We start from the raw sequence: 115343 nt of genomic DNA, 5'->3' as shown, positions 1-115343 counted from the left end.
CTGATGAGCGAACCGCTTTATGACGCGGGAGGCAATGCAAACGGCTTTATCGGCGGCACGATCTACCTGCAGGAGAATAATATTTTAAGCAAAATTATCGGGAACAACATTTTGGACGATACCGGCTCTTATTTCTACGTCGTCGGACCGAACGGCCAGCTGCTGTCCCATCCCGACAAAAACAGGATCGGCGACGACGGTTCTCCGAATCCGGTCGTCCGAAAGCTGATGAGAGGCGAGCAGGGAAAGCAGGAAGTGGTCAATACGAAAGGAGTTCCGATGTTTGCGGCTTACGTTCCTGCGCCGGTCAGCGGCTGGGGCATCGTGCAGCAGACCCCCGTCAGCTCCATTCACAAGAAGCTGGCGGCGACGATCAGCCGGCTCGTCCTCTACATGCTTGCGCCCTTTATCGCGCTGCTGCTGCTCTCGGTCTGGATCGCCCGCATGCTCGCGCGTCCGTTTTCAACGCTGGCGGGACTGATGAAACGGCTGTCGGACGGCGAAAGGGTTGCGCTGGCCGACACGAAGCCGCACTGGATCCGGGAGGTCAATTTGCTGACGAAGGCGGTCCTGGTCGCAATCGATGCGGTGCACAAAAACAATACCGAGCTGATCCGGGCGGCGGCGACGGATACGCTGACCGGGCTCATGAACCGAAGAACGCTGGACGACATTTTGGCCAAATGGACCGAGAACGGTCAGCTCTTTTCGCTCATTATCCTCGATATCGACCGTTTCAAAGCGGTCAACGATACATACGGCCACCAGGTCGGCGACGAGGTGCTGAAGTTTCTCTCCCGGATGATTACGGAGGCCGCCGGCCTGGAAGGCATCTGCTGCCGGTTCGGCGGTGAGGAATTCGTCATTCTGCTGCCGGGCGCGACGGCCGCGGAAGCTCACGCTACGGCGGAAAAAATCCGCCTCGCGATGCAGCAGACCGGCAGTCCGACCGGCAGCCCGGTAACCGTCTCGCTCGGCATCGCCGAATTCCCGGCGCATGCGGATACGCCGGAGGCGCTGTTCCGGCTCGCCGACGAGGCGCTGTACGAGGCGAAGCAGCGGGGAAGAAACCGGACCGTGCTGGCCGGTTCAAGTGACGGCCGGGCGCTGTCGCTCAATTAGCTTTTTGGAGATGCCGCCTGCCACAGAGAGCCTCGTCTGGATGGGGTTGGTAATTTTCGTTTCCGATGTCGCAATATTGCAGTGTCATTGCGTCATTTCGGAATATTAAAAGCGCTTCCTTTATGCTAGATTAATAGGTGATTGATCAAATGCATCCACCCATCTTTAAAGGAGGAACCAAACCCCATGTCCCGTACTTTCCGAGTAGGAATCATCGGCTGCGGAGGAATTGCCAACGGCAAGCATCTTCCCAACCTCAGCAAGCTTGAACAGGTTCAGCTTGTCGCGTTTTGCGACATTGTAGAGGAGCGCGCGCAGAAAGCCGCCGCCCAATATGGAGCGAGCGAAGCTCGCGTTTATACCGATTATAAAGAGCTGCTGGCAGACAAAACGATCGACATCGTTCACGTCTGCACGCCGAACGATTCGCACGCCGAAATTTCGATTGCCGCGCTGGAAGCGGACAAGCACGTCATGTGCGAGAAGCCGATGGCCAAGACGGCGGCAGACGCCAAGCGGATGCTGGAAACGGCGAAGCGCACCGGCAAAAAGCTGACGATCGGCTACAATAACCGCTACCGTCCGGACAGCCTGCATTTGAAAAAGCTGTGCGAGCAAGGCCGCCTGGGCGACATTTATATGGCGAAAGCCCATGCGATCCGCCGCCGCGCCGTCCCGACGTGGGGCGTGTTTCTCGACGAAGAGAAACAAGGCGGAGGCCCGCTCATCGATATCGGCACGCATGCGCTCGACCTTACGCTGTGGATGATGGACAACTACAAGCCGAAGGTTGTGCTCGGAAGAGCGTACCACAAGCTTTCGCAGCGCGAGAACGCCGCCAACGCCTGGGGCCCTTGGGACCCGTCGAAGTTTACGGTTGAGGATTCGGCTTTCGGCATGATCGTCATGGAGAACGGCGCGACCATTATTCTCGAATCGAGCTGGGCGCTGAACAGCCTTGAGGTCGACGAAGCGAAATGTACGCTGTGCGGCACCGAGGGCGGAGCGGACATGAAGGGCGGCCTGCGCATCAACGGCGAGGAGAACAGCCGTCTGTACGTCCATGAGGTGGACCTGAAAGCCGGCGGCGTCGCTTTCTATGACGGCAAAACCGAGAGCGACTCGGCCGTCGAGGCGCGCCTGTGGATCAAAGCGATCGAGGAAGATACCGATCCGGTCGTCAAACCGGAGCAGGCTTTCGTTGTTTCGCAAATTCTCGAGGCGCTGTACGAATCGTCGCGCACCGGCCAGGCGGTTTATCTGTAATCGCCTGCCGTTCTCGAGATCGGCATCCTGCTAAACGATATGGCAAGGCGGAGCGCAACCGGCTCCGCCTTGTTTTTTACTTATGCCTCATGCCGCGCGTTCAGGTTCAGCAGCTCGCTGACCGTCACTAGCTCGTAGCCTTCCGCGGTCAGCTCCGCGATCAGCGCCCGCACGGCCTCGACCGTCTGCGAGCGGTCGCCGAAGCCGTCGTGGAATACGAATATGCTGCCGGGCTTCGCCGCCTCCCGCGTTTTGTCGATAATATGCTGCACGCCGGGCTGCTCCCAGTCCCGGGCCGCGCTGTTGACCGCGCCGATTATGGCGTAGCCGAAGCCCGCCGAGACCCCCGCCACCTGCTCGTTGCAGTCCAGATACGGCGGCCTGAACGTCTGCGGCTTTGTGCCGGCAGCCTCCTCGATCAGCGCCTCCGTCCGTGCGAGCTCGTCGAAGCACGCCTTCTCCGGCAGCTCGGACAGATGAGGATGCGTAAACGTGTGGTTGCCGATCTCGTGCCCCTGCTCGTGAACCGCCTTGGCCACCTTCGGATTGCTTTCGATTTGGCTGCCGATCATATAGAACGTCGCTTTCGCCCCCGCCTGCCGGAACAGATCGAGAATTTGCGGCGTATAGACCGGATTCGGACCGTCGTCGAACGTAAATGCAACCGCTTTTCTTTCCGTCGAACCATGATGAATCATTCCAGTGCCCGGCATCCGGATATGCTCTCCCCTCGGATTGACGTCATTATCGGCCGGCAGACGCCGGCCTCATCCATCGTATATCTTTACATCACCGGCGTTCCCGTTCGAATTCGCCTCGCAGCCGTTAATCCAGCACGATCATCTCATGCATCGCCACCGAATCGATGCGGATTTTCGCCCAGCCGTCCTCCAGCACCGGCTTCAGCTCCTTCCCGCCGACCCGCAGGAGCGCGCGCTGCGGCGCATCGCCGTCCACCCGGATGGCGGCTTCGATCGGACCTACCGGCAGAACCTCCTCCATATATCCCGGATTCGCATTCGCGCCGGTCAGATTGACCAGGTGGAGAATCCGTCTTCCCTCCTGCGCGTACAGCTTGCAATCGAGATACCCCGGCCCTTCCACCCGCAGCGGGAAGCGGTCCGCGGCCGCCCACTTGACCGCTTCGGCCAGCAGATCGCCGAGGTCCGGCAGACGGGTAAGCCCGTAAATGCGGTCGACGTCCCCCGCGAAATAGACGATTCGACCGCCGGCGGAATGGTCTCCGGCGAACAGGGACGGAATATCCGTTCGCGGCTCCCGCATCCAGCTGAACTCCGGCGGGTAGATCGGATAGGACGGGATATAGGTGGCGACCGCTTCCAGCCGGCCGTCGGAATCGAACCGCCGCATCCGCCCGCCGAACGGAAGGATCGCCGTATCCGTAAACCGCTCGAGCACGGGATGCCGCTCGTCCGGCAGCCGGAAATAGTTATGCGCCTCGTCGTTTTCCCAGCTGCCGCTCGCGTTGCTTACGCTTCCCGGAGCATGCTCTCTCGGCCGCAGGCCGGTCAGTTGCTGCAGCGGGAACTGCTGCCGCGGCTCGCCCCATTCGTCCAGCGTTCCGGAGGCGCCGGTCGCGATCAGGCTGCCGCCGGATTCGACGAACGCCTTAATCGCCTCGCCCTGCGAATCGGTCAGAACCGCCAGGTCGGGCAGAATGAGCACGTCGAGGCCGGCGGCCTCGCGGGCGATATGGTCCGCATGAACGGGCATATATGCGATTCTGGCCCGCGTCAGCGCCTGCACGAAGCCGCGCCATGGAAGAGCGACGCGTTCCTCGACGCGGTCTCGGCCGTAAAACTCGGTATTCTCCTGGCTCCACACCAGCCCGACCGTGGCGACTGGACGCCGGTCGTACAAATAGCGCTCGTTCTCCGCATGCCACTGCATGACCGGCGGCGCATTCTCGAACTGGCGCCGGTCCTCGTGCCGCGCACCGATGTGATGGTACCACGGGGAGATGCCTCCCGCGATCCCTTCGATCATCCACATCCGCGTCTCCGCCGGCGGGTTGCTGCCCTGGCGGAACGTGCGCAGTCCCCGCACATAGTTGGACATGCTCTCGGGAATCACGATGTCCCAGCCGGCCAGCGAATGAAGCAGGAAGCCGTTCTGCGCGTTTTGCTCGAAGCCGGTCAGCGGCTCGCGGGACTGATGGTCGCACATCATCATTTTCGATCGCTCCCCGACCTCCTTCAAATCGCAGAAAGCGGTATGCGGCCGGAACGGATCGGCGTTGAACATGCCGAGCCAGAGGCAGTCCGGCCCGCCGTGCTCCCGCGTAACCCGGTTGAACAGATCCCAGTTCGCGATGCGGCAGCCGTAGCTCCATTTGATCCATTTCCGGTAAACCGGGTCGTTATAGTCGGAGGCAGCCGGCAGGTCGTGCCCCGTTGCGGCCATGAACTGTGTCCGGCAATTGACGCAGTGGCAAATGATACTGCGCGAGGCTCCGGTCCAGCTGTTGTCGGTGAAGCCCTCCGGCTTGTACCGTTCGATAATTTCCCGCAGCACCTGAGGAATATATTCCTTGTAATAGCCGCTGTTGACACAGGAAAAATACCGCCCGTTCGACTGCACCGGCCTGCCGTCCGCGTCGACGACGAACCAATCCGGATGGGCGTCGTAAAAGTCGCGGGTTGCGCGGTTGATGTCCATGCGGGCCAGCACGGCGAGCCCGGCCTTGCGCGCCTCGGCCGTAAACTCGCCGAACAGATCGCGGTCTCCAAGCCCCTGCGCACGGTACTGCAGCTTCATCGCGCTCGGATAATAGGCGACGATGCCGCCCGCATTCACAATGACGCCCTGGACCCGCGTCTGCTTCCAATAGGACTTCCACCATTCCTTGTCCCAATCCTGCGGGTCCATCTCCGTCAAATTCGTCTGGCCCCACCGGCGGGTGCGCCTATACCAGGGGCTCTGCGCCTCTTCAATCGGCTGCCTGCCGCTTTTGCTTTCGGTCGTCATCGCAAGTCTCATCCTTTCCCGTCATTTAGACCCGTTACGCTTGCCGCCGGGCCGGTTAGGACCCGATCATACACACCTGTCGTGAAACCTCACAGCTCCCGGCGCGCGCGATGTGCGCTGCGTGACGGCGGCCGGTTATAACGCTTCGGCGATCCGGCGTACCGCATAGTCCGCAAAAGGAATGCCTTCCCGCCATTGTCCCGACTGAAGGTAGCCGTTCAGCAGTTTTCCGTAGACGTCCAGCGGCAGCTCGAAGCCTTCCCGGTTGTACAGCCTCACCGTCTGGCTCCGGTCGAACTGCTCCTCGACCCAGCCCGGCACCCGGTCCAATGCCTGCGGATCGGCCGGCGCCAACGGATGTCCGAACAGCGCCCGGTCCGCGTTGTCCCGCATGATCTTGCGGATCGCCTCGTCCGACAGCCCCGCGCCGATTTCCTCCAGCCATGCGATGCAGGTTGGCATCGACTCGTTGCGCGAATAGACCACCGGGTATTCGCTGCCCCACATAATCCGGTCCGTCTCGGCCCGCTCGAATACGAAGGACAGCCACGGCAGAAAATCCCGGTGTGGATACGCCTCCCTGCTTCCGAGCCCGCCGTGCCTGGAGAAAATGACGTAAAACCGGGGATGGGCCAACAGCTCCCGGGCCGCCTGCGACTGCCGGACCGTCTGCGACTGCGCATCCGTATACAGCAGATGGGGCGAGGCCACCCTCCCCTGCGGATACCGATCCAGCCAGTCGAGATACAGGCGCGACAGCTCGTCCGACTGGAACGGGCTGAGGCCGTACACCCACCTGCCGTTCTCGCCGAGCAGCTGCAGAACAGCCGGGTTGCCGAGCGCCTCCCAAGGCTCCATCCGGATGCCAATCACGCCGGCCTGCAGCTGCAGCCGCACGAGCTCCATGCGCTGCTCGTCCGTTTTTCCGAATGGGATGCCAACGCCCCGGATCGTCTCCGGATTGTCGCGGATCGCCGAGAAGAGGCTGGCAAAATCGGGCACGGCGTTAAACAGCGCCATCACCGATTTTCGGATGCTAAACCGCTCCATATGAGCCGTAAAATCGCCCACCCCGCCGTAGCGCGGAAGACCGATATGGGCGTATGCGTCGATTACTGTGTCCATCGTTATGCCATTCCTTTCCGCAAATCGTCCGATTCATAAATTTTGCCGGTAAAGCGGGGAAGCTCGGCGATGTCGAATTCCGGTTCAAACGACTCGAGGAAGCGCACGTTGCGCTCCACCTCTTCCGGCCACCTGGCCCCGACGTTGAGCAGGTGAACGCGCGAATCGGACAGCAGGAACTTCAGGCACAGTTTGTATATGTCCTCGGTCTCGAGCAGTTGGGGAGCCAGATGCTCGAGCAGCCGCTGCAGGATGCCGGAGGTCATCGGCCGCATGACCGCGATGCCGAGCTGCAGCTCCTTCGCCCGGTTCAGAAAATGAAGCGCGGGATTTTGGTAGATCAGGTTGTAGTTGATCTGCGCCATATCGAACAAACCGGTGCCGGTCAATTCCATAATCGAATGGGCGTCCTCCGTCGTCACGCCCAGCCATCTGACCTTTCCCTGCTCCCTGAGCGTCTGAAGCGCTTCCATCGGACCGGCGTTCAGCAGGTTTTGCGTATCCTCATGCGAATAAACGCCGCCGTGAAACTGGATCACATCCACGTAATCGGTTTTCAGCCGCCGCAGGCTTTCCTCGACGCCGCGCATGACGCCTTCCTTGCCGATGTCCGCCCACGAGGACGGCCATGCCACCTTCGTCGCGAGCACGACCTTGTCCCGCCGCCCCTGCAGCGCATCGCCGATAATGCTTTCGCTGTGCCCGCTGCCGTAGCTGGGCGCCGTGTCGACATAATTGATGCCGGCGTCCAGCGCCGCATGGACGACGCGAACCGCATCCGCCCGGCCCTGCGGGCTGTAGGGGTCCCAGCCCTGCGCCTTGTTCACGCCCGAGAAAGGATATCCGCCCACGGCCAGCCGGCTGACCGTCATTCCCGTCCTGCCAAAAGTCGTATACTTCAAAAGGCAGCCTCTCCTTGTACAAATTTATGATGCTCCATCGTGTCCTGAAATCGTTTGCTTACGCTCATCTTATAGCTTTGCCAGGCAAATATCCATGAACGATCCTATTACTTTTTGTACGATTCTCTGCTCGCAAGCGGAGGAGCGGTACCTTCATCCAAACCGGGGGCGGGCGAATAAAAAAGGGCTGTACCTGCGCCGCGGCGTTCCGCCGGATGCGTTCAGGACAGCCCCGATGCCTTATGTGACCGGCTCAGCCGGACTTGCCGGTGCGCCGTTCTGCCGCTGATAGCCGGCCGGACTTGCCGGTTCACCCTGCTGCAGCTGACAACCGGCTCAGCCGGCCGGACGCTTCGCGGCCGGACATGCCGAGCGCCCTGCTGCCGCTGACAGCTGGCCCAGCCGGCAGGACACGCGAACGGCTTAGCTATGCTCCCGCACAAAACGCTCGACGTGCTCCACCGACTGCTTCTGCGCTTCCGTCGTCACGCCATACCCGAATCCATGCCCGATTCCGGTAAAGGTGACCATTTCCGCGGTTCCGCCCGCTTCCTTGACCCGATTGTAATACTGGACGGCGCTTTCCAGCGGCGTGATGTCGTCGGCATCTCCCTGCAGGATGAGCTGAGGAGGCTCCTCGCCGGTAATCCGGTCGACCGGCGAACCGATCGCATATTTCCCCGGCTGCTCCGCTTCCGTTGCGCCGACATAATTCACGATGTGGTCGACGTCCATATGGAGCGTCGTCACCGGGCAATAGCCGACGACGGCCGCCGGCACGGTGCTCATCCGGATTTCCGCGGATGCGAAGTCCGGATCGTTCTCCCGGATGGAGCCGAGCATCAGCGCCAAATAGCCGCCGGCCGACGAGCCGAGCGCCGTCACCCTGCGCGCGTCGAACCCGAATTCGCCGGCATGCTGCAGAAAATACTGCATGCCCAGCCTCACGTCTTCGATCTGGGCGGGAAACGGGTGCTCCGGCGCAAACCGGTAGCCGACCGAAGCGCACGTATAGCCCCGCTCGCAGAAATACCGGGCGACCGGATGCCATTGGTCCCGATGCCCTTTTGCAAACCATCCTCCGTGAATAAAAAACAGCCCGGCGTTCCGGCGGTTCCCCTCGGGAATAAACACGTCGATTTTGCGTTCCTCGAAACCGCCGGCATACGCGATGTTCAGCTTCTCGATCAATGGTACCACTCCAACCGTATCAATTCTTATCGAATTCCTTAAACTCCAGAATGGCGCCCAGCTTGGCGGCCGATTCAAAATACGCGTAACGCTCCTTGCCCTTCTCCTGCTTGTGGAAAACGGGCATGCCTTTGCCTTCCATCAGCTGGATATGCTCCTCGAAGCCGTCGACGTAAAACGCCATGAAATGAATGCCCGGCCCGTTCTTCTCCAGAAATTCGGTCCACGGGCTTGGCTCTTCGTACGGCTCGATGAGCTCGAGGTATATCGGCTCCAGCGGAATAATCGCCGTCCTGCAGCGCGCGTCCCGGTATTCGCCCCTGTACCAAATATACGGCTCTTGGCCGCCTTCGGGGGCGGGAGCCGGCGCGGGGACGGGGTCTCCCGGAGCAGGCTTCGGCCGCGGAGCCCGCATTTTGGCCGGATCCAGATTGAATAACTCCACGTAATAGTTGAACGCTTCTTCCAGGTTGTCTACGACGATGCCGAGCTTGACGATCCGGTTCGTTGAAATTTTATCCACGCCGGGAGCTCCTTTCCGATGGCCGATGCGATCACGATTTGGCTTGCGGAGATTCGGGATCGAGCTGCATGAATTCGATCCGGTTGCCGTCGGGATCTTTGACCCAGCACTGCCAGTTCCCGTCCTTGCCCTGCTTCGGCCCCGAATCGATCGTAATCCCCTTGCTCCGGAGATGGCTTACAATTTCTTCAATATCGTTCACTTCGAGGCACAGGTGGTTGTAGCCCTTCACGACGCGCGTATCGTTGTCGACACCCTGCCGGCCGTTATAGAACAGCTCGATAAACTGCTTGTCGACGACTTTTAAATAGACGATCCAGGGCTCGTCGTTGTCGTTTTTCAGCTCGAAGAGCTTCTCGAAGCCCAGCTGATCCCGGTAAAAATGAAGCGATTGTTCCATATCCATCACATTGTACGCTGTATGACCGATCCGTTTAAACATGTCCCGAGGCCTCCCGCCCGCTTGATGTTCCTTCGCTTACCACTCCGCAAACGCTTCATCCAGCTGCCGCGCATGCTCGTCCGACAGCTTCCAGCCGACCGCCCCGACGTTGTCCTCCAGCTGCTCCAGCCGGCTGACGCCCATAATGGCCGAGGAGACGGCCGGACGATGAATGATCCAGTTCAGGCTGATCTGCGCGGGCGTTTTGCCCAGTTCGTTTGCGATCGCTTTCAGCTGCGCCACCGCAGCCTGCGCTTTTCTCGCCTTCTCGGCCACGCCCGGCTCGTCGTAGCCGCGGCTGCCTTCCGGAACCGCATTTTCGTATTTCCCCGTCAAAATGCCGCCGCCGATCGGGCTGTACAAAATCATCCCGATTCCCTGATCCACGCACAGCGGCTGCAGCTCCTTTTCCACCGTCCGGTTAACCAGGCTGTAGTTCGGCTGAACGGATACGAAGCTTGCGAGCTTGTTGACGTCGCTGACCCAAAGCGCTTTGGTGAGCACCCACGCCGGAAAGTTGGAGCAGCCGATATAGCGGACTTTGCCCTGGCGGATCAAATCGTCGTATGCGCGAAGCGATTCCTCGAGCGGCGTCTCCCAATCGACGCCGTGCGCCTGATACAGATCGATATAATCTGTGCCGAGGCGCTTTAAGCTGCTCTCCACTTCCCGCATAATATGCTGGCGCGACTGCCCTTTGTCGTTCGGGCCGCTCCCCACCTCACCGTGTACCTTGGTCGCGATGATCACCTTGTCCCGCATGCCTCTGACCGCCCGGCCGAGAATTTCCTCCGCTTCGCCGCCCGTATACCGGTTGGCCGTGTCCAGCAGATTGATCCCCTTGTCGACGGCCGCCTGAATGATTCGTGTCGAATCCTCCGGCGTCACCTTGCCCGGTTTGCCCCAGCGCGGCGTCGGGCTGCCGAAATTCCAGCAGCCGAGGCTGATGCGCGATACCTTCAAGCCGGATTTGCCAAGTCTCACGTACTCCATACGTTGCACCCTTCCTCTTTGGTTTGATTTTCTTGCCGGCAGTCGAAGATCGAAGCGGATTCCGGGTGAAAGCGCGTACATTTTCGGCTGAAAAACAAATTCCGCCGGAACCGGGCCTGTCCGGAATCCTTTCGTCTTCTGCATCTCTGTTTAGTTTGCATTATAAAGAATCGCCGGCCGTTCGAGAAGAACTGAAAATAAGTTCACCTAGTATACCTAGTATACCGTATCCATCCGGATTCGGATTCTCCCCGGTTCCGATCCGGTCCGGCGTCGAACCGCCCCGCCGGACCGCCCCGCCGGACGCTCCGCCGGTCTCCCGGTCGGAGCTTGCGGAGGCATCCGGCGATATCGCGGCGGCCGTGCCTACTCACGGTCTTGCATCGTTTCCCTTTGCTTCAAGATTTGAACGAAACCGTTCGTTCCGTCCACCCGGATCCGGTCGCCGTCCTGGATTGTTCCCGTCGCACCTTCGATACCGACGACGGCCGGGATGCCGTATTCGCGGGCTATGACCGAGCCATGCGTCATCATGCCGCCGACCTCCGTCACGAGCCCGGCGGCCGACGTGAAGAGCGGCGTCCACCCCGGATCCGTGTACGGGGCGACGAGAATTTCGCCGGCGTTCAGCCTGGCGTCCTCCAGACTGACGACGACCCGCGCGATCCCTTCGACGACGCCCGCCGAGACCGGCGTGCCGAGGAGCGCGCCTGCCGGGGCTTCGGCATCGCGAGGCTTCCCGCTTATCATCTCGCCCAGGCTCGTCATCACGCGCGGGGACTTCAAGCGTATATTCAGTTCATGCTGCTGCCGGCGGTTTTCCGCCAGGTCGCGGAGGTTCCCCGGAAAGCGGTCTTCGAGCATGTCGGTCAGCTCTTCCAGCGAAAAATAATAGGCGTCCTCCGGCTGATGAAATACGCCTTTGCGGACCAGCTCCCGCGCTTCCGCCAAAATGGCCCGCTTATACACGTCCATCAGCCGAATTAGCGCAAATTTGTGATGCTCGCGCATACCCATCAAATAGCGGTACAGCCTGACAAGGCGGGCCGCCTTCCGCCGCTCCCTTCCGGACCGGAACAGCCGGACGATTTCGCGCGCCGCTTCCTCCGCATCCGCTTCGCCCTGCTTGAATTTCGCGCGGTGTCCGCCGGGGGATGAGGTCTGCATATTGCTGACAATGGACGAAATGAGCTGCGAAGGGTCCTCGTACCACCGCGGCTTCGTGATATCGATTTCGCCTGCCCCGCGCATGCCGTATCGGCTTAGAAAGCGGTCCAGCTCCTGCAAAAACCCGGAGCCGCCCGGAACGTGCCGCAGCCGCTCGTAAAATCCTTCGCCCTCGGCCTGCTGCAGACATGCGGCGACATCGGGAAGCTCCCTTGCCGTATCGGCCAAATCGCCGAGCGCAAGCCCCATTTCCGTCGTCACGTTGCCGGGCAGCGATTTATACAGCCGGCTCAGCAGCGAGGCGGCTTGCTCGCCGCCCGCCCGTTCCTTGAGCAGCCGTTCGAGCTCGCCGGACGCCAGCATACCGGCAATGAGATGAACGACGATTTTGGCGATCACGTCCGGAACGATCCGCCCGATCCCGCGGCGAATGATGCGGAGCCGTTCCGCGCCCGCTGCCGCTTCTACCCGTTCACGGGTGTCCAGCACGATTTCGTCCATAAACGCTTCCGCCCGCGCCTTCGCTTTCCCCGGATCGCGCACGTACCGGTTCAGCATGACATTCGCCGTCGCGGGCAGGGCGACGGAGAGCAAGTTTCGGACGACCCGGAAGATGGCTTTGCGGGACGGCGGCTCCTGCGGGAACTCCTCTCGCTCTACGGCCTCCGACAGCGCCGAGGCGATCATTTCGTCCATGCGGCTCAAAAGCGTCAACAACCGCCTGCGAATACGCTTGACGGACAGCGGCCCGGTCAAATCGATGAAAAACCTTCCGCCGGCATTGGTGATGATTTGGAGGTCGGGCGCATCCATAACAAAATCGGTAATATGACTCAGGACGGACAGGGCCAGCGGTTTCATCGGATCCGTCATCATCTGGATATAACCCAAATTGATCAGGACGCGAAAACGGCTATCTTTCAACTGGGGCAGCGGGTAAAGCGAGGTGATCGGCCGGCTCTGCAAAATAAAAAAATGTCCGCCGGCCAGCGCCCACTCAATATCCTGCTCCGCACCGTAATGAGCTTCGATTCGGCGGCCAAGCCGGGCCAGTTCCACAATCTTCTCGTCCGGCAGTGCCTGGAGCTCCCGCTCTTCGGGCGGGAGCGTCCTCGTCACGGTCCCGCCTTCCGCAGCCGCATAGATCGCTTGTTCTTTCTTGGAAATTTTCTTCAACACGATTTCGTCCGCGCGCACCTGGTACAAATCGGCCGTGACCAGTCCGGATACGAGCGCTTCGCCGAGGCCGAAGCTGGCGTCGATCGAAACGGTATCGCGGCGCCCCGTGACCGGGTCCGCAGTAAACATGATACCCGATACGTCGGGAAAAACCATCTGCTGCACGACAACCGACAGCAGCACCGCCCGGTGGCTGAAGCCGTTCTTGGCGCGGTACGAGATCGCGCGGTCGGTGAACAGCGACGCCCAGCAGCGCTGCACAGCCTGCAGCAGCTGCTCCGCTCCGACGACGTTCAGGTACGTATCCTGCTGGCCGGCGAACGAAGCGGAGGGCAGATCCTCCGCCGTTGCGCTGGAGCGGACGGCGTATGCCCGGTCCCTGCCGGCCGACTCCCAAGCTTTTATGATGGCCGCTGCTATTTCGCCCGGCATCGGAATCGACGTCAGATGCTCGCGGATTTCTTGTCCCAGCCGGCCGATCCGTTCCAAATCGTCATACCGGGCCTGTTCCAGCAGCCGAAGCAGCTCCTCAAGCTTCGGGCTTGATGCGGCGAACGACCGGTATGCCGACGTCGTCACGCAAAAGCCGGGCGGTACCGGCAGTCCGGCCCTTGTCATTTCGCCCAGGTTCGCGCCTTTTCCGCCGACGTCGGGCAGATGCGTATGATCAATCTCGCCAAAGCCCCGCACAAAATCGTCCATCCCCAGTCACCCTTTCGTCCCTATTGACTTTACCCCGTCATACAGGCATACGGAAACTTAGGAAACCAATAAAGTAACTTATGGTTTCCAGTTTAGCTCTCCAGGAAGCATTTGTCAATCGGGATTTGAGAAGGAGATTGAAAAAATGCGGATTGTGAAATCGAATTCAACAATTTACAATGAGTGTAATCGGACCAGCATCGATTGAGGGAGGGACTTAACGGGTGAATCCGGTCAGGCTTGGTTTCATCGGATGCGGAATCGTGGCGAGAGATTTACATTGGCCCGCATTGCAGCAGCTGAAGGAAAAATTCGAAGCCGTGCACGTGTGCAGCCGCTCCGAAGCGAAGGCGCGGGAGTTTGCCGATTTGACGGGTGCGCCGCGGTATTCGACCGATTATCGTGAGCTGCTGAAGGATCCGAAGGTCGAGGCGGTAATCATCGCGTATCCGTTCGAACTGAACTACGAGCTGACGAAAGCGGCTCTGGGCGCCGGCAAGCACGTGCTGGTGGAGAAGCCGCTCGCAGCCACGCTCGAAGAGGGACGGGAACTGGTCTCGCTGAGCGAAAGCGCGGACCGGGTTGCGGCCGTGGCCGAAAATTACCGGTACCGGCCGGTGTTCGCGAAAATCAAGCGCTATATCGGCGAAGGGCGCATCGGCAGGCCATGCAAGGTCATTTGGAACGGCTTCGGATATTTGCCGCGCGATCTCAAATATTTGAAGGATTCGACTTGGCGGCATACCTCCTACGGCGGTTTTATTTTGGACGGCGGCGTTCACCAAATGGCGGGCCTCCAGACGATTTTCGGCCGGATGACGAAGGGGATCGCCCATACGGTCCAAATGCAGCACGGCGCCGGCGAACCGGACGGGCTCACTTACTTGTTCGAATTCGAGAACGGGGTCAGCGGTATCTACCATAACTATTTGAGCATCGTGGGATACAGCTATCACAATCTGCTCATTTTCGGAACCGAAGGCTCGATCATCCTGGAAAATAATCAGCTCACCGTTGCGACGCAGGAAGGGCGCGAGCAGGAAAAAGCCGAGGACGACGGCGGTTACACGGGCGAATTCGACGATTTTTACAGCGCCATTCGAAACGGAACGCCGACGCAGAGCTCCATCCGGGAGGCGTTTTACGATTTGCAGGCGCTGCTGCATGCGCTGGAATCCACGAACAAATGGGACGATTTTACCATCGGCCCGCTCCGCTGAATCGTGGCCTATATGAAAGCGTCAAGGACAGATCCGCCATCCTCGAAAGACGGCGGATCTGCCCTTTTTGTCTGCGAACGAACCGCAGGGTCCTGCGGTCTATTGTGCCGCTGCGGCATAAGAGGCCGCCGCTGCGGCCAAATAATAAGCAAGCCCGGCCTGCTGGTTTTCCAGCATGCGCAGATGGAAATCGTCCTCAAGAAAAAACCGGGTCTGCGCCGCAAAATCGGCAGCGGAAGCCGAATGGCCGTGCGCGTTCAGAAAAGCCAGGTGGCTGCCAATCCGCTGCACGACACGCTCGTCATAATGCTTGACGCCCGCCTTCAGCGAATCCGTCATGCCCGTTATGAACGCTGCCGCTTCCGCAGCCTGCTCGTTCATGCTTTGCACGTCGATCGGCGTCGCTTCCAGCATATCGAACCCGTACGTTTCCTGTAAATACGCCTGCTGCTCCTTCATCGCCTCTTCCCATTCCTTGGCGCTTTCAAATCCTTCAAACAGCTCTTTGTCGTTCATCGGTACTCCTTTCTTTGCGCTTGCGATTGTTTTTTGCAAGGTAGCTAAGATCGCTTCCAGCCTTTGCTTGCGGAGAAGCAGCAGCTCTTCCTGCCTGACCAGAGCCGGCAGCCGGGCCGCCGCCCCGTCAAGCACTTCCTTGATTTGCTCCAGGGTAAAATCCAGCTCCCGGTACAGCAAAATCTGCTGCAGCCTCTCCAGCTCCTCCATCCCGTACAGCCGGTAGCCCGCTTCGCTGATCCTGCAGGGGACGAGCAGGCCGATTTTGTGGTAATGGTGAAGCGCTTTGACCGTTACATGGGACAGCTCCGAAACCTCTTTGACCGTATAAAACGTGCCGTTTCCCTCCTTTCCGTTTCCAAGTGTAAAGGCTCCTCTTAGAGGAGAGTCAACACCCTTTTACGAAAAAAAATGCAGGCTGCGACCGTAGCCGATCGGAGCCTGCCGTTTGGATGGCGATGGTGCTTATTTCGGGTACCTTTCCGTGAGAAACGCAATCGAGCGGGCGATCAGCCGCTTCAGCACATCGACCTCAATATCCTCCATTTTATTCACATATACGCAGCCTTTGCCGGCCGTATGCTTGCCAAAATCGTTCAGCAGCGCTTCCCGCTCCGGATCGCCGGTCGCAAAGTAGAGGCTGATTTTCGCTTTCCGCGGCGAAAACCCGACCAGCGGCGCATCGCCCTCGTGGCCGGATTCATATTTGTAATGGTACGAACCGAAGCCGATGATGCTCGGCCCCCACATTTTGGCCGGAAAGCCGGACGTTTCCTCGAAAATCTCGAGCAGCTTATACGCGTCCGCACGTTTGCCCGGATTGCCGATCCGATCGATAAATTCGATCACGCTGCGATCGTTTTCCTTCGTCTTCTGTTCGTACACGGCCATTCCCCCTTCTATCGTGAATTTAACGTATCATGTGCCCGGACGAATTGTCAAAATGGTACGGCGGCGGCCCTCCATGCCGGCTCTTCCAGCTCGAGGAACGCTCTGATCTGCAAGCGAAAGCGTTCCCCCGTTTGTCATGGCTGCCCGGCTGCGGGAATACAATGGAGAAGGAAGTAGGATATTCAAAACGAAACAATTCTTGTACAATGTCCATAGCAGGTGCACCACAATAAGGAGGAGAAAGAAAATTGAAGAAGAAATTTTGGCTTGCATCGGGCATTGCAGCTCTGATGTTCGTTTCTGCGGGCGCAGGTGCGCTGGCGGCAACGAAGTTCACGATCATCGTCAATGGAAGGGTCGCGAATGTCGACGCAAAGGTGATCAACGGAAGTACATATTTGCCGCTTAGAGCCGTCGGCCAGCTGCTCGGCGCCGACATCGGTTACAATGCGTCCACCCATACCGTGACGGTCACGTCTGCTGCTCCTACAGCCATTACGGGACCCAAAACGATCCCGGTCAACGCGACGGTCACCAGCGGCCCCATGGTTATGAAAATATCGAAAATTACGCTGGACCCGGCTTACAAATCGGGCAACTTTTCGAACCCGATTAAAGCCGTTATTTTTGACGCGACCGTTCAAAACACGTCGGGCGACAAAGTAGCCTGGGTCCCGGGATACGGCACGATCGTCACGAATGCGAAAGAACAAATTACCGGCACGAGCTCGGATTTTTCCAGTACGTTCCAGGCGAAGGCAGTGGAATCCGGGAAGATCGTGTTCCAGGTGAACGGGGATCTGGACGCCGTCCGGAGTCTCATTTACTCCGTCACCCGCGCGGGCAAGGTGCTCGACAACGGAACGCTGGACTACTACAGCAACAACGCGAAAACATCGGTTACCATACATCTGTAATTTCCCCCGCTGCTGCAGCACGGCGGCCGCTTCCGGATTCCGATCCGGCGGCGGCCGCCGTTTTGCTTTCAGCCTTTAATCAGCTTCATGCGCAGCTTGTTCGAAACGAGTTCGATGATCAGGATAAGCACGACGGTGCCGATGAGCAGCGCCCCGACCTGTTCCCATTTGTAGCTTCGCATCGCGAAAATAAGCGGCGCTCCGATCCCTCCCGCCCCGACAAGCCCCAGAATGGAAGCTTCGCGCATGTTCATATCGAAGCGATAAATCATGATCGACATAAACATCGAGAGCAGCTGCGGTACGACCCCGTAGCGGATTTTTTCGAACGTGCCGCATCCGATCGACGTCATCGATTCCAGCACGCGCGTGTCCAGCTCTTCAATCGCGTCGACGTACAGCCGCGCCAGCATTCCGACCGAGGTGATGCCGATCGTCAGCACGCCGGCGAACGGCCCCTGCCCCGTGACGCGGATAAACATGAGACCGTATACGAGCGCGGGAACCGTCCGGATCACGATCAGCAATAGGCGGATCAGCCAGGATACGGGTTTCGGCACCATATTCGACGCCGCCAGAAACGCAATCGGTATTGCCAGCACCGAGCCGACCAGTGTACCCAGGAAAGCGATCGCAATGGTTTGGATGAGCAAATAACCGACGCTCTGCTCGGTCAGATTGAACAATAAACCGGTATCCGGCGTCACAATCCCTTTCAGGATGCTCCACACGATTTTCAAACCGCTTTGATTGACATCTTTGAAGCTGACCGCGGTCAGCGACCAAATGAATAATATAAGGACGATCGCCGCAACCGTCAGGATGTAACGGCGATTGCGCGGTGCAGCGAGAAGCTGCTTTTCCAGAGTGGTCATCGGTCAACTTCTCCCTAAATCAGCTTTTTTCGGAAATGCTCGCTGACCGTTTCGATCAGGTAGACGGTCACGATTAACGCCAAAATAATCATGCCCGTGCCGGGATAATCGCGCCAGCCCAGGCTTTCGTCGATCAAAAGCCCGATTCCTCCCGCCCCCACGTAACCGAGTACGGCCGCGTACCGGACATTCCCTTCAAAGCAAAACAAAGAGGACGAAATATATCCGGGCAGCACCTGCGGCATAATCGCAAAGCGAAACGCCTGGAACCGGGTCATGCCGATCGATTCCATCGCTTCGAAAGCTCCCATATCCGCGTTCTCGATCTGTTCATAGAGCAATTTCCCCACGTACGAGATGGTGAACAGCATTATGGCGGCGGTTCCCGCGAGCGGCCCGAGTCCGAAAACGAAGGTCGCGATCAAGGCCGTCACAAGCGTCGGCAGCGTTCTCAGCAGACTGAGCGCCATTTTGATAGCGACCGCGACGGCTTTGTACGGCACGATGTTGGAGGAAGCCAGGACGGCGACCGGCAGCGCAATCAACGCGCCGATCATGGAGCCGAGCAGCGACATTTTGACCGTATCGAATAAAGGACGCCAAACCTTTTTCATGCTGTGCCAATCCGGTGGAATCATCCTGCGGATAATATCGAAAAATTTTTCGATGCGCGTGGCCAGCGTGTGGAAGCTGAAATCCGTAAAGACGACGGATGCGGCCGTGCAAGCGATCAGGATGAGCAGAACAAGGGGAACCCGCGTTCTTTTCCGGAAAACGACTTTGCCGTTTGGCAGAATCATCTTTTGAGGCGCAAAAAGTTTATCATACATAGGCCGTATCCTTATCCCGGGCGGACTGCTCCGTTTCCCATTGTCCGCCGTAAATCCGCTCCAAAATGTCCGGCGTGACCTTGGCCGTTTCGCCGTCGAACACGACTTCCCCTTTATGAATCCCGATGATCCGGTCCGCGTATTCCAACGCCATTTCCACATGGTGAATGTTCATGATGACGGAAATGCCCATGTCTTGGTTGATGGATTTGAAGTCGTTCATAACGGCTCTCGAGGTGACGGGATCCAGGGAAGCGATCGGCTCGTCCGCCAAAATAATATCGGGGCTCTGGGCGAGCGTCCTCGCCAGCGCCACGCGCTGCTGCTGTCCGCCGGACAGCTGGTCCACGCGAACGAACGACTTGTCTAGAATCCCGACTTTATCCAGCGCTTCTAATGCCTTGATTTTCTGTTCCTTTGTGAAAAAGCCCCCCAGCTTGCGCCAAAACGGAAGATCGGGCACAAAGGAAACCAGTACATTATTCAACACCGTCGTCCGGGTGACCAAATTGAACGATTGAAAAATCATTCCGATTCGTCTCCGGTAACGGCGGATTTGTTTTCCTTTCAGCTTGGAAACGTCGACGTCGTTCACCATGATTTTGCCGCCCGTAATATCGTGCATGCGGTTGATGCAGCGTATGAGCGTGGATTTGCCGGCGCCCGACAGTCCGATAACGGCAACGAATTCGCCTTGCTTGATCGTCAGGTTGATATGCTGCAGGGCGATCGTACCGTTCGCGTATGTTTTTTCCACATCGATAAACTCGATCATTCGAAAAGCCCTCGCTTCTATAGTCCTGTCCTGCCGTGAAGCATGTACATCCGGGAGTAAAAATGAGAACATCACGATGAACCGATGTTCTCATTAAGGTTTCCGGTCATGATTGGTCTGCCGGATATCCGGGTCCGAATCTCCAATTGGCCGCTGAGCTATCTCAAGCTTTTCAGAAGCTCCTGCGCTTTTCGTTCGGCGTCGTAATCCGAAGATTTCGCCACCTGGTATCCTTCATGCGAATAGATCGCGATTACTTTTTTGCCCTCGTCGGTTTTGGCGATGGCGATAAATGCATCCTGAAGCGCCTTCTTGAATTCGTCCGTCATAATCGGGCTGTTCTTGCTGACGCTGATCGTATCGTTGTAAATCGGCTCGGTAACGCCGATCACGTTCGTTTCGTCCCAGATCGACGCCTTCCGGCTGTATTTGCTCGTCCAGTTCTTCTCGTTGTCCATTCTTGCATCCGCATAAACGAGAATAACGTCGGCCTGGCCGGTCGCCAGCCGGGCGAACGAGCTGTCATACGAATCGGATTGCACGACATGGGCCAAATCGGTTAAGCTTTTACCGTATTTATTTTGCAGCCACAAGGACGGATAAATATAGCCGGCGGAGGACGACGACGTCATGACCGACCAGTTCGCGCTGTTCAAATCGTCCCAGGTCAGTTCCTGGCCGCTATTCACTTTATCGGCCAGCTCCTTGCCCTTCTTGGTCGGACCGGCAATAAACAAGGAGCGGTAGTAGGTTGCCTGCTTGTCCACGTTCGTGGTCGGTTTATGGTCGTTCCAGTCCTTCGGATTGTCCGAGTCGTTGGACAGCGCGCTGCGGGTTGCCGTCAAGATCACGTCCGCGCCGTCGTCGTATAAAACATATGTACCGCCCGGAATCAAACCGACATCGGTCGAGCCCGCTTCAAGGGCTTCGCCGACCGCTTCGTACGTCGTCCCGACATTGATATCGACTTTGTCGACCTTGTAGCCTTCGGTCCCCAGCTGGTTGATGAGCAATTCCTTCAGCGGAGCCGTCGTCGTAATAATTTGGTCGGGGTCTTTCGATGGAACAAAGCTGACCTTCAAATCTTTGATTTCTTTCGCTGCCGCGCCCCCCGCAGAGCCTCCGGCATTGGACGGTGCTTCGGAAGACGTACCGCCGGAACCGCCGTTATTGCCGCCCGAGCCGCATCCGGCCAGCAATCCGGTCACCAGCACGATCGACATCATCGGCAGCCATTTTCTTTTCTTCATTTCGGTTTCTCCTCACCTTAACGAAATGTGTTTTTATTTGGAAGGGGTTGTCTGACGAAGGGATATTCGAAAACCCATGGCTATCGTACGGTTAAATTGTTTTCCCGCTGTCATAATATTGTTAGCGGAGCATTATTTTCCGGTTTGCTGTCGAAATCGTCTGGGACCAAACGCCCAAAGCAGCCTGAATCTGCTACAATGGAATAAGATGAATCTATTGGAAAGATTGAACAATCTATGACTTAATAAGCATTATAAGTTAAAAGTTTCAAGGAGGCAACCACATGTCCGTCACGAAATGCCGGGTGGTCATTCTGGAAACGAGCGACCTGCACGGCTTTATTTTCCCTAGAAGCTACGCCGACCATGCCGAGGCGAGACGCGGTCTCGCCAAAGTGGCGGGCGCCGTCTCTCTCATGCGGCGCGAGCACCCTCAGACTCTATTAATCGACAACGGCGACTGCCTGCAAGGAACGCCGCTGACCTATTACCATGCCCGGGTCAATGACAAGCCGAACAACCCTGTCGTCGCCTGTATGAACGAGCTCCGCTATGACGCCGCGGTTCCGGGCAACCACGAATTCAATTACGGCCTCCCTTATTTGCAAAGCGCTGTCCGCGCGTCCCGTTTCCCCTGGCTGTCGGCGAATACCGTGGACATCGCGACCGGAAAGCCGTATTTCGGCCGGCCTTACCTGATCCGGCAGTTTGATGGCGGTTTGCGGGTCGGGTTGCTCGGCCTTACCACTTCTTACATCCCGAACTGGGAACAACCGGCGCACATCGCCGGCATTCGCTTCGAAGACCCCGTCGATACGGCTCGGAAATGGGTCGACTTTCTAAAACAGACGGAGCGTGTCGATGCGGTCATCGTATCCTATCACGGCGGGTTCGAACGCGATCTGCAAACTGGGCGGCCGTCCGAGAAATTAACCGGGGAAAATGTCGGTTACGCCATTTGCGAGAACGTTCCGGGAATCGACGTCCTTTTGACGGGCCATCAGCATCGCGCGATTGCAGGCAGCCGCATTAACGGCGTCTGCATCGTACAGCCGGCAAACGAAGGCCGTTTCCTCGGCAAAGTTACCTTGACGGCCGAACGCCACGCGGATGGCTGGAACATTACGGAAACGCAATCCGAGCTGATACCCGCAGACCGGTTCGAGCCGGATCCCGCCGTTCTGGAAATCGCCGGAGAAGTGGAGGCGCTTGCGCAAACCTGGCTCGATCAGCCGATCGGATTCGTCGAAGGCAGTATGGCGATCGATTCGCATGAGGACGTCCGGCTGCGCGAGCACCCGCTGATTGAGTTTATCAACCGCGTGCAAATGGATGTCTCCGGAGCGGACATCTCGAATACGGCTTTGTTCGACAACCAATCGCCGGGGTTCGGCGAACGAATTACAATGCGGGATATCGTCGCCAACTATATTTATCCGAACACCTTGAAGGTCATCCGCGTATCCGGACGCGACATTCGGGCCGCTCTGGAGCAGTCGGCGGAATATTTCGAGCTCGGGGAAGACGGCAGGATTACCGTCAGCCGGGCGTACCTCGCTCCGAAGCCGCAGCATTACAATTACGACATGTGGGAAGGCATCGATTACGTGCTGGACATTTCGAAACCGGCCGGTCAGCGGGTAACGAAGCTGGAACGTGACGGAAAGCCTCTTGACGAGAATGAGCAATTCGAGGTGGTCATGAACAATTACCGGGCGGGCGGCGGCGGAAATTTCACGATGTTCCAAGGCAAGCCGGTCATCAAAGACATTGCCAAGGATATGGTGGAGATTTTGGCCGATTACATTCGTGAGCGGCGCACGATTAAAGCCGAAGCAAACGGGAATTGGAAAATCATCGGCGGCGCCGGGCGTTAAAAGGGGAAGCCGCCGGGAACGAATCGTTTCCGGAGCTTCATCGTAAGATCACAGAAAACACATTTCGCACCGGCAGCCAAAAAGAGCTGTCCATCCCATGAAACCCTCCCGGCCCACGGCCCGGGAGGGTTTTCGGCTGAATCCGCAGCAAGCTGAAATGAAGCTTGAATTTGAAGCTGTCGCTTCATGGTCGCGGCAGACGGCAGATTCCGCCCTTGTCTCTCTCTTTCGATTCAATTGAAGCCGGAAGGCGACGTTCATTTGCCGGCCGGAGCCGTTCAGGTATTTGTCGGGGGAGTTCCGTAAGGATTTCCGGGATGGCCGGCTTTTCCCGGCTTAGGATACGTAATGTCAAATTGGCTGATCACCAGACTGTTCCCGCTTTTGACCGTACCCGACCATTGAATGCCGGCCCCGCCAAAACGGTTCGGAACGATTTTCTCCTGCAGCGACAGCACTTCGTCGTCCGCATCGTTATATCCGGTTACCGTAAACATATTGCCGATGACTTTCAGATCCACATACGTATTCGGCTTCAATACGCCCGTCAACACTTGCGTATCGCTGATCGGCATGCCGATCCCTTTGTCGATTTTGTACAGCTGGAATTTAACCTTCTCCGCGGACTCCGTCGTTCTCCAAAATCGCAGCGAATATCCGGTCTCGGTGCGCGGATCGTATTTTATAAAAATATCCGCATTTTGAACGCCGTCCGCATCGCTGCCGGAGCCGGGGCTCCCGAAGCCCTGCCCTCCCGTTTTTTCGGGCGTCAGCATCGCGTTGATCTCTATGTTGCCGAATTTCTTGTCCTGCTGGTAATACAGCGCCGCGCCCTGCGATGCCGCTCTAACGCCGTACCCATTCACCAGATTGCCGCCGGTCATCGATGTCCAGTCGCCGTCAACGGTCCATAAACCGCTTACATACGTATCATTCGCAGCGGTCACGAAGTTCCGGAAGTTCGGGGATACGTCCAGCGTTAACAGATCCGACGGCTTGATCGGGCGAGTTCCCGAGGCAAATACCGCAGGACCCGGAACGCTGATTTGATGCTTGGGCTCCACGCCCACCCGGATATATTTGCCGACATCGCCCGGTGTCAGCGTATACTCCCTCAGCGGCACATCCCCCCGGCTCGTCGCAACCTCTCTCGCGTTCGTTCCATTGGCGTCGTCGCTGATATACCACGTGATGACGGATTGATCCTGTTTGTCGCCCAAATTGTCTAATGTGTAGTCGACGCGGACTTTGCCGTCCGACGGCGCTTCCACAACCGGCGGGGCGGCTAATGTCGGCGGATCGATATATTCCGGCTCGACATAAATATGCGCCGTGACATAGAAGCCGTTCACGGCCGTCGCGCGGACGGTCACATATTCGGCATTTTCCGTCCGGTTGTTGCCGGTAACGGTAATCTCCGGCCCTGTCGTGGAGCTCAGCTTAATCAGGTCCGAATCCGTGGACCAGGCGATGGTTTGGTCGGGTGCCCGAGTCGGCGAAACGGAGGCTTTAAGCTTCACGCCCGCATCGCCCGTACGGATCGACTGCGTCCCGTTCGTGATCGCCATTCTGAAAATCAGGTCGCCCTGATCCGCGTATTTCTCCTTCACGCCCGCCGGGTCCCAGTCGTCCGCCGCGCCCGTTGGCGTTGCCCGGAGCAGGTTCCACGGATTAAACGCCAGCGCTTCCTCGTCCGACAGCTCTCTGGACGTATTGTTGGCCGGCTCGCCTTGAAGGCTGTCTACGAATTGCGCCGGGTTGCCGGCGGTGTCCTTCGTATGATAAGTAAGCGAATACAAATTATTTCGGATGATCGGAGTTGTCGTGCCCCATACGTTCGGAGTGGCCGGCGTAAACACCGGTAAGGTGCAGTCGATGAGCGCCACCGGATTCGAAAACCCTTTGTAGAAGCCGACACCGTGATCCGATGTGAATTTTGTATGGATGAATACGACGCCCGATGCAGCCATGACCGGCCCGTAGCCGTGTGCGAAGTGGATCTCGGAGTCCTCCCATACACTGATCGTTCCGCCCCCGAGGAAGTCGGCCGTACCTTCCAGGTAGCAGTTTTTGCAATAGGCGCGAGTCGTTTGCAGGAAAAGAGTATCCAGCCGGCTTAGAAAAGCCACGTTTTCATAGACATGCTTGTCGCCGGACGCTTGCAGCGCAACCGCCTGCGTCTCGACATCCGAGCGCTTTTTCAAGTTTTTACTCGGGTCGCCCGGATACTCATAATCCATGTTCGTATAATTCAGAAACGTAAGATTCTTGGCCGTAAAGCCGTTCGCTTTGACGATGACGACATAACCGTTGTTCGTTTCCGTGTCCGTGCCGGCTCCTTGCTTGTTGCCGCGATTATCGGCCAGGACGACTTTCCGGCGGTCGTCGGTCAGTCCGAGCAGTGTAATGTAGTTCTTGGTGATGTTCAAACCGGTCTCGGTCGGCGTCCCCTGAATATGATACACGTTCGGCATAATGCCGATCACGGTCGGATGCTGCTCGGTCCCTGCGGGAGCGGCTGCATAAGCCGCCTGGATCGTTTTGTATTTCTTCTCTGCGGGTATATCCGCCGGCAGGGAGCCGTCCACGAGGTAATCGTACGTATAGCCGGCCGGTTCTTCTGCCGAAGGCTCCGCAGCGGATGCTTCTCCGTCCGATCCGAACGAAGCCGTGAAGCCAATCAATACGAACGTTCCCAGAACCATTGACAGCCACAGCAAATGGGGTTTTTTTATCATTCCGGCTGAATCTCCTCACTTCATAATTGGATTGGTTTGCTGAACGATCCGCTTGCTGCAGCTGCGGTGCGATCGAGATTTTTTCACCTTCACGATCTCGCAGCAAATCGGTCGTTATATCTTCCTTATTGGACACCCCCCTTCACATTTTAATGCGCTTTCATGATTGCACATTACTTACAGCGCCAACGCTATCGGGACAACGATTAGCTCAGCTCATATAAGGCTTATTCCAGATCGTCCGTCAACATGATGATCTTCTTGGCAAATGAGTATCAAGCCTTACTTATTCGAAGTCGTTGAAATGAAAGACAAAAAAAGAGATGATGCCGTATGGACCATCATCTCTAAGATGCAAGGATTTGCTATGGTAATCATCGTCGCTTGAACGTATTTTATTTTCATGCAGGAGTATTCCTTTAGCAACAGCTCTATCGCAGCCGTGAAAGCCAAGTACAAAATTGGGCAAATTGGGAACCATCATTTTTCTTGATATTGCGGTGTAAGCTTACCGTCCTTATCTACGATGCCTGCCTTATATAAGAACTCTAAGGACTTTCCACGCGGCTCCGCACTAATTTTTTTAATATATTCATCCATACCATCGATATTATTTTCATTTCGGCTGTTGTCATGAGATTCACCTATTTGCTATGAATCCATTTTAACACAAACGAATAATTCGCCTATAGGTTCCATGTTAGCACTACAGTTACTCAAAACCCATGTTTGCATTTTTTCGCACATAGTCTAATCATAAAAAGGCAAAATAAAAACCCTCAGAAGAGGGTGTCATTTCGGTAATGGTGGAGATTAGGGGGATCGAACCCCTGACCTCATCGCTGCCAGCGATGCGCTCTCCCAGCTGAGCTAAATCCCCGTGTTTTGTTGGCGACATGAAAGATAATACCACGCCAGCGGCAGCCATGTCAATCTTTTTTGCCGCCGCTGATCGGATGTCTGGTGAGCAGGTGGTTCAGTTCCTTCATAAACATATCGATGTCCTTGAATTGCCGATAAACGGAAGCGAACCGGACGTAAGCCACTTCGTCTACGGGATACAGCTGCTCCATGACGAGCTCGCCGATTTCGCGGCTTTCGATTTCGGCCTGGGCCGTCGTGCGCAGCTCTTTCTCGACTTCGGAGACGATGACCTCCAGCACCTCGACCGGTACGGGGCGTTTCTCGCAGGCTCGGATCAAGCCGCGCAGCACCTTCTCGCGGCTGAACTCCTCCCGGCTGCCGTCCTTTTTAATGACGATGAGCGGCGTTTCTTCCACCATTTCGAAGGTGGTGAAGCGCCGCGTGCATTTCTCGCACTCGCGGCGGCGGCGAATCGATTTATTTTCGTTCGCGGGTCTGGAGTCGAGCACTTTCGTTCCCGCGTAGTCGCAGTACGGACATTTCATCGTTTTGCAGCCCTCCATCATCTCTTCGAAAAATTCCAGCGAATTCCTCTCATGAAACGGAAACATTCGCACATAATACAGTTACCAACCGCAAGGAGGTGAAAGAAAATGAGCCAAAACCGCAGCAGCAACCAACTGGTTGTACCGCAAGCCAACGCAGCTCTGGATCAAATGAAATATGAGGTCGCTCAAGAGCTTGGCATCGCTATCCCGCAGGACGGTTACTACGGTAACATGGCTACGCGTGATGCTGGTTCCCTCGGGGGTTACATCACTCGCAAGCTGGTCCAAATCGCTGAGCAATCCCTTGCAGGCCAGTTCAAATAATGCCCAAGGCTTAATACCGGAAGCTTCGGTTCAGTCATGAATGACTGACCGGAGCTTCTTCCCGTTTACCGTTTAAAATTCAGGGTATAGCTTCTTATATTTATTATAATAATAAACGACACGCTGTATATAGTGCCGCGTCTCCCCGTACGGAAGCCGGTCGACGGTTTCGATCCGCCCGTCCCACGTGCCGTCGGAAATCCAGCGGTTCACCGCCCCGGGTCCGGCATTGTAAGCGGCAATCGCCGCAATCATATTGCCGCCAAACTGCTGATGAAGCGAATGTAAATACCATGCCCCGATCTCGATGCTGATATCCGCCCGCTCCGACAGCATCGAAGGGGTGATATTTGAAAATTTGCCCTGCTGCACGATCCATTCCGCCGTATCGGGCATCATCTGCATAATGCCGAGGGCCCCTTTTTTCGACTGCAAACCGGTATTGTAATTCGTTTCGACCCGGATAATCGCGGCGACCAAGTGCGGCTCGAGGCCGTAATTTTCCGAGCTGATCCGAATATCGTCGCGGTAATGAATGGGATACATCCATTTGCCGAGCCAATCCGAACGCCAAAACATCAGAGCCAGCAGCGTAAGCACGAGGAGCAGAAACACGCGCTTTCGCACCGGCTTTCCTTGTTTCATGGCAGCCTTTGTTCCCGCCAAAACCGCTCGACCTGACGTTCCGTATCTTCCAGGCTGCCGCTGTTATCGATGACAAAATCGGCCCGCCGTTTTTTCTCCTCGATATCCAGCTGCAGCGCGACCCGTTGTTCCGCCTGCTCTCGGGTTACTCCACTGCGCGCCATCAGCCGCTCGATTTGCTGCTCTCGATTAATATAGACCACCAGTACGGCGTCGTACACGGAGGCTTGTCCCGTTTCGTATAAAAGCGGGATATCCGCTACGATCAGCCCTTTCGGATCCTCTTCCGCATATCGCTCGATCGTCTCCCGCATTCGCCTGCGAATCGCAGGATGAAGGATCGATTCCAGCCTGCCGAGCCGTTCCTTGTCGCCGAATACCACCGATCCGAGCGCGCCGCGGTTCAGCGTGCCGTCTTCGTTCAGCACGGCTTGTCCGAACTCGGACGCGATTTCGGCCAGCGCAGGCTCGCCGGGAAGAGCGACTTCCCGGGCCACCTGATCGGCATCGACGAGCTTCGCTCCGCGCTGGACGAGCATGGCGGAAACGGTGCTTTTTCCGCAGGCGATGCCGCCCGTTAAACCGAGTTTCATCCGCTCACCTCAACCATTCGTGTCAAAAAAATTCACAATAATCTCATCATACCCATTACGATCAGCAAAATTCCCGGCAAAACGGACAGGGCCTTCATGATTTCCAGCGCAGCGAAGCGGAACCCGACCCGCAAGCCCGCAAGCAGGAAAAGCGCGCTGACCGTGGAAATCACGACAGCCGTCAGCAGCGGAGAGAAGCCGAGCATCGCGGCGCCCAGTCCGGCGCCGAAGCTGTCGATCGACAGCGCGAAGCCGAGCAGCACCGCCTCCGATGCCGAAATAATGCCGGACTTGTCGACGTCGGCGATTTGCGGCTTGCGCAAAATTTGAATGACGAGTCCCAGGCGTTTCCATTCGAGGACAACGAGCGTTTTGGCCGCCGTCGATTGGCGGTCGGCCGCAGCGACCGTCATGGGATCGGCCGTCGCCGTTTCCTTGTCTTCCTCTCCGCGATCGCTGCGCCTGCGCCACCATTGAACGATCGCTCCGCAGCCGATCCCCATCAGGATGACGGCGCCGATCCATTTCGCCACGCGCGGCGACATGTAACCGCTCAGCACGGTGCCGATCTGCATGGAGATCCAGACAACAAATCCGGTGCAGCAGGCAATGATAATGACGGACAGAACCGGTATGCGTATCCGGCGGAGCCCGTAAGTTACCCCGACGCCGAAGCCGTCAAGACTGACGGCAAACGCAAGCAGAAGCAGTGAAGCGGCATGTGCAAGCAATGATGTGTCCCTCCCATGAAGGCGAAGAGGGTATCCCGGCCATGCAGCCGGCAAAAAAGACCCGCATGCGGTTACCCGGTACATTCGCCTATCCAGCATGATTGGTACATCATATGCATGGTCTCCGCTCCCGTGCACGATATTCGGCGCCGGCTTGGCCTTACCGCCTGCGGGAAGGACGCTGGCATTTAACGCAGATATGAGTGCCGCGTCCTCCGACGACGAGCTTCTCGATCGCCGCGCCGCATCGCCTGCAGGGCTCGCCGCCGCGCCCGTAAACGAGCAGCTCGTGCTGGAACATGCCCATTTCGCCTTGACCGTTGACATAAGACTTAATCGAAGACCCGCCCGCATCGACGGCGCGCGCGAGCGTCGACCGGATCGCGTCGTACAGCCGCGCCCATTCGGCGGGCTTCAGCGTATCGGCCGTCCGCTCGGGGTGGATACCGGCCGTAAACAACGCTTCATCGACATAAATATTGCCAAGTCCGACGATATATGCCTGGTTTAACAGCAGCGGCTTTATTTTCGTGGTCCGGCGGGCAAGCGCCCGCTTAAGCGTCTGCAGCGTAAATCCGTCCTCCAGCGGCTCGATGCCGAGCTTGTTCAGCGGCTTCTGCTGCAAATCTTCTCCGGGCGCGAACAGATGCATCGTGCCGAACTGGCGGACATCCTTGTACCTGAGCTCGGTGCCGTCGTCGAAATGAAAAATAACGTGCGTATGCGGTTCGACCGGCTCGTCCTTGGCGTAGACGCCGTACCGGCCTTCCATGCGGAGATGGGAGACGAGCACGAGCCCGTCCAGCATCAGGCGGAGAAACTTGCCGCGCCGCTCCACCGTTTCGATCGTCCGTCCGGCCAGGGCGGCGGCGAACTGCTCCGGCTCGGCCGGACGCTGAAGGATCCGCGGAAGCGAAACGGTCACCCGCTCGATCCGTTTTCCGGCCACAAGCTGGTTCAGCGTCCTGCGGACGGTTTCAACCTCGGGCAATTCCGGCATCCCTGCACCTCCTGATACACTTCTGCCCGGGCGGCAGAATCGTTTGTTAGAAAAACAAAAAAAGAAAGGCTGCGGCGATGCAGCCGGATCGTTCGTTATAGACCTCTTGCCGGGAATCGACCGCAGCTGCGGTCTCCCGATAGCTGGCTTTCACTTGCGGCTATCTGTAATCAAAATCTATTATAACGGATTGCGGCCCGCGATGCTCTACTTTGCTTCGTACCAGTTCACGCCGTAATGAACGTCCGCCTTCAGCGGCACGTCGAGCTTCAGCGCGCGCTCCATTACCTCGGGCACGAGCGTCTTCATCGTGTCCAGCTCGTCCTCCGGCACCTCGAATACAAGCTCGTCGTGCACCTGCAGCAGCATGCGGCTCCGCAGCCCGCGTTCGCTCAGCGTTTCATCCATTCTAACCATCGCCAGCTTGATGATATCAGCCGCCGTGCCTTGAATCGGCGTGTTCATGGCGGTCCGCTCCGCGAATGAGCGCAGATTGTAATTGGACGCTTTGATTTCCGGTAAATACCTTCTGCGCTCGAGCAGCGTCGTGACATAGCCGTCTCGCCGGGCCTGCATGACGATGTTGTCCATGTAAGCGCGGACGCCCTTGAACGCCTCAAAATACTGCTCGATAAATTTGGCGGCGTCCTTGCGGGTGATGCCGAGGTTGTTGGACAAGCCGAAATCGCTGATGCCGTAAACGATGCCGAAATTGACCGCTTTCGCCTGGCGGCGCATGTTGGCGTCGACCGACTCGGGCGGCACGCCGAATACGTCGGATGCGGTTTTCGTATGGATGTCCATATCCTGCAGAAAAGCTTCCTTCAGCCGCTCGTCGCCCGAAATGTGCGCCAGCACGCGCAGCTCGATCTGCGAATAGTCCGCGGCCAGGATGTACCAGCCCGGCTCGGACGGCACGAACGCTTTGCGAATGCGGCGTCCTTCCTCGAGCCGGATCGGGATGTTCTGCAGGTTCGGAAACTGGCTGGACAGCCGGCCGGTCGCCGCGATCGTCTGCCGGTAATAGGTGTGCACCTTGCCCGTCTCCTTGCGGATTTCCTTCAGCAGCCCTTCAATATAGGTCGACTGCAGCTTCGACAGCTGGCGGTAGTGCAGGATGAGCTTCACGATCTCGTGGTAAGGCTCCAGCTTTTCCAGAACATCGGCATCGGTGGAATAGCCGGTTTTCGTCTTTTTCAGCGCCGGCAGGCCGAGCTTCTCGAACAGCACCTCGCCGAGCTGCTTCGTCGAATTGATATTGAATTCCATGCCGGCATGGGTGTAGATGTCGCTCATGTACTGCGCGATGTTTCGTTCGAGCTCTTTGCCGAGCTCCTCCAGGGCGGAGGCGTCCACCCGGATGCCCTGCTTCTCCATCCCGGCCAAAACGGCGGAAAGCGGCTGCTCCAGCTCATAATACAGCTTGTCCATCGCTCCGCTCGCCAGATCGCCCTGCTGCAGCGCGGCCAGCCGCCGGACCGCATCCGCTTTGGCGGCAAGGTGAGCGGCCAGCTTGTCCGCATCCGGCACTTGGAACTTCGCTCCTTTGCCGTATACCGCCTCGTCGGAAGGCACGGCAGGCAGATGATAACGCTGCGTCAGCGACGCGATCGTCTGGTTCGATTCGGTCGGATCGAGCAAATAGGCGGCAAGCAGCACGTCGAACGACATCCCCTGCAGTTCGATGCCGAGCCATCCGAGCGCCAGCTCCGACTTGTGCAGATCGTAGCCGATTTTCGGGGCGCCGGCATCCGCCAGCCACTTCCTCACCGGCTCTCCGGCGGCAGCGAGCAGCTCGCCGCCGGTCAGCGTCACGACGCGGTCCCCGGCTGCGACGGCAAGCCCGAGCAGCTGCGCGTGGTGCGGGTTCTCGCCCGCCGCCTCGATGTAGACGCTCTCCGCCTGCGCGAGCGTTTCCCGCAGCTCCCCGGCCGACAGCGAAGACGCCGGCACGACCTCGTATTGCGCCGCGGCGGAAGCGTCCCCGGCAGCGGCATCGGCGCCCGCCTCCGGCAGCTCCAGCCGTTCCGTCAGCGATTTGAACTCCAGCCTGCGGAACGCTTCGGCCAGCGCCGTTCGATCATAGCCGCCGTAGGCCAGCTCCTCGCTTTTGCCTTCGAGGGGCACCTCGCGGTAAATCGTCGCCAGCTTCTTGCTCATCAATGCGTCTTCTTTGTGGGCTTCGACCTTCTCTTTCATTTTACCCTTCAGGCTGCCGCTGTTCGCGAGCACGTCCTCCACCGTGCCGTAATCGGCCAGCAGCTTCAGCGCCGTCTTCTCGCCGACGCCCGGTATGCCGGGAATGTTGTCGGACTGGTCGCCCATCAGCCCTTTCAGATCGATGATCTGCAGCGGTGTCAAGCCGTATTTCTCCCCGATTTCGGCCGGGCCGTACCGCTCCACTTCGCTGACGCCCTTACGCGTCAGGGCGATCGTCACCTGTTCGGAGGCGAGCTGCAGCATGTCCTTGTCGCCGGTCACGACGAGCGTCTCCACTTTCCGTTCGTCGGCAAGCCGCGTCAGCGTGCCGATAATGTCGTCCGCCTCGTAGCCCGGCAGCTCGAACTGCGCGATGCCGAACGCGTTCAGCAGCTCCTTGATGACCGGGAACTGCTCGGACAGCTCCGGCGGCGTCTTGGCGCGCCCGCCCTTGTAGTCCCCGTAGCCCTCATGCCGGAACGTCACTTTGCCCGCATCGAACGCGACGAGCATGTGCGTCGGCTTCTCTTCCTCCAGCAGCTTGAGCAGCATCGTCGTAAAGCCGTACGCCGCGTTCGTATGCAGGCCGGCCGAGTTCGTCAGCGGCGGCATGGCGTAGAACGCCCGGTTGGCAATACTGTTCCCGTCGATCAGGATCCATTTATCCATCGAAAAGGCCCACCTCACCTTTGATTTCCTACGGTCTATCATAGCATAAAGCGGACAGGGTTCCCATAAGAGGAGCCGGGCTCGATCCTGACAAAAATCTCCTAATATGAATCTGCCCACGCCGCTGATATCCCGATCTGCTTCTCGCAGACTCCAAAAACGCGCTCAAAATGCGGCTTGAAGCCCATCGCGGCATATTCCGGCAGCTTCAAACGAACTAATGCAAAAAATCCGAAGCCCGTCGAACGAGCTTCGGATCTAGATTACGGCGATATCGTCAGCCGAACCGGCCGGAAATATAGTCGTCGGTCGCTTTCTCGGACGGGTTGGTGAACATTTTGGACGTATCGTCGTATTCCACTACGCGGCCCATGTAAAAAAACGCCGTTTTGTCGGATATGCGCGCCGCCTGGTGCATGTTGTGCGTGACGATGACGATGCAGTATTCCCGCTTCAGCTCGGCGATCAGCTCTTCGACCTTGGCCGTCGAAACCGGATCGAGCGCCGATGCGGGTTCGTCCATCAGGATGATTTTCGGCTTGACCGCGATCGAGCGCGCAATGCAAAGCCGCTGCTGCTGTCCGCCGGACAAGGCGAGCGCCGACTGGTGCAGCCGGTCCTTCGTCTCGTCCCACAGCGCCGCCTTCCGCAGGCAGTCCTCTACGATCGCGTTGAGCCGCTTCCTGTCTCGGATGCCGTGATAACGGGGACCGAAGGCGATATTTTCATAAATCGATTTATGGAACGGGTTCGGCTTCTGCCAGACCATGCCGATCTTCTGCCGCAGCAGCACGACATCGACGCCGGGCTCCAAAATGTTGTCCCCGTCGATCCAGATTTCCCCCGTCGTCCTCACGCCGCCGATCGTGTCGTTCATCCGGTTCAGGCTGCGCAGAAACGTCGATTTGCCGCAGCCGGACGGGCCGATAAGCGCCGTTACCTCGCGCGGCTCGAAATCCAGCGACACGTCCTTGATAGCCTGTTTATCCCCGTAATAGACGCCAAGCTTTCGGACGGCCAGTCCGCCGTGTCTCATCATGTCGGCTTCCTCCTACTTCGTAGCGGTAAATTTGCGGTACAGCAGCCTGCCGATCCAGCGTGCGCCGAGATTGAACAGCAGCACCATAAGAATGAGCACCGCCGACGCGCCCGCGGCGATTTGCGAGGCGTCCGGGGCCAGCCCCTCGCTGTTGATTTTCCAAATATGGACGGCCAGCGTCTCGGCGGGGCGCATCGGATTGAGCGGCGAAAACGGGCTGAGCGGGTTCCAATCGGTAAAATCGAGCCGCGGCGAGCTCATCCCGGCCGTAAACAGCAGCGCGGCGGCTTCCCCGAAGACGCGGCCGGCGGCCAGAATCGTCCCGGTGACGATATTCGGCATGGCGATCGGCAGCATAACCGATACGATCGTTTTCCAGCGTGAGAGTCCAAGCGCGAGGCTCGCTTCCTTCTGCTCGCGCGGCACGCCGCGGACCGCCTGCTCCGTAAGCCGCACCATCAGCGGCAGATTGAATACCGCAAGCGCCAGTGCGCCCGACAGAAGCGAAAAGCCGAGCCCGAACACGTTGACGATGACCAGAAGGCCGAACAGGCCGACGACGATCGACGGAAAAGACGACAGCACCTCGACAATGAGGCGGATGCCGTCCGTTATCCGGCCCGGTTTCGCATATTCGCTCATATAGATGCCGGCGCCGAGTCCGATCGGAATGGTAATGACCATCGTAAGGAACAATAGGAAGACGGAGTTGAACAGCTGCGGTCCGATGCCGCCTCCGGCTTTGATCGTCTCCGGTTCGGCCGTCAGAAAATGAAAGCTGATATGGCCGATGCCGCGAATGACGATATACCCGAGCAGCCCGAGCAGCACGCATACGATCAGGCCGGAGATGGCGTATATGACGGCCGTGGCGATGCGGTCGGCGAGTTTGGCGTTCATCGTACGCTCCTCCTTTCGAGCATCCGCACGACAAAGACGAACACGAACGTCATCAGCAGCAGGATGAGCGCAAGCGACCAGAGCGCGTTATTGTGAGCGGAGCCCATGATCGTATTGCCCATATCGAGCGTGATGACGCTGGTCAGCGTCGAGGCCGATTCGAACAGCGAACGCGGAATATGCGGGGCGTTGCCGATCACCATCTGGACGGCAAGCGCCTCGCCGAACGCCCGCGACATCCCGAGCACGACGCCTGTCAGGAGCGACGGCAGCGCGGTCGGAATGACGATGCGCCAGATCGTCTGCCATCGGGTGGCGCCAAGCGCAAAGGAGCCTTCACGAAGACCGAAAGGGAGCGAGGCGAGCGCATCGGCGGCTATGGTCGTGATCGTCGGTAAGATCATGATGGACAGCACGATCGCGCCTGCGGCGATGCCGATCCCCTGGCCGGGAAATACCGCGCGCAGAACCGGAACGACGATACTGAGTCCGACGAAGCCGAATACGACCGAAGGGATGCCGGCCAGCAGCTCGATCACCGGCTGCATGAACTTCTTGCCGACTCCCGGCAAAATTTGCGTCATGAATACGGCGGCGCAGCAGCCGAGCGGCGCGGCGATGGCTGCCGCGAGAAGCGAAGTGGCGAAGGAGCCGAAAATGAACGGCAGCGCGCCGAACAGCGCGGGATCGCCGTCCGGATCCCATTTCAGTCCCGACAGCAGTCCAGCTAGGCTGACTCCGTTCGTGATAAAGGTGCTTAATCCGCGCGAAGCGACGAAATAGACCATCGCGGCAATGGTTACGACCAGGACAAAAACGCATAGGATCGTATACACTTTGCCGACCCATTCCTCGACGATATGCGGTTTAAAGCTGCTGCGGCCGGACACCTCCATCTCCTTCCGCGCCTGATGCTTGCTGATCGCCTGCCGTTCCATGGCACCCTCTCCTCTACATAGCCAAGGAGAGGCAGATCAAGCTCCGCCTCTCTTGGGCCGTACTTATCGTGATTCGACTGCTCGCCGGCTTATTTCGATACGCTGCCCGCCGCGTCGCGTTTAACCTGCATTTTCGTGACCGGGATGTAGCCCAGCTGCACGACATCGCCGTTTTGAATCTTATCGGACATCATATAATCGAGGAATGCTTTCACTTCCGGCGCAGGCTCGCCTTTCGTGTACATGTGCTCGTAAGCCCATACCGGATATTTCCCCGTGATAACATTGTCTTCCGTCGGATCGACGCCTTCGTATTTCACCGTTTTGACCGAATCGTCCAAATACGACAAGGCCAAATAGCCGATCGCGCCTTTCGTCTCGGAAACGAGTTTCTTGACCGTACCGGACGCATCCTCTTGAATCGAACCGGGGATGTCTTCGGATTTCGTGCCGAGCGCGAATTTTTCGTACGTGGCGCGCGTACCGGAGCTGGAAGGGCGGTTAACGAGCGTAATTTTCTCATCCGGACCGCCGACGTCTTTCCAGTTGGTCACTTTGCCGGTAAAAATATCGACCAGCTGCTGCTTCGTCAGGTTATCGACCGTGACATCCTTGTTCACAACCGTCGCCATCGCCACGACCGCAACCGTGTGGTCGACCAGCGCCTTCGCTTGATCGGCGTCGGCATCCTTGAATTTCTCTTCGGCGAAAATGTCGGAGTTGCCGATCTGCACTTGTCCGCCGGCCACCTGCGTAAGGCCGGTACCGCTGCCGCCGCCTTGAACCTGAACCGTAATGCCGCTGTAGTCCGGTTCGGCCATAAATTCCTTCGACACCTGCTCGGCGAGCGGCTGCAGCGCCGTCGAACCCGCCGCCAGAATCGAGCCGGAAAGCTTCGTGCCGGAGTCCGCCGCGCTTCCGCCGCCGGCTGTGCTGTCGCCGCCTCCGTTTTGTGTATTCGTCGACGTAGACCCGCCTGTAGTTCCGCTGTTGTTCGTTTTCGAGCCGCATGCCGCAAGCCCGACCGCCAGCACGATGGCTGCAATGAGTAACAACGTCTTCTTCATTTCTCTGGTTTCTCCTCCCCGTTTTCACGGTATTTGTATTGTTTACTGACAAGTCCTATTGTAAAGGCGAGGTATTAATCTGATATTTTCGTAATGTTAACGGAATGCAAAAAATTCGTCGAATCGTTAACGGTTCGTCTCCGGTCAGCAGCAGCGTTGATTCCCGGCTTCCTGCCGCGGCCGTCTACGAGTTCAGGTCGGGCCTCTTTCCCGTCACCAGGTAGACGACCGATTCGCCGATATTCGTCGCATGGTCGGCGATCCGTTCGATATAACGGCCGACGAAGCTGAGCACGTTCGCCTGTGAAATCGTCTTCGGATTTTCCATCATCAGCGCGAACAGCTCGCGAATAATTTGGCTGTACAGCGCGTCGACCAGATCGTCGTCCTTCGCCGCCTTATACGCCATATTGACATTTTCCTGCACGAACGACTGGATCGACTCGTCAATCATCGTCTGCACGATGTGCGCCATGCGCGGCAGATCGATCAGCGGCTTGATCAGCGTCTGGCCTTCGAGCCGGAGCGCCGATTTGGCGATGTCGACGGACAGGTCGCCCATCCGTTCGAGGTCGCTTGCGATTTTGAAGGCGACGAGAATGCGTCTCAAATCCTTCGCGACCGGCTGCTGCGTGGCGATCAGCCTCGAGCCGAGCTCGGAAATTTTCTCCTCGATCGAGTTGAGCTCCCGGTCCTCCTGGACGATTCGCCTCGCCTCTTCCGTATCCATGTTTTGCAGCGCCAGCATCGAGCTTCCGAGGGCGTTTTCGACCCTTTTGCCCATTTCGACGATGTTGGCCTTCAGCTCGTCAAGCCCGTGATCGAATTCTTTTCTTGCCGTCATCATTCCCGCATCCGCCTTCCTTTCTATTAACCGTACCGGCCGCTGATATAATCTTCGGTCCGCTGGTCCCTGGGAGTGGAGAACAGCTTCTCGGTATCCGAATATTCAATGACTTCCCCGTTCAGGAAAAATACCGTCTGGTCCGAAACCCGCGCCGCCTGGTGCATATTGTGCGTAACCATGACGATCGTGTAACGGTCCTTCAGCTCCTGGGCGAGCTCCTCGATCTTCAGCGTCGAGATCGGATCGAGCGCGGAGGTCGCCTCGTCCATCAGCAGGATGTCCGGCTCAACCGCGAGCGCGCGGGCGATACACAGACGCTGCTGCTGCCCGCCCGACAGGCCGAGCGCCGAGCGTTTCAGGTAATCCTTCACTTCCTCCCAAAGCGCCGCCGAGCGGAGGCTCTTCTCGACGATTTCGTCGAGCTCCCGCCTGCTCCGCACGCCGTGAAGGCGCGGACCGTAAGCGACGTTGTCGTAAATCGATTTCGGAAAAGGGTTGGGCTGCTGAAACACCATGCCGATCCTTTTGCGAAGCGTCTCCACGCTCATGTCCTTTGCATAAATGTCGGTGCCGCCGACGGCGACCTTGCCTTCGATTCTCGTGCCGGGAATCATATCGTTCATCCGGTTCAGCGTCCGCAGCAGCGTCGACTTGCCGCAGCCCGAAGGACCGATGAATGCCGTAACCGCTTCTTTCCCGATTTCCATCGATACATTTTTGAGCGCATGGAAGGTTCCGTAATAGAGGTTCAGTCGTTCGATCTGAATTAAAGGCTGCATGACGGTTTCCTCCGAGTATGCGGACAAAGTCCGGCGAATCTATCGAATCCGACTCCAGTATAGTTTCGGAGTGTAAAGTCCGTGCTCGCGGATTGTTAATGAAATGTTAATTTTGCCGGCTGGCGGCGGAGCAGGCTTCTTCTCTTGGTCCAATAGAAAAAAGCACGGCGAATTTACCCTTTCTACATAGTAAAAAACCCGTCCATCGGCGCTGAGTCGCCGTCGGACGGGCTTACGTTCGGAAAACAGGATGATATGAAGTCGAAAGGACTGTCTTGTATTATGCCGGCTGCGCTAGCGGCTTCGGCACAGGTTCTATACAAATGCGGCCGCTCCGCGGCGGCCTACGGCCGTCAGAGCTCGACCATCGCTTTAATGACGCCGGTTTCGGGCTTCAGCCACGATTCGAAGCGGCCGATCATCTCTTCGAACGGGGAGCGGTGCGTAATATACCGGTCCACGTCGACCGCGCCGCCGCGCAGCGCGTCCATGACCGTGCCGAAATCCTCCGGCGTGGCGTTGCGGCTCCCTAGCAGCGTCAGCTCCCGTTTATGAAATTCGGGGTCGCTGAACGACAGGTCCGCCCGCACGAGCCCGACATAAACGAGCTTGCCGCCGTGCGACGTATAGCCGAATGCCGCCTCCATCGAGCGCTTGCTGCCGGTCGCGTCGAAGACGATGGCGGGGAATTCGCCCCCGGTCAGCTCCGCAAGTCTGCCCGCCGGGTCGTTCAGCGCATTTACGATCTCGTCGGCGCCGGCCCATTCGCGGCAGAAGCGCAGCCTCTCCTCGTTGATGTCCATCGCGAGCACGCGCGCCCCGCGGCGTTTGGCGAAGGCCATCACGCCGAGCCCGATCGGGCCGGCGCCGATAACGAGCACGCTGTCGCCCGGCTGCGGATCCGCCCTGCGCACGGCGTGGGCGCCGATCGCCAGCGGCTCGAGCGCCGCCGACTGATCCAGCGTCAGCCCGGCCGTCTTGATCAGGTGAGTCGCCGGCACCGCGATCCGCTCCCGCATCCCGCCGTCGCAGTGGACGCCGAGAACCTGCAGGCTTGAGCAGCAGTTCGTCTTGCCCAGACGACAAGCCGCGCACGTTCCACAAGCCAGATAGGGAATTACGGCCACCTGGTCGCCTTCCCGCAGCCCGTGCGTCTCACCTTCGATGCGCTCCACCGTGCCGGCCAGCTCATGGCCGAGAATGCGCGGATATTCGAAAAACGGCTGATTCCCTTTATAAGCGTGCAGATCGGTGCCGCAAATGCCGATTCTTCGAATCCGCACGAGCGCTTCCCCGGGCCCAAGCACAGGCGCATCCGTCTCCGTCAAAACAAACCGGTCCGGCCGCTCGCATACGATCGTTTTCATCGCCTGCTTCCTCCTTCTCCATTTTTGCTTAACGTTCAATTACGAGCAAAGAGCCGCCGCTGTCCCGAAAAAGGCGGCTTATCTCTCTGCCCCGTTCAGCTTGTAGAACGCCGCCGCATTGCCGCCGAACAGTCGAGCCCGCTCCGCCTCGCCGAACGATTCCGGCAGCGCCCGCTCCAGCACCGACACGACCTGGCCGTAATCGGCCGCGAGCAGGCACACCGGCCAGTCGCTGCCGAACATGACGCGGGACGGTCCGAAGCATTCGGCGATATGGCGCACATAAGCGGTAAAATCGTCCGGCTTCCAGCCCGCGTGATCGGCTTCCGTCACCATTCCGGACAGCTTGCAGCTGGTGCCCGGATGCCTGCGGGCGATTTCCTTCATTTGCTCCGCCCAAGGCTCGAATACGCCGGCGGCGATTTGCGGCTTGCACAGGTGGTCGATGACCGCATGCAGGCCCGGCACGAGCTCCAGCAGCTCCATCACAGCCGGAAGCTGATGCGAAACCGCAAGCAGATCAACCGGCAGCCTGTCTTCGGCAAACCGGCGGAGCGCATTTATGATATGCGGCTGCAGCGCCTCGCGCGGATCGCTCATTTCCTGGATCATGAGACGAATGCCCGCGAACTTGGGACTTGCTTGAAACCGTTTCAGCGCCTCCGGCCAAGCCGGATCGCCGAAATCGAGCCAGCCGACGACGCCCGCGACCGATGCGCACCGCTCCGCAAGCTCCAGCAGGAAGTCCGTCTCCGCATGCGTCTGCGCCGCCTGCACGACGATCGTGCCGCCGATTTCGTGCCGTGACAGAGACGGTTCGAGGTCCTCGGGCAAATAATCGCGGTACAGAACCGGCACGTCCGGCGTGAGCCACCCGTAATCTCCCCGGCCGAGCTTCCAATAATGCTGGTGCGCGTCAATTCTCACGGACGATGACCCCCTTCTTCAGGATAAGGTTGGCGTACTGCGCCCGTTCGCCGGTAGCTACTATCGCATAAGCGCGTTTGGCCCGTTCGTAAAAAGCGAACCGCTCCATCTGCTCGAACGGGTCCGCCCTGCCTCCGGCATGAGGCTGAACCAGCTCGCGATAGCGGTTCCAAATCGGCGTTTCGACCGGGTCGCCGGGCACAACCGCCATCAGCGCCGCCGGCTGCTCGACGTACGTGTCGAGCGGATACAGCCGCAGGACCGCCTCCAGCAGCTCCGGGATCGGATGGCCGTCGCACCGGACGAGCCGCTGGGCATGGCTGGCCGCGGGAAAATTGGCGTCGGCGAGCACCAGCTCGTCGCCGTGCCCCATTTCCATCATGATTTTCAGCAGCTCCGGGGGGATGAGGGGCGAGATTCCTTTCAGCATCGTCCTGCTTCTCCTGCCTTTCCTGGTCAAGTTTCAAAAAAAGGAAGGCCCGCCGATGAGCTTCCCTTATTCTGCTGCCGCAAACCGCAGGCAGCCCTGCGATCGGCCGGCCTTTAGGCCTCGTCGGGCACGAAACGGTTCGTCAGCGAACCCAGCTTCTCAATCTCAATCGTGACCTCGTCGCCCGGCTTCAAATAAACCCGCTGCTCCTTCGGCAGCCCGAGCACGACCCCTTCCGGCGTCCCCGTCAAAATGATATCGCCCGGCTCCAGCGTCATATGCTGCGAGATATAGCTCACGATTTCGTCGCAGTAGAAAATCATGTCGGAGGTGTTCGAATTTTGGCGCACCTCGCCGTTCACGATCGCTTTAATGACCAGCTCGTTCGGATTGCCGACCTCGGCCGCCGGCACGAGATACGGGCCGAGCGGGCTGAAATCGTCGCACGTTTTGCCGAGCAGCCACTGATGCGTGCGCGTCTGCAGGTCGCGGGCGGACAAGTCGTTGACCGCGCAGTAGCCGAATACGTAGTCCAGCGCCTGCTCCTTCGATACGTTTTTCGCCCGTTTGCCGATCACGATGACGAGCTCCGCTTCGTAATCCAGCTCGTCCGTCACTTTGGGCACGGCGACGTTCTGCTTATGCCCGGTCAACGTATTGTTAAACTTGTTGAACAGGATCGGATATTGCGGAATCGGCGCGTTCGTTTCTTCCGCATGCTTGCGGTAGTTCAGCCCGACGCAGATGATTTTGTTCGGCCGCGTGACGCACGGTCCCCACTCCAGCGCGTTTTCGTCGAGCAGGAAGGCGCCTTTTTCCGGGAGCGACGCAGCGTAAGCTTCAAGCGCCGCAACTGCCGGTTCGCCGCCGCGGATGACGTCCATGACGTCGGTGGCGACCTCCTGCTGCGCGGGATGGCTCGCCAGCGCCCGTTCGATGTCGATGACGCCGGCTTCCGTCTTGACGCCGAGCGCCTGCCGTCCTTCTTTTATAAACGTGAGCAATTTCAGCATGAGCATAACCCCTCCATAAGATGATGATGGCTTTCTTGATGCATGCAGCGTTTTAGGCGTTTTTGCCAAATACGGCGCCGCCGTCGACGTACAGCGGTGCGCCCATGACGAACGTCGACTCATCCGAAGCGAGGAACAGCGCCGCCTTGGCGACGTCCTCCGGCCGTCCGAGACTTTCGCTCAGCTGGCGTTTCTTCAGCCCTTCGATCGCCGCAGCTTCGTCGCTGTACGATTCCTTCAAATACTTTTCCACGAACGGCGTCATGATCGTGCCCGGCAGCAGCGCATTGACGCGGATATGGTACGGCGCATAATCGACCTGCATTGATTTCGTAAGCGCCAGCACCGCGCCTTTGGTCGCGGCATAGGACGCCCTGCGGGCCAGCCCGATCTCCGCGATGCACGAGGACATGTTGATGATCGAACCGCTTTTGCGCTCCATCATATGCGGCAGCACGTATTTGCTCGGCAGAAAAACGCCGCGGATGTTGACGTTCATCACCCGGTCCCAGTCGTCCGGCTCGATTTCGTGCAGCTGGCCGACGCCGCTGATGCCCGCGTTGTTAAACAGCACGTCGATACGCCCGAATTTGGCGATGATTTGGTCCGTCATCGCCGAGACGGACTCCGGGTTCGTCACGTCCGCCTGAATGAACGCCGCCTGACCGCCGGCTTCTTCGATTTCCTTCACCGTTCCCCGGCCGTGCTCTTCCGACAAATCGTTGACAACGACAATTGCGCCTTCCTTCGCAAACAGCAGCGCCGTGCTTTTGCCGATACCGGAGCCGGAGCCGGTGATCAGCGTCACTTTTCCTTGCAATCGCATGGTCAAACCTCCTTCGTAGGACGATGAATGTGAAGCGCTTTCCCGTCAGTGCAGCTCCGTCATCCGCCGGGCGAGACCGATGAGCTCGGCCCGCGCTTCGTCCGCCTTGCGCTCCCACTGGTGAAGCGGCATCGAGCAGCTGACCGCCGCGGCGGCTTCGCCCGCCCGGTTGAACACCGGTGCGGCGACGCACCGGAAGCCGATGACCGATTCCTGGTCGTCGACGGCGTACCCCTGCCCGCGAATGCGCCGCAGCTCCTCAAACAGCGCTTCGCGGCGGGCGATCGTATTCGGCGTCATGGCCGTCAGCTCCGGCTTCGGATAGAGGCGGCTCCACTCCTTCTCCGGCAGCCAGGCCAGCAGCGACTTGCCGAGCGCCGTCGCATGGGCGGGCAGGCGCATGCCGGGCTCGGACAGCAGCCGGACCGGCGTCTGCGCCTCCATTTTCCCCAGGTATAAAATGTGGTCGCCCTCCCGCCTGGCCAGCTGAATCGTCTCCTGCAGCTTGTCGCGCACCGGTGCGGCTTCATGCTGAAAAGCATCGTACAGCTCGAAATGCTGCGCATAGGACGAAGCGTAAGCCGAGACGGCGGGACCGAGCGAATAGGTGTCGGCCGCGCTTTTCCTCACCCAGTTCAGCGCTTCCATCGTGGCCAGCAGCGAGAACATCGAGCTTTTGTTGATGCCGAGACGGCGGGACAGATCGATGAGCTTGTGTTTGTCCGGCTCCTTGGCCAGAACGGACAAAATGCCGTCCGCCTTCTCCAGCGCCGGAACCCAGTATTTCCGGTTTTCCGACAATCACTTGACCTCGCACCCAGGTTTACTATAATAAACCCGATTCTTTATAGTGAACTCACTTCCTAAGATAGCCCATTTCAACGCAGGTTTCAAGAACAAATTGATGAGGGGATAAAAAAGAAAGCCCACAACTCGAGCGGCAATCGTCCCCGCTAGAATGATGGGCCTGGATGCGTTGAAGCGTTCTACAGAGCGACCTTCTTGCCCGTGCGCGCGCTCTCCACGGCGGCGAACACCATCGCTACGCTCTTGATGTTGTCGGTGCAGTCGGTTTCCGCCGGGCGGCCCTGCTCGAGCGCCGCGAACATTTCGTCGAGACAGCCTTTGTGGCCTTCGCGCCCCTGCCAGCGGTCCTCGGCCTCGACCGGTTTGACCGCGGCGAAAAATTCGACCGGCTTTGACTCATCGACGACGGCGCAGACGGGGAGCGAATGTCCGTCCCATTTTGCCGTGCCGCTGCTTCCGATAACGCGCCACTCCGACTCCCACGAGGTCGGAAGCCCCTGCGCGCACCACGAGCCGCGATAGGTGAACACCGAGCCGTCGCTCATCTCAAATATGCAGACCGCCGAGGCATTGCCCTTGTACCAGGAGCCCGGGGGGTTGAATTCATGGCAGTAAACGGACACCGGATCGGCTCCGCTGATGAAGCGCGCCTGGTCGAACGTGTGGATCGCCATATCGACGATCAGCGGACTGTCCATCGCGTCTCGGAAGCCGCCGAAATGCGGCCCGAGGAAGAAATCCGCATGGATCGTGCCGATTTGGCCGATCGCGCCGCTTTGGACCAGCTCGCGGAATGCGCGGATCTGCTTCAAATAACGGCGGTTTTGCATGACGCTGTACCGTTTGCCCGTCGCCTTCGATACGTCCGCGATTTCCTGCGCGTCCGCGAGCGACTCGGCCATCGGCTTCTCGCCGAACACGTTCCGGCCCGCCTTCATCGCGGTCGTGACGATCGTCTTGTGGCTCGCCGGGATCGTAACGTCGAACACTAGGTTCGCATCCGTCTCGGCGAGCGCTTGCGACAAATCGGTGAACGTCGGGACGTTAAGCCCCCGGCGCTCCTTCATTTTGACCGCGCTCTCCTCGAAGATGTCTACCAAGCCGACGATCTCGGCATTTTCCCGCTCGGCCGCGTAATCCAGCCACTGGTTCGACATGCCGCCGCAGCCGGCGACAATGATGTTATGCTGTGCCATGTCCGCTCGATTCCCTCCTATACGTAAAGCTTTATTCCGGATTCGGTACGAAGCTTCCGCCCCGGCATTGCTTCAAATAGTTCAGCGCATGCACCTGGCCCGTCATTTCCAGCTCGTCCCGGTATACGGGATCGTGCCAGCCTTCGATGTCGATGCTGCCCTGGTAACCCGCCTGCATTAAAATGGAAATGACATCTGTCCAGTTCGTATCGCCGAATCCCGGCGTACGATGCCATACGAACTGCTTCGGCCCGTGGATGCCGTTTTCGCGGACGATGTCCCAGGCGATCGTCGCATCCTTGCCGTGTACATTGAAAATTTTGTGCGTCCATTTGCGCAGCTGCGGAATCGGATCGATCAGGCTGACCATCTGATGCGTCGGCTCCCACTGCAATCCAATATTGTCTGCGGGTACGGCATTAAACATCATTTCCCAGGCAATAGGATTGTGGGCGATGTTCCAATCGCCTTCCTTCCAGGTGCCGCCCATGTCGCAATTTTCGAAGGCGATCCGGACCCCGCGGTCCTCCGCCCGCTTCGACAGCTCGCCGAATACTTCGGCGAAACGGGGCAGCGATTCATCGATCGCACCCGGCATCCTGCCGGTGAAGCCGGCGACCAGATCGGTTCCGAACTCATGCGCATGGTCGATGAGCCGCTCCCAGCTGGCCAGCGTATCCGCATTGTTGCCCGCGCCGGTGAGCGGGTTGCCGAATATGCCGAGGCTGGAAATGACGATGTCTTGTTCAGCCAAAATATCCTTGACTCTTTTCGCGATTTCCGATAAATCCGCATTGTTCGTCGACTGCCAGAACGTCAGCGAAAACGACTCGAAGCCGTGCGGAATGATTTGCGGCAGGACGCGTACGGCGTCGTGGCCGCCGACAAGCGTGCCGATTCGGAGCTGTTTCATTTTCGTAATCGTTCCTCCCTGTTTTAAATCCCTTTCATCGTACAAAATCGCCCGGCCGCAAACTAGAAGCACTATTCCGAACTATTCGTACGATCTTACGATTTCTGCCGGAAATAAAGCGTTGACACCTGCATTTTCTGCGATTATATTGATAAAATCGTATGCTTACAAAAGCTGGGGGGCACAGGGAGCATGACGGTCAGCCCGCTTAAGGAGAACACATTTATTCCGGATCGGACCTTTCCGATCAATGTTTTTATCGTTTCCAATGTCGGCATGCATTGGCACGATCATATCGAATGGATCTATGTGCGTAAAGGAAGAGCCCGCATTCAGATCGACGCCGTTTACGAGCAGCTCGGGGAAGGCGAGCTCGCCTTCGTCAATTCCAGGCAGCTGCACAGCGTCGTGACGCTGACGCCGGATGCGGAGCTCGTCTGCATCGTGTTCAACGAAGCGCTTGTCCGGGGAAGCGGTCTCGACATCACGGAGCATCATTATTTTCTGCCTTATCTGAACCAGCGGTTCAACTGGCCGAGCACGATGAAACGCGGCGAAGCCAGCATGGCCGAGATGAGCGAATCGATCGAGCGGGCCGTCGGCGAGTTCAAGCGCAAGGAGCCCGGCTACGAGCTGCTCGTCAAGGCGGAGCTGCTGCGCATCTTCGGCCAATATTTCCGCTATGCGCAGACGTGCGCCGCGCGGCCGATGCCGCAGGTGCGCCGGTCGCACGACCTGTCGCATCTGCTGCAAACGCTCCGCAGCCGGTACGACAGCCCGCCCGGCGTCGAGGAGGCGGCTGCGCTCGTCGGCCTCAGTCCGAACCATTTCTGCAAAGTGTTCAAGCAGGTGACCGGCAAAACGCTGCTCGAATATATTCACCTGCTGCGCGTGCAGGAGGCGGAACGGCTGCTGCTCGACACCGACATGCCGGTGACGGAAATCGCCGGGCGCATCGGTTACTCGAACATGACGTATTTCGGGCGCGTGTTCAAAAAGATGAAAGGCGCAACGCCGTCGGAAATCCGCAAACGCGGGGCTGCGCCGCCTTCAAACGAAAGGAGACCGGAACCCGAATGACGAAACCGCAGCTTGTTCTTGACGTCGGCGGCGTGCTGCTGACGAATATGACCGACTTCTGGCGCGAAGCCGCCGCATGCGCGTCGGTTCCCGGCGAACAGCTTCGTGCGCAGTTCCGGAAGGATCTCCGCAGGAGCCTGTGGTCGGGGGAACTGCCCGAAAGCGGGTTTTGGAGCTGGCTTACGGGCCGCTTCCCCGCGCTGGACGCGGAGGAGACTGCGCGGATGCTGCAAAAAAGCCTGCAGCCGCTGCCCGCAATGGCGCTCATCCCGCAGTGGAGCGAAATGGCCGGCATTCACCTGCTCAGCAATCACCGGGCCGAATGGATCCGGCCGCTGCTGGAGCCGATTCTGCCGTTTATTGCCGGCGTAACCATCTCGAGCGAGTCCGGCGTCTGCAAGCCGGAGGAAGAAATATACCGGCTGGCCGCTTCGCAGCTGACCGGGCAGGGCCCCGTGCTGTACATTGACGACCAGGACGTCAACTTTGTGCAGGCGGAAAAACTCGGCTGGCGAACGCTGACCGCCGACGAAGCGGGCGAATGGACAAAGCAGGTGGAGCGCCTGCTGGCTTAAACTATGCCAGCCCCGGATTATTACACCCGGCGCCTATTTTCTTGTATTGACGAAGCGCTGGCGAAGGACTATACTTTCCTCGTTCCAATTGCTGATTGAACGTGGGGGAAACGAGATGAACGACCGGTCGGTTCTTTTCAAGCTGTGCGGCGTATCGCTGCTGTGGGGCGGCAACTACGTGTGCAGCGCGTATTTGCTGCGCGATTTTTCGCCTGTTTTTTTATCTTTCTCGCGACTGGTCGTCATGTCGCTGTTTCTGATCACCGTCGCCTGCATCCACCGGTCCATGGAACGCCCCACGGCGCGTCAATGGATCTTGCTCTTTTTTACTGGATTTTTCGGGACGCTGATGAACCAGCTTTTTTATTTCGCGGGGCTGCAGTACTCGACCGCCGGCAACGCGGCGCTGATCATCGCGCTTTCCCCGATTGCGACGACCTTTCTCGCCCGTTTATTCTTAAAAGAATATATAAGCGTCTTGAAATTTGCCGGTGCCAGCCTCGCGCTGGCTGGCGTGTGCATCATCGTGCTGAGCAGCGGAAGCTCGCTGGATGCGTCCAAAGGGGACGTCTACCTGCTGCTCGCCATGCTCGGCATGTCGGCCAGCCTGCTGTTTATCCGGAAGCTGACCGCCGCCATGTCTTCCTACGGCGTCACGATCTATTCCACCGTCCTCGGCACGATGATGATGATCCCTGCCGCCTCATGGGAAGCAGCCGGCGGCCATCTGCACTACAGCACCGGACTGCTCAGCTGGGTGATTCTGGTTGCGGTTGCCGTGATCGGCCAAGGGCTTGCGGGTTTTTGGTGGAACAAGGGCATCTCGGTCGTCGGCGCTTCGGCAAGCGCGATGTTCATGAACATTCCGCCGTTTATCGCGATCGTCATTTCCCACTTCGTGCTTGGCGATCCGATCCGCCCCTCCCAGATCGCCGGAGGGATGCTTATACTCGTCGGCGTGGCGGTGTCCAACAAGAAGCCGTCCCCAAAGCCGGTTATCGAGGCGAAAATATAGACGTGAGCATAGCCGCCCGGGCAGCCGGTTTCAATTTTCCCGAAAGCATCCCATCATAACGGACTTGAGGAATACATACGGTGTATTCCTTTTTTTATGCGCGGATTTCTCTGCAGCCCAAGGGTAAAAAAAATCCGTTGGCCCCGGCGCTTCCTCATCGGAAGCGCCACGCAGGCCAACGGATTTTTATCGCTTTATTTCACGTACAATCTTGCCGTTTCTTCCCAAATCTCTCCCGCTTCGAGGCTGAACAAGCCGATTTCGTCAGTCGGCAGCGAGCTGTTCGGCGCGTTGACGAGGTTGATTTGCGGTTCGGGACAGAAGAAGCCCTCTCTCGCAAAATTGTTCCAGATCATCCACATCTTGTAGGATGTGCCGACATCGTATACGAGCGTCGCGCCGAGCTTCGTATCGGTCAGCTCCATCCGGTTGCGGCCGTTTTGCGGTACCGCCGTATAATGGTTGTCCATCGCGCCGAAGAACGGATAGACGCCCTCTCCCTTCAGCAGCTCCTCCTCCGGCGCCAGCGTCTGAAACTGCCCCGTCGGCAGCATCCGGTCGCTCATTTGCCAGCGCTCGCCGATCGTCAGCTTGACGCGGTAATCCTTCGCCGATCCGCCCGGCGCGAACGGTGCGTTAATCGCCGTGTGGAACGCGAACAGGCACGGAATTTTTTGTTCGCCGTCGTTGCGCACGAACAGCCGCTGCGACAAGCCGTCGCCGCTGAGCCCGTAGCGCAGCTTGATCGTAAATTGAAACGGGAGATGGCTGTGGACCGGATGGCCCTCGCGCACCATCAGTGCGACGACGACGAAGCTCTCGTCCTTCGACTGGCCGAAATCCTCCACCTCCCAAGGCGTGTCCGAAACGAAGCCGTGCAGATGGTTGCCGGTAGCCGCTTCATTAACGGGAAACTGGTAGGTTTGGCCGTTCCACGGAAACTTTCCGTCTTCGTAACGGTTAGGCGGATACAGGATCGGAATGCCGTGGATGATCGGGCGCGCCTTGAACGATGCCATTTCCTCTTCCGCCGGCTCGTGGAGAAACCGGTAACCGGTTTCCGTATCGCGGAACGCGATGCAGTTGCCGCCGATTTCGGGAAGAACGGCCGCTTCGTAACGGCCGGCCTTCAGCCAAATGGCTTTCTCGCCTTGATAAGTGCCTTCGTACGCTTGAAATTGGCTCATAAAAACAGGGTTCGCTCCTTTAACATCGATTCGAAAATAGGCCGTAATCAGCTTACCATAAAAACGAAAAATCCGGCGAAACGAATAACGATTTCCGCACAGGCCTGCCTTCGGGAGGCCCCGCGGTCCGTCCCGCTCCCCGCCCCGGGAAAGCACCCGCCTCTAACGACAGGTCACATGATCCAACGGAGCCTCGGCCTGGCGATGCCATTTTGCCTTTTGTATCCGGGCCGGGCCCTCGCATAACACTCCCTGCGCACCAAGCCTACGGATCGGAAGCGAAAGCCGATCCGGCGATTTTCGCGGTCTAGCCTGCTTCCACCTTGCTTCTTCCCTGCGAGTGCAGGTAAAGCTGCTCGTAGTAGCCTTTTTGGCGCAGCAGCTGCTCGTGCGTGCCTTCTTCGACGATCCGCCCGCTGCGCATGACGATGATGCGGTCCGCCTGCATAATCGTCGACAGCCGGTGCGCGATGACGATCGTCGTCCGTCCTTTGGACACCGCTTCCAGCGCCGACTGGATCAGCTGCTCCGTCTGCGAGTCGAGATTGGCGGTCGCTTCGTCGAGAATGAGCACCTTCGGCTGGAACACGATAATCCGCGCGAACGAAATGAGCTGCCGCTCGCCCGCCGACAATCCGCTGCCCCGCTCCGACAGCCGCGTGTCGTAGCCGTCTTTCTTCTGCCGGATAATGGCGTCGGCGCCGACGAATTTGCAGGCGCGAATGACGTCCTCGCGGGAGATCGTCTCGTCGAACAGGCGGACGTTATCGACGATGCTGCCGGAGTAGAGATACGGCTCCTGCTGGACGAGGCCGACGATCCGGTGCAGCGAAGGCTGCGGAATGTCGCGAATATCGACGCCGTCGATCGTGACGCTGCCCTTCTGCGTATCGTAGAAGCGGCAAAGCAGGCTGATCAGCGTGCTTTTCCCCGCGCCGGTCGTGCCGACGACGCCGATCATTTCGCCCGGCCGGATATGCAGATCGAGATCGTGCAGCACCGGTTCGTCCGGGCTGTAGCCGAATTTGATCCGGTTGAAGTCGATCCGGCCCTGTACTTTCGGCGCTTCGAGCGGAATCTCCGTTTCGCGCTCCTTGATCTCGGGCGAGACGGAGAACAGGTTCCAGATCCGGCCGACCGATACGGACGTCGATTGGAGCGTGTTCCACTGCTGCGTGATCGAGTTGATCGGCTGGAAAAACTGCCGGATATACGTAATGAACGCGTATAATACGCCGAATTCGATCGTATGCCCGAGCACCGCGTAGCCGCCGAGCCAGGTGACGAAAGCAATCGACATATTGCCGAGCAGATCGAAGGAACGGTTAAACAGCACGTTCGTTTTGATTTCCCGCAGGTTGGCGCTGAAATAGGAGCTGTTGCGCTCCCTGAACTGCCGTTCCTGCTCCTTCTCCTGGTGGAACGCCTGGATAAGGCTCATGCCGGCCAAATTTTCCGCCACGAAGGCGATCAGGCGCGACAGCCGGGTGCGCGTCAGCTGATACGTCTTGCGCATGTAAGAGCGGAACGCGATGGCGATGCCCGCGATAATCGGCAGCAGCACCATGCAGTAGAGCGCCAGCCGCGGATCGAGATGGAACATCATGACCAGAATCATCACGAGCGTCAAGCCGTCCCGAATGACACTCAGCACAACCTGCGTAAAAAACTGGTTGAGCGTCTCGGTATCGCTCGAGACGTGCGTGATCAGGCTGCCCGTCGGCATCCGGTCGAAGAACGGCATCGACAACCGCGAAATATGCGTGAACAGCTCCTTGCGGACGCGGGCGACGATGCTTTGACCGGCGAACTGCAGCAGATTGTTCTGCAAATACGTAAACACCAGGCTGCCGACCGAGAGGCCCAAATAGACGCCGCCGATCGTCAGAATCGTGCGAAAATCGTTCCGGCCGACCATCAAATTGTCGTCGATCGCGATTTTCATCAGGTACGGCTGCAGCAGGTCCGCGGCGATGGCGATGATCGTACAGCAGACGACAAGTAAAAACGTAACCCGGTGCGGCTTGACATACCGGTATAAAAACCGGATCATCTCCTTGCCCCCGGCCGACTTCGGCTCCGCCCCGCGTTCCGGTCCAGGGGCCGCTTCCTCCTGAATTCCCTGCTTAACGGACATGGCTTTCATGACGGCTCCCCTCCTCTTGTATGGCATGCAGCTCGGCATAAAGCCCCTTCTGCGCAAGCAGCTGCTGGTGCGTGCCGCGCTGCACGATGCGTCCCTCGTCAAGCACGACGATTTCGTCGGCGTGCGCAATCGCGCTGATCCGGTGGGCGATCAGGATCGTCGTTTTGTTCGCCCGCTCCTTGCGGATCGTCGCGATGATGTTCGTCTCGGTGACGGCGTCGACGGCGCTGACGCTGTCGTCCAATATAATCACCGGCGCGTTCTTGATCAGGCCGCGGGCCAGGCTCGTGCGCTGACGCTGGCCGCCGGACAGCGTAATGCCTCGCTCGCCGAGATGCGTTTCGAATTTCTCCGGAAACTCGACGATGCTGTCGTAAATCTGCGCATGCTTCGCCGCACGCTCGACCTTATCCAGCGAGCTGTCGCGGCGAAAAAATGCGATGTTGTCGCGGATCGTCGTGCTGAACAGAAACCCGTCCTGCGGCACGTAAGCGATCTGTTCCCGCAAATTTTCGAGTTTCAGATCGCGCACATCCGTGCCGCCGATCAGAATCGTGCCGGCCGGCGGGTCGTAGACGCGAAGCAGCAGCTTCATGAGCGTCGTTTTGCCGCTTCCCGTCCGTCCGATAACGGCGAGCGTTTTGCCCGGCTTTACGGTAATATCGATGTCGTGAAGCGCTTCCCGAGCCGAATCCGGGTACGCGTACGTCAAATGGCGGATGCGAATTTCCGCCCGGTTAAACTCGATCTCGCGCGCACCCTCCGACTCGCTGATATCCGGCGTGACGGACAGCAGGTCGTTAATGCGGACAAGCGACGCTTTTGAGCGCTGCATCGTGTTAATGACATTGCCGATCTGCTGCAGCGGGTTGACCATCATCCGGATATACAGCGTCAAGGCGACGAAGCTGCCGATCGAGATCCGCTGGTGGATAGTCAAATATCCGCCGAACACTATCGTAATAATGAACGAAATCGCTCCGATGAACGGGATAAGTGCCTGAAAAAGCGACGATACCCGCACCAGCCGCAGCTGATTGTCGCGGATCCGCTCTACCGTCGCCCCGAACCGGTCGATCATAATCGGCTCGACGGCGAATTTTTTCGTCACCCGGATGCCCCCGAACTGCTCCTCCGCCGATTCCGTCATCGTGCCGAGCGACTCTTGCACCTTAAGCGAGCGCTGGCGGATGACCGGCCCGAATCTCGTAACGAGCCAGGGGATGAAAAGCAGCGGGAACACGCAAACCGCTATGAGATAAAGCGGAATATCGCTGATCAGCATCATGATGATTGCGGAAATGATCAGCATCGTCGCGTTTGCCGTCTGGTTGATGCCCATCGAGATCGACTCGCGCACGCTCGTTACGTCGTTCATGACGTAGCTGAGCCATTTGCCGACGCCGTGCTTCGAGTAGTAATTTTCGCTGAGCAGCGTAAAATGGCTGAACAGCCGGTTCCGCGTATAAAACTCGAACCGCCTTCCAAGCCTCATAATAATATACTGCCCGATGCCTGCCAGCAGGCCGAAGGCCAGCGCGACGCCGAGCAGCATAAGGCTGTAATTCACGATATCCGCTTTCGTGAGCTGCTCGCGATTGAGCTGGTCGGTAAAGCTTCCGATCAGCTTCGGGTAATACGATTGCGCAACGTTGGCGATCATCGTCAGGATGACCGCCAGCGCGTAAAAATGGCCGTTAGCTTTGACATAATGAAACAACAATCGCTGCGGCTTCAATCCTCCATCTCCTCCCGCATGTTTCCTTGTATCAGCCAGGCAGGCCGAAGCTTGCCCTTACAAGCGATACCGGGCCGTCATTTGGCGGCGAGGCAATCTTCCCGCTTGAACCCCTAAGGCAAATCCAAGCGGTAACCACGATGTGCTTAGTATTCTAAAAAAAAGCGCAATTTAATATTAAACCCATTTTCCTCCGTTTGGAACAGGGAAAACGAAAAAAAGGCACACGGACAAAATCCCTTGCCGGCCGGGGCCGGATTTTACTCCGCTCCACCGTCCGTCAAGGGACTGCTGCTGTCTCGTCAATAAAAATCGTACCGCTTGAGCCATAGCCCGCAAACGGTCGTCCAGGACGCCACGTGCGGGTCTTCGCCGGCAAGACCGAGGCCGTGCCGGCCTTTCTCGTACACGTGCAGATCGAACGGCACCTTCGCCGCGGCCAGCGCGGACGCGTAAAGCAGCGCGTTCTCCACCGGCACGGCTCCGTCGTCCGCCGTATGCCAAATGAATGCCGGCGGCGTGTCCGGCTTTACTTGACGCTCGGCGCTGAGCAGCTCCACCATCTCTTCGGCCGGCTCCGGCCCGAGCAAATTGGTGCGCGAGCCGCCGTGGGCGTATCGCGTGTCGAGCGAGATGACCGGATAACACAAAATGCTGAGATCCGGGCGGCACGACTGCCGTTCGACAGGGTCCGCCGCCTCCGGGGCGCCCTGATCGAACAATACGCTCGCGGTTGCCGTCAAATGACCGCCCGCCGAGAAGCCGAGGATGCCGATTTTGGCCGGGTCGATGCCCCATTCCGCGGCATGCAGCCGCACGTGGCGAACCGCCCGCTGGGCATCCTTGAGCGCGGACGGGTAGCGGTAAGGCGCCACGCGGTAGCGCAGGACGAACGCCGAGACGCCGAGGCCGTTCAGCCACTGCGCGATCGGTTCGCCTTCATGCGCCGCCCGCATGCCGTAGCCGCCGCCGGGGCAAACGATAACCGCGCCGGTTCCGCCGCCCTGCACGAGATACGGCGTCAGCGCCGGACGGTCTTCGTCCCCGTTCCCCTGCGCAAGCGGCGCGCCTTCCGGCCATAGCTCAATTAGTTCGCCCGCAGATCCAGCCATTCGATTTCCTCCCTCGTCAGCTCAATCGTCGTTGCATCCAGACACGATTCCATCTCCGCCTTGTTGCGCGCCCCGATAATCGCCCCTGTCGGGAACGATTGGTTCAGCACATAAGCAAGCGCGATTTGAATCGTCGATTTGCCCTTCTCCTTGCCGAGCTGCTCGGCCCGGCGATAGCGTTCCCAGTTCTCATCATTATAAAATACGCGAACGAGATCGGCGTCAGAACGGTCCTCCGGCGTAAACCGACCGGTAAAGAAGCCGCGCGCCTGCGACGACCAGGAGAAAATCGGCAGTCCGCTCTGCTCATGCCACTTCATCATCGGCTCGTCGACGCTGACGCAGTCTTTCCAATACGGCTCCTTCGCCTTGGCGAGGCTCAGGTTCGGGCTGCTGAAATCGAAGCCGCGCAGGCCGTGCTCGGCCGCATAACGGTTCGCTTCCTCGAGCCGCGCCGTCGACCAGTTCGACGCCCCGAAGCACAGGATGCGTCCCGCTTCGACATGCTCGTTCAGCGCTTCCAGAATGTGCCCGACCGGAACGTTCGGATCGTCGCGGTGGAGCGCATACAGATCGACGTAGTCGGTGCGCAGCCGGTCGAGGCTGATCTTCAGCTCCTCGTCGATAAATTCCTTCTTGACGCGCACGCCTTCCTTATTCGGATGGGCGCCTTTCGTCCAGACGTTGATGCTGGCGCGGTTGCCCCGCTCCTCCAGCCACATGCCGATCGCCTGCTCGCTCCGGCCGCCGCTGTAGATGTAAGCGGTATCGATCGTGTTGCCGCCGATGGCCGTAAACGCATCCAAATTGTCGCGCACCAGATCGTATACATCCGGCGAAAAATAGTCCGACCCCATAATCAGCTGGGTCACGTTCATCTTCAGTCCCGGCAGTGCAATCGTTCTCATTCGTTTCTCCTCCTATAACGTTACGCGTTTGCGATCATAAGCCGATTCCAGGCATGCGTCGAGCACGCGCATGTTCGCCACGGCGTCCTCGGGCGTAAAGCGCGGCGGATGCTCGCCCCAAACGACGGCGGCAAAATCGTCCGCCTGCAGCGCATATTGATTCATCTCGGGCTGCGTCTCCTTGCGTTTGCCGTCCTTTGTGTGGACGTAATAAGTGCCGTCGCCGATATAGGCGTGCGGCAGCTCGATCCGGCCGTCGGTGCCTAATATTTCAAGCGTGTTGCGAAACGCCGCCCACATGCCGCAGTCGAACGTCAGCGCCACGCTGCCCGGAAATTCCACGAGCCCCGACGCCATCATGTCGACGTTGTCGTGCTTCGGCGACAGCAGCGCATGCACGGTAACCGCTTCCGGCTCCGTCTCCAAAATCAGCCTGGCCGCGCTGATCGGATAGCAGCCGACGTCGAACAGCCCGCCGCCTCCCCAATCTTTACGAAAACGCACATTGCTGTCGGCGGCGGCGTTATTGAACGTGAACGTGCCGTGTATGCCGCGCAGCTCGCCGATTTCGCCGCTCTTGATCAGCTCCTTGATGCGGTCGTAGCGGGGCTGGTGGCGGTACATGAACGCTTCGGCCAAATAGCGGCCCGTGCGGAGGCTTGTCTCGGCCATCCGCGCAGCCTCTTCGGCGTTCAGCGCGATCGGCTTCTCGCACAGCACGTGCTTGCCGGCTTCGAGCGCTTTGATCGTCCACTCCATATGCAAATGGTTCGGCAGCGGAATGTAAACGGCATCAATTTCGCCGTCGGCGAGAAGCTCTTCGTAGCTGCCGTACGTTTTCGGGATATTGAACCTGGCGGCAGTCTCCTCCGCCTTGGCGATTCCGCGGCTGGCAATCGCGGACACCTCGCCGGTCGCGGACTGCATAATGCCCGGGATAACAGAACGGATCGCGATACCCGCGCACCCGACGATACCCCAGCGTAATTTACGGGTCATGAACGATATGCACCTGCTTTTCTATTGGTTTTGGCAACATTATAGTCCAACCCGGTACAAGATGAAATAGAACATTATTGATGTCCGGTATCAAATAAGTGCCTTCATTCCATGCGACTGTATGGGACGCCTGCCGAATGACGGCCGGGCCGGCTGCCGCCACCCCATTACAGGATCGGCGACAGCAGCCTCGTGCATGATTCCCTGAACCGCTGCAGGCGCGGCCGCTTCCGGTATTCCTCGCTCGTCAGCTCCCTGCACAGCTTAAGATCCTCCTCGAACACGCCCTTCAGGCGGCAGGCCGTCCCGGTATCGTAAATGACCGCATTCACCTCGAAGTTGAGCTTGAAGCTGCGGATATCCACGTTCGCCGTGCCGACCGAGGCGACCTTTCCGTCCGCGACGATCATTTTGGCGTGCAGGAACCCTTTTTCGTACAGGTAGCATTTCATGCCCGCATCGAGCAGCTCGCCCAGGTAAGAGAACGACGCCCAGTACACCATCTTGTGGTCGGGCCTGCCCGGCAGCATGAGCCGGACGTCCACGCCGGAGAGCGCGGCCATTTTGAGCGCGGTGAGCAGACTTTCGTCCGGGATGAAATAAGGCGTCTGGATGAAGATCGTATCTTTCGCCGAATGGATCAGCTTGAGGTACACGTTCTTGATCTGTTCCGTCGTCTGGTTCGGTCCGCTCGATACGATCTGCACGCCGACCGTTCCGCCGCTCTTCAGGTCGGGAAACAGCACCGGGTCGTACCGTTCGATCAGCTTGTGCGGGGACGCCAGATTCCAGTCGAGCATGAACAGCGCCTGCATGTGCAGCACGCCGCCGCCGCGGATGCGCAGATGCGTATCCCGCCAATAGCCGAATCTGCGGTCGAGCCCCAAATATTCGTCGCCGACGTTAAAGCCGCCGATGTAGCCGATTTTGCCGTCGACGATGACGAGCTTCCGGTGGTTCCGGTAATTGACGCGGATATTGACGTAGGGAATGCGCGACGGAAAAAAAGCCGCCGCCTCGCCGCCCGCCCTTCGCAGCCCGTCGAAGAAATGCCGCGGCAGCCCCGAGCTGCCGATATCGTCGAACAAGAACCGGACCTGCACGCCTTGCGCGGCCTTGCGGGCCAGCGCCTCGACAAGTCTCGCTCCGAGCTTGTCGTTCTGGACGGTGTAATACATCAGATGGATATGATTCTCGGCATGCTCGATATCGCGGAAGAGCGCTTCGAACTTGTCGTTGCCCTCCGTAAAAATGTCGATCTCGTTGTTCTGCGTATAGAGCGCGTAGCCGCTGCTGAGGTTCATGTACATCATGTCCCGGTAATTCGCGGCTTCGGGATCGTTAAACACGATATCGTTGTTGCGGAAGTGCTCGCGCTGGCTGTCGATCAGCTCCAATATCGCCTGCCGGTTGCGCCGGTTAATGTTGTACAGCTTAAGATTGCTCAAGTTTTGCCCCAGAATCAAATAAATGCCGAAGCCCAGGACGGGAAAAAAAAGCAGCACCATGAGCCACGCCCACGTCGCGCTCACGTTGCGCCTTTCGAGCAGGATAACCGTTACCGCAAGCGGCACGTTGATAATGGTTAATACGGCATATACATTTTGCAGCAAGCTTTTCGCCGCCCCCCTGTACCTCTCTGTATGTCGCCCCACTATTATAAATGACTTTCGCGGCCGTAGCGAGCGGGCGGGAGAAAACTGGCGTGCGGACCCGTGACCAAGTATACTAAGAATTATGTTGAATCCGAAAAGATGAAGGTGAACGCGATGGAAGAAGACGTAAAGAGCGCTTACGAAACGCTCGGCCTCCCCGAAGAAGCCGCCAAGGAGGAGGTTGAGAAACGGTATTTCATTCTCATTCGCCGAGCAAGGGCGAGCCAGCAGCGCGAAGGGGGAGACCCCGCGGAGCATGAAACCGTTGACATTGACGAGGTCAACCGCGCCTACCGGCTCATCTTGGACATGGAGGAGCGGAAGCTGTCCGAAGCGTACAACGAGAAAGTGTACGGCAAATACCGGAAAATGGCCGGTTCCGCGCAGAAGGTCGATCATTTTTTCAGCTATTATAAATTTCATCTGCTCGGCGCGATCGCCGTCATCGCCTTGATTATTTACGGCATTAACGCCTACATCGATCACAAGCATAAGCAGGAGGAGCTGGCAAAGCTGCCGCCCGCCAATCTGGAAATTACGTTTTTCGGCAATTATTTAAGCAATGATACGTTTAATCCCGACCTGAAGCCGGTCGAAGACAAAATCGTGAGCCAGTTCCCGGACTGGAAGCGGGTGATCGCCCACCTGACGTACGTGCCGGCCCAAATTCAGACCGAGCAGGATACGGCGTTTATCCAGAAAAGCATCCTCGATCTGATCACGAACAAGTCCGACGTTTACGTGCTCGACAAGGCCAATTTCGCCAAGCTGGCCGCTCAGGGCGCGCTGAAGCCGCTCGGAAGCGGAGATACGGCCGCCCTGCAGCCGTATGCGGCGGACAAAGGACTGAAGGCAACGACCGAAGACGATCCGGCGGAAAAGGTGTACGGCATCGACATTACCGGCAGTCCGCTGATCAAGGAGCTTCAGGTCCGGGGCACGGAATATATCGCCGGCATCCGCGCCGACTCGACGCGGACGGCAAGCGCGGTGCAGTTCATCGAGCGCTATGCGTCGGCAAAGTAGCGCCGAACCCATGGAATGCCGGGTCGGCTGCGCCGCCTGCTGCATCGCCGTCTCGATCTCGTCTCCGATTCCCGGCATGCCGGACGGGAAACCGGCCGGGGTGCGCTGCGCCCAGCTGACGGCCGACAACGCGTGCAGGCTGTTCGGCAGGCCGGAGCGGCCCGCCGTCTGCGTCAGTCTGCAGGCGTCGCCGGACATGTGCGGCAGCACGAACGCGGAAGCGTTCGCCTATCTCGAAGCGCTCGAGAACGCGACGCGGCCGCGACGTTTGTAATCCGCCATTGCAGTTATGCGCCGCCCGCCAATAAGCTGTCAAAGCCCGCTGACCGCGGCTCGACGCCCAACTTTCGGCCGATAGATGAAGAGGACTCCTGCCGTCCATGACGGAAGAGTCCTCTTCTATTTGACGACAAACTTCACCTTCGTGCCTTCCGGATAGTCGTCCAGCTGATGGCTGACCCACGACCCGGCTCCGCGGTTGTCCGCCGGGTGTATGTAAGCGATGTTCGCGCCGCTCCCGCCTTCCGCGCACATCGCCATCGGCCACTCGTCGCGGTCGTAGCCTTTTTTCGCCGGGACGTCTTGCAGCGATTCCTTCCGGTGTTCGTCCGCATCCTTGCGGTCGATCGTGCACACCTGCGGCTGTCCGGCGCGTATCGCGTTTTGGATATGCCGCGCGGTTTCCGGGTACCGTTCGGAAGGGAACGCGAGCGCGACGACACGAATTTCGGGCGAGGTCGGCGCCGGCGGCCGATGGGATTCCCGGAATCCGTAAACCACGGCCGCTAATGCCGCCAGAAGTAAGACAGACAGATGCTTTACGCGCATATTAACCCTCCGGCTCGTCACGATGCGACCCATTATATCATAAAAAAAGCCGGGTGAAGCCGGATGACCCGAATTTGAAACGCGGCGATCCCCCTAATTGCCGGAGCAGCAAAAGAAGCCCGCCGGGGTGATCCCCGGCAGGCTGCATGGTACAGGCTATTCGTTTAGTCGAACTTGACCAAATCGGCGACGCGCACCGGCAGACCCGTCCGGATCGCCTTGTTCGCCGCGATGCCGGTCAGGATCGACTTGGCGCCGTCGATATGGTTCGCCCGGCGGCGGAACGGATCGTCGACCGGCGTGCCGAAAATGTCGTTCAGCAGCACGGGGTCGCCGCCGCCGTGCCCGCCTTTGCCTTCCTCGACCTCCGGCTCGTAGGGCGCGCCGAACATCGGGTAGACGACGATCGTTTTATTTTTGAGCGCCCCTTCCTTCGATTTGTCGCCGCCGGAATTGACGTAGGACTGCTCGACAATCGTCATTTCGAGCCGTCCCTTGCTGCCGTTGAACGCGATGCGGTAGCCTTCCCACGGCATGTAGGCGTTTAGGGAATAGGTCAAAATCGCATTGTTCTTATAGCGGACCATGACACCCATCGTGTCCTCGATGTTGATGCCGTCGCCGAAGACGCTTTGGTCGCGGCGGTAGCCGTCCTCATGCTCGGCGTCGAGATACATCGCCTTCAGATTCGGATTTTGGTCCAGATGCAGCGCGAAATGATCCTCCGCCGCGATCGGATTGCCGGTCGACCGCTCATAGAACTGCGTGATCCCGCGCTTCTCGGCGTTTTCGCGGCCGTAAAACATCAAATCGCCGAAGGCGAATACGGTTTCGGGCTCCGAGCCGATCCAGAAATTGACGAGGTCGAAATGGTGCGTCGATTTGTGCACGAGCAGGCCGCCGCTGTTGCGCTTGTCGCGGTGCCACCGGCGGAAATAGTCCGCGCCGTGCCGCGTGTTGAGCAGCCATTCGAAGTGAACCGAATGCACGTCCCCGATGGCGCCCGACGCGATAATTTCGCGCGCTTTCGTATGGTGCGGCGCGTACCGGTAGTTGAAGGTGACCCGCACGTTGCGGCCCGTCCGCTTGACGGCGTCCAGAATGTCCTGGCATTTTCTCTCGTCGACCGTCATCGGCTTTTCCGTAATGACGTCGCAGCCAAGCTCCATCGCCCGGATAATGTACGTATGATGCGTCCGATCGACGCTCGTCACGATGACCGCGTCCGGCTTTTCCTTCTCGATCATTTCATCGAATTGATCGATCTTGTACGTCCGTACGGCATGATAGCCGTATTTGTCCGTCAGCAGCCGGTTGGCGTAGTCCATCCGCGTTTGGTTGATGTCGCAAAATGCCGTCAGCTCCGACGTCTCGTTGAACATCGTCGCGATCGCGGAATAGAAAAACTGCGCCCGGCCTCCCGTTCCGACCTGCACATACTTTTTCTTCTGCATTCCTGTCCAGTCCTCCCGAAAGATCATAATAATAGATGAACGAATGCATTCAGATTAGCGCAAATCGCGCCATATTTCGCCGCAATTATTGACTGAATGAGCAAAACCCCGCATAATTTGCGTTATACGTACCGATTCCTTATTTGGGAGGCCGCAATCATGACCCGGCAAATGCTGCTCGAATCGAGAGATTCGCTGTTCACGGTCGAATACGCCAAGCGCTCCTCGTCTTACCAGATGCAGACCGACCATTACCACAGCTTCTACGAAATGTACATCCTGCTCGCCGGCAAACGGCGTTATTTCATCCGGGACCGGTCCTACGTCATCGAGCAGGGCGACCTCGTGCTGATCAACAAAAGGGATTTTCATAAAACGACGGGCGAAGGCGGATCGTCCCCGCACGAGCGGATCGTCATTTACTTCTACGAGTCTTTTCTCCGCCAGCTGTACAAGGCCGATGCGGATTTCCTGCTTGCGCCGTTCAAGTCGGGCCATCCCGTATGCCGGCTGCCGCTGAAGGAGCGCCGCCAGGCGGAGCAGCTGTCCGCCACGATTTTGCACGAGCTCCGAACGCAGGCGCCCGGCTGCGAGCTTGCCGCCCGGCAGGCGTTTATCGACCTGCTGCTGCTTGCGGCCCGCCACGCCGGCCGGAGCGACGCGGACATGCAGGAAGCCGACAAACCGGTTTACCGGAAAATGTCCGACGTCGCCAAATTTATCAACGCTCATTACGCCGAACCGCTGACCCTCGAGCTGCTGGCCGGCCATTTTCATATGAGTCCGTATTATTTGAGCCGTTCGTTCAAGCAGGCGACCGGCCTCCCGCTGACCGAATTTATCAATATTGCTCGCGTCAAGGCCGCGGAGCAGCTGCTGAAGGAGAGCGGCATGAGCATCCTCGAGGTCGGAGCGGCGGTCGGCTACAACAATTTCTCCCATTTCGGGAAAATGTTCAAAAAGCTGACGAACGTTTCGCCGCGCGAGTACCGCAAAAGGTAAACCGCCGGCTTCCGGTCCTATGCCCGGTTGCGGTATTTCAGCGGCGTCGTGCCGACGATCCGTTTGAACAGGTGGATAAAATACGGCGCGCCCGGCAGTCCGACCTCCGCCCCGATCCGCTCGACCGGCAGGGAGGTCGTCTGCAGTAACCGGCACGCCTGCCTGATCCGGCGGACGGCCAAATAGTCGGAAATGCTGCCGCCCGTCTCGCGCCGGAACAGGCGGGACACGTAACTTTTGGACAGATGAAGCTCGCCGGCGAGCCGCTCCAGATCGAATTCCTCCCGGTAATGCTCCTCGATCCAGTGCATGATCGTTTCCGAATACCGCATCGGACGCCGCGGCGCAGTCTGCTCGCCTGCGGCGTCCGGCGTTTCGGCGCGATTTTCCGCAATGCAGGTCATCAGCTGCGCCAGCAGCAGCGACGTTTCCTCCGGCGAATCCCCTTGTCCCGCCCCGCGGGCGCGTTCGTACGTGGCGAAAATGCGCTCGATCCGGGACTTGTCCGCTCCGAACGCGTAAGCCCGTTCCTTCCGGCTTCCCCGGCATAACTCGGCGAACAGCTGCCTGCGCGCGGGAAACACGCGAAGCAGGTCCTCCATCGGAAGCGGGTCGACGTACAAGATCGTCCGCTCGTACGGCCGCTCGGGACTGACGCTCACGTTGATGTTGTGCAGCTCGAACGGCTGGAACGCGAACAGCATGCCGCCCGTCAGCTCGTAATGCTGCCGGTTGACGATGACCGTCCCCCGCCCCTCGTGCACGAACAGCAGCTCGCAGCATTGATGCCAGTGATAATAGCCGCGGTAGCCCCCTTCCGACCGGACGCGGTACGTCCACTCGAGCGGCCGGCCGCCGAAATAGACCGGATCGAACGATTTGTTCATGCGGCGGTGCCCTCCTTCGAGAACAATATAGCGATATTTTCCGTAATTGTACCGCAACTTTCGGCGGACGGGGAGCGGTATAATCGTGAAAGCGGTTTAATACGAAAGGAGAGACGGTGCATGGACAGGTTGAATGCAGCCGAGCTGATGGCGCGAGTGGAAGCGAAGGTGGACCGGATGATCGGGCAGATCGGCGACAAATGCCCCCATTTTGCGGGAAAGGAAGGCGTCTACGACAATACGTCCCTCGAATGGTGGACGTCCGGCTTCTGGCCGGGTCTGCTCTGGGTGATGCACGGCGTCACGGGCAAGGCCCATTACAAAGAAGCGGCCTGGCATTGGGACGAGCGGCTGGAGCGCTGGTTCATCGCCCCGGACGGCCAGCTCCACCACGACGTCGGGTTTCAATTTCTGCCGACGGCCGTTATTAAATACAAGGAAACGGGTGACAAGGACGGGCTGCGCAGAGGTCTGGAGGCGGCAAACTATCTCGCCGGGCGGTTTAACCCCGCCGGCAATTTCATCCGGGCGTGGAACGGCGACCGCATCGGCTGGGCGATCGTCGACTGCATGATGAACATTCCGCTGCTGTTCTGGGCGAGCGAGATTTCGCAGGACCCGAGATTCAAGCACATTGCCATGCGGCACGCGGATACGGCGCTGCGGGTGTCCGTCCGCGACGACGGCTCGGTCAATCATATCGTCTCCTTCGATCCGGAGAGCGGCGAATTTATCGAAGCGATCGGCGGCCAGGGCCTCGCGGCCGATTCCGCCTGGAGCCGGGGGACGGCGTGGGGACTGCACGGCTTCGCGCTCGCGTACCGCTGGACCGGCGAAGTCCGCTATCTGAATGCGGCGAAACGAATCGCGCATTATTTCCTGGCCGCGCTGCCCGAGGACAGCGTTCCATACTGGGATTTCCGGCTGGAATCGACGGACGGGGAGCCGCGCGACAGCTCCGCTGCGGCAATCGCCGCTTCCGGCCTGCTGGAAATCGCGGAGTCGGTGCCCGCGGCGGAACGCAGCCTTTACGCCGGCGCCGCGGAGCGCATTTTGCTGTCGCTGACGGAGCGTTACGCAACCTGGGACCTTCCCGCTCACGAGGCCATTCTGACCGCGGCGACGGGGCACCGGCCGGCCGGCAATTTTATCGACGGCTCCCTTATTTACGGCGATTATTATTACGTGGAGGCGATTGCCAAGCTCTGCGGCTGGCGCAGCCGGGTGTTCGCGCCGGTTCGGGCGTAAGCGGGCTTTCCGCCGGCAACGCCTTGTGCCCGCACGGCCGTATAAATACGCAGCAGAACAACCCCCTTCGTCAGCCGAAGGGGGTTGTCCGGTTCCGGGCTCGCGACCCCGCCCTTAATGGGTTCGAGTCGCCGGTGCCGGACTCGCGATCCCGCACTTAATGGGTTCGAGCCGCCGGTGCCGGGCTTGCGATCCCGCGCTTAATGGGTTCGAGCCGCCGGTGCCGAAGAGCGGCCCGGCCGTTCGAACAGCACCGCGAGCAGTAGAATGACAATTCCGACGTTGAGCGAAATGTCTGCGACGTTCATGACGCCGCCATGCAATCTCAGCTGGATGAAATCCGTTACGCGGCCCGACAGCGCGCGGTCGATCGCATTGCCGACCGCCCCGCCGACATAAAAGGCGGTGCCGGTCTCCATCCAGCGTCCTCTAAGCTTGCCTTTGCTGCGAAAATAAAGAACGACCGCAACGATCAGCACGGCGAAGGGGACGAACCACCGGCCGTGTCCCTCGAACGAGCTGCCGGCGGCTCCTGTATTTTCCACGCGGATGATAGGAATGATGCCATCCAGCACCCGGGACGATTCCCCGATCGACAGATGAAAGCGAACCCACCATTTGGTCAATTGGTCGGCGTCGATCGCCAAAGCGGCAAGCACATAAAAATACAATTGAACCAAGCCTCCTTAAACGAAAGGCCCCCCTACCGATTTTAACATGAAACCGCCGCCGAAAAAAAACGCTGGAGCCGGTTCCGGCAGCGCCGCGGCTGCGGATGTAGCCGGTGAACCTCCTGAAAAAAATCCGGGCTATCGTCCCGATGAAGGTCGACAGCCCGGATTTTGCGTTTTATGGAACCTGACGTTTAAAGCCGCCCGGCCGAAGCCGATGTATTGAAGGCTCGCAGCAGCGTGCGCCGGTTCGGGCGGACGTCGTGCGCCTCCCGCAGGCTGCGCGCCAGCAGCTCGCCGTCGACGCCGAGCTGCGCCGGCTCTGCCGGCCCGCCTGCCTGGCGAAGCAGTCCGCGGATCGTTTCGGGCCGCGGCACCAGCTCGAGCGCCTGACGGATGTCGCCGGCCTGCGCCGGGAAATTCGCGTCGAGAAAGCCCCCGTCCGCAAGCGAATGGTACAGCTGTGAAATTTCGGCGCATGCCGCGCCGACCTTCGCGCCGTGCAGCAGCTGGCGCTTGCCGAGCCGCAAATATTCCATCTCCCAGTAATGCGACAGATGGTGCTCGGCGCCCGAGGCCGGATGGGACTGCCCGAACAGCAGCATCGCAAAGCCGGATTCGATCAGCGCGGAAATCAGGACGCGGATGCCCTCCGGATCCCGGCGGCCGATTTGCTCGGCGTGATCGACGCACATTTGCAGCGCGCCTCTCGTAATGGAGGCGACCGCTTCCGAATAAGGCTCGCCGCCGGTCAGGCTGCCGAATTTCCAGTCGAACAGGGACGTATATTTGCCGAGCATATCGCCGAAGCCCGCCGCCGCCATCGCGGCCGGCGCTTTCGTCAGCACGTCGAGATCGGCGAAAATCGCGTCCGGTCCGATGGCAGGGATCGTAATCTTCTCCCCGCGGATGACGAGCGGAGCTCCCTTCGAGTTGAAGCCGTCGACGGACGGCGCCGTCGGCACCGATACGAACGGAATGCCCGTCGTATAGGCCGCATACCGCGAAATATCGTGAATCGTTCCCGAGCCTGCGGCGACCACAACCTCGGCCGAACGGCTCTGAATGTCCAGCATCAGCTGCACGAGCGAAGCCTCGTCGGCAATGACGTCGCCCTGCCGGTCCGGCTTGATCAGCGTTGCATGCGCGTCGATGCCGGCCGCCGCGATCGCTTCTTGCAGCGCTTGTCCGGCCGCCGCATAGGTGTTGGCATCCGCCGCGACGATCACTCGGCGGCAGCCTTTTTCCTTCAGGTACGGCGCGACGCGGCGGATCGCTCCCGCTTCGATGGCGACGGGATCGATTTCGATCGCCCGGATGGCGTCGGCGTCGAAAGAGCCGGACGCCGCCTGCTTGATTTTCGTTAACAGCTCAGACATGACCTGTTCCCTCATTTCGGCTTGTATTGCTTTCATTGTCTCCGCGTTTGGCTTCGCTTGTCAACGATTGTTTATTTTTATCGGCGTTTGCATTCGGCGTTATTCGCACGCCCTATTTTTTCGTTTGTTGATGCGCCGCTTCACCCGTTGTCCGCCGTCAATACCTGCAGCGAGGAAAGACCGCGCAGCAGGCTCCGGTCCGCCTTCGGATCGGTGACGAGCGTGTGCACCGCTTTGGCCGGCACGGAGGTGGCGATCGAGCGCCTGCCCAGCTTCGTGTGGTCAAGCAGCGCCACGACGCGGGCCGCGTTGGCCGCCATCGCTTTTTTCAGCTCGGCCTCGTGCAGGCTGAAATCGGTCATCCCCTCCAGCACCGTGAAGCCTTCGGCCGATGTAAAAAAGACGTCCGCATGCACTTCGTTCAAAATGCTGCGGCCGAGCACCCCTTCGACCGTCCCGGAGCCCGGCCGCAGCACGCCGCCGATCAGAATGACGTTAATGCGCGGGTTGCGGCCAAGCTCCATCGCCGCCTCCAGCCCGTTCGTCACCACCGTCAGAAAATCGCGCTCGGCCAGCGCCTTCGCCAGCTCCAGCACCGTCGAGCTGGCGTCGAGCAGAATGCACTGTCCCTGCTTTACGAGCTCCGCCGCCCGGCGGCCGATGGCGCGCTTCTCCTCGTGATTCAGCTCGCTGCGCGACGGGATCCGCTGCTCATGAAGGCTTGTCTTCACGCGCGGCGGCACCGCTCCGCCGTGCGTCCGTTCGAGCAGGCCCTCCTCCTCCATAATTTTCAGGTCGGTCCGCAGCGTCCCTTCGGAAACGCCAAGCTCACGGGACAGCTCCTTCACCACGATTTGCCTCGACTGCTGCAGCAGCTGCATAATTTTCTCTCTGCGCTGGGGAGCGAACATGCCGGATCCTCCATTCGTGTTCGTTTCGTCCCAGTATAACCGAAAACGCCGCCATTTGACAGCAAACGTCAGCAAATGAAAGCGGCCGATTCATGGAAAGAGAATACCAAGACGCATGCATGACCGCAAGCGAATCGCCCGGCAAAATTCGGCGCATACATAATTGCCGGGCGCTTTGGCTCATGCTATTAACGCGGAATCGTACCGACTGTCCGCATGCGACGAAAGGAGCCCTGATTCGATGACGACATCCCAACGGAGGCGCGAAAGCGCCTGGAAAAGCCGCAAGCAGAACCCGCAGCCGCACGGCAAAATCAAGTCGCTTGCCGAGTTGTCCGATGAAGGCACATCAGGTGCCGCAGGCTTCCAAAACCGGGAGCTTCACGAGTAGCCGCCGTACGCAAGCAGCCGTATGGACCGTAACGAAAAAGGCCCCGGCAGCAAGCGCCTAAAGCGCTTGACTGCCCGGGGCCTTCCCATACCCAACCCGAATCTCCTCCGGAGCCTTCAGTCGAAATAGACCGCTTTGCCGGTGCGGGACGATTCGTATACCGCTTCGAGAATTTCGGAGACGACAAGCGCCTGCTCCGGCTTGACGACAAGCTCCTTGTCGTTCATGACGGCATCGATCCACATGCGCGCTTCCAGCTCGCCCGGATCCTCGCTCGTGCCTTCGTAGAACGCCACGCCGCCGCTCGAAAGCTCGATTTCCTTGACGTACAGGCGGCTGTTCTCTTCGCCGTTGATGCGCAGGCCGCCTTTCATATCCGCGCCCGCCTTCGTACCGCACAGCGTCACCTTCGCTTCGTCGACCTCCAGCGAGTTGAGCGCCCAGCTCGATTCGAGGATGATCGTAGCGCCGTTCTCCATCGTAATCATCGCAAAGGCGGAATCCTCGACCGTAAATTTCGCCGGATCCCATGGCCCCCAAGCGTTCGCCGAGTTCTCGTTCTGCGACAGCTTGTGGAATGCGCGGCCGAGCACCGCTTTCGGCTTGTAATTGTCCATCATCCACAGCGCCAGGTCCAGCGCATGCGTGCCGATATCGATAAGCGGTCCTCCGCCCTGCTTCTCCTCGTCGAGAAAAACGCCCCAGGTCGGTACGGCGCGGCGGCGAATGGCGTGCGCCTTCGCAAAATAGATCTCGCCCAGCTCGTCCTTGCGGCACGCTTCCTTCAGGAAGCGGCTGTCGGCGCGGTAACGGTTCTGGTAGCCGATGCTCAGCTTCTTGCCGGTGCGGCGCGCCGCCTCGAGCATCCGGCGGGCGTCTTCGGCCGTCTTGGCCATCGGCTTCTCGCACAGCACATGCTTGCCCGCTTCGAGCGCGGCGATGGAGATGTCCGCATGAGCGTCGTTCGGCGTGCAGACGTGAACGACATCGATCGAGCCGTCCCGCAGCAGCTCATGATAATCGCTATATACGCGGGCATCCGGATTCCCATATTGCTGCTTCGCCGCTTCGGCGCGTTCGATGACCAAATCGCAGAATGCGACCATTTCGGCATCCTGCACCTTCGCAAGACTCGGCATATGCTTGCCATTGGCGATTCCGCCGCAGCCGATAATCCCTACGCGTACTTTCGACATACGCTTTCCAACCTCCAGTTCGAATCAAAAAAATGGCGCCTTTTTCGGCTGTGTGCTTGATTAGTTTGACCAACACACACTAGAATAAGTATAGTTCATTCCGATTTCGAAAAAACAGGTTCTAAATTGGCGATGCTTTTATGCGATTTTGCTGTCATGGGGTGGTAGCGTGGAGTTCTACAATGAGAAGGTAGCCTATGAGAATCCTTTGTTGTCGCTCCGGATTTTTCAATCGCAGCGCAACCACGACTTTTTTATAAATTGGCATTATCACCGCGAAATCGAGCTGCTGCTGATCAACGATGGCACACTGGACGTGTATGTTGACGACAGCTGCATCCGCCTTGCGGGCGGCGACGTCGCCATCATCGGCGCCCGGGAGTTGCACCGCGACCGCAGCCTCGGCGAACCGCTCAGCTACATTGTGCTGCAGCTGGATATTGAGCAATTTTTCGACCACAGCTCGATGCCCTATATGCGATTTTTCTCCGAAACGAAAAATCCGCTCAGCCGGGCCAACTACATTTTCCGGGAAAATGCGGCCGCGCGGGACGAAGCGGCGTCGTGCATCCGCGGCATCCTGAAGGAAGTCACGAACAAAATAACCGGCTACGAGCTGGCCGTCAGCATGATCGTCAAGCAGCTGCTGCTGCTGCTCATTCGCAATGATACGAAGAAAGCGCTTGCGGAGCATGAGGATTTCGACCGGGCGCGGCTGCGGGCCGTGCTGGACTTCGTGGAGGAGCATCTCACGGACCGGATTCAGGTGGAGGAAGTGTGCAAGCTGGCCAACATGAGCTATTATTACTTCGTCAAATTTTTCAAGAAAGCGATCGGGCTCTCGTTCACCGAATACGTCAATTACCGGAAAATCAAGCGGGCGGAACGGATACTGCTCACGAAGGACCTCAGCGTGTCCGAGGTTGGCGACCGGATCGGCATGCCAAACATGGCCCATTTCTATAAGATGTTCAAAAAATATAACGACTGCTCGCCAAAGCAGTTCCAGAAGCGGATGCTCGCCTGGAACCGGCAGTAGCCTACAGGCGTTATTTCCGAGGAGGTTTACCCTTGAGCTTGATCGTGAACGCCAATCTGGCCCTGCGTTTTCTGCTCGAGCTGTCCGCCGTGGCGTCGCTTTGCTATTGGGGATTCCACAACGGAAGCAGTCTCGCCGCCAAAACGATGCTGGGCATCGGCTCGCCGCTGCTCGCCGCCGTCGCCTGGGGCGCCTTCGTCTCACCGAAAGCGGCGATTCCCGTATCCGCGCCGCTGCGGCTGCTGGTCGAGGTGGCATTGTTTCTGCTCGCCGCCGCAGCGCTTTTCGCAGCCGGCCGCGATACGCTCGGCAGCACCCTGGTCATACTGGCATTCGCCAGCCGCATCCTTATGTTTTTGCTCAACTGACGTCGTTTCCATACAAAAAGCCCGGCTGCCGGTCATTTCGGCGCGCCGAGCTTCTTGGGCCGTACGAGCTTGTAGCCAACGCCGCGGATCGATTCGATTTGCACCGAATTTTGTCCGAGCTCCAGCTTCTTGCGGAGCGAGCTGACGTGTACGTCGACGGTCCGCTGTCCGCCGATGTAATCGAAGCCCCAGACGACGTTCATCAGATCGTCGCGCGTAATGACCATGCCGGGCCGCTGCACCAAATACAGCAGCACCTCGAATTCCTTCGGGCGCAGCGACACGATTTCTCCGCTTAGAATAACCTCATATTTCTCGGGATATATCGACAATTCCCCGATCGTGATGACCTTCTCCTGCGATTCCGCGGGCTTGCCGTCTTCCAGGCTTGTCCGCCGCAGCACGGCCGAGACGCGTGCCAGCAGCTCCGCGACGCCGAACGGCTTCGTAATATAATCGTCGGCGCCGCGCTTCAGCCCCTGCACGACTTCCTCCTCCGCGTTGCGCGCCGTCAGCACGATGACCGGCGTCGTAATCCCGCTCTGCCGGAGCCGCGACAAAATATCGAACCCGTTGATTCCGGGCAGCATGATGTCCAAAATAATCAAATCGAACGTCCGCTGCATCGCCGTCTGCAGGCCTTCCGCGCCATGGTCGATGACCGTCACGTCGTATCCTTCCTGCGACAGATTGTACGAAAGCAGTCTGGCCAGTGTCGGTTCGTCTTCGATGACCAAAATTTTTTGCGGCATGAATACCCCCAGCTTTCGTTAGCTTCTTTCAACGTTCGTTTACAAACTTATCATATCATTACTGCGTTACCGGGGTAAACCAATTTGTAGCCTTCCCCGGCCGCGCCTTCTACTGCAAAACCGGCAGCTCGATCGTAAACGTCGAACCGATGCCGACGGTGCTGTCGACCGAGATCGATCCGCCGTGCAGCTCGACCAGATGCTTGACGATGGACAATCCGAGGCCGGTACCGCCGGAGCTCCGCGATCTCGCTTTGTCCACCCGGTAAAACCGTTCGAAAATCCGCGGCAGATCCTTCTTCGGAATGCCGATGCCGGTGTCCGAAATGCTGATCCGGATCTGATCGTAATCTTCTGTGCCTTCCGCGCCGGGAATCGGAACCGGCTCGGCCTTAATCGTCACGCTTCCGCCTTCCGGCGTATAGCTGATGCCGTTGGCGAGCAGGTTCATGACGATCTGCCTCAGCCGGTCCTCGTCCGCCTCGACGAACAGCCCCGGCTCCACCTTCATCGACAGGCGGATATGCTTGCGCGCCGCTTCGGCCGACATCAGCTCCAGCGTCTTGCCCGTGAACGACGTCAGCTCGACGGGCGAGTACCGCATCGGCACGCGGCGGGACTCGATTTTCGCCAGCTCGAGGATGTCGCCGATCAGCCGGTTCAGCCGGTCGCTTTCGTCGAAAATGATTTGCAGGAACGAACGGGCCGTCTCCGGATCGTCTACGGCGCCGCCAAGCAGCGTTTCCGCGAATCCTTTCACCGCCGCGACCGGCGTCTTCAGCTCGTGCGAGACATTGGCGACGAACTCGCTGCGCATCCGCTCCAGTCTCCGGATCGCCGTCACGTCCTGGAGCACGAGCAGCACGCCGCCGAATTCGCCTCCTTCCTCGAAGATCGGCACCAGATTCAGATCGAGCAGCCGCTCCTCGGGAAAATAAAACGTGAGCTCCTCGTGCAGACGCTCCCGCCGCTCCAGCCCGTCCTTGATCAGCTGCTGCAGCTCGTACTGCTGCTTCAGCTCTCCATAATGCCGCCCGGCCACCTCCTGCGACGAAAAGCCGAGCACTTCCCCGGCGAACCGGTTCAGCAGCACGACGCTGCCGGAACCGTCAATCATGACGATACCGTCGATCATATTGTCGAGCACGCTGGCCAACTGGCTTTCGTTCTGGTGGATGCGCGACATCTGCACCTGCAGCCCGTCCGCCATCGCGTTGATCGCAAGGCCGAGCTCCCCGATTTCATCGCTGCTTTGCACCTCGACGCGCGCTTTATAGTCCATATTTTTGATCCGCTTGGCGACGCGGGTAATCTCCTCGAGCGGTCTGGTCAGCCCCCGGGCAATCCGGTAGCTGATGAGCGCCGCGGCCGCGAACAGGACGAGCAGCCCGATAATAAGCGCCATCCAGATGCGTTCGATTCCTTCGTCGACCTGCTTCAGGCTGACCGCCAGCCGGATGATGTCCGATTGCGGATCGCCGGGGTGCGCGAGCATCGCGACGTACAGCAAATTGATATTCAGCGTTGCGCTGTGCCGGATCGCGCGGCCGACGCCGCTTTGCTTCGCATCAAGCACCTCGATCCGCTGCGAATGGTTGTCCATCGTCTTCGGATCGTGATCGGAGTCGCCGAGTACGACGCCGTCCCCCCGGATAAAAGTAAAGCGCATATCTGTAATTTGTTTCAAATGCTGCGCTTTATCCGTATAATACCCGTACAGCTGCGAAGGTTCGCCCTGCCGCCAATCCATCTGGTCGAGCACGATCCTGCTTTCGCGCACCATGCTGTCTTGAAGCGCCTCGATATGATTGTCCTTAATCGTTTTCCCCATCAGTAAACCTGCCACCAGCACCGACAGGCCGATCATGGCGATCAGAATCAGCGTCAGCCGGACGCGAAAACTGCTCATTGCAGGCTCATCCTCCAACCTCAGGTTGTTGAAGCTTCCGAAATTTAATCATACCTGTCCCGAGATTTCCGTGCCAGCCTTTCGATTGTAAATCTTTTGTAAAGCGTAATGATGCACCGTGGCCAGCGGCTGCTGAATCATGATCGACAGCACGACCGGAACGGCGGCAAGCGGGCTGAAGTAGCCGAGCGCCAGCACGATGCCGAGCGAAATGTTCCGCATGCCCGAAGCGTAGGAAATCGTCACCTGCAGCTCCTGATCGCGATACGGCGCCGAACCGAAAAAGCCGATCGCGTAGCAGAGGCCGACAATCAGGACGGACATCGGCACGATGCGCACCAGGTCGCCGCCGAGCGTCGACATATACGGCTGAATGGCGGCCGCGTTAAACGCGACGACCGCCGCGAAGCAGATTTTGCTGACCGGTCCGGCATAGGGCTGCACAATCGGCTGAATGCGGCCCTTGGTCAGCCCGTGCAGCGCGATCCCGATCGCCGTCGGCGCGACGATGATCAGCGCGAGGTCGGATACCATGCCCAGCGTATCGGTTTGAACGGCGGTGTGAAACAGCAGCCGGATGCCCCACGGCACGACGACCGGACTGAGCGCCGAGTCGATGACGACCATCGCAAGAATGAGCGGCACGCTCCCGGACGACATGCCGACCCACAGCACGGTCGAGACGCCGAGCGGAATGATCGTAAACAGCACAAACCCGACGACATACGGGGAATCCGCACCGAACAGCGCGCTCCCGAGGCCAAAGGCGACGAGCGGGGAGAGAACGTGAGTCAGCACGAACGTCCAGGCGACGACGGACGGGCGGCGTACTACGGCGCGCAGCTGCCCGAGCCCGCAGCCGATCGCCATCGTCAAAGTGACGTAGGCGAACAGATACGGCACGGCGGGCACGAAGCGCCGCAGCTGCTCCGAAAACAGAAAGCCGAGAAGAAGCGAGCACGGAACGATCAGGAACATCCACTGATCGAACCGTTTATTGAAAGCAAGTCCGAAATTTCGCGTAAGCTATCCCTCATTTTGTTCGAAGCGTAGAAGAAGCGCCGGACCGCTCCGCCCCCTATCCGTATTTCAGGATATGCGGGCGGGACGGTCCGGCGCGGCTCATGAAATGATGCCGATTCCGGCTGATGAATCAGTTAAATACCGGCTCCTTGAACTGCGCCAGCTTCTCGAACGAATCCTTGTCGACGTCGGCGTGCAGGCTGTTGCCGTGCGCGTCCATCGTCACGATCGCCGCGAAGCCTTCGGTCTGCAGGTGCCACATCGCCTCCGGGATGCCGAATTCCATGAAGTGGACGCTGTTTACGTTTTTGAAGCATTCGGCGTAATACTGCGCGGCGCCGCCGATCGCGTTCAAATAGACGGCTCCATGCTCCTGCAGCGCCTGAAGCGTCTTCGGGCCCATGCCGCCCTTGCCGATGACGGCGCGAATGCCGAATTTCTTGATAATGTCGCCCTGGTACGGCTCCTCGCGGATGCTCGTCGTCGGTCCGGCCGCTTTGACCTGCCAGTTATCGCCGTCCTTCAGCATGACCGGCCCGCAGTGATAAATGACCGCGCCGTTCAGATCGACCGGGGCGTCGTGGTCCATCAAATATTTGTGCAGCGCATCGCGACCGGTGTGCATTTCACCGTTCAAGACGACGATATCGCCAACCCTCAGGCTGCGCACCTGCTCTTCCGTGAGCGGCATCTGCAGCACCACCTCGCGGCGTTCCTCCTGTCCCGTCACCGCTTCGGCCGCCGCATCCGCCGCCTCCGATTTCATCGGCGTGTCCGAGCCCTGCGGGTAAATCCATTCCTTGATCGCGCCGGTATCCGCGGACAGCAGCACCCCTTGGCGGCGATAAGCCCAGCAGTTGTAGGCGACGGACACGAAGAAGCTGGCCGGCAGCCGGTTCATGACGCCGATTTTGCAGCCGAGCAGCGTCACCTGGCCGCCGAAGCCCATCGTGCCGATGCCGAGCTTGTTGGCGTTCTCCATGACGTAGTCTTCCAGCTTTTGCAGCTCGGGATTCGGATTCGTATCCTCGACATGGCGGAACAGCTGCTGCTTCGCCAGCTCGTAGCCGGTCGTGCGGTCGCCGCCGATGCCCACGCCGATAAAGCCGGCGCTGCAGCCCTGGCCCTGCGCCTGGTACACCGCGTGCAGGATGCATTTGCGGATGCCGTCGAGGTCGCGGCCCGCTTTGCCGAGCCCTTCGAGCTCGGCCGGCAGGCTGTACTGGATGTTTTTATTTTCGCAGCCGCCGCCCTTCAGAATGAGCCGGACATCGATATCGTCCTTCTCCCACTGCTCGAAATGAATGACCGGCGTGCCCGGTCCGAGGTTATCGCCCGAGTTGGCGCCGGTGAGCGAATCGACCGAATTGGTGCGGAGCTTGCCGTCCTTCGTCGCTTTGGCGATGGCGCTCTGGATCTGGCGCTTCATGACAATCTGGTTCGCGCCGACAGGCGTGTGCACGATAAAGGTCGGCATGCCGGTATCCTGGCAGATCGGCGAGACGTTGCATTCGGCCATTTCGATATTCGTCGCGATCGTGGACAGCGACAGGCCGGCGCGCGTGGCGCGGTCCTCCGCTTCCTGCGCCGCTTGGATCGCCTTGCGGACGTCGCCCGGCAAATTGGTGGACGTTTCGACAATCAGCTTATAGACGCTTTCTTCAAACTGCTGCATAATGGAAGGGTGCTCCTCTCTCTATTCGCATGAATTCAATAGTATTATAATAGCATATACGCGGACGCCGGGCACCTCGGCTGCTGCGAATGAACGCGGGTTTACGGACGTGCCCGCCAAATTTTAGGAAGCGTTCGATTGTTCCGGAGCCGGCGTGCTGACCCTGGCTCGCCGCCTTTAGAATCCGGACAACCGTCCGCATGCAAGGAGCTGCTGCAAAAATGGACAGCCATTTTATCGCCTATATGTACCGGCTCCGTTACATTGAACGGTGGAGCCTGATGCGCAATACGACGCGCGAAAACGTCGCCGAGCATTCGTATCACGTCGCTTTGCTCGCCCATATGCTGTGCGAAATCGGCAACCGCCTGTTCGGGCGGTCGCTGAACGCGGACCGGGCGGCGGCAATGGCGCTGTTCCACGACGCCACCGAAGTATTTACCGGCGACATTCCGACGCCGGTGAAGCATCACAACCCGCGCATGCTCGGCAATTTCCGCGAGCTCGAGGCCATGGCCGCGGAGCGGCTGCTCGGGATGGTGCCGCCGGAGCTGAAGGAGGCGTACGCCCCTTTCGTTATGGGGCCTGCCGCCGCGGCGGCGCCTCCTGCCGAAGCCGGGCCGGGCTCGCCGGACTCCCCCGGCCATGCGGCAGCGGAAGCGGCGGGCGGCGAGCCCGGCGGCCGCGGCGACAACGCGGCGGCGGCCGGGACCGGCGCCGTCGGCACAGGCGGCCCTGACGCAAACAGCGGCTCGCCGTCCGCAAACGATGACGGTGCCGAGCTGATGAAGATGCTGAAGGCCGCCGATCTGCTTGACGCCTATATCAAGTGCTTGTCCGAGCTGTCTTCGGGCAACCGCGAATTCGCGGTCGCTAAAGGCCAGATCGAGCAGTCGCTGGCGCAGCTCGCGATGCCGGAGGTCAACTGGTTCCTGACGAACATGGCGCCGAGCTTCAGCAAAACGCTGGACGAGCTGTCGGAAGACGGGGAGTAGCGCGGAATGAAGCACAATCGGGGATCGCGCACCGAAAAGCTGCCGGAGGCAGACTCAACCCAAACGATTTTTCACAAAAAGGAGAGATTGATCGATGAAGGTGTTGTTTATCGGAGGAACCGGCCTGATCAGCGAGGCGGTATCGAAGCTGGCCGTCCAGCGCGGCCTTGAGCTGTATTTGTTCAACCGCGGAGGGCGGAGCGAATTCGTTCCGGAAGGCGCACAGGTAATCACGGGCGATATCCGCGACCCGGAAGGCGCCGCAAAAGCGCTGCAGCCTTACGAGTTCGATGCGGTCGTCAACTGGATCGCCTTTACGCCGGAGCATGTGAACACGGATATCCGGCTTTTCGAGGGCAAAACGAAGCAGTACGTCTTCATCAGCTCCGCTTCCGCTTACCAGAAGCCGCCGGAGCATTACCTCACCACCGAATCGACGCCGCTTTCCAATCCGAACTGGCAGTACTCCCGCGACAAAATCGCCTGCGAGGAGCTGCTTATGAAAGCGTATCAGGAGAACGGTTTCCCGGTCACGATCGTCCGCCCGTCGTTTACGTACGGCGACACGATGATTCCCGCCGCGCTGAACAGCTGGAGCAGGCCCTGGTCGATCATCGACCGGATGCGCCAAGGGAAGCCGGTTATCGTGCACGGCGACGGCACCTCGCTCTGGACGATGACGCACAACACCGACTTCGCCAAAGGCTTTGTCGGACTGCTCGGACGCAGCGACGCGGTCGGCGAGGCGTTCCACATCACGTCGGACGAGGTGCTGACCTGGAACCAGATTTATACGGCGATCGCGCAGGCGGGAGGTGTCGAGCAGCCGAAGCTTGTCCATATCTCGTCCGACTTCATCTGCACCTATTCGCCGGGCGAAGTCGGCGGCCTGCTCGGGGACAAGGCGTACAGCATCGTCTTCGACAACAGCAAAATCAAGCGGTTCGTCCCGGATTTCGAAGCGACGCTGCCGTTTGCCGAAGGGATCAAACGGACCGTCGCCTGGCTCGAAGCCCGTCCGGAGCGCTGCCAGATCGACGCGGAATGGAACGAGCTGATGGACCGTATCATCGCGGCGCACGAGGCAGGCAAAGGTAGCTAAAGCGCTTCGGTCTGCCGGCGGATCCGCCGGTCGCAATGTGCTGTTCATTTACGACGCGTGCGTAATTCTGGGATGAAAAGCAAGCGCCGATTGGGAGCGAATGCGGAATCAACGCCATTGCAGGATTAACGCATTAACGAATATCAACGAACATCTGCAGGATCAACGCGAAAAAACCGGAAGACGCACGCGGCGCTTCCGGTTTTTCTCGTACTCCCTTACGATTTTCCCGACCTGGCAGCCAGCCCGATGACCATCACGATAAGCATGAGCAGTTGAATGAGCTGATCGGCACTCATTGCAATCCCTCCATGATTCCGTCATGCTCCTTCGCCGCCGGCTTCCCCTCCGAACAACCGATTTTTTACGTTTCCCGTACCATATCTATGATGAGGCGGCCGGAATTATGCCCGAGACAGCAGTTCGATGCGCAGTCATCGCTTGACTGCCCATGCGGCGGCGAATAAGCGCTTCTGACGGTTCGGCTCCGGCGCTAGCCTCCGCAAACGACCCTGTTATTTACGTCACCGTCAATTCGAGAAACCAGCGGTATTCGCCGTTTGGCTGCAGTACGGCAGCTTCTTTGCGCTGCATCGCATAGCTCAAATCGTCCATCGTCCCCGTGGCCGGCTCGAGGGCAATGTGGTAATGGCCGCCGAAGCCGCCGTAATTGGCCCATACCGCCAAATAGGGCACCCGGTCTGCGGGAAAACGGAACCGGACGGCCTCTCCCGTCGCAGGATCGCTGAGCGCGGCAAAGCCCTCGGACAGCCTCCCCGCGAAATAATATTTTTCCGCCGAAGCGCCGTCCGCCGCCGGTACGACGCTTAAATCGACGATGCCGCCCTCCGTCCGGATGCGGGGCCAGGGCCGCTTGTCCCCGAACTCGCCGAGCCGCCCGCCCTCCGAATAGGAAACCTCGATTTCGTTCAGTTCGTCCGGGACGTGCAGACGCATGCCTTCCCGCGCCCGAAACAGCGGGCGTGCCGCCCAGATGAACGAGAACGGGAACGGAGAGTTGTTGCGCGCGACATAATCGATGCGCACCGTATCCGCCTTCGGGAAGGTGTAGGTTTTCTCCAGCCGGTAGGGGAACCGCACTCCGTCTACCCCGCAGGTAAGCCCGGCCTCGGTCACGGCGCTTTCCCAGCGAAGCGGCCAAACCTCGCCATGATTGGGCACCGGTTCGCCCGCCCAAGGCGCTTCCGGATATCGGCAGATTTTAATGCCGGGGAACATTTCGTCCCAGCCGCTTTCGTCGCTTGTCGAAAACATCGAGCCGTACCCCTCGTTTCCGAGCGGCTTGCCGCTCCGCCAAAGCCATTCCCGGCCGGTCGACAAATTTTGAAGCGATACGGCTTTACTGCCGAGCTCCGGAATGATGCAGATCGACAGCCGGTCCGTCCCGCCCTTCCAGGCGGAATAGCCGCCCGCTTCCGTTCGTTCCCACCGCGTCATCTTGATTTCCCTCCGCTTTAACCAGTCTCAGGCTGTCCATCCTATCCTATCATAGCGGCTGTGTGCCGGTCATCCTGCAATCGGTCTAACGGCTTAAGGAAAAAAATCCCTTCCGTCCGTCCCCCCGTCACGAGCAAACAATAGAGAGAAAATGAAAACGGCGGCAACTTTTCGGGGACTTCTATCGTTCATAATGAATGACCGGGTTTCGTTTCAAAACTTAGAAACAACAGGTTTTGGTCAAGCAGACGCCAGCCGCCAAACGCCGAGCCATTCCATCGGTGCAGGGATGATATTTTGCTCGCCAACGGTTATACCCGGCGGATGGGAACGCCGCCCGCAGCTTAACGGAGAGAAGCTCGAATTGATGAAAGGTGTGTTTGAACCATGATGACGAATGTTAAAACGCTGAAAAAGCCGCTCCTTGCCGCGACCGCCGCGGCTGCACTCCTGATCGGCACGGCCGCTCCGCTCGGAGCGCATACAGCCGATGCCGCCGCCAAGCTGCAGCTGAAAACAATGCAGATTTCGACGGAAGGACGCACGCTGTCCGTTCCGGCCGGTATGGCGGACGGCACCACATACGTTGCCTTAAGCTTTCTCGGCAAGGAGCTGGGGATGTCGACGGCATGGGACGCCAAGACGCGGACCGTGACGGTAAGCGAAAAAAATAAAACGATGACGATGAAATCGGGCAGCGAGGATTTTACGATCAATGGGCATCACATCAACGGGATCGCCCCCGTCATCCTGAACGGAACGACCTACCTGCCGCTGCGGTTTCTGCTTGAGAAGATGGGCTTTACGATCGGCTACGATGCCAAAACCAAGCTGATTTCCATCGTGAAGGCGGCGGAGAACGATATCAAGCTGACGAACAAAACGCTGGAGCAGAAGGTCGGCAACACGACGGTCAAGGTACAGTATCCGCAGCTCTCGGGAACGGGCGGAAGTTCGCTTGGGGTTATTAATGCGGCACTAGAGAACGAGGCCAAGAAGTATATCACCGACGGCGTCAAGACGATGAAGCAGGCGTCCGGAGACGCTCCGGCCGCAACCGCCGCTCATCTCGATTACGAAGTCGATTATACGATTACGTCCAATTCGAAGGGCAAGCTCAGCCTGTATTTTAACGTCTATGAATATACCGGAGGCGCGCACGGCACGTACGATTACCAGGCGCATACGTTCGATCTGAAGGACGGCAGCGAGCTGACGCTGCAGCAGGCGGCGGAAAACAACCCGAACTATATTTCCATCATCAACGCCGAGATCAAAAAACAAATCGCCGCGGACAAAAACCTGACACTGATCGCTCCCTTCGAAACGATCAAGCCGGATCAGCGCTTCTTCCTGCGGGGCGATTCCCTTGTCGTTTATTTCTCGCTGTACGAATATACGCCTTACGTCTACGGCATTCCCGAATTCTCTATCCCGCTGTCGCTCTTTAAAGCATAATATCACTTTATCATCGCGCGGCCGTTTTCCGTCCAGGAGAACGGTTTTTTACTTTTTTTCAGGTCATAACCCCGAACGCGTATCCTTTTCGCTTTTCCCGTTCGTTTACCTGTATATGATTCTTTGTTAAAGGAGCGGATAGATCATGAGGGTTGCAAAGGGCCTCGAAATGCTGAGTCTGGACTGGGCAGACACGACGATTCATCCGACTCTGGTCTGGGACGATACGTCGGCCTTTTTGATCGATACCGGTTTTCCGGGCCAATTCGAGGAGCTGCGCGCGGCGCTCGATCGGACCGGAATGTCAATCGATCGGTTGAATGCCGTTATCCTCACGCATCAGGATATCGATCACGCCGGGGGACTCGCGGAGCTTGCGAAGGCGAGCGGACACCGCATCGAAGTGTTTGCGCACGAGTTGGAAAAACCGTATATCGAAGGGGATTTGCCTTTGATCAAAGAAAACGGTCTGGTGCTTCCCCGGACGGTCAAAGTCGGACGGACGCTTGCAGACGGCGAAAGGCTGCCCGTTTGCGGAGGAATCGAGGTCATTTTCACGCCGGGCCATTCGCCGGGTCATATCGGTTTGTACCTGGAGCAAAGCCGGACGCTGGTCGCCGGAGATTCGATGTTCGGGCACAACGGTATTCTGCACGGCGTCCATTCGCCAACAGCGCTCGATCCCGGCGCCGCGAAGCGCTCGCTGGGAAAATATTTGGACTATAGCATCGACTCGGTCGTATGTTACCATGGCGGGTTGTGCAGGGAGAACGTAAGTCTCCGGCTTAAAGAGCTCGTCCACGGCACATAATCCGGCCTCCGAATAGTCACTGGATTCACGGCTTGAGCCGGACCATGCGGCGGTAGTACAATGGGAACGACGCCAATGAGCGGAGGAACCTATTCGCATGGAATACCGGTTTGAAACGGAAAAACGGAATTATGAGCACCTAGCCAGCGGCCGGGTGCTGCTGAACGCTCCGGGCACCACCGCCTTTCCGGTCCGGCTTGCGAGCGAGCTGGCCCAGCGGTGCTTCCGGCTTCTGAAGCACAAAAGCGTGAGCGGCCCGTATACCTTATACGACCCGTGCTGCGGGAGCGGTTACCTGCTGGCGGCGCTTGGATTTATGCATGCCGAAACGATTCGGGGTATCATCGCCTCCGACATCGATGCGGACAAGCTCGAAATCGCGAAGCAAAACTTGTCGCTGCTCACGCCGGAAGGCATGGCGCAGCGGATCGCCCGCCTGCGCGAGCTGCTCGACCAGTACGGCAAGCCGTCCCACCGCGAGGCGCTGGAGAGCGCGCGGCTGCTGCAGGAGGTTATCGCGCGTTCGCGGCCGGACCGCATCGACTGCTTCCGCGCGGATATAACCGCCTTCGCTGAAGCCGGGCGATGCCAAGGCGTCAACCTCGTCATCGCCGATCTGCCCTACGGCAATCTCGTCAGCTGGACAAGCGGCAGCGCCGATCCGGCCGCGAGCTTCTTCGACAGCGTGCGTGCCTTCACCGATCCGCAATCGTGCGTCGTGGCGGTTGTCGCCGATAAAAGCCAGACGCTCCGCCATCCGGCGTTCAAGCGGGTGCAGTACGGAAAAATCGGCAAGCGCCATTTCGGCTTGTTCGAGCCGATGCCGTGATGCTGGAAGAAACGGCTTCGAACGAAAAAACGGCCCGCAGGCGTTCAACCTGCGGGTCGTTTGCATTCAGTGCTGCCGGTTATTACCACGCATAAGCGCGCGGCGCGTCTCCGCCAGGGCCGGGGAAAATCTCGTCGAGCCGCTTCAGCGCCGCTTCGTCCAGCTTCAGCTCGACGGCGCGCAGCGTGCGCTCGAACTGCTCCATCGTGCGAACGCCGGTAATCGGCGCGGTCACCGCCGGGTTGGCGAGCAGCCAGGCCAGCGCTACGACGTCCTCGCGCTCTCCGAGCTCGTCGCACAGCTTGCCAAACGCTTCGAGCTGAGGCCGGTGCTGCTCGACCCGCTTGGAGTCGCCGCTTCGTCTGCCCGCGCCGCCGCGCAGCGCGTTGCCCGCAAGCAGGCCGCCGTCGAGAGGGCTCCACGGAATGACGCCGAGGCCGAGGCTTTGCGAGGCCGGCAGCACTTCCAGCTCCGGCAGGCGGCAGAGCAGGTTGTACTTATGCTGCTCGGAGACGAGGCCGAGAATGCCGCGCGTTTTCGCTTCGCCCTGGGCGACCGCGATATCCCAGCCGGCGAAATTGCTCGAGCCGACGTAGCCGATTTTGCCTTGATAAACGGCCGTTTCGAACGCACCCCACAGCTCGGACCAGCTCACATTGCGATCGACATGGTGCATCTGGTACAGCTCGATGTGGTCCGTTTGCAGGCGGCGCAGCGAGCCTTCCAGATGGCGGCGGATTTTATAAGCCGATAAGCCGCCTTCGCGGTTCGGCCCGTCGGTTTCGTCGTGCATGTCCCCGTACACCTTCGTCGCCAGAACGGTCCGCTCGCGGCGGCCGCCGCCCAGGCTGAACCAGCGGCCGAGGATCTCTTCCGTGCGGCCGGAATTTTCGCCCCAGCCGTATATGTTCGCCGTATCGAAAAAATTGATGCCCGCATCAAGCGCCGCATCCATGATGCGGAACGCTTCCTTCTCTTCCGTATCCACGCCGAAATTCATCGTGCCGAGGCACAGCCGGCTGACCTTCAGGCCCGATTTTCCCAAATACGAATACTGCATGAATTCGATCACCGCTCCTTCTTCATTATATGCCGGGGGCGCGTCGCCCATCGTTTCCGGTTTAAAGCGCTCCCACAGACGATTATACCTTATTTTGCCCCGTCTATTAAATCCTGCTAGAATATAGCCGGCAAACGGCCGAAAGGTATGAAAAAGGCGGCGTCCGCGAACCCTTATGTACATTGAAGGAGGTGATTCAGATGACCGGACGAAACAATAAACCGGACAACGACGGGCCGGCGGCAAGCCCGGACCGGCTCGATCAATTCGGCGACAAGCAATCGCGCACGCCGGGCGAGAGGCCGAAGAAGCCGGACAGCCCGGGCGGCAAAAGCTGCTAGTCACGGCACGAGCGAGGAACGGGCTTCCGCCGCAGCGGAAGCCCGTAAATCGTCATCCAAAGGTGCCGCGGGCCTGCCGACCCGGTAATTCCCCATTAATCGCATCAGGAGGAGATCTGACCGCCGGTCGTTGCCTGCTGCTGCGTGATCGGACCGGCGGCTTCGCTCCGCCTGGAAAAATAAAGGAAGCGCTCCCTCTTGTTTTCTTCCTCCCAATGTTTTCTTCTCGATTCGAGTATCAAACGTCTCGTCAGCATGCCGAGCGGCCGTCCGTCCGGGTCGACCACATAATAGCGGTGGCGGTCTTCGCTCAGCATCAGGTGGCAGACGTCACCGATCGTTTGATCGGGGGATATGGCGGGCACAGGCGCGCTAAAATACAGCGGCAGCGGCGAATGCCGGGCGTCCTCCCGTTCCGCCAGCTGCTCGAGCCCGGCCTTCAACACTTCGCCAAGCAGCCTGCCTTCAGCGGACAGCAGCGGGTACCCTTTATAGCGATAATCGCCTGGCGAGCGGCGTATCTTTTCCAGCGCGTCCGCAACGGTCTCGCCTTCATGGAAAACCGTGAGCGGCATCAGCTCCAGCTGCGACACCTTCAGCTGCTCGAGCGGGTCGACGGCATAATCTCTGGCGATGTGGCGGCCGCGGCGGGCGATCTTCTCCGTCAGGATGGACCGCGGCAAAATTAACGCGGACAGTCCGGCAGCAACCGTGCACGCCAGCAGAACCGGCATGAGCACGGATAAGTCGTGGGTCAGCTCAAGCATGAAGACGACCGTCGTCAGCGGCGAGCGCGTCACGCCGGAGAATACCGCAGCCATGCCGATCATCGCCCAGACACCCGGATCCGGCGCATGGACGAGAGCGGCGAGCGCGGCTCCGGACGAACCACCGATGATCAGCAGCGGCGCCATAACGCCACCGGACGTTCCCGATCCGAGCGCGACAATCCAAATTACACTTTTGACCAGCAGAAAGCCAAGCAGAAGATGGACGGCAAAATGTCCCGCGACAAGCTGCCCGATCGAATCGTAGCCGACGCCGAGCGCGCGGGGCTGTATGAGGCCGCCGATTCCGATGACCACTCCTCCAAGCACGGGCCACCACATCCAATGCAGCGGCAGCTTCTCGAACCAATCTTCCGTTCCGTAGATCGCTTTTGTTAAGATATAGGCAAGTCCTGCGCCCAGCACCCCGAAGGCGAGCGCGACGGCAAGAATGCCCGCATGGCTGACGGGAGCTGCGGAGCTTGGAAAAACCGGATCCGAGCCCATCCAGAACTGCCGGAGAAAATCGGCGATGGCGCTGGCCATGGCGATGGGAATGACGCTGCGCGGACGCATTTCGAAGGCGAGCAGTTCGACGGCGAAGAAGACGGACGCAATCGGCGCATGGAACGTCGCGCTCATGCCGGCCGCCGCTCCGCTTAAGAGCAGCACCTTCCGCTCGGCCGCCGTCAAATGAAGAAATTGTCCGATGACCGAGCCGATCGAGCCTCCGGACATGATGATCGGCCCTTCCGAGCCGAACGGTCCACCGCTGCCGATCGAAATCGCCGCGGAAATCGGCTTCAAAATCGCAACCTTCGGCGATACGACGCTTTTTCCGATCAAAATCGCTTCCATCGCTTCCGGGATGCCGTGGCCGCGGATTTTGTCCGATCCGTACCGGGCCATCAGTCCGATGATCAGCCCGCCGATGGCGGGAACGATGACCGCTTCATAGCCGAGACCGTTCGGATACGGTGCCGTGAAGGAAAGGGAAAGCTTGTGGTAGTAGAACAGATTGGTGAAAAAGCCGATCATTTTTTGCAGAACGACCGCAATGCACGCTCCGCCCGCCCCGACCAGAACCGCGAGCGCAGCGATATAGATGCTGCGGGGGCCGATGCGAAAATCGGCCAGATTGCGCTGTGATGCAACTTGCACGTGATGTAAACCTCCTTCTCGTTTTCAAGGCTGCCCGATTAATAATATATCGCAATGAGATACAATTCAAGATAGGAGACAAGCCAAATGTCAAAAAAAAAGTTGGACAAAGCCGTTTATGAACGGCTTGCGGACTTCCGGTATCAGCTGAGGCAATTCATTCATTTCAGTGAGCAGGCCGCCCGCAGGAACGGGCTGACCCCGCAGGCCCACCAGCTGCTGCTGGCGATCGCGGGTTATCCCGGACGGGACTATGTCACGCCGACCGAATTGGCGGAACGGCTGCAGCTGACCCACCACGCGTGCGTCGGCTTGACCGGCCGCTGCGAGCAGCAGGGGCTGGTCGAGCGCGAACCGAATCCGGACGACGGCAGAAGCGTCTTCATCCGGGCGACGCCGAAAGGCAGAGAGCTGCTCGAGACGCTGTCCGAAATTCACCTGGAGGAGCTGGACCGCATCGGGCTTCTCACCAGCCGGAATGAACCGGGATAAGCGAACTATTTTCTGAAAACGAAAAAAGAAGCAGCCGCAAGGGCCGCTTCTTATCGTTTAAGCGCGATAAGGGGAACGATTTTGATCAGATGAATACGCCGCCGCTGCCGTCCCCGAAATTACCGCTTCTGTTCCCCGATGATTTCCTCGCAGTAGCCGTCCACGATCTTTTTCAGCGGCCCCAGGCACCATCGCGTAAATAAAATGGCGAGCACGAAAATGACGATGGCGGGAATTTGCGATAGGGTCAGCGCTCTGCCGACTTCATGCCCGGGAATCCGGTAGACCACGACGATGCGCAGAATCGCTTCGGCCATCAGGGCAATCCCCCAGCCCGCGGTCATCCATTTCTCGCCGCGCCGAAAACGCTCCGAGCGCTCCCAGGCGCGCTCATACGCGGCGGTCCGAATCGGGTCGCCCTTGGTCGCCATCGGTTTGGAAGCGTCGAAGGTGAACGGGCGTCCGGTAAAGCAGGTCACCCAGGCGTAAATGGCCGCGACCGCCACGTAGAAGGACGGCTTGATCAGGAAGACGCGCGGATCGTTGGTCCAGAACAGCAGGGCGATGGAAAACACGATTTCGATGACGACGAGCATTCCGACTCCATCCAGACGGCGTCTGCGGATCGTTTGAACCGTCGTGGACGCTCCCGCCGCCATGCCGCTGACGGTCAGCGCGACAACGTCGCCGATTCCGAGCTGATGCAAAATATAATAGCCGATCACGGGAACGATCAGGTCGAACAGGATAGGGAACAGCGCTTTGAACTTGCTCGGCGCGGCCATCTGGATTTTATTGGCGGCTGGATTCACGGCTCTCTTCTCCTTTTTCCGGCTGACGGAAAAAAATTTGATTGGCGTTATTCAGCGAGTGGCTGACAATGGGATTAGCGTACTCTCGCATTTTTTCTTCATACATGCGAATTGCGGGAATGAGCTCCATTTCGCCTTTCTCTGCGGCGTCCAGAACCTGCGACAGCAGCGCGGCATCCAGAAAAGCGGTGCTCGCGCCGGACCCTCCGGCCGGACTCATCGCATGGATGGCGTCTCCCAGCAGGGTGACACGGGAGGACGGCCAATCGGGAATCAGGTGCGAGGAGCGCATCGGCAGCGCGAACAAAGACGGGATGTCGGATTCGCCCAGCAGATGGACGATTTTCGGCGCCCAGCCGTGAACTAGGCCGAGCCCGATGGAATGAAGAGCGGAAGGCTCGCATGTCAGAACATCATCCGGAAAGCTTTCCGTCGGGGCGATAAGCCCCCACAGCAAATAATCTTCAACCGGGTCCACCGTGACGCCGGGGGCGAACCTGGCGGCCGCTTCCTGCTGCGGCATGCGGGACTGATAAAAGGCCAGGATCAGCGTTACGCGCTCCGGCCCGAGAACCGAATTGATGGCGTTATAGAGCGCTTCCGGCACCTGCTTCAGCATCCGCGGGCTGAGCGGAATTTTGCCGTAAATAGACGTCAATTGCATCAGCGGCGGTTCCGCTTCGGGAAAGAGCCGGCTGCGCACCGCGGAATGAATGCCGTCCGCCGCGACGAGCACGTCGCCTTCCTTGACGCTGCCGTCGGCGAAAACCGCCTTCACCCGGTTCCCGTCCTGCTCGAAGCCGGTAAGCCTGCAGCCGTAGTGAACGCGGTCTTCCAGCCCGGCAAGCAAGATTTGCCGCAGCGTGTAACGGTTGACGGCGCTGTGCGAACGCGACAGGTCTTCCCCGGGCTTCCCGAAATCGATGGAGCCGATCGGCGCGAGCATGCTGTCGAATTTGGCCACTTTCGCGTTATAGGCGATGGCGGACGTAGCCAAATAGAGCGAATAGAGCGATTCCGGCAGACATTCCTGCAGGCCGTAGCCGCCGAAGGGATTGATATTCAGCCGGTAGCCCTGCCTGCGGATGGCGGGAGAAGCGTCGCGCTCGTAAACCGAGCAGCCGATCCCCCGTTTCTTCAGTCCCTGCGCCAGAGAAAGCCCGCCCATGCCCCCGCCGATAATCATCACGTGCACTTGTCGTTCACTCTCCTTTTTTCTTCTGCCAGTGTCGTCCCGAAGGCGGCGGATTCTTTTTGCTGGCCTCCGCTTTGCTCATTTCAAATTTGAACAGCAGCCGGCTCAACGTGCGGACCTCCTCGGCGTCCCACCCTTCAAGAAAGGAAACGAACCGGTTCAGTCCGACTTCGCTTAAGCGCCTGATTTCATCCTCCCCTTCTCTGGTCAGAGTCACGAAGCAGGACCGCCGGTCGTTCGGATCGGCCTCCAAATGCACCCAGCCGGATTCCTCAAGTCCCCTCATCTGCCGGGTTACCGATGATTGGTGAACGTTCAGCTCCGCGGCGATCTCCGACGGCCTTACCGGCGCCCTCCGGGCGACGATTTGCAGCACGGCAAGCTTGCTGGCGTCGGGAATGCTGCGCCGCGCCTTTTCAATACCGCCTATTACGGTGAACAATGCGGCAACCAATTGCTTGACATCGTCGAGTTGTGGTTTCATACCTGCATTTTAAAATAGATGCTTGCGTAAAGCAAATAATTTTTTTCGTAGGCGCGCCCTTTTTTTCTTGTGCAAATCCTTTACTCGCCCGAATGCTGTTTATTCAGCAGGCAAAAATAGGCCATACACCAATTGACGACCGGGTGAGTATCCTGATTTCGAGCTCATTCGATTCGGAAGTTGCATTCATTGGAGGATACGGCAATGGGGTATGATGTTCAGGTTGAACCGGGCGTGAAGCTGTACGTGGAGGATTTGAATCCCGCCGGCCGCAAAACGATCGTGTTTCTGCACGGCTGGCCGCTGAGCCATAAGCAGTTCGAGTATCAATTCGACGTGCTGCCCGCGATGGGGTTCCGCTGCATCGGGATCGACTGGCGAGGGTTCGGAAAATCGGATAAACCGGCGGGCGGCTACCATTACGACCGGCTGGCGGACGATATCCGGGCCGTAGTCGGCACGCTGCAGCTCCACGATTTTATATTGGCCGGCCATTCGACGGGCGGATCCATCGCCATCCGGTATATGGCCCGGCATAACGGGTACGGGGTGTCCAAACTGATCCTGATCGACGCCGCGGCACCAACGGGCTTCACGCCGGAAACGGCCGATCAGCTTCTGGATTTGGCGTTAAACGACCGGCCGAAGATGATGCGGCAGGTGACCGAAACGTTTTTCTTTCAGTACATTACGGAGCCCTTCTCGGATTGGTTTTTTCAAATGGGGCTGCAGGCGGCCGGCTGGTCGACGGCGGCTATTATCCGCACGCTCCGGGACGAGAGGCTGGATGCCGATCTGCCGAAAATCGCCGCTCCGACCTTGATCGTTCACGGCGTCCGGGACCGGGTGATTCCGTTCGCGCAAGCGCTGGAGCTTCACCGGCGCATCCGGAATTCGCAGCTTGCTCCGTTTCAATACAGCGGCCACGGCCCTTTCTGGGAGGAGCGCGTCAAGTTTAACCGGCTGGTGATGCAATTTGCGGGAACTTAAAGGAAGATCCCCTGCCGCCGCGGCAAGTAGAGTTCGAGGTTTATAATTTTAAAAAAAGTCCCGGGCGTACGCGAACACCCGGGATTCTTGATGTTTTCCTGCTGCCCGCAGCTTCTTTTAGCCCTTGACCCCCGTCATCGCGATTCCTTGAATGAAATGGCGCTGCGCGTTCAGAAACACGATCAGCGACGGAAGCACGACGATCGAGACGGCGGCCATCATCAGGTTCCACTGGGACGAATACGCCCCCTGGAACAGCGTAAGGCCGAGCATCAGCGTATATTTCGTTTCGGACGACAGGTACAGCATCGGGGCCAAATAATCGTTCCAATTGTTCAGGAAGGTGAACAGGCCGACCACGATGAGCGCCTGCGAGCTGAGCGGCATAATGACACGGGCGTATACCGTAAGATGTTACGGGGCGGCAGCGCGTGCCGTGTTCGTCGCGACTCTGCTGCGGCAGGAGCTGTGAGTCGCGATTCCGCTGCTGTCGGGAGATGTGATCTTCGCGGAGCGGCAGCGCGTGCCGTGTTCGTGGAGGGACGGCAGCGCGTTTGTATCCTCATGCGTGCCTCGCCGGCCGCATACGGAAAAGCTCCCTTACCGCTTTGTCGGCGGCAAGGGAGCCGGATCAATCAGCCGGTCGGCGGATACCGCATCAGCCGCCGTTCTCGTCGTTAACGTCTTGGCCGGCCCGCATCGCCTTGACCGCATCCCGTACGGCGGCGTAAAACGCCTGCCAATGCGGCGCCGCTTCGTTCGGTCCGGCCGGCTCCGGTCCGGGCGCGAGGCTCGGACTCGTCTCACGAACCGGGCCGGAGCCGGCCGCCGGAGCTGAGGCAACCGTTTCCCGCTTTGGCCCGCTCTCGGGCGCCGGAGCCGAGGCACCCGCTTCCCGCTTCGGCCCGCTCCCGGCCGGCGGAGCTCCGCCGGCCCCTGAAGCCGCGGATTCCGTTCGGTTCCCGTTTTCGTTCTCCATTTCAACAAGCGCCTCCTTTCCGTAACGGTTCGCCGCCCTCATCAGCCTTTCAGCCGCTGCTTTCGCAGCGTAAACAGATCGCGCAGCTCCTCGGTCGAGAGCTCGGTAATCCAGCTCTCCGATTGGCCGACCACCTGCTCGCTCATGAGCTGCTTGCGCGAGATCATGTCGTCGATCCGCTCCTCGAGCGTGCCGAGCGTCACGAATTTGTGCACCTGCACGTTGCGCACCTGGCCGATGCGGAAGGCGCGGTCGGTCGCCTGGTTTTCCACGGCCGGGTTCCACCAGCGGTCGAAATGAACGACGTGGTTCGCGGCCGTCAGGTTCAGCCCGATGCCGCCCGCCTTCAGCGACAGCACGAAGGCGCAGCCCGGCTGCGACTCGTCCTGGAATTTCTCGATCATTGCGTCGCGCGCCGCCTTCGGCACGCCGCCGTACAAGTACGGCACGGGCAGGCCGCACTTGTCCTCCAGCAGCCGGGCGAGGGCCGCGCCCATCTCCACATACTGCGTGAAAATGAGGCAGCGTTCGCCTTCGGCCGCGATTTCCTCGATCATTTCCAGGAGCCGCTGCAGCTTGTTCGAGCGTTCCGGCTCCCAGGCGCCAGGCCCCGCCGCTTCCTTCAGCAGCAGGCTCGGATGGTCGCATACCTGCTTCAGCCGGGTAAGCGACGAGAGAATGAGTCCCCGGCGCTGCATCGGGCCGAGCGACTCGAGCTGGCCGAGCAGGTCGGATACGATATTCTCGTACAGCGTCCCCTGCTCCACCGTCAGCGACAGGTAGGTCTGCATCTCGTTCTTTTCCGGAAGCGACAGCTGGATCTTCGGATCCTTCTTGACGCGGCGCAGCATGAACGGCTTCACCCAGCGCTGGAGCTCGGCGATCAGCGCTTCGTCGCGCTCCCGTTCGATCGGCTGCACGACGGCGCGGCGGAATTCGCCCAGCGTGCCCAAATAGCCGGGGTTCAGAAAATCGTAAATCGACCACAGCTCCGTCAGCCTGTTTTCCATCGGCGTGCCGGTAAGCGCGATCCGGTGACGGGCGCTTAAGCGGCGAATCGCGCCGGACTGCTTCGTGTAGTAGTTCTTGATGTTCTGCGCTTCGTCGAGGCAGACGACATCCCAGCCGACCCGGCCGAGCTCCTCTTCGTCGAGCGGCGCGAGAGCGTAGGAGGTGATGACCAGATCGGCCTGCGACGCCGCTTCGGCGAACGCTTCATCCTTTGCCCGTCGCGGCCCGTAATGCACATGCACACGCAGCGACGGGGCAAAACGCTCGAGCTCCTTCTCCCAGTTGCCGATGACCGAGGTCGGGCAGATGAGCAGCGACGGCCCGAGCCCCCCGCTTTCCATCACATGCTGCAGATAGGCGGTGAACTGGATCGTTTTCCCAAGCCCCATGTCGTCGGCCAGGCATCCGCCGAGCCCGAAACGCCGCAGAAATGCGAGCCACGACACGCCCTGCAGCTGATACGGCCGCAGCTCACCCTGAAATGCCTCCGGCTTCGCGACCATCGGGAGCTCGCTCGTCTCGTTCAGCTTCGCCAGCCAGGCCGCGAGGTGCCCATTCAGCTCAACCTCCGCTTCGAGCGCCTCCCGGTCCTCGCTCTCCGGCTCCAGCTCGGCGCTTCCGCGCAAATGCATCTCCAGCACGTCGCGCATCGTAAATCCGCGCTTTCCGCCATTTCGGCCGAGCCAGCTGCGAATGCGCTCGACATCGTCCGGGTCCAGATGCACCCATTCGCCGCCGATGCGCATCAGCCGGCGGTTTTCCATCGCCAGTTTCATAAATTCCGCTTCCGACATATCGACGTTGCCGATCGCAAGCTTCCAGTCGAAATCGACGATCTGCTGCAGGCCGAACGTCGGCTGCTCCGAGGAGCCGACGGACGATTTCACTTTCGCGCGCAGCCGCAGCCGGCGGCTGCGCGCCGCCTCCCACCAGCCGGGGAGCAGCACCGAGCAGCCGTCCGTCAGCAGCTTCATGCCCGCTTCCTCGAGAAACCGGTACGCTTCGACGTCGCTCAGCTCCGTCTTGATTCCGGCCGCCGACCCGCCCGCATGCCCGGCCTGCCAATCGGGGAGCGCGGCAAGCCATTTCGCTTCTTCCTTGCGCATCCGCTCCGGAAACCGCTCCCGCCAGGACGCCGGCGCATCGCCGGGCAGCCGCCAGCGCAGCGGAACGGCAAGCCGCAGGAGCTTCCCGGGATTGGCGGAATCGCCGGTCCCCGCATCGCCGGGGCGTTCTGCGGCGGGCGGCAGGTCCGCTTCTCCGTCGCCGGCGTCCCCCGCGGTCGTCGTTCCATGGAGGAAGCCGGCTTCCTCCGCTTGCGCCACCGCCGCCGCAAACGGCAGATCATCTTCTCCCAGCGGCTCCAGCGTGCGCCAGCCGCCGTCTCCCGCCCGGTCCTGAATGGCCGGCCGCAGCCGCCAGCCGCCCGTCTCGTCGGGCTCGAGCAGGCGGATCGCCAGCCGAAACGGCAGATCGTCCTTTTTGAAGCCGATCGAGACAAGCCAGTCTTCTTCGTCCGCCGCTTTGCGATAGAGCGCGCCCTCGCCGGCCGCGGCGGCGCCTGCCCGCCAAGCGGCGGCGACCGTCCGCTCTTCCCCGATCAGCGACTCGACGATATGGCCAAGCCATCTCCGGGCGCCGCGTTCCTCGAGCTCGAGCAGCAGTGATTCGAGCCGAGCCGCCTCAGACGCCGCTTTCGGCTCGCTCTCCGGGATGTCCAGCTTCCATGCCCGCCGCTCCTCCGACCACCCCGCCCAGTCGGGCACAAACCAGCCCGCGAGCAGCGCTTCGCGCAGCAGGCGGGCATAAGCCATCAGCGCCTGCGCCCGCGGAGTCCACTCGACGCGCAGCAGCCGGACCGCCTCCGGCGCCGCCAAATAATCCATCGCCAGCGCCGGAGAGAGAAGCAGCTCGCCGGGCTTCGTCCGGTCGTCCGTCCGCTCCTCGATATCGGTGCCGTACCAGGACGCCTCGTGCCAGGCGAAGAGCAGGTGGCGCAGGCGGGCTGAAAGTCCGAAAGTCTGTTCCGCCGCAAGCGCGATGCCTTCGCCGTCCTTCCAATATGCGTCGATTACAACCGTTTCCGCGCCCGTATAGCCTCTCATCGGATGATTTTTCCCCTCCAGAGCTCTTCCTGCAGCGCCCGCAGCCGCTGATGCTTGCGTACGATGCCGTCGACGTAGCGCGTCCAGCGCCCGGTTTGCTTCAAAGCCTTATAAAGCTTCTCCAGCTTCTTCATCAGCTTAACCGCATGCCGGTACCCCTGCCGGTTGCGCGCCCGGATTGCCGTATCGATCGCCTGATGATACAGCGGCAGAAGCGCATGCGGCGCCTGTTTCGTCACCTCGCGCGAAAGCTGGGCGTCAATCTCATCCGGCTCGATGCCGAGCAGCAGCTGCAGATCGGCCCATTCCCCGAACTGTCCCTTCTGCACCCAGTGGTCGGTCAGCACCGAATACGAATACGGCAGAAAGGAGACGAGATACCGCTGCCAAACCGGGTTTTCCGGCTGGCGCTCGTCGGCAAAGCGGCACATGTTCAGAAACGGGCCGAACGCCCGCGATTTCCGCTCGATCCGCAGCCCCTCGTACAGGTAGCCCATCCAGTCCGCAAGCGCCGTCCAGCCGCCCTCCTCCAGCCGCTGCAGCGCGCAGTCGCAGGCGAGCAGCGCCGTTTTGTTGAAGTCCGTTTCCCGCAGCAGGACGATCGCCTTCTCGTCCCGGCCCTCGATAAATGCAACGAACGCAAGCGCCATCGGGTAAAAAAACGACTGCCGGCCGGCCGCTTTCGCTTCGTTCAGCCGCCGCTCAAGCCGCTCCTTCTCCGGCCCGCTCCATGCCGGGTCGACGGTCAGCTTCGCCCACAGCGAGAAATAAAGCGCCTCCCAGCGGTGAAGCTGATGCTCCCGGTCCATGTCCCGGTCATGAAAAAACTGGTTCAGGCTTCTTACCGCTTCCCGGGCCGTTTCGGACAATTCGGACGGCCGAAGCTCCGCCGCCATTTCGTGAAAAGCGTCGAGCCACGGCTCCGTCATCCGCGCGAACGCCATTTCGTAATAGTACCGGCTGTACGTATCCGTCATCGAATAAGCGCGCTCCGCCTGTTCGGCTACGAACAAGGTGGCCAGCATCCAGTGCATCCGGCGCAGCTCCGGGTCCCATGTCTTGGACGAGCCCTTCAGCGAGGTGAGCACCGACTGCAGCGGATGGAGCGAATGGCGGCACTGCCGCCAGGTTTCGCCGTACAGCCCCTCCATCTCCTCCGCCCAGTCCGCCGGAGGAATCGGCGTTTCCGGCACGGGAAGCCTGCCGGCGGCAGGCGTGCCGCCGTCTTCCGCGGGAATCAGCCCTCCCCCGTAAAGCAGCCGGTTATATACTTCGTCCGGGCTTTCGCCCGCATAAGCGCAATAGGCGAAATAGACGGCGGCCATATGCTTGCAGAAGCCGTTAAACGGGCACGTGCAGGCGCTGAAGCCGAAATCGTCGCCGTCGAGCGTGACGGCATAGATATCGGCGCCGCGTACGGCGCCGTAAATCGACGCCCCGTCCATGACCTGGACGGAAAGCACTTTCTCGCGGCGGTAATAGTCCCATCCCCGTTCCAGCATGCTGATCGGCATAACCTCCGCCAGCTTCGTTTCCATCGAACGCAGCCGCTGCTCGTCAAGAAGAAAATAAGCGCTCATCCGCCGCACCTCCGTTCTGTACCGCATTCCATCTATTATACCAGACAACGGTGCATGGCAGAAGTCGATGCGCCGGCGCAGGCCGACGAAAAACGCAAACCCCCGCATCGAACGTTTGATCGTCCGCTGCGGGGGTTTACGCTTCCTTGCCTCACTGCCGTCCAGGGGATTCGGCGTTTTCCGGCTCCGCCGCGCAGGCGGTTTTCCCGGCCCCGCCGCATAAAGCGGATTCCAGCAATTGGCCGTTTTCCTCCGGGCGACGCAAGCTCCGGAATTACTCTGATTTCAGCATACCGGCGTAAATGCCGGGAACCGATCCCTCGATCACGATTGCGCCCGCCGTCTTGGCGTAGAAATCCGCAGGACCCGCGCCTCCGATAATGGCGTAGCCGTAACCCGCTTCGCGCATCCCCTTCAGCGTTTCCAGCAGCAGCCGCTTGCCGATGCCGAGTCCGCGAGCGTGCTCGGCGACGCCCGTCGGACCGAAGAAGCCCCGGCAGGTCGCGTCGTAGCAGGCGAAGCCGAGCAGCTCTCCGCCGCGAACAGCAACATAGCATGTCGCCGGCAGACCGGCAAATGCAACCTCGCATTCGCTTCGCCACCCTTTGCCGAAGTGCCTCTCCACCCATTCGGCTACGGCCAGCTTCTCCGGGCCGATCGCCCGGCGCACGACGATTCCGGTCCCCGGCTTATCCTTCGCGGGAGATTCGGCTTCGGGCAATTCATACAGTTTTACCAGCATATCCGGCATTTTGGCTGCCTCCTCTTAATGAAATTAGATGTTCCTTCCGCACGCAGCTCTGAGCGCTCAACACCCGTCAGTCCGGAATCCGGATGACGAACGTCACCGTATCCGGCTCATCGAACTCCATGCGCACCGTCCCTTTATAATGATCCACGATCGATTTGACGATGGAAAGCCCAAGGCCGGAGTGCGCGCCGTTCTTCGTGCTGTAGCCCGTATCGAACAGTGGCTTTCCTTCGAGCTTCTTCAAATCGCGGCAGACGTTGCTGACCCTGAATTCCTGATAACCCGGCCGCTGCCGGCCTTCCACGCTGATCCGCCGCTCCTCTTCGGGCAGCGCGGCAACCTCGTCGAACGCATTGTCGATCAGATTGCCGAGCAGCCGGGTCAAATCGAGCGATTTGACGCCGAGACTGAGCCGGCCGAGATCGCTGAAGCCGGTTGAGAGACGAATTTTCAGCTGCTCCGCCTGGGATATTTTCGACCGAATGAGGGCCGCGATCGCCGGATTGCCGATGTTGATCATTTCGTTCGTTTGCCGGATATCGCCGGTCAGCTCCGCCGTATACTGCTGCAGCTCCTGGATTTTGCCAAGACCGGCCAGCGAATGAATCGTCTGCACATGGTTCAGAAAATCGTGACGCTGCGCCCGGATCGATTGAAACATTTGGTTGATTTCCTCGACGTACGTTTCCTGCGCCCTGCGCGCGAGCTTGTCCCTCGATTTCCGGAAAGACACCGCTGCAGCAAAAACGATGAGCAGGCTGAGCGCCGTCACGGCCGCCATAATGACGGCAATATTGACAAACTGGCGGTCGAGCGTGTCCTGAATCGTCTGATAATCGGCGACGAGCGTCAGCACATAACGATCGATCGGCACGCCGTTCTCGTCGATCAGGCTGGCGCTTTTCTCGATCTGCACCGGGATATAAAGCTTGATGACATGCTTGCCGTTAATCGTCGTATTCAGCCAAACGTTCCGGTTTGTTTCGATTGCCCGTTTGACGTCAGCCGCGTCGGCCGGATGCGCAAACGCGTTGGAGCCGCTGATGATCGGCTTCTGCGCTTTATGTACGATTTTTTGGCCTTTCGAATTCACCGTCACGGGCCCGCCGTTCGGAAACGTTTTCGGATTGATCACGCCGATTTCCAGCAGCGAGGAATTGCTTTCGAGCGAGCGCTGAATGAGCCGGCTTACGCCGGTCTCCTCGTCGTACGAGCGCTGCCTGTCCTTATAGCCGACATAAGGATCGATCATGTAATCCGTTGTCCCGTCGTAATAATAGCCCCATTTGTTGACGGCGCTCGGATCGGAAGCCGCGAACTCGAACGGGCCGCTCCAGAAATAGGGCAGCGACTGGCCCCAGCCGATGGTGACATTCTTATGATCGAACAGCTGGGTGAACGCTTCGAACCACGGCTTCCACCCGTTCGTTCGCAGTCCGACTTCATTCGGATCCGACGATTTGTCCAGCACGATGCTGTCCTTCGTCCGCTTGAGCAGCGTGATATCCTTCAAATCCAGCTTGTTTTTCAGCTCCTCCAGCTGTCCGGGCGTGATGCTCTCGAGATCCGGAGGCAGCGCGTACTCGGCGGCGACGGAAGCGGACCTCAGCTCGCGGCCGATCTGCTCCTCGTATTTCTCAGCGCCGGTCCGGGACAGCTCGATCGACACCTCGATCTGGTTCGCTACCGACCGCAGCTCGTGCCGCAGCCGCTCTTCCAGCGAGCGTTTCGTGGTGAAATAATAAACGGTGTTGTTTGCAGCAAGCAAAATCGCGGCCAAAACGATCGACAGCATCCAGATATTACGATGCATACGGCATACTCCCCGATCCTCGTCTTCTAGGTACGTCCCATTATGAATCATTTCCCGGGCCCGGACAATATGCGTTTTTTCAACTCCGAATGACCTGTCGGCCGAAAGCCGGACAAAAAACGACAGAAAACGCCGCGAAACAAAAGGAGCAAGCCGCCCGGAAAACCGGCGCGGCCTGTTGGTCCGGCCGCCGTACCCAAGCCGGCCGTTTATCTTCGTTTCAGCCAGGCAAGCAGCGCCCATTTGCGCTCCTGGCGTTTCTTGTAGCGCGGCAGCAGCCGGTATACCTCCAGGCATTCGGCAAGGGACCGCTTCGCCTGGTCGTCGCGCCCGAGCTGTTCGTACAGCCGGGCCAGCCGGTAATACGCCTCGCAGGACGAAGACTGGATCGCGCGGAATTCCTCCAAATGGCCGATCGCCCGCTCCGGATCCGTTTTGGCATGAAGCGCGGCAAGGCGCAAATACGGCTCGCCGTATTTGACCCGGGGATTGATCGACAGCGCGTTGCGGATCGCCGCCTCGGCGCCCTCCGGCTCGGAAAGGTGCGCCAGCGCCGTTCCGAGATCGTCCCAAAACTCGGCCGAATGCTCGAGCGAATCCTGCAGCGGCATCAGAATGTCCCGCGCTTCCTTGAAATGCTTGCGTTCGATGAGCAGCCGCGCAAGCTCGTGCTTGGACGGGATGTCGTTCGGATTCATATGAATCTGCTGGCGAAGCCGACGAATCGCGCCCATACGGCGGAGCGGCTTCACAACGCTCGGCGTAATGCCGATAAACCGGCGGTCCAGCGCATAGATCAGCACAAGCATCACGATCAGCGCGAGAAACGGGTTGCCGAGCAGCCACCACAAAAAGCCGAAAATCAATAATTTACTCATCATGCCTCCCGCATCTAAAGAAACGATTGACATTATTGTACACGATTGTGCGGCGCCGTAACAATCAGGCTCGTCACCTGCATCCCGGCTCGGCAGCAAAAAGCCCGGTTCCCAGAGACCGGCGAACCAGGCCTACCTTCCCCGTCAAGCGACGTGTTTAGAGCGGCATCGGCCGCCCGCGAAAATCGATGAAGAGCGCGTTGTCCTCCGCCTGCCGCTTGCCTTCGAGCAGGTCGACGATGCCCCGCGCCGATTCGGCCGCGTCGCCCGGCGCCTGGTCGCCGCCCATATCCGTCTTGATCCAGCCCGGATGCACCGCGTAGACCCGGATGCCGTGCGGCTCCAGCTCCCGGCGCAGCTGGGCGGAAAACATGTTGAGCGCCGATTTGGTGAGCGCATACGGATAATCGCCGCCGTATGCGTTCGCGAAGCTCCCGGCCTCGGAGCTGACGTTGACGACCGTCTGATTTGCGCCGCGCAGCAGGAGCGGCAGAAACGCCCGCATGACGAGCATCGGCCCAAACAGATTCGTGCGAAACGACGCTTCGAGATCCTCCAGCTGCAGCGTATGCAGCCCCCGGCTGCGGCCGGCCAAAATCGCCGCGCTGTTGACGACGGCATCAAGCCGGTCCGCCGCCGCTCCCGCTTCGGATGCCGCCCTGCCGATCGACTGCTCGTCCGCTACGTCGAGCCCGATCACAGTCAGCCGCCCGTCAAACCGCGCTTTCAGTTCGTCCAGCTTTGCCGCGCCGGTTGCGGGATTTCGCACACCGGCCAATACCCGGTGTCCCCGGGACAGCGCTTCGGCCGTCATATGGAAGCCAAGCCCCCGATTCGCGCCTGTAATCAGAATGTTCATCCCTGTAACCCCTCCCCGTCTTCCGCAGTCCCGATGAAAACGCTGCCGGAACTCTCTTCCTATGATCGCCGATCTACCAGCCGTTGGCAAGCCGGAATAAACGGCTTCAGGCTATCCTTCGCCGGAAAGCAGGCTTCTTCTCCCATCCGATGGAGACAGACAGGCCATACGTTAGCGCAGCTTCCCATCAAAAAAGCCCGAACCCCGCCGGGCAGCAGAGTTCGGGCCGTTCCGGCCGAATTGATTACAGCTGCGACATGTTCCAGTCGCTTAAAAATTACTCGATGCCGATATCGGTCAGCGGATGCTTCCCGAGCGACGACAGCAGCGAACCCGGCATCGTGGCGACATGAGCCCCGGCAAATGCGGCTTGCTCGACATGCACGATGCGGCGGGACGCGCTCCTATTACCCGGCTGCGGAATCGGCGATCCCGTTCCCGCCGGCTCCGCCGAAGAACAGCTGCAGCTCGCGCGCGGCGCTTTCCGCCGAATCGGAGCCGTGAATGATGTTGGATTCCACCTCGCAGGCGAAATCGCCGCGTATCGTGCCGGGAGCCGCTTCCGCCGGGTTCGTCTTGCCGATCAGGGTGCGTGCGATCGAGACGGCCGCGGGTCCTTCCCACATCATCGCCACGACGGGCCCCCGGGTAATAAAATCGACAAGCTCCCCGAAAAACGGTTTGTCCCGATGCTCGCCGTAATGAGTCTCGGCCATCGGCTGGCTGATCGTCATCAGCTCGGCCCGCCGGAGCTTCAATCCCTTCAGCTCGAAACGGGCGATGATCGCGCCGACCAGACCGCGCTCCACGCCGTCCGGTTTGACCATAACAAACGTCTTTTCCACCATACATTACCCCTTTTTCCGTCAATCCGGCTCAGCCGATTTGACTTTTAATGGATGCCAGCAGCGGTTTGTTCGGCAGATAGTGCAGGGAACGGATAAAACGGATCGTCCGGGTTTCCGCGCGCATGACGATCGAATGCGTCTCGGCCCGCTGTCCCTCGAGCAGCCGGACGCCGCCGAAAAATTCGCCCGGCGTAATGCCCGTCGCCGCGAAAATGACGTCGCCCGAGCCGACCATGTCGTTCATGCGCAGCAGCTTGCGGGGATCGGCGAGTCCCATCTCGATGCATCGGCGCTCCTGCTCGTCGTTCTCCGGCATGAGCCGGCCCTGGATCTCGCCGCCGAGACATTTCAGCGCGGCCGCCGCAAGCACGCCCTCCGGCGCCCCGCCCGAGCCGACGTACAGATCGATGCCCGCCTCGGGAAAGGCCGGCGCCATCGCGCCCGCCACGTCGCCGTCCGACAGCAGCTTGATGCGGATGCCCGCCTCGCGCAGCTCGCGGATCTCCGCCTCGTGGCGCGCGCGGTCCAGGATCATGACCGTCAGGTCGGATAACGGCTTGTTCAACGCAAGCGCAGCCTTCTCCACGGTCGTGCGGAGCGGATCCTGCAGGCTCAGCTTGCCGGCGAGCGCAGGTCCGACGGCCAGCTTCTCCATGTACATATCGGGCGCGTGAAGCAGCTGTCCCTTCGGCGCGACGGCGATGACGGCCATGGCGTTGTTCAGCCCCTTCGCCACCAGCTCGGTCCCTTCGAGCGGATCGACCGCGACGTCGACCTCGGGTCCCTGCAAACTACCGACCTGCTCCCCGATATAGAGCATCGGAGCCTCGTCCATTTCGCCTTCGCCAATGACGACGGTGCCGCGGATCGATACGGAATCGAGCATGCCGCGCATGGCGTTCGTCGCCGCTTCGTCCGCGTGATGCTTGTCCCCCCGCCCCATCCAGGGAGCGGCCGCCAGAGCGGCCAATTCGGTCACCCTGACAATTTCCAGCGCTAATTCTCGTTCCATGTCCCTTCACCTCTTAAGCAGTCATTGTTTTTCCTGCAGCCACTGCACAATCATGCCCGACGTTTCTTCGATCGCCTTCTCGGTCACGTCGATCACCGGACAGCCAAGCGACCTCATGACCGATTCCGCGAACCGGAGCTCGCCCTCGATCCGCTCAAGCGAGGCGTAGTTCGCCGAGAACGGCAGCCCCATCGCCTTCAGCCGCTCCATGCGGATGGCGGCCAGCTTCCCGGGATCCATCGTCAGCCCGACGACAAGCCCGTTTACCGCGGCCAGCTCGGCCGGCACTTTCACCTCCGGCACGAGCGGAACGTTCGCCGCCCGGACCCCTTTATGCGCCAAATAAATGCTGAGCGGCGTCTTGGACGTACGGGATACGCCGATCAGCACGACATCGGCGAGCGTCAGCCCGCGCGTGTCTTTGCCGTCGTCGTATTTGACCGCGAATTCGACCGCGTCGATGCGGCGGAAGTAGTCGTCATCCAGCGTATGCAGGAGACCCGGCTGGCGTTTGGGGGAATCGTTGAACGTGTCGATAAACGCCTGCATCATCGGGCCGAGCACGTCGATCGCCCGCACGCCCCGGCGGAGCGCCTCCTCCTTCATCGTCTCCCGCAGCTCCGGCTGAACGAGCGTGTACGCGATAAATCCGCCGCTCCGCACGGCTTCCTCGACGATCTGCGCGATTTCCTCGTCGCTGCGGATATGCCCGATCCGTTTCAGCTTCACCTGCTCGAACGCAAACTGCCGCATGGCCGCCTTGGCGACCGCCTCGGCCGTTTCCCCCACCGCATCCGAACAGATATAAATGATTTGTGCCTGCTTCTCCAGCTTCTCCAGCTTCATTGGACGTCCGTTTCCTCCCGAGGCGTTTGTGTAAAGCCGCTTCACGCTGCTGCGATGCTTTGTCCGATTTCCCGTCCCGCTCTATTCCGTCAGCCAGCGCAAAATATTCGTTTTGCTGATCCAGCCGGTCACCTCGCAGCGGCCGGGGGGGCTGTCCGCGCAGGGCACGACGACCGGGAGCCCGTCCAGCTCGTGCGCAAGCATTTTGCCGACCGCTTCGAGCAGCGGCTGGTCCGGCGCGACGCGGGCGATCGCAGGCAGCCGGTGCATCGCCATGCTGACCGGGATAGCCGCGGAATTCGCGCCGCCGAGCGTGATTTTGAGCAGATCCTTCGGGGTGACGACGCCGACGAAATGCCGGTTCTCGTCCACGACGGCCAGCGCCTCCGCATTGCCCGTAAACAGCGTGACGACCGCATCGTGCACCGAAGCGGATTCCGATACGTTTACCGGCAACCCCTGCACGTCCTTGACACGCGCTTCGTTCCATTTGCGCATCGCCGAATCCGGCGGAGAGCCGTCGCCGCCGGGGAAATAGCCGACCTTGGGCTTTGCTTCGAGCATCCCCAGCATGACGAGCAGCGACAAATCCGCGCGCAGCGTCGGCTTGCTGACGCCCATCATTTCCGCCAGCTGATCGCCGGTAATCGGGGCGTGCCGGTTAACCAGCCGGACGATTTCGTTTTGCCGCACGGACAGTCTAATGCCAATCACTTCCTTATGTATGTCTCTTCATGGAATGGAATCTCAGCCAATAAGACGTCTTATTTATTTAATAATGTATCATATTTCGTCATTATCCGGGTATAAAAAAATGTTTCATTCCCGATTAAAATGTTCAATCACCCGTCGAGACAGGCCGCCTCCCCCGGCTTTCGGCCGTTTTCCGGCGTTCATTCCCAGGGGAAATCGACCGTCAGGACATGCGCGAATTTGGCGCTTTCCGCCCTTCGCTGCTTGCGGCGCTCGGCCCGCGCGACCGCCGTCTCGTGGAGATGCTTCTCCTCCTCGGTCTCCGGCACGACTTTGGGCACCCGGACCGGCTTGTTGTCGTCGTCCAGCGCGACAAACGTCAGAAACGAGGTCGCCGCGATTTTTCGCTCGCTCGTCTTGAGATCCTCCGTGATGACCTTGACGAACACCTCCATCGAGCTCGTGCCGGTCCAGGTGACGAACGATTCCAGGCACACCGAGTCGGTCGGCCGGATCGGGTGCAGGAAATCGACGGAATCCGTCGAGGCGGTTACCACGGAGTTCCGGCAGTGCTTCCACGCCGCAATCGAGGCGATATCGTCGATGTACGACATCAGCTTGCCCCCGAACAGCGTATTGTGGTTATTCACATCGGGCGGGAAAATGCGGGACGTCTTGTAGCAGCGCGATTCCTTGGCGTATCGTTGTTCCACTAGGGTTCACCATTCCTTCGTCGTTTTATCGATCCGGGGCTACAGAAAGTCCCGGTTCACGCTTTCGTTGCGGATCATCTGCTCCAGCTTTTCCACGAGCCTGGCGCGCGCCGCGTCTTTCCGGCCGAATCGGAAAAGCCTCATCCAACCTTCCCGTTTCAGTATTTTCAACAAATACCGTTTTTCCTCGAGCGTAAACATCTCGCCCCCCCACCCTTCGCCAGCGTCCGGTTCGGGCATCCGGACGGAAATTACACTTTCACTATACGCCCGCTCCCGGAGCCCGTAAAGCGTAAAGACCTGCGTTTCACTTCACCTTCCTGAAGCTGGGTGAATGGCCGAGTCCCGCGCCTGCCGTCCGCAATAAACTGGGGATGAAAGGCCTATCAAATGACGGGGGAGTGATTCTGTGAACATTGATCTTGGCTGCGGAACGGAGAAGACGCCGGGATTTTTCGGCATCGACCGCCGCAATTTGCCGGGCGTGGATTTGATTTTCGATATGAACTACCCGATTCCGCTGCCCGATGATTCGGTCGAATTTGTCATGGCAAGCCGCTCTCTTCCTTACGTGCGCGACCTATTCGCGGTCATGGCGGATATTTACCGCATGTGCACCCACAAGGCGGTCGTCTGCATCCTTGCGCCGTTCGCCCACAGCTTCGCGCATATGTCGAATCCGTTTTTCCGGCAAAAATTCGACCTGTATACGCCGAGGTATTTCACCCCGAATTTTTTTCAGCCTCCGAGCGGAGCCCGCTGTCCCGAGCTGCCCGGTTACGACGATCACGAGCCGCCCTTCGATTTTCGTCTGCTGCGCATGGAATTGTTCTATTATCCGCCTTACGAGCCGCCGCTCTATAATCGCGAGGAGCTGGAAATGCTTCCCGGTCTGGAAATGAACGTCGTCCACGAAATCATGTATCATTTTGTCGCGGTTAAACACGGCATAACGAACGAGGAGCTTGTCCGAATGAGCAGCCAATCGTATATCGAACCCGCCTGCGCGGCAAATTACCGGACTTCCCCTCCGGACAGCTCCCGGCAGCTTTAGTACGGGTGCGGATGTTTTTAGCCTGCGGACATACAAGTTTATTCGACCCGTTTCATACAATCGAATGATTGGAAAAAAACGGAGTCTGAACGTATCCCCTGCCACTACGCTTAAGGGGGGTGAAATGCATTCCTCTTCTGGTTCGAGCTGCGGTCAACGCAACCGGCGCCATCACGTTCACGGGCAATACGCTCGGTCTCAGCCGTTCGGACAACGCGGGACAGCCCGGGACGCAGGACAGCATCGGCGCCTTCATCACAACCAATAGTTCTTCGAGTTTCGGCACGTATCCGAGCGGGACGACGAATTTATACCCGAACAACGGCTCGGCGGCGACGTTGGTACTGCCGTCAGGAAGCACGGTTCTGTATGCGGAGCTGATCTGGGGCGGCTCTTACATCAACGGAAACGTCAATCTTTCGGCCGACATCAACAACCCCGTCACGTTTACGACACCGGCCGCCGCATCCAGCGTGACGCCGGATGCGTCGACCGCCCAGCAGTTTAATCTGGGCAACGGGGCCTCGGCCTACGTCCGTTCCGCCAATGTGACCGCATTGGTCCAGCAGGGGATGGGAGGGGTTTACCGGACCGGCGCCGTTGTCGGAACGATCGTCATTCCGGGCGATTCGACCGCAAACCATGCCGGGTGGACGCTGGCTGTCATTTACCAGAATCCGTCCCTGCCTTTTCGCAATATGTCCATTCGCGTCGGAGGCGTGCTCGTGCAGGCGGCGTCCCCCCCGGTCAATACGACGATTACCGGCTTTGCGACGCCGGTATCCGGCGCTCTCGGCGGCAGAGCTTTGTTCAGCGCGCAGGAAGGAGATGCGAACCGTTCCGGCGATCAGGCGTTGTTCGGGCCTACCGCCGCTTCGCTGACGGCTTTGTCGGGGCCGAATAACTTCGCGAACAATTTTTTCGCGTCGCAAATCAATAATGACGCCGGTCAATTGGATACAACCGGCACCTTCGGGAACCGCAATCAGATCAACGGCTCGCCCGGCACGAATATTTCCGGGGGCAGACAGGGCTGGGACATTACCAACGTCAATATATCGGCGATGCTGGCCAACAATCAGTCGTCCGCCGTGCTCAGCCTGACTACGTCGGGCGATGCGTATCTCGTCAACGCAAACGGAATCCAGGTCAACATTAACGCGCCGTCCATCCAAGTGACCAAGAGCGCGAGCGCGGCCGGCGTCATCGCCGGGGACACGATTACGTATACGGTCACCGTCCGCAATACCGGGACGGCCAACGCTGCCAGCGTCGTACTCTCCGACGCGCTGCCGGCGGGCTCCGCTTTCGTGCCGGGCAGCGTCGTCGTCGCCGGGGTCGCCAGGCCGACATTCGATATAACGGCGGGGGCGCCGCTTGGAGGCTTGAATCTGGGCAGCGCCGTCACCGTTACATACCGGGTCAACGTCACCGGCGTCCCCAATCCGCAGCAGCTGGCCAATACGGCGAACGCGGCCTTCACCTTCCAGAGCGTCGCCGGCGGGCCGGTCATATCCGGCGTCATTCCGTCCAACGGGGTGACGACGCCGGTGTATTCGCCGATTATTTCGGTTGCGAAATCCGCCGATACCGCCAATGCAACGGTCGGCAATATCGTGACCTATACGCTGCTGGTCGGCAATGCCGGCAATATCGGGGCCGCAGCCGCAATAACGGATCCCATTCCGGCCGGCAGCTCCTTCGTGCCCGGCAGCTTTACCGTGAACGGGGTTCCCGTGCCGGGCGCCAATCCGGCGGCCGGCGTCGCCATCGGCACGGTAGCTGCGGGCGCAGCGGCTGCCGTAACGTTCCAGGTGCTCGTCAATTCGCTGCCGTCTCCGCCCCGGCTTGTCAACCAGGCGACGGCCGTCTATACGTTTCAGCCGCCCGACGGCCGGACGGTCCCGGGCTCGGCCGTGTCGAATACGCTCTCGGTTCCGGTTTCCCTGCCGAGTGTCGGGGTGGTCAAAAACGCGAACGCGGAGGACGCGGCTGTAGGCGAGACCGTGACGTACACATCGGTTATCACGAACAGCAGCGCGGCGGCGATCGGCAATGTCGTCTTCACCGATCCGGTCCCGGCCGGCGCTTCCTTCGTAGCCGGCAGCGTGACGGTTGACGGCGTCAGCAGGCCCTCCGCCGTCCCGGCCGGCGGCGCTGCGGTCGGAACGATCGCCCCGGGGGGCTCCGTTACGGTTGCATTCCAGCTTCTGATTACATCGCTGCCCAGCCCTGCCCAGCTGTCCAATCAAGCGACGGTATCTTACAGTTCCGGAACGTTCTCGGGCCTTTCGATCTCCAATGCCGCGATAACCCCGGTATATCAGCCGATCATCGGCATCGTCAAGAGCGCGGACGTGTCCCATGTCGTTGCAGGAGATACGGTTACGTATTCGCTGCAGATCGGGAATACCGGCAATCTCGCCGCACAGCTGACGTTGCTGGACAACATCCCGTCCGGCACAGCCTTCGTGGATGGCAGCGTGACCGTCGGCGGCGTCCCGCAGCCGGGCAGCTCTCCCCTGACCGGCATCTCCGCGGGAGCGGTAGCTCCGGGCGGATCGGTTGTCGTCACGTTCCAGACCGTACTGAATTCGGTTCCGTCTCCGCCCGCGCTCGTCGATCAGGCGACCGGCAATTATACGTACCAGCTCCCAAGCGGCCGCAGCCTGACCGGCTCCGTCAGCTCCAACTCGCTGAGCCTTCCGGCGTCCGCTCCCAATGTGACGGTTACCAAAAGCGTCAACCGGACGGCAGCGGCTTTGGGCGATGTGCTGACCTATACGATTGTTGCGGCCAACACCGGCGCCGGCCCCGTCACCGACGCGGTCGTTTCCGACCCGGTCCCTTCCGGGGCGGCCTTCGTGCCCGGCAGCGTGACCGTGAACGGGACTCCGGTGATCCATGCCCATCCCGATACGGGTATCGTTCTCGGAACGCTTGGGCCGGCGGTCTCGGTCACGATCACCTTCGAGATAACCGTCGTATCGCTCCCCAGTCCTGCCCGGCTCAGCAATCGGGCGAACGCGGCTTACCGGTCGGGAGCGTTCAGCGGATTGTCGGTGTCCGATGAGGTCGTTACGCCTGTGTACCAGCCGGTCATCGGGATTTTCAAACGTGCGAGCACCGTGAATGCGACCGTGGGAGACACGTTCAGCTATTCGTTTCAGATAACCAATACCGGCAATATCGCGGCGGCGCTGGATTTGACGGACAACATTCCGGACGGGGCGGCCTTCGACGCGAACAGCGTCATCATCGGCGGCACGCCGGCACCGGGCCTTAGTCCCGTAACGGGAATTCCCGTCGGGCCTATCGATCCCGGCGAGTCCGTCACCGTCAGCTTCGTGTCTACGGTCACATCGCTTCCCGCATCGCAGCAGCTGGTGAACCGGGCATCGGCGCAGATCCGCTATACGCTGCCCGACGGCAGGATGCTGGAGCTCCCGGGCGAATCCAACGCGCTGTCGATACCCGTATCCACACCGAATGTCGGCGTGACGAAGAACGCGAGCCCGGCTGCCGTCGTTGCCGGCGATACGCTCACGTATACGATTGTCATTGCGAACAACGGCATTGCGAATGTCAATCACGCGGTTCTCAGCGACCTGCCGGCCGAGAATACGGCCTTTATTCCCGGAAGCGTATTGGTGGACGGCATCTCCCGGCCGGCCGCCAATCCGACGAACGGCATTTTAATCGGTACCTTAGCACCGGCGGCTACGGTTACCGTTACATTCGAGGTGGAGATAACCATGCCGATACCATCGCAAATCAACAACCAGTCGACGGTCAGCTTTACCTCCGGTACTTTCTCCGGTTCTTCGATTTCCAATGTCACATCGACTCCGGTCGTTCAGCCGCAAATCGCATTGACGAAGAGCTCGAGTACGAGCAACGCGAGCGTCGGAGATACGATTACCTATACGGTCACCGCCAGCAATGCGGGCAATCTGGAAGCGAATGTCACGCTGTTCGATACGATTCCGGACGGAACGACGTTCTCGCCGAACACGGTCAATGTCGGAGGCGTTCCCCAGCCGGGCGTATCGCCCGTCACGGGTATTGCGCTCGGCACGCTCGCAGCCGGGGCAAGCATAACGACGACCTTCGAGGTCGTGGTTACCTCGCTGCCATCGCCGCAGCAGCTCAGCAATGCGGCCAATGCGGCGTTTACGTATATCCCGCCGGACGGCAGGACGCTGTCCGGCACCGCCGTTTCCAATACGGTTACGTTTCCCGTATCCGCACCCGATATCGACGTCACCAAATCGACACCGTCCGTATCGGTGGCGGTCGGCGACACGATCGACTATACGATTACGGTCGTCAATAACGGGATCGCGGCGGTCGGCAATGCGATTCTAACCGATCCGATTCCCTCCGGAACCCTGCTTGCGGCCGGCAGCGTTACCGTTAACGGAACGCCGTTGCCGGCGGCCGATCCGGCAACGGGGATCGCGCTCGGAACGATCGAACCTTCCGGCACTTCGGTCGTCGCCTACCGCATTCTCGTCCAATCCATCCCCGACCCCGCCGTCATCAACAATGAAGCGGCGGTCAGCTTCACCTCCGGGGCGTTTTCCGGCACGACCTACTCCAATACGGTCGCAACCCCGGTATTTCAGCCGGTCATCTCCGCGGCGAAGAGCGCGGATTCGGCCAACGCCACGGTGGGCGATACGATCGCTTACCGGGTTGTCGTCAGCAATACCGGCAACTATGCGGCACAAATTACGCTGACGGACACGATACCGGCCGGAACGAGCTTTCAGCCCAACAGCGTGCTGGTCAACAATGTGCCGCAGCCCGGCGCCGATCCGGCGGCCGGAATCAACGCCGGCTCCCTCTCCCCCGGCGCCAGCTTGACCGTGACGTTCTCCGTCGTGATCGATACGCTGCCGTCGCCGCAGCAGCTCGTGAATCAAGCTGCGGCCGCCTTCGCTTTCACGCTGCCGGACGGGCGCACGCTAACCGGCTCGGCCGCCTCGAATACGGTGGTCATCCCGGTATCCGCGCCGAACGTGGCCGCCGTTAAAAGCACGCCTTCGACCGCCGCGGCCGTCGGCGACGTCATCACGTATACGACGACGATTACTAATAACGGTATCGCGAACATCAGCAGCGTCATCTTTACCGATCCGATCCCTTCGGGAACGGTTTTCGTGTCCGGCTCCGTTCAGGTAGACGGCGTCTCCCGCCCCGCCGCCAATCCGGCATCCGGCGTTTCCGTCGGAACGATCACTCCCGGCGCAGCCGTCAATGTCGTCTTTGACGTTACGGTCTCGTCGCTTCCGTCGCCGCCCGTCCTGAATAACCAGTCGACGGTGAGCTTCACGTCCGGCACCTTCTCCGGGGTTACCTTCTCGAACGCGATCGGAACCCCGGTCTACCAGCCGATGATCGCCGCCGTCAAATCCGCCAATACGGCAATCGCGACCGTCGGGGACACGGTCGTTTATACGGTCTCGATCAGCAATACGGGCAACTTCCCGGCGACGGTGACGCTGACCGATACGATCCCGGCGGGCGCCTCGTTCGTGCCCAACAGCGTCTTGGTCAACGGGTTCCCCGCGGCCGGAGCCGATCCGTCGGCGGGCATACCGCTTGGCAGCGTCTCCGCGACTGCGGTTGTCACGTTCTCGGTAGTGATCGACTCCTTGCCGGTGAACCAGCAGCTCGTCAACCAAGCTTCCGCGGCTTATTCGTTCACGCTGCCCGACGGACGCACGCTCAGCGGTTCCGCGGCATCCAACCCCGTCGCCATTCCCGTTTCGTCGCCGAACGTGAGCGTAGTGAAATCGACGGCCTCTACCGACGCTGCGTTCGGCGAAACGATCGTGTATACGCTCGTCGTGACGAACGACGGTATCGCGAACGTCAATAATGTCGTCGTCTCGGATCCGGTTCCCGCAGGGGCCGTATTCAATGCGGGATCCGTTACGGTGGACGGCGTCTCGCGTCCTTCCGACAATCCGTTAAGCATCGCTTTGGGCACGATTGCCCCCGGCGCTTCCGTCACCGTGACCTTCGGCGCAACCGTCACGTCGCTGCCCGCGCCGCCGCAGCTCAGCAACCGCGCCACCGCGAGCTTCACGTCCGGAGCTTTTTCCGGCTCGTCCTTCTCGAATACGCTGAACACTCCGGTCTACCAGGCGATAATCGAAGTGTTGAAGAGCGCAAGCACGGCGAACGCCACAGTCGGCGACACCATCGCCTATTTCTTTCAGTTGTCGAACGCAGGCAATATCGCCGCCCAGGTTACCTTGTTCGACAACATTCCGACGGGAACCGAATTCGTGCCGAACAGCGTCATCATCAACGGTGTGCCGCAGCCGGGAACGGATCCGGTCACGGGCATTCCGGTTGGCCTCGTCGCTCCGGGAGCCAGCGTCAGCGTTCTGGTGACGCTGCAGGTGACGGTCGATGCGCTGCCTTCGCCGCAGCAGCTCGTCAACCGGGCGACCGCCAATTTCACCTTTACCCCGCCGGACGGCGCCGCGCGGACGGGCAGCGTTCAATCCAATTCGCTCGTCATTCCCGTCTCGGCTCCCGACGTCTCCGTCGTCAAAAGCACGCCGGCGATCGATGCGGTCGTGGGCGATATCATCACATATATGATCGTCGTCACCAACAATGGCATCGCCGCGGTCAACAATGTCGTCCTGGTGGACCCCGTGCCCGTCGGCAGCGTCTTTGCTGCCGGCAGCGTAACCGTCGACGGAGCGCCCAGGCCGGCGGCAAGCCCGGATACCGGCGTTACGATCGGCTCGATTCCGGCTGGCGGTTCTTCCACGGTCACCTTCCAGGTCGAGGTTGTGGAGGCATGAATCCTTCCGGGCCATTTTTAAACAATCAGTCCCGGGTTACCTTCAGCTCGGGAGGAATCAGCCAGGTTGCCTATTCCAATACGGTCATCACGCCGCGTATCGGGCCGGTCATTCAGCTTGTCAAAAGCGCGTCCAAGTCTCGGGCCGCACGGGATGAAACGTTCGCATACCGCATTAGCCTGGAGAATAAAGGGAACCGGGAGGCGCAGGTTACGCTCTACGATGCGCTTCCCCCGGGCACCGCTTTTATCGCCAACAGCCTGCTGCGGGACGGCACTCCGCTCCCGGGCGTCCATCCGGATTCGGGCATCGAGCTCGGCGCCTTAGGCGCCGGAGCATCGGTGAACATCGAGTTTCAGGTCATTCTTGTCTCCCTGCCTCCGGACCTGCGGCTCGTAAACCGGGCGCGGGCGGACTACGTCTTCTTCACGGACGGGGGCAGAACGATTACGGGCTCCGCTTATTCCAATTTCGCGGAGGTTCAGGTCACAGGCCATCTTCTTTCGGCGTATTTGCACGCAAGCACCGGGCAGACATTTATCGGCGACATTGTGACCTATACGATTTCAATCGCGAATGAGGGAAATGCGGCGGTTCAGCAGGCGGTTGTGACGTTTCACGTGCTGGCGGGGGAGAAATTCGTACAGGGAAGCGTCGAGGCAGGGGACGTCCTTATGCCTTCGGCCGATCCCGAATCCGGCATCCCTGCCGGCTCGATTGCCGCCGGCGCGTCGCAGCGCGTCAGCTTCCGCGTGCTGATCACCGGAGTGCCGGAATCGGGCCGCTTTACGAACGAGGCGTATGTTCGCTACCGGGCAGGAGAGCCAAGGGAAACCGCCGTAACCAATCCGGTCACCGTTACCGTGATCGAGCCCGCCGTCACGCTGCGCAAATCGGTGAACCGGGCCAGAGCCGTTCCGGGCGACCGGCTGATTTACGAGCTCATTGCGGAAAATAACGGCCCGCTCGCGGTCGATGCCGTCCTGATCGATCCCATGCCGGAGGGGGCTCTATTCATATGGGACAGCGTCCGGGCGGATGGAAGTCCGCTGCGCGGCATGCAGCCCGCCCAAGGCATCGATCTCGGCACGCTGCGAGCGGGCTCGCGAAGCGTCATCACGTTTCAGGCCGGCATTCGATCGGCTGCGGGGGAGACGTCCCTCCCTCCGCTCGTCAATCGCGCGCAGCTGAATTACACCTTCCGGTTGTCCGACGGCCGGCTCGTGCAGCAATCGGCCCGGTCCGATTCGGCGGTCACGACGCTGTATTCCCCGCTTCTTCAGCTGCAGGCGGATGCGATTCCCGCCCTCGTGGAGCCCGGAGATCTCGTGCATTTCGAGCTTCACGTGACGAACGGAGGAAATTGGGCGTTCTCAACCGTTGCCCTGACCCAGCTGGTTCCCGGCGAGACGTCCATCGTAGACGGCAGCATTCGGGTCGACGGTGAATCCGCCGGCGATCGCTATGCCGGCGGATTTTTGCGGATTGGAGAGGTTGGCCCCGGCACGACGATACGGATCGTGTATGAGGCCAGGGTCTCGGAGGATGCGGAGGTCTCGGTCATCAAAGGCTACGCGGCGGCCGTCGGGCGGTTCGCGCTCGACGGACGGGAATACCGGCTCGAGGCGAGGTCCAACCCTTACACCTTGCTTCTTGAGGAGCAAAGCGAATAGTACGGTTACTCCGGCGGATTGTTTGCAGGATACGGGGAAGATAAGCGCTTTCCGATTAATCGGGGGAAACAAATCGGTATCCGATCCCGGGCTCGGTGAGAATAAATTTCGGCTGGGTCGGGTCTTTTTCCAGTTTTTTTCGCAAGTGACCGATATAGACGCGCAAATAATGGCTTTCCGATTCGTGGCGACGGCCGCTCCATACGTGCTGAAGCAGCTGGCGCTGCGTCACCACTTTTCCGGCATGATTCGCCAGCAGCTTTAAAATTTCATATTCCGTCGGAGTCAGCCGCACGCGCTCGCCGCCAAGCTCCACGGCGCGCTGCGCCAAATCGATCGTCAGCTCGTCGAACCGCATAATCGGCTCATTCGGAGACTGTGCCGCATGCCGAAGCGCAACGCGTATTCGGGCCACAAGCTCCCCCATGCCGAACGGCTTGGTCATATAATCGTCCGCTCCGCCGTCGAGCGCCGCGATTTTATCCTCCTCGCGTTCCTTTGCCGTCAGCACGATGATCGGAACGTTCGACCATTCCCGTATACGCTGCAGAACCTCCATGCCGTACACGTCGGGAAGGCCCAAATCGAGCACGACAAGGTCAGGATGGACGATGGACGCCTGCAGGATGCCCTCTTCCCCCGTGGCCGCTTCATAGATATCGAAATGGTGGGCGTGCATGGAAACGGTCAGCAGCTTGCGTATTTGCGGCTCATCGTCAATAATGAGAATCCGCGCTCCATTGCCGTGGTGCGTCATGGTTGTTCGATTTCCTCCTCGCGAGGCAGCGGACGATCTTCGCTATTGGGAAGCCTGACGGTGACGACGGTCCCTTTCCCCGCATTTGGTTCGGCCGCTATGGTCCCTCCATGCAATTCGACGATTCCTTTGCAGATCGCAAGTCCGAGGCCCGTCCCCGGTATGCGCTTCGACCCTTCGGCCCGATAAAACTTTTCGAAGATGCGTTCCCGGTCCCCGGCCGGCAAACCGATCCCCGCATCCGCAACGGAAAGCCGAATATGGCGGTCGTCTTCCCGGACCGAAATGGCGATTTCACTGTAATCGGGCGAATATTTGATGGCGTTGCTGACGATGTTGACCAGCGCTTGTTCGAGAAGGACCTCGTCGCCGTAAATAATCGGAATCGGGTCGGGCAGCGATACCCGCACGGTCCGATGCTCCTGAAAATCTTTGACCTGCGATAATACGACGCCGATCATGTCTTCCATGTCGCACCATTCCCTGCGCAGCCGGAGCATGCCGCTTTCCAGCTTCACCATTCCGAGCAGATTCGTGACGAGCCGGTTCATGCGCAGCGCGCCGTCCCGGATTGCGGCGAGCAATTCCAAACGGTCCCCCGGAGCCAAAATGCGCTCCCCTTCGATCAGCCCCGTCGCCGAGCCGATGATGGTGGCCAGGGGAGTGCGCAGTTCGTGCGAAACGGAATCCAATAACGCCGT

General features: G+C 59.6%; 102 protein-coding genes, 1 tRNA gene and 2 pseudogenes (2 of these 105 cut by a window edge). 27 read left to right on the top strand and 78 right to left on the bottom strand.

Features of this window, described 5'->3' with window-relative positions:
* Positions 1 to 1122: the 3' portion of a sensor domain-containing diguanylate cyclase gene (locus PD282_RS07635; RefSeq protein WP_274649774.1), read on the top strand. Its footprint begins 489 nt before the window's first position; only the last 1122 of its 1611 coding nucleotides appear in the window; its start codon lies beyond the left edge, outside the window; the stop codon is at positions 1120 to 1122.
* A 186-nt stretch (positions 1123 to 1308) separates the two neighbouring features.
* Positions 1309 to 2388, top strand: a complete 1080-nt coding sequence (locus tag PD282_RS07630) for a Gfo/Idh/MocA family protein (protein WP_274649772.1) — start codon at positions 1309 to 1311, stop codon at positions 2386 to 2388.
* An 80-nt stretch (positions 2389 to 2468) separates the two neighbouring features.
* Here the strand turns inward: PD282_RS07630 and PD282_RS07625 are convergent, their stop codons facing one another.
* The 9 genes from PD282_RS07625 to PD282_RS07585 form a co-directional block, all read right to left on the bottom strand.
* On the bottom strand, positions 2469 to 3101 hold the full coding sequence (locus tag PD282_RS07625) for a polysaccharide deacetylase family protein (RefSeq protein WP_274649770.1): 633 nt from the start codon (positions 3099 to 3101) through the stop codon (positions 2469 to 2471).
* A 112-nt stretch (positions 3102 to 3213) separates the two neighbouring features.
* Entirely contained in the window at positions 3214 to 5376 is a 2163-nt protein-coding gene (locus tag PD282_RS07620; protein ID WP_274649768.1) for an alpha-amylase family protein, read from the bottom strand.
* 135 nt (positions 5377 to 5511) lie between these two features.
* A complete protein-coding gene (locus PD282_RS07615; RefSeq protein ID WP_274649766.1) occupies positions 5512 to 6501 on the bottom strand; it encodes an amidohydrolase family protein in 990 nt (329 codons plus the stop codon).
* Between the two features lie 2 nt (positions 6502 to 6503).
* A complete protein-coding gene (locus PD282_RS07610) occupies positions 6504 to 7403 on the bottom strand; it encodes an aldo/keto reductase (protein WP_274649764.1) in 900 nt (299 codons plus the stop codon).
* 423 nt (positions 7404 to 7826) lie between these two features.
* Positions 7827 to 8594 (bottom strand): alpha/beta hydrolase, encoded by a 768-nt coding sequence (locus PD282_RS07605; RefSeq protein ID WP_274649763.1) that lies wholly within the window; start codon positions 8592 to 8594, stop codon positions 7827 to 7829.
* Positions 8595 to 8613: 19 nt separating this feature from the next.
* Positions 8614 to 9117 (bottom strand): VOC family protein, encoded by a 504-nt coding sequence (locus tag PD282_RS07600; RefSeq protein WP_274649761.1) that lies wholly within the window; start codon positions 9115 to 9117, stop codon positions 8614 to 8616.
* 31 nt (positions 9118 to 9148) lie between these two features.
* Positions 9149 to 9559, bottom strand: coding sequence for a VOC family protein (locus PD282_RS07595; RefSeq protein ID WP_274649759.1), 411 nt, complete (start codon positions 9557 to 9559; stop codon positions 9149 to 9151).
* A 36-nt stretch (positions 9560 to 9595) separates the two neighbouring features.
* Positions 9596 to 10552: an aldo/keto reductase gene (locus PD282_RS07590; RefSeq protein WP_274649757.1), complete on the bottom strand. Its 957-nt coding sequence runs from the start codon at positions 10550 to 10552 to the stop codon at positions 9596 to 9598.
* A gap of 366 nt (positions 10553 to 10918) precedes the next feature.
* On the bottom strand, positions 10919 to 13600 hold the full coding sequence (locus tag PD282_RS07585) for a phosphoenolpyruvate synthase (RefSeq protein WP_274649755.1): 2682 nt from the start codon (positions 13598 to 13600) through the stop codon (positions 10919 to 10921).
* Between the two features lie 224 nt (positions 13601 to 13824).
* Here PD282_RS07585 and PD282_RS07580 point away from each other — a divergent pair, with 224 nt between their 5' ends.
* Positions 13825 to 14820 carry a Gfo/Idh/MocA family protein gene (locus PD282_RS07580; protein ID WP_274649754.1) on the top strand — a complete coding sequence of 332 codons (996 nt, stop codon included), beginning with the start codon at positions 13825 to 13827 and terminating at the stop codon, positions 14818 to 14820.
* A 99-nt stretch (positions 14821 to 14919) separates the two neighbouring features.
* Here the strand turns inward: PD282_RS07580 and PD282_RS07575 are convergent.
* Positions 14920 to 15666: pseudogene (locus PD282_RS07575) on the bottom strand (MerR family transcriptional regulator); the annotation flags it as partial.
* 135 nt (positions 15667 to 15801) lie between these two features.
* Positions 15802 to 16221: a DUF1801 domain-containing protein gene (locus tag PD282_RS07570; protein ID WP_274649753.1), complete on the bottom strand. Its 420-nt coding sequence runs from the start codon at positions 16219 to 16221 to the stop codon at positions 15802 to 15804.
* A 254-nt stretch (positions 16222 to 16475) separates the two neighbouring features.
* On the opposite strand from PD282_RS07570, the gene PD282_RS07565 reads away from it, so the two are divergent.
* The gene (locus tag PD282_RS07565; RefSeq protein WP_274649752.1) at positions 16476 to 17144 is read left to right on the top strand and encodes a stalk domain-containing protein; all 669 of its coding nucleotides are present in this window, start codon (positions 16476 to 16478) and stop codon (positions 17142 to 17144) included.
* A 68-nt stretch (positions 17145 to 17212) separates the two neighbouring features.
* On the opposite strand, the gene phnE (PD282_RS07560) is transcribed toward PD282_RS07565, so the two are convergent.
* The 4 genes from phnE (PD282_RS07560) to PD282_RS07545 form a co-directional block, all read right to left on the bottom strand.
* Complete coding sequence (gene phnE / locus PD282_RS07560; RefSeq protein WP_274649751.1) at positions 17213 to 18019, bottom strand: phosphonate ABC transporter, permease protein PhnE; 807 nt, start codon at positions 18017 to 18019, stop codon at positions 17213 to 17215.
* Positions 18020 to 18033: 14 nt separating this feature from the next.
* Entirely contained in the window at positions 18034 to 18849 is an 816-nt protein-coding gene (gene phnE, locus PD282_RS07555; protein WP_274649749.1) for a phosphonate ABC transporter, permease protein PhnE, read from the bottom strand.
* Positions 18842 to 19624 carry a phosphonate ABC transporter ATP-binding protein gene (gene phnC / locus PD282_RS07550; protein WP_274649747.1) on the bottom strand — a complete coding sequence of 261 codons (783 nt, stop codon included), beginning with the start codon at positions 19622 to 19624 and terminating at the stop codon, positions 18842 to 18844. Before phnC ends, phnE (PD282_RS07555) begins: the two co-directional genes overlap by 8 nt.
* Positions 19625 to 19782: 158 nt before the next feature.
* Complete coding sequence (locus PD282_RS07545; protein WP_274649746.1) at positions 19783 to 20874, bottom strand: phosphate/phosphite/phosphonate ABC transporter substrate-binding protein; 1092 nt, start codon at positions 20872 to 20874, stop codon at positions 19783 to 19785.
* A 284-nt stretch (positions 20875 to 21158) separates the two neighbouring features.
* On the opposite strand from PD282_RS07545, the gene PD282_RS07540 reads away from it, so the two are divergent.
* Positions 21159 to 22751 carry a bifunctional metallophosphatase/5'-nucleotidase gene (locus tag PD282_RS07540; protein WP_274649745.1) on the top strand — a complete coding sequence of 531 codons (1593 nt, stop codon included), beginning with the start codon at positions 21159 to 21161 and terminating at the stop codon, positions 22749 to 22751.
* A 278-nt stretch (positions 22752 to 23029) separates the two neighbouring features.
* On the opposite strand, the gene PD282_RS07535 is transcribed toward PD282_RS07540, so the two are convergent.
* The 3 genes from PD282_RS07535 to nrdR all read right to left on the bottom strand — a co-directional run bounded on the left by PD282_RS07535 (position 23030) and on the right by nrdR (position 26898).
* Positions 23030 to 25489: a pectinesterase family protein gene (locus PD282_RS07535; protein ID WP_274649744.1), complete on the bottom strand. Its 2460-nt coding sequence runs from the start codon at positions 25487 to 25489 to the stop codon at positions 23030 to 23032.
* Positions 25490 to 26293: 804 nt separating this feature from the next.
* A tRNA-Ala gene (locus PD282_RS07530) sits at positions 26294 to 26369 on the bottom strand.
* 49 nt (positions 26370 to 26418) lie between these two features.
* Positions 26419 to 26898, bottom strand: a complete 480-nt coding sequence (gene nrdR / locus PD282_RS07525) for a transcriptional regulator NrdR (protein WP_274649743.1) — start codon at positions 26896 to 26898, stop codon at positions 26419 to 26421.
* 108 nt (positions 26899 to 27006) lie between these two features.
* Here nrdR and PD282_RS07520 point away from each other — a divergent pair, with 108 nt between their 5' ends.
* Positions 27007 to 27225 carry an alpha/beta-type small acid-soluble spore protein gene (locus PD282_RS07520; protein WP_274649741.1) on the top strand — a complete coding sequence of 73 codons (219 nt, stop codon included), beginning with the start codon at positions 27007 to 27009 and terminating at the stop codon, positions 27223 to 27225.
* Positions 27226 to 27297: 72 nt separating this feature from the next.
* Here the strand turns inward: PD282_RS07520 and PD282_RS07515 are convergent, their stop codons facing one another.
* The 19 genes from PD282_RS07515 to PD282_RS07425 form a co-directional block, all read right to left on the bottom strand.
* Entirely contained in the window at positions 27298 to 27870 is a 573-nt protein-coding gene (locus PD282_RS07515; RefSeq protein ID WP_274649740.1) for a lytic transglycosylase domain-containing protein, read from the bottom strand.
* A complete protein-coding gene (gene coaE, locus PD282_RS07510) occupies positions 27867 to 28463 on the bottom strand; it encodes a dephospho-CoA kinase (protein ID WP_274649738.1) in 597 nt (198 codons plus the stop codon). The genes PD282_RS07515 and coaE overlap by 4 nt, the downstream gene beginning before the upstream one ends.
* 32 nt (positions 28464 to 28495) lie before the next feature.
* The gene (gene ytaF, locus PD282_RS07505) at positions 28496 to 29194 is read right to left on the bottom strand and encodes a sporulation membrane protein YtaF (protein WP_274649736.1); all 699 of its coding nucleotides are present in this window, start codon (positions 29192 to 29194) and stop codon (positions 28496 to 28498) included.
* Positions 29195 to 29354: 160 nt separating this feature from the next.
* Positions 29355 to 30194: a DNA-formamidopyrimidine glycosylase gene (gene mutM, locus PD282_RS07500; protein ID WP_274649734.1), complete on the bottom strand. Its 840-nt coding sequence runs from the start codon at positions 30192 to 30194 to the stop codon at positions 29355 to 29357.
* Between the two features lie 207 nt (positions 30195 to 30401).
* A complete protein-coding gene (polA, locus tag PD282_RS07495) occupies positions 30402 to 33062 on the bottom strand; it encodes a DNA polymerase I (RefSeq protein ID WP_274649732.1) in 2661 nt (886 codons plus the stop codon).
* A gap of 277 nt (positions 33063 to 33339) precedes the next feature.
* Positions 33340 to 34098 (bottom strand): phosphate ABC transporter ATP-binding protein PstB, encoded by a 759-nt coding sequence (gene pstB / locus PD282_RS07490; RefSeq protein ID WP_274655089.1) that lies wholly within the window; start codon positions 34096 to 34098, stop codon positions 33340 to 33342.
* Between the two features lie 15 nt (positions 34099 to 34113).
* A complete protein-coding gene (pstA, locus tag PD282_RS07485) occupies positions 34114 to 35001 on the bottom strand; it encodes a phosphate ABC transporter permease PstA (RefSeq protein ID WP_274649730.1) in 888 nt (295 codons plus the stop codon).
* Complete coding sequence (pstC, locus tag PD282_RS07480) at positions 34998 to 35897, bottom strand: phosphate ABC transporter permease subunit PstC (RefSeq protein ID WP_274655088.1); 900 nt, start codon at positions 35895 to 35897, stop codon at positions 34998 to 35000. The genes pstA and pstC overlap by 4 nt, the downstream gene beginning before the upstream one ends.
* A gap of 131 nt (positions 35898 to 36028) precedes the next feature.
* Positions 36029 to 37006 (bottom strand): phosphate ABC transporter substrate-binding protein PstS family protein, encoded by a 978-nt coding sequence (locus tag PD282_RS07475; RefSeq protein WP_274649729.1) that lies wholly within the window; start codon positions 37004 to 37006, stop codon positions 36029 to 36031.
* A gap of 184 nt (positions 37007 to 37190) precedes the next feature.
* The gene (phoU, locus tag PD282_RS07470; protein ID WP_274655086.1) at positions 37191 to 37850 is read right to left on the bottom strand and encodes a phosphate signaling complex protein PhoU; all 660 of its coding nucleotides are present in this window, start codon (positions 37848 to 37850) and stop codon (positions 37191 to 37193) included.
* Between the two features lie 26 nt (positions 37851 to 37876).
* On the bottom strand, positions 37877 to 38632 hold the full coding sequence (pstB, locus tag PD282_RS07465) for a phosphate ABC transporter ATP-binding protein PstB (protein ID WP_274649727.1): 756 nt from the start codon (positions 38630 to 38632) through the stop codon (positions 37877 to 37879).
* A 353-nt stretch (positions 38633 to 38985) separates the two neighbouring features.
* A complete protein-coding gene (locus PD282_RS07460) occupies positions 38986 to 39999 on the bottom strand; it encodes a zinc-binding alcohol dehydrogenase family protein (protein ID WP_274649726.1) in 1014 nt (337 codons plus the stop codon).
* 78 nt (positions 40000 to 40077) lie between these two features.
* The gene (locus PD282_RS07455; RefSeq protein ID WP_274649725.1) at positions 40078 to 40926 is read right to left on the bottom strand and encodes an amidohydrolase family protein; all 849 of its coding nucleotides are present in this window, start codon (positions 40924 to 40926) and stop codon (positions 40078 to 40080) included.
* Positions 40916 to 41356 (bottom strand): L-fucose mutarotase, encoded by a 441-nt coding sequence (fucU, locus tag PD282_RS07450; RefSeq protein WP_274649724.1) that lies wholly within the window; start codon positions 41354 to 41356, stop codon positions 40916 to 40918. Before fucU ends, PD282_RS07455 begins: the two co-directional genes overlap by 11 nt.
* A gap of 113 nt (positions 41357 to 41469) precedes the next feature.
* Positions 41470 to 42366, bottom strand: a complete 897-nt coding sequence (locus PD282_RS07445; RefSeq protein ID WP_274655084.1) for a fumarylacetoacetate hydrolase family protein — start codon at positions 42364 to 42366, stop codon at positions 41470 to 41472.
* 55 nt (positions 42367 to 42421) lie between these two features.
* Entirely contained in the window at positions 42422 to 43195 is a 774-nt protein-coding gene (locus PD282_RS07440; protein WP_274649723.1) for an SDR family NAD(P)-dependent oxidoreductase, read from the bottom strand.
* A gap of 45 nt (positions 43196 to 43240) precedes the next feature.
* Complete coding sequence (locus PD282_RS07435) at positions 43241 to 43996, bottom strand: IclR family transcriptional regulator (RefSeq protein WP_274649722.1); 756 nt, start codon at positions 43994 to 43996, stop codon at positions 43241 to 43243.
* A gap of 185 nt (positions 43997 to 44181) precedes the next feature.
* Complete coding sequence (locus PD282_RS07430) at positions 44182 to 45198, bottom strand: Gfo/Idh/MocA family protein (protein WP_274649721.1); 1017 nt, start codon at positions 45196 to 45198, stop codon at positions 44182 to 44184.
* Positions 45199 to 45229: 31 nt separating this feature from the next.
* Positions 45230 to 46111, bottom strand: coding sequence for a sugar phosphate isomerase/epimerase family protein (locus tag PD282_RS07425; protein ID WP_274649720.1), 882 nt, complete (start codon positions 46109 to 46111; stop codon positions 45230 to 45232).
* Between the two features lie 192 nt (positions 46112 to 46303).
* Here PD282_RS07425 and PD282_RS07420 point away from each other — a divergent pair, with 192 nt between their 5' ends.
* The 3 genes from PD282_RS07420 (at position 46304) to PD282_RS07410 (ending at position 48781) form a co-directional block, all read left to right on the top strand.
* Complete coding sequence (locus tag PD282_RS07420) at positions 46304 to 47191, top strand: helix-turn-helix domain-containing protein (RefSeq protein WP_274649719.1); 888 nt, start codon at positions 46304 to 46306, stop codon at positions 47189 to 47191.
* A complete protein-coding gene (locus PD282_RS07415; RefSeq protein WP_274649718.1) occupies positions 47188 to 47766 on the top strand; it encodes an HAD family hydrolase in 579 nt (192 codons plus the stop codon). Before PD282_RS07420 ends, PD282_RS07415 begins: the two co-directional genes overlap by 4 nt.
* Positions 47767 to 47881: 115 nt before the next feature.
* The gene (locus PD282_RS07410; RefSeq protein WP_274649717.1) at positions 47882 to 48781 is read left to right on the top strand and encodes a DMT family transporter; all 900 of its coding nucleotides are present in this window, start codon (positions 47882 to 47884) and stop codon (positions 48779 to 48781) included.
* A 194-nt stretch (positions 48782 to 48975) separates the two neighbouring features.
* On the opposite strand, the gene PD282_RS07405 is transcribed toward PD282_RS07410, so the two are convergent.
* From PD282_RS07405 to cls, 7 genes are all read right to left on the bottom strand, one after another.
* Positions 48976 to 49968 carry an aldose 1-epimerase gene (locus tag PD282_RS07405; protein WP_274649716.1) on the bottom strand — a complete coding sequence of 331 codons (993 nt, stop codon included), beginning with the start codon at positions 49966 to 49968 and terminating at the stop codon, positions 48976 to 48978.
* A gap of 307 nt (positions 49969 to 50275) precedes the next feature.
* Positions 50276 to 52021 (bottom strand): ABC transporter ATP-binding protein, encoded by a 1746-nt coding sequence (locus PD282_RS07400; RefSeq protein WP_420832348.1) that lies wholly within the window; start codon positions 52019 to 52021, stop codon positions 50276 to 50278.
* Between the two features lie 73 nt (positions 52022 to 52094).
* Positions 52095 to 53852, bottom strand: coding sequence for an ABC transporter ATP-binding protein (locus tag PD282_RS07395; protein ID WP_274649714.1), 1758 nt, complete (start codon positions 53850 to 53852; stop codon positions 52095 to 52097).
* Positions 53853 to 54154: 302 nt separating this feature from the next.
* Positions 54155 to 54964, bottom strand: a complete 810-nt coding sequence (locus PD282_RS07390; protein ID WP_274649712.1) for an alpha/beta hydrolase — start codon at positions 54962 to 54964, stop codon at positions 54155 to 54157.
* Positions 54940 to 55872 carry an aldo/keto reductase gene (locus tag PD282_RS07385; protein WP_274649710.1) on the bottom strand — a complete coding sequence of 311 codons (933 nt, stop codon included), beginning with the start codon at positions 55870 to 55872 and terminating at the stop codon, positions 54940 to 54942. The genes PD282_RS07390 and PD282_RS07385 overlap by 25 nt, the downstream gene beginning before the upstream one ends.
* Before the next feature lie 12 nt (positions 55873 to 55884).
* Positions 55885 to 56871: a Gfo/Idh/MocA family protein gene (locus PD282_RS07380; protein WP_274649708.1), complete on the bottom strand. Its 987-nt coding sequence runs from the start codon at positions 56869 to 56871 to the stop codon at positions 55885 to 55887.
* A 167-nt stretch (positions 56872 to 57038) separates the two neighbouring features.
* Entirely contained in the window at positions 57039 to 58484 is a 1446-nt protein-coding gene (cls, locus tag PD282_RS07375; RefSeq protein WP_274649707.1) for a cardiolipin synthase, read from the bottom strand.
* Between the two features lie 156 nt (positions 58485 to 58640).
* On the opposite strand from cls, the gene PD282_RS07370 reads away from it, so the two are divergent.
* Both PD282_RS07370 and PD282_RS07365 read left to right on the top strand, forming a co-directional pair.
* Positions 58641 to 59552, top strand: coding sequence for a J domain-containing protein (locus tag PD282_RS07370; RefSeq protein ID WP_274649706.1), 912 nt, complete (start codon positions 58641 to 58643; stop codon positions 59550 to 59552).
* A 10-nt stretch (positions 59553 to 59562) separates the two neighbouring features.
* Positions 59563 to 59826, top strand: a complete 264-nt coding sequence (locus PD282_RS07365; protein WP_274649704.1) for a YkgJ family cysteine cluster protein — start codon at positions 59563 to 59565, stop codon at positions 59824 to 59826.
* Between the two features lie 125 nt (positions 59827 to 59951).
* On the opposite strand, the gene PD282_RS07360 is transcribed toward PD282_RS07365, so the two are convergent.
* The gene (locus tag PD282_RS07360; protein WP_274649702.1) at positions 59952 to 60380 is read right to left on the bottom strand and encodes a NucA/NucB deoxyribonuclease domain-containing protein; all 429 of its coding nucleotides are present in this window, start codon (positions 60378 to 60380) and stop codon (positions 59952 to 59954) included.
* A 164-nt stretch (positions 60381 to 60544) separates the two neighbouring features.
* Positions 60545 to 61834, bottom strand: coding sequence for a Gfo/Idh/MocA family protein (locus PD282_RS07355; RefSeq protein WP_274649700.1), 1290 nt, complete (start codon positions 61832 to 61834; stop codon positions 60545 to 60547).
* 159 nt (positions 61835 to 61993) lie between these two features.
* Between PD282_RS07355 and PD282_RS07350 the strand changes: the two genes are divergently transcribed.
* Positions 61994 to 62836 (top strand): AraC family transcriptional regulator, encoded by an 843-nt coding sequence (locus PD282_RS07350; protein WP_274649699.1) that lies wholly within the window; start codon positions 61994 to 61996, stop codon positions 62834 to 62836.
* 17 nt (positions 62837 to 62853) lie between these two features.
* On the opposite strand, the gene PD282_RS07345 is transcribed toward PD282_RS07350, so the two are convergent.
* Positions 62854 to 63723 (bottom strand): AraC family transcriptional regulator, encoded by an 870-nt coding sequence (locus PD282_RS07345; protein WP_274649698.1) that lies wholly within the window; start codon positions 63721 to 63723, stop codon positions 62854 to 62856.
* A gap of 120 nt (positions 63724 to 63843) precedes the next feature.
* Here PD282_RS07345 and PD282_RS07340 point away from each other — a divergent pair, with 120 nt between their 5' ends.
* The gene (locus PD282_RS07340; RefSeq protein ID WP_274649696.1) at positions 63844 to 64971 is read left to right on the top strand and encodes a glycoside hydrolase family 88 protein; all 1128 of its coding nucleotides are present in this window, start codon (positions 63844 to 63846) and stop codon (positions 64969 to 64971) included.
* A 200-nt stretch (positions 64972 to 65171) separates the two neighbouring features.
* On the opposite strand, the gene lspA is transcribed toward PD282_RS07340, so the two are convergent.
* The 3 genes from lspA to PD282_RS07325 form a co-directional block, all read right to left on the bottom strand.
* Entirely contained in the window at positions 65172 to 65642 is a 471-nt protein-coding gene (gene lspA, locus PD282_RS07335; RefSeq protein ID WP_274649695.1) for a signal peptidase II, read from the bottom strand.
* A 194-nt stretch (positions 65643 to 65836) separates the two neighbouring features.
* Positions 65837 to 67021 (bottom strand): sn-glycerol-1-phosphate dehydrogenase, encoded by a 1185-nt coding sequence (locus tag PD282_RS07330; RefSeq protein ID WP_274649694.1) that lies wholly within the window; start codon positions 67019 to 67021, stop codon positions 65837 to 65839.
* Positions 67022 to 67161: 140 nt separating this feature from the next.
* Positions 67162 to 67932: a DeoR/GlpR family DNA-binding transcription regulator gene (locus PD282_RS07325; protein WP_274649693.1), complete on the bottom strand. Its 771-nt coding sequence runs from the start codon at positions 67930 to 67932 to the stop codon at positions 67162 to 67164.
* Positions 67933 to 68173: 241 nt separating this feature from the next.
* Between PD282_RS07325 and PD282_RS07320 the strand changes: the two genes are divergently transcribed.
* Positions 68174 to 68323: a DUF6254 family protein gene (locus PD282_RS07320; protein WP_274649692.1), complete on the top strand. Its 150-nt coding sequence runs from the start codon at positions 68174 to 68176 to the stop codon at positions 68321 to 68323.
* 116 nt (positions 68324 to 68439) lie between these two features.
* Here PD282_RS07320 and PD282_RS07315 read toward each other — a convergent pair whose 3' ends face one another.
* Entirely contained in the window at positions 68440 to 69519 is a 1080-nt protein-coding gene (locus PD282_RS07315) for a Gfo/Idh/MocA family protein (RefSeq protein WP_274649690.1), read from the bottom strand.
* A 169-nt stretch (positions 69520 to 69688) separates the two neighbouring features.
* On the opposite strand from PD282_RS07315, the gene PD282_RS07310 reads away from it, so the two are divergent.
* Positions 69689 to 70558 (top strand): helix-turn-helix domain-containing protein, encoded by an 870-nt coding sequence (locus tag PD282_RS07310; RefSeq protein WP_274649689.1) that lies wholly within the window; start codon positions 69689 to 69691, stop codon positions 70556 to 70558.
* 32 nt (positions 70559 to 70590) lie between these two features.
* Complete coding sequence (locus PD282_RS07305; protein WP_274649688.1) at positions 70591 to 70926, top strand: YrdB family protein; 336 nt, start codon at positions 70591 to 70593, stop codon at positions 70924 to 70926.
* A 32-nt stretch (positions 70927 to 70958) separates the two neighbouring features.
* On the opposite strand, the gene PD282_RS07300 is transcribed toward PD282_RS07305, so the two are convergent.
* From PD282_RS07300 to PD282_RS07285, 4 genes are all read right to left on the bottom strand, one after another.
* Positions 70959 to 71678, bottom strand: coding sequence for a response regulator transcription factor (locus PD282_RS07300; RefSeq protein ID WP_274649687.1), 720 nt, complete (start codon positions 71676 to 71678; stop codon positions 70959 to 70961).
* A gap of 109 nt (positions 71679 to 71787) precedes the next feature.
* A complete protein-coding gene (gene pnpS, locus PD282_RS07295) occupies positions 71788 to 73587 on the bottom strand; it encodes a two-component system histidine kinase PnpS (RefSeq protein WP_274649686.1) in 1800 nt (599 codons plus the stop codon).
* A gap of 48 nt (positions 73588 to 73635) precedes the next feature.
* Positions 73636 to 74565 (bottom strand): bile acid:sodium symporter family protein, encoded by a 930-nt coding sequence (locus PD282_RS07290; RefSeq protein WP_274649685.1) that lies wholly within the window; start codon positions 74563 to 74565, stop codon positions 73636 to 73638.
* Positions 74566 to 74740: 175 nt separating this feature from the next.
* Positions 74741 to 76285: a fumarate hydratase gene (locus PD282_RS07285; RefSeq protein WP_274649684.1), complete on the bottom strand. Its 1545-nt coding sequence runs from the start codon at positions 76283 to 76285 to the stop codon at positions 74741 to 74743.
* A gap of 221 nt (positions 76286 to 76506) precedes the next feature.
* Between PD282_RS07285 and yfbR the strand changes: the two genes are divergently transcribed.
* Together yfbR and PD282_RS07275 are read left to right on the top strand one after the other, a co-directional pair.
* On the top strand, positions 76507 to 77280 hold the full coding sequence (yfbR, locus tag PD282_RS07280) for a 5'-deoxynucleotidase (protein WP_274649683.1): 774 nt from the start codon (positions 76507 to 76509) through the stop codon (positions 77278 to 77280).
* Positions 77281 to 77374: 94 nt separating this feature from the next.
* Positions 77375 to 78382, top strand: coding sequence for an SDR family oxidoreductase (locus PD282_RS07275; protein WP_274649682.1), 1008 nt, complete (start codon positions 77375 to 77377; stop codon positions 78380 to 78382).
* A 519-nt stretch (positions 78383 to 78901) separates the two neighbouring features.
* On the opposite strand, the gene PD282_RS07270 is transcribed toward PD282_RS07275, so the two are convergent.
* Positions 78902 to 79840: an aldose epimerase family protein gene (locus PD282_RS07270; protein ID WP_274649681.1), complete on the bottom strand. Its 939-nt coding sequence runs from the start codon at positions 79838 to 79840 to the stop codon at positions 78902 to 78904.
* 387 nt (positions 79841 to 80227) lie between these two features.
* Between PD282_RS07270 and PD282_RS07265 the strand changes: the two genes are divergently transcribed.
* The 3 genes from PD282_RS07265 (at position 80228) to PD282_RS07255 (ending at position 82938) form a co-directional block, all read left to right on the top strand.
* Positions 80228 to 81298: a stalk domain-containing protein gene (locus PD282_RS07265; protein ID WP_274649680.1), complete on the top strand. Its 1071-nt coding sequence runs from the start codon at positions 80228 to 80230 to the stop codon at positions 81296 to 81298.
* Positions 81299 to 81443: 145 nt separating this feature from the next.
* Positions 81444 to 82109, top strand: coding sequence for an MBL fold metallo-hydrolase (locus PD282_RS07260; RefSeq protein WP_274649679.1), 666 nt, complete (start codon positions 81444 to 81446; stop codon positions 82107 to 82109).
* Between the two features lie 97 nt (positions 82110 to 82206).
* Entirely contained in the window at positions 82207 to 82938 is a 732-nt protein-coding gene (locus PD282_RS07255; protein WP_274649678.1) for a hypothetical protein, read from the top strand.
* A gap of 82 nt (positions 82939 to 83020) precedes the next feature.
* Here the strand turns inward: PD282_RS07255 and PD282_RS07250 are convergent, their stop codons facing one another.
* Positions 83021 to 83998 (bottom strand): aldo/keto reductase, encoded by a 978-nt coding sequence (locus PD282_RS07250; RefSeq protein ID WP_274655082.1) that lies wholly within the window; start codon positions 83996 to 83998, stop codon positions 83021 to 83023.
* 200 nt (positions 83999 to 84198) lie between these two features.
* Between PD282_RS07250 and PD282_RS07245 the strand changes: the two genes are divergently transcribed.
* Entirely contained in the window at positions 84199 to 84339 is a 141-nt protein-coding gene (locus tag PD282_RS07245; protein ID WP_274649677.1) for a hypothetical protein, read from the top strand.
* Positions 84340 to 84443: 104 nt separating this feature from the next.
* Here PD282_RS07245 and PD282_RS07240 read toward each other — a convergent pair whose 3' ends face one another.
* Positions 84444 to 86267, bottom strand: coding sequence for a chloride channel protein (locus tag PD282_RS07240; protein ID WP_274649676.1), 1824 nt, complete (start codon positions 86265 to 86267; stop codon positions 84444 to 84446).
* A gap of 87 nt (positions 86268 to 86354) precedes the next feature.
* On the opposite strand from PD282_RS07240, the gene PD282_RS07235 reads away from it, so the two are divergent.
* A complete protein-coding gene (locus PD282_RS07235) occupies positions 86355 to 86759 on the top strand; it encodes a MarR family winged helix-turn-helix transcriptional regulator (RefSeq protein ID WP_274649675.1) in 405 nt (134 codons plus the stop codon).
* A gap of 119 nt (positions 86760 to 86878) precedes the next feature.
* Here PD282_RS07235 and PD282_RS07230 read toward each other — a convergent pair whose 3' ends face one another.
* Genes PD282_RS07230 through PD282_RS07220 form a run of 3 tightly spaced genes read right to left on the bottom strand, consistent with a single transcriptional unit; the run spans position 86879 to position 89250 of the window.
* The gene (locus tag PD282_RS07230) at positions 86879 to 87571 is read right to left on the bottom strand and encodes a VC0807 family protein (protein ID WP_274649674.1); all 693 of its coding nucleotides are present in this window, start codon (positions 87569 to 87571) and stop codon (positions 86879 to 86881) included.
* Positions 87552 to 88757, bottom strand: coding sequence for an FAD-dependent oxidoreductase (locus PD282_RS07225; RefSeq protein WP_274655080.1), 1206 nt, complete (start codon positions 88755 to 88757; stop codon positions 87552 to 87554). Before PD282_RS07225 ends, PD282_RS07230 begins: the two co-directional genes overlap by 20 nt.
* A gap of 16 nt (positions 88758 to 88773) precedes the next feature.
* Positions 88774 to 89250, bottom strand: a complete 477-nt coding sequence (locus PD282_RS07220) for a MarR family winged helix-turn-helix transcriptional regulator (RefSeq protein ID WP_274649673.1) — start codon at positions 89248 to 89250, stop codon at positions 88774 to 88776.
* A gap of 204 nt (positions 89251 to 89454) precedes the next feature.
* On the opposite strand from PD282_RS07220, the gene PD282_RS07215 reads away from it, so the two are divergent.
* The gene (locus PD282_RS07215) at positions 89455 to 90240 is read left to right on the top strand and encodes an alpha/beta fold hydrolase (protein WP_274649672.1); all 786 of its coding nucleotides are present in this window, start codon (positions 89455 to 89457) and stop codon (positions 90238 to 90240) included.
* 117 nt (positions 90241 to 90357) lie between these two features.
* On the opposite strand, the gene PD282_RS07210 is transcribed toward PD282_RS07215, so the two are convergent.
* The 15 genes and pseudogenes from PD282_RS07210 to PD282_RS07140 all read right to left on the bottom strand — a co-directional run bounded on the left by PD282_RS07210 (position 90358) and on the right by PD282_RS07140 (position 104529).
* Complete coding sequence (locus PD282_RS07210) at positions 90358 to 90627, bottom strand: ABC transporter permease family protein (protein ID WP_274649671.1); 270 nt, start codon at positions 90625 to 90627, stop codon at positions 90358 to 90360.
* A 271-nt stretch (positions 90628 to 90898) separates the two neighbouring features.
* Positions 90899 to 91219, bottom strand: coding sequence for a hypothetical protein (locus PD282_RS07205; RefSeq protein WP_274649670.1), 321 nt, complete (start codon positions 91217 to 91219; stop codon positions 90899 to 90901).
* Positions 91220 to 91260: 41 nt separating this feature from the next.
* A complete protein-coding gene (locus tag PD282_RS07200) occupies positions 91261 to 94335 on the bottom strand; it encodes a DEAD/DEAH box helicase (protein ID WP_274649669.1) in 3075 nt (1024 codons plus the stop codon).
* Positions 94332 to 95915, bottom strand: a complete 1584-nt coding sequence (locus PD282_RS07195; RefSeq protein WP_274649668.1) for an SWIM zinc finger family protein — start codon at positions 95913 to 95915, stop codon at positions 94332 to 94334. The genes PD282_RS07200 and PD282_RS07195 overlap by 4 nt, the downstream gene beginning before the upstream one ends.
* A gap of 274 nt (positions 95916 to 96189) precedes the next feature.
* Positions 96190 to 96666, bottom strand: coding sequence for a GNAT family N-acetyltransferase (locus PD282_RS07190; RefSeq protein ID WP_274649667.1), 477 nt, complete (start codon positions 96664 to 96666; stop codon positions 96190 to 96192).
* A 67-nt stretch (positions 96667 to 96733) separates the two neighbouring features.
* Positions 96734 to 98479 (bottom strand): sensor histidine kinase, encoded by a 1746-nt coding sequence (locus PD282_RS07185; protein ID WP_274649666.1) that lies wholly within the window; start codon positions 98477 to 98479, stop codon positions 96734 to 96736.
* A gap of 209 nt (positions 98480 to 98688) precedes the next feature.
* A complete protein-coding gene (locus PD282_RS07180) occupies positions 98689 to 99357 on the bottom strand; it encodes a tetratricopeptide repeat protein (protein WP_274649665.1) in 669 nt (222 codons plus the stop codon).
* Positions 99358 to 99514: 157 nt separating this feature from the next.
* Positions 99515 to 100216 carry an SDR family oxidoreductase gene (locus PD282_RS07175; RefSeq protein ID WP_274649664.1) on the bottom strand — a complete coding sequence of 234 codons (702 nt, stop codon included), beginning with the start codon at positions 100214 to 100216 and terminating at the stop codon, positions 99515 to 99517.
* A 277-nt stretch (positions 100217 to 100493) separates the two neighbouring features.
* Positions 100494 to 100610: pseudogene (locus PD282_RS07170) on the bottom strand (fructose-6-phosphate aldolase); the annotation flags it as partial.
* Between the two features lie 13 nt (positions 100611 to 100623).
* Positions 100624 to 101064, bottom strand: coding sequence for a nucleoside-diphosphate kinase (gene ndk, locus PD282_RS07165; protein WP_274649663.1), 441 nt, complete (start codon positions 101062 to 101064; stop codon positions 100624 to 100626).
* A gap of 28 nt (positions 101065 to 101092) precedes the next feature.
* Positions 101093 to 102076: a class II fructose-bisphosphatase gene (gene glpX, locus PD282_RS07160; protein WP_274649662.1), complete on the bottom strand. Its 984-nt coding sequence runs from the start codon at positions 102074 to 102076 to the stop codon at positions 101093 to 101095.
* A gap of 21 nt (positions 102077 to 102097) precedes the next feature.
* On the bottom strand, positions 102098 to 102922 hold the full coding sequence (locus PD282_RS07155; protein WP_274649661.1) for a pyruvate, water dikinase regulatory protein: 825 nt from the start codon (positions 102920 to 102922) through the stop codon (positions 102098 to 102100).
* 81 nt (positions 102923 to 103003) lie between these two features.
* The gene (locus PD282_RS07150) at positions 103004 to 103636 is read right to left on the bottom strand and encodes a CBS domain-containing protein (RefSeq protein WP_274649660.1); all 633 of its coding nucleotides are present in this window, start codon (positions 103634 to 103636) and stop codon (positions 103004 to 103006) included.
* Positions 103637 to 103815: 179 nt separating this feature from the next.
* On the bottom strand, positions 103816 to 104328 hold the full coding sequence (locus PD282_RS07145; protein ID WP_274649659.1) for an acyl-CoA thioesterase: 513 nt from the start codon (positions 104326 to 104328) through the stop codon (positions 103816 to 103818).
* A gap of 39 nt (positions 104329 to 104367) precedes the next feature.
* Positions 104368 to 104529 (bottom strand): hypothetical protein, encoded by a 162-nt coding sequence (locus PD282_RS07140; protein WP_274649657.1) that lies wholly within the window; start codon positions 104527 to 104529, stop codon positions 104368 to 104370.
* A gap of 208 nt (positions 104530 to 104737) precedes the next feature.
* On the opposite strand from PD282_RS07140, the gene PD282_RS07135 reads away from it, so the two are divergent.
* The 3 genes from PD282_RS07135 (at position 104738) to PD282_RS07125 (ending at position 113885) form a co-directional block, all read left to right on the top strand.
* A complete protein-coding gene (locus PD282_RS07135; RefSeq protein ID WP_274649656.1) occupies positions 104738 to 105382 on the top strand; it encodes a class I SAM-dependent methyltransferase in 645 nt (214 codons plus the stop codon).
* Positions 105383 to 105501: 119 nt separating this feature from the next.
* Positions 105502 to 112212 carry a DUF7507 domain-containing protein gene (locus PD282_RS07130; protein ID WP_274649655.1) on the top strand — a complete coding sequence of 2237 codons (6711 nt, stop codon included), beginning with the start codon at positions 105502 to 105504 and terminating at the stop codon, positions 112210 to 112212.
* Positions 112209 to 113885, top strand: a complete 1677-nt coding sequence (locus PD282_RS07125; RefSeq protein ID WP_274649654.1) for a COG1361 family protein — start codon at positions 112209 to 112211, stop codon at positions 113883 to 113885. The genes PD282_RS07130 and PD282_RS07125 overlap by 4 nt, the downstream gene beginning before the upstream one ends.
* A 55-nt stretch (positions 113886 to 113940) precedes the next feature.
* On the opposite strand, the gene PD282_RS07120 is transcribed toward PD282_RS07125, so the two are convergent.
* Complete coding sequence (locus PD282_RS07120) at positions 113941 to 114642, bottom strand: response regulator (protein WP_274649653.1); 702 nt, start codon at positions 114640 to 114642, stop codon at positions 113941 to 113943.
* A protein-coding gene (locus tag PD282_RS07115; RefSeq protein ID WP_274649652.1) for an ATP-binding protein crosses the window boundary here: on the bottom strand, positions 114639 to 115343 show its end. The gene runs 933 nt beyond the window's last position; the window shows 705 of its 1638 coding nt (coding positions 934-1638); its start codon lies beyond the right edge, outside the window — the gene reads right to left on this strand; it ends in the stop codon at positions 114639 to 114641. The genes PD282_RS07120 and PD282_RS07115 overlap by 4 nt, the downstream gene beginning before the upstream one ends.

The sequence above is a fragment of the Paenibacillus humicola genome, from assembly GCF_028826105.1.
Lineage (GTDB): Bacteria > Bacillota > Bacilli > Paenibacillales > Paenibacillaceae > Paenibacillus_Z > Paenibacillus_Z humicola.
The sequence above is the reverse complement of the archived record's forward strand: the minus strand, read 5'-3'. Positions and strand labels throughout refer to the sequence as shown.

Coding starts and splice junctions, on each gene's coding strand:
- PD282_RS07630 (WP_274649772.1), top strand. CDS start 1,309: ATGTCCCGTACTTTCCGAGTAGGAATCATCGGCTGCGGAGGAATTGCC.
- PD282_RS07625 (WP_274649770.1), bottom strand. CDS start 3,101: ATGCCGGGCACTGGAATGATTCATCATGGTTCGACGGAAAGAAAAGCG.
- PD282_RS07620 (WP_274649768.1), bottom strand. CDS start 5,376: ATGACGACCGAAAGCAAAAGCGGCAGGCAGCCGATTGAAGAGGCGCAG.
- PD282_RS07615 (WP_274649766.1), bottom strand. CDS start 6,501: ATGGACACAGTAATCGACGCATACGCCCATATCGGTCTTCCGCGCTAC.
- PD282_RS07595 (WP_274649759.1), bottom strand. CDS start 9,559: ATGTTTAAACGGATCGGTCATACAGCGTACAATGTGATGGATATGGAA.
- PD282_RS07590 (WP_274649757.1), bottom strand. CDS start 10,552: ATGGAGTACGTGAGACTTGGCAAATCCGGCTTGAAGGTATCGCGCATC.
- PD282_RS07585 (WP_274649755.1), bottom strand. CDS start 13,600: ATGGACGATTTTGTGCGGGGCTTTGGCGAGATTGATCATACGCATCTG.
- phnE (WP_274649751.1), bottom strand. CDS start 18,019: ATGACCACTCTGGAAAAGCAGCTTCTCGCTGCACCGCGCAATCGCCGT.
- phnE (WP_274649749.1), bottom strand. CDS start 18,849: ATGTATGATAAACTTTTTGCGCCTCAAAAGATGATTCTGCCAAACGGC.
- phnC (WP_274649747.1), bottom strand. CDS start 19,624: ATGATCGAGTTTATCGATGTGGAAAAAACATACGCGAACGGTACGATC.
- PD282_RS07545 (WP_274649746.1), bottom strand. CDS start 20,874: ATGAAGAAAAGAAAATGGCTGCCGATGATGTCGATCGTGCTGGTGACC.
- PD282_RS07540 (WP_274649745.1), top strand. CDS start 21,159: ATGTCCGTCACGAAATGCCGGGTGGTCATTCTGGAAACGAGCGACCTG.
- PD282_RS07535 (WP_274649744.1), bottom strand. CDS start 25,489: ATGATAAAAAAACCCCATTTGCTGTGGCTGTCAATGGTTCTGGGAACG.
- nrdR (WP_274649743.1), bottom strand. CDS start 26,898: ATGAAATGTCCGTACTGCGACTACGCGGGAACGAAAGTGCTCGACTCC.
- PD282_RS07520 (WP_274649741.1), top strand. CDS start 27,007: ATGAGCCAAAACCGCAGCAGCAACCAACTGGTTGTACCGCAAGCCAAC.
- PD282_RS07515 (WP_274649740.1), bottom strand. CDS start 27,870: ATGAAACAAGGAAAGCCGGTGCGAAAGCGCGTGTTTCTGCTCCTCGTG.
- coaE (WP_274649738.1), bottom strand. CDS start 28,463: ATGAAACTCGGTTTAACGGGCGGCATCGCCTGCGGAAAAAGCACCGTT.
- mutM (WP_274649734.1), bottom strand. CDS start 30,194: ATGCCGGAATTGCCCGAGGTTGAAACCGTCCGCAGGACGCTGAACCAG.
- polA (WP_274649732.1), bottom strand. CDS start 33,062: ATGGATAAATGGATCCTGATCGACGGGAACAGTATTGCCAACCGGGCG.
- pstB (WP_274655089.1), bottom strand. CDS start 34,098: ATGAGACACGGCGGACTGGCCGTCCGAAAGCTTGGCGTCTATTACGGG.
- pstA (WP_274649730.1), bottom strand. CDS start 35,001: ATGAACGCCAAACTCGCCGACCGCATCGCCACGGCCGTCATATACGCC.
- pstC (WP_274655088.1), bottom strand. CDS start 35,897: ATGGAGGTGTCCGGCCGCAGCAGCTTTAAACCGCATATCGTCGAGGAA.
- PD282_RS07475 (WP_274649729.1), bottom strand. CDS start 37,006: ATGAAGAAGACGTTGTTACTCATTGCAGCCATCGTGCTGGCGGTCGGG.
- phoU (WP_274655086.1), bottom strand. CDS start 37,850: ATGACGGCAAGAAAAGAATTCGATCACGGGCTTGACGAGCTGAAGGCC.
- pstB (WP_274649727.1), bottom strand. CDS start 38,632: ATGCAGCCTTTAATTCAGATCGAACGACTGAACCTCTATTACGGAACC.
- PD282_RS07460 (WP_274649726.1), bottom strand. CDS start 39,999: ATGAAAACGATCGTATGCGAGCGGCCGGACCGGTTTGTTTTGACGGAG.
- fucU (WP_274649724.1), bottom strand. CDS start 41,356: ATGCTGAAAGGAATCTCGCCCCTCATCCCCCCGGAGCTGCTGAAAATC.
- PD282_RS07440 (WP_274649723.1), bottom strand. CDS start 43,195: ATGCGATTGCAAGGAAAAGTGACGCTGATCACCGGCTCCGGCTCCGGT.
- PD282_RS07430 (WP_274649721.1), bottom strand. CDS start 45,198: ATGGCACAGCATAACATCATTGTCGCCGGCTGCGGCGGCATGTCGAAC.
- PD282_RS07425 (WP_274649720.1), bottom strand. CDS start 46,111: ATGAAACAGCTCCGAATCGGCACGCTTGTCGGCGGCCACGACGCCGTA.
- PD282_RS07420 (WP_274649719.1), top strand. CDS start 46,304: ATGACGGTCAGCCCGCTTAAGGAGAACACATTTATTCCGGATCGGACC.
- PD282_RS07415 (WP_274649718.1), top strand. CDS start 47,188: ATGACGAAACCGCAGCTTGTTCTTGACGTCGGCGGCGTGCTGCTGACG.
- PD282_RS07410 (WP_274649717.1), top strand. CDS start 47,882: ATGAACGACCGGTCGGTTCTTTTCAAGCTGTGCGGCGTATCGCTGCTG.
- PD282_RS07405 (WP_274649716.1), bottom strand. CDS start 49,968: ATGAGCCAATTTCAAGCGTACGAAGGCACTTATCAAGGCGAGAAAGCC.
- PD282_RS07400 (WP_420832348.1), bottom strand. CDS start 52,021: ATGATCCGGTTTTTATACCGGTATGTCAAGCCGCACCGGGTTACGTTT.
- PD282_RS07390 (WP_274649712.1), bottom strand. CDS start 54,964: ATGGCTGGATCTGCGGGCGAACTAATTGAGCTATGGCCGGAAGGCGCG.
- PD282_RS07385 (WP_274649710.1), bottom strand. CDS start 55,872: ATGAGAACGATTGCACTGCCGGGACTGAAGATGAACGTGACCCAGCTG.
- PD282_RS07380 (WP_274649708.1), bottom strand. CDS start 56,871: ATGACCCGTAAATTACGCTGGGGTATCGTCGGGTGCGCGGGTATCGCG.
- PD282_RS07370 (WP_274649706.1), top strand. CDS start 58,641: ATGGAAGAAGACGTAAAGAGCGCTTACGAAACGCTCGGCCTCCCCGAA.
- PD282_RS07365 (WP_274649704.1), top strand. CDS start 59,563: ATGGAATGCCGGGTCGGCTGCGCCGCCTGCTGCATCGCCGTCTCGATC.
- PD282_RS07360 (WP_274649702.1), bottom strand. CDS start 60,380: ATGCGCGTAAAGCATCTGTCTGTCTTACTTCTGGCGGCATTAGCGGCC.
- PD282_RS07355 (WP_274649700.1), bottom strand. CDS start 61,834: ATGCAGAAGAAAAAGTATGTGCAGGTCGGAACGGGAGGCCGGGCGCAG.
- PD282_RS07350 (WP_274649699.1), top strand. CDS start 61,994: ATGACCCGGCAAATGCTGCTCGAATCGAGAGATTCGCTGTTCACGGTC.
- PD282_RS07345 (WP_274649698.1), bottom strand. CDS start 63,723: ATGAACAAATCGTTCGATCCGGTCTATTTCGGCGGCCGGCCGCTCGAG.
- PD282_RS07340 (WP_274649696.1), top strand. CDS start 63,844: ATGGACAGGTTGAATGCAGCCGAGCTGATGGCGCGAGTGGAAGCGAAG.
- PD282_RS07330 (WP_274649694.1), bottom strand. CDS start 67,021: ATGTCTGAGCTGTTAACGAAAATCAAGCAGGCGGCGTCCGGCTCTTTC.
- PD282_RS07325 (WP_274649693.1), bottom strand. CDS start 67,932: ATGTTCGCTCCCCAGCGCAGAGAGAAAATTATGCAGCTGCTGCAGCAG.
- PD282_RS07320 (WP_274649692.1), top strand. CDS start 68,174: ATGACGACATCCCAACGGAGGCGCGAAAGCGCCTGGAAAAGCCGCAAG.
- PD282_RS07315 (WP_274649690.1), bottom strand. CDS start 69,519: ATGTCGAAAGTACGCGTAGGGATTATCGGCTGCGGCGGAATCGCCAAT.
- PD282_RS07300 (WP_274649687.1), bottom strand. CDS start 71,678: ATGCCGCAAAAAATTTTGGTCATCGAAGACGAACCGACACTGGCCAGA.
- pnpS (WP_274649686.1), bottom strand. CDS start 73,587: ATGAGCAGTTTTCGCGTCCGGCTGACGCTGATTCTGATCGCCATGATC.
- PD282_RS07290 (WP_274649685.1), bottom strand. CDS start 74,565: ATGTTCCTGATCGTTCCGTGCTCGCTTCTTCTCGGCTTTCTGTTTTCG.
- PD282_RS07285 (WP_274649684.1), bottom strand. CDS start 76,285: ATGCAGCAGTTTGAAGAAAGCGTCTATAAGCTGATTGTCGAAACGTCC.
- yfbR (WP_274649683.1), top strand. CDS start 76,507: ATGGACAGCCATTTTATCGCCTATATGTACCGGCTCCGTTACATTGAA.
- PD282_RS07275 (WP_274649682.1), top strand. CDS start 77,375: ATGAAGGTGTTGTTTATCGGAGGAACCGGCCTGATCAGCGAGGCGGTA.
- PD282_RS07270 (WP_274649681.1), bottom strand. CDS start 79,840: ATGACGCGGTGGGAACGAACGGAAGCGGGCGGCTATTCCGCCTGGAAG.
- PD282_RS07265 (WP_274649680.1), top strand. CDS start 80,228: ATGATGACGAATGTTAAAACGCTGAAAAAGCCGCTCCTTGCCGCGACC.
- PD282_RS07260 (WP_274649679.1), top strand. CDS start 81,444: ATGAGGGTTGCAAAGGGCCTCGAAATGCTGAGTCTGGACTGGGCAGAC.
- PD282_RS07255 (WP_274649678.1), top strand. CDS start 82,207: ATGGAATACCGGTTTGAAACGGAAAAACGGAATTATGAGCACCTAGCC.
- PD282_RS07250 (WP_274655082.1), bottom strand. CDS start 83,998: ATGCAGTATTCGTATTTGGGAAAATCGGGCCTGAAGGTCAGCCGGCTG.
- PD282_RS07245 (WP_274649677.1), top strand. CDS start 84,199: ATGACCGGACGAAACAATAAACCGGACAACGACGGGCCGGCGGCAAGC.
- PD282_RS07235 (WP_274649675.1), top strand. CDS start 86,355: ATGTCAAAAAAAAAGTTGGACAAAGCCGTTTATGAACGGCTTGCGGAC.
- PD282_RS07225 (WP_274655080.1), bottom strand. CDS start 88,757: ATGATTATCGGCGGGGGCATGGGCGGGCTTTCTCTGGCGCAGGGACTG.
- PD282_RS07220 (WP_274649673.1), bottom strand. CDS start 89,250: ATGAAACCACAACTCGACGATGTCAAGCAATTGGTTGCCGCATTGTTC.
- PD282_RS07215 (WP_274649672.1), top strand. CDS start 89,455: ATGGGGTATGATGTTCAGGTTGAACCGGGCGTGAAGCTGTACGTGGAG.
- PD282_RS07210 (WP_274649671.1), bottom strand. CDS start 90,627: ATGCCGCTCAGCTCGCAGGCGCTCATCGTGGTCGGCCTGTTCACCTTC.
- PD282_RS07205 (WP_274649670.1), bottom strand. CDS start 91,219: ATGGAGAACGAAAACGGGAACCGAACGGAATCCGCGGCTTCAGGGGCC.
- PD282_RS07200 (WP_274649669.1), bottom strand. CDS start 94,335: ATGAGAGGCTATACGGGCGCGGAAACGGTTGTAATCGACGCATATTGG.
- PD282_RS07195 (WP_274649668.1), bottom strand. CDS start 95,915: ATGAGCGCTTATTTTCTTCTTGACGAGCAGCGGCTGCGTTCGATGGAA.
- PD282_RS07190 (WP_274649667.1), bottom strand. CDS start 96,666: ATGCCGGATATGCTGGTAAAACTGTATGAATTGCCCGAAGCCGAATCT.
- PD282_RS07185 (WP_274649666.1), bottom strand. CDS start 98,479: ATGCATCGTAATATCTGGATGCTGTCGATCGTTTTGGCCGCGATTTTG.
- PD282_RS07180 (WP_274649665.1), bottom strand. CDS start 99,357: ATGAGTAAATTATTGATTTTCGGCTTTTTGTGGTGGCTGCTCGGCAAC.
- PD282_RS07175 (WP_274649664.1), bottom strand. CDS start 100,216: ATGAACATTCTGATTACAGGCGCGAATCGGGGGCTTGGCTTCCATATG.
- ndk (WP_274649663.1), bottom strand. CDS start 101,064: ATGGTGGAAAAGACGTTTGTTATGGTCAAACCGGACGGCGTGGAGCGC.
- glpX (WP_274649662.1), bottom strand. CDS start 102,076: ATGGAACGAGAATTAGCGCTGGAAATTGTCAGGGTGACCGAATTGGCC.
- PD282_RS07155 (WP_274649661.1), bottom strand. CDS start 102,922: ATGAAGCTGGAGAAGCTGGAGAAGCAGGCACAAATCATTTATATCTGT.
- PD282_RS07140 (WP_274649657.1), bottom strand. CDS start 104,529: ATGTTTACGCTCGAGGAAAAACGGTATTTGTTGAAAATACTGAAACGG.
- PD282_RS07125 (WP_274649654.1), top strand. CDS start 112,209: ATGAATCCTTCCGGGCCATTTTTAAACAATCAGTCCCGGGTTACCTTC.
- PD282_RS07120 (WP_274649653.1), bottom strand. CDS start 114,642: ATGACGCACCACGGCAATGGAGCGCGGATTCTCATTATTGACGATGAG.